At 74.0% G+C, this 112,505-nt stretch carries 94 protein-coding genes, 1 other RNA gene, 1 pseudogene and 1 riboswitch (1 of these 97 running past the window's edge); of the genes and pseudogenes, 51 read left to right on the top strand and 45 right to left on the bottom strand.

Translation table 11 applies throughout. The features are described 5' to 3' along the window. Positions 1 to 438 carry the 5' portion of a 4'-phosphopantetheinyl transferase family protein gene (locus ACIQ9P_RS03270; protein WP_402348834.1) on the bottom strand. The gene continues 264 nt to the left of window position 1, outside the view, so only the first 438 of its 702 coding nucleotides appear in the window; its start codon is at positions 436 to 438; the stop codon falls past the left edge of the window. A gap of 316 nt (positions 439 to 754) precedes the next feature. Between ACIQ9P_RS03270 and ACIQ9P_RS03265 the strand changes: the two genes are divergently transcribed. Next, positions 755 to 2,182, top strand: coding sequence for a choice-of-anchor A family protein (locus ACIQ9P_RS03265; RefSeq protein ID WP_402348832.1), 1,428 nt, complete (start codon positions 755 to 757; stop codon positions 2,180 to 2,182). A 75-nt stretch (positions 2,183 to 2,257) separates the two neighbouring features. Here ACIQ9P_RS03265 and ACIQ9P_RS03260 read toward each other — a convergent pair whose 3' ends face one another. Further along, entirely contained in the window at positions 2,258 to 2,893 is a 636-nt protein-coding gene (locus ACIQ9P_RS03260; protein WP_402348830.1) for a TetR/AcrR family transcriptional regulator, read from the bottom strand. 63 nt (positions 2,894 to 2,956) lie between these two features. Between ACIQ9P_RS03260 and ACIQ9P_RS03255 the strand changes: the two genes are divergently transcribed. Continuing rightward, positions 2,957 to 3,910, top strand: a complete 954-nt coding sequence (locus ACIQ9P_RS03255; protein ID WP_402348827.1) for a hypothetical protein — start codon at positions 2,957 to 2,959, stop codon at positions 3,908 to 3,910. Between the two features lie 52 nt (positions 3,911 to 3,962). Here the strand turns inward: ACIQ9P_RS03255 and ACIQ9P_RS03250 are convergent, their stop codons facing one another. The 3 genes from ACIQ9P_RS03250 to ACIQ9P_RS03240 all read right to left on the bottom strand — a co-directional run bounded on the left by ACIQ9P_RS03250 (position 3,963) and on the right by ACIQ9P_RS03240 (position 6,757). Next, positions 3,963 to 4,490: a hypothetical protein gene (locus ACIQ9P_RS03250; RefSeq protein WP_402348824.1), complete on the bottom strand. Its 528-nt coding sequence runs from the start codon at positions 4,488 to 4,490 to the stop codon at positions 3,963 to 3,965. A gap of 103 nt (positions 4,491 to 4,593) precedes the next feature. After that, positions 4,594 to 5,820, bottom strand: coding sequence for a kynureninase (kynU, locus tag ACIQ9P_RS03245; protein WP_402348821.1), 1,227 nt, complete (start codon positions 5,818 to 5,820; stop codon positions 4,594 to 4,596). A 106-nt stretch (positions 5,821 to 5,926) separates the two neighbouring features. Beyond that, complete coding sequence (locus ACIQ9P_RS03240) at positions 5,927 to 6,757, bottom strand: tryptophan 2,3-dioxygenase (RefSeq protein ID WP_402348818.1); 831 nt, start codon at positions 6,755 to 6,757, stop codon at positions 5,927 to 5,929. Positions 6,758 to 7,005: 248 nt separating this feature from the next. On the opposite strand from ACIQ9P_RS03240, the gene ACIQ9P_RS03235 reads away from it, so the two are divergent. Both ACIQ9P_RS03235 and ACIQ9P_RS03230 read left to right on the top strand, forming a co-directional pair. Then, positions 7,006 to 7,440, top strand: a complete 435-nt coding sequence (locus tag ACIQ9P_RS03235; protein ID WP_030391649.1) for an Lrp/AsnC family transcriptional regulator — start codon at positions 7,006 to 7,008, stop codon at positions 7,438 to 7,440. Between the two features lie 90 nt (positions 7,441 to 7,530). Continuing rightward, positions 7,531 to 8,073, top strand: coding sequence for an NADPH-dependent FMN reductase (locus ACIQ9P_RS03230; protein ID WP_402348815.1), 543 nt, complete (start codon positions 7,531 to 7,533; stop codon positions 8,071 to 8,073). Positions 8,074 to 8,125: 52 nt separating this feature from the next. On the opposite strand, the gene ACIQ9P_RS03225 is transcribed toward ACIQ9P_RS03230, so the two are convergent. Continuing rightward, positions 8,126 to 8,761 (bottom strand): MarC family protein, encoded by a 636-nt coding sequence (locus ACIQ9P_RS03225; protein WP_402348812.1) that lies wholly within the window; start codon positions 8,759 to 8,761, stop codon positions 8,126 to 8,128. A 182-nt stretch (positions 8,762 to 8,943) separates the two neighbouring features. Here ACIQ9P_RS03225 and ACIQ9P_RS03220 point away from each other — a divergent pair, with 182 nt between their 5' ends. From ACIQ9P_RS03220 to ACIQ9P_RS03210, 3 genes are all read left to right on the top strand, one after another. Further along, positions 8,944 to 9,504: a DoxX family protein gene (locus ACIQ9P_RS03220; RefSeq protein ID WP_402348810.1), complete on the top strand. Its 561-nt coding sequence runs from the start codon at positions 8,944 to 8,946 to the stop codon at positions 9,502 to 9,504. Between the two features lie 174 nt (positions 9,505 to 9,678). After that, complete coding sequence (locus tag ACIQ9P_RS03215; protein ID WP_402348807.1) at positions 9,679 to 10,431, top strand: hypothetical protein; 753 nt, start codon at positions 9,679 to 9,681, stop codon at positions 10,429 to 10,431. A 352-nt stretch (positions 10,432 to 10,783) separates the two neighbouring features. Continuing rightward, a complete protein-coding gene (locus tag ACIQ9P_RS03210) occupies positions 10,784 to 12,595 on the top strand; it encodes a glycosyl hydrolase family 18 protein (RefSeq protein WP_402348804.1) in 1,812 nt (603 codons plus the stop codon). A 118-nt stretch (positions 12,596 to 12,713) separates the two neighbouring features. Here ACIQ9P_RS03210 and ACIQ9P_RS03205 read toward each other — a convergent pair whose 3' ends face one another. Continuing rightward, the gene (locus ACIQ9P_RS03205) at positions 12,714 to 13,271 is read right to left on the bottom strand and encodes a MarR family winged helix-turn-helix transcriptional regulator (RefSeq protein WP_402348801.1); all 558 of its coding nucleotides are present in this window, start codon (positions 13,269 to 13,271) and stop codon (positions 12,714 to 12,716) included. Between the two features lie 171 nt (positions 13,272 to 13,442). On the opposite strand from ACIQ9P_RS03205, the gene ACIQ9P_RS03200 reads away from it, so the two are divergent. From ACIQ9P_RS03200 to ACIQ9P_RS03185, 4 genes are all read left to right on the top strand, one after another. Continuing rightward, the gene (locus tag ACIQ9P_RS03200; protein WP_402348798.1) at positions 13,443 to 14,780 is read left to right on the top strand and encodes an MFS transporter; all 1,338 of its coding nucleotides are present in this window, start codon (positions 13,443 to 13,445) and stop codon (positions 14,778 to 14,780) included. A gap of 172 nt (positions 14,781 to 14,952) precedes the next feature. Continuing rightward, the gene (locus ACIQ9P_RS03195) at positions 14,953 to 16,581 is read left to right on the top strand and encodes a dolichyl-phosphate-mannose--protein mannosyltransferase (RefSeq protein WP_402348796.1); all 1,629 of its coding nucleotides are present in this window, start codon (positions 14,953 to 14,955) and stop codon (positions 16,579 to 16,581) included. Between the two features lie 3 nt (positions 16,582 to 16,584). Next, on the top strand, positions 16,585 to 17,406 hold the full coding sequence (locus tag ACIQ9P_RS03190; RefSeq protein WP_402348794.1) for an ABC transporter permease: 822 nt from the start codon (positions 16,585 to 16,587) through the stop codon (positions 17,404 to 17,406). A gap of 253 nt (positions 17,407 to 17,659) precedes the next feature. Beyond that, a complete protein-coding gene (locus ACIQ9P_RS03185; protein ID WP_402348791.1) occupies positions 17,660 to 18,247 on the top strand; it encodes a TMEM165/GDT1 family protein in 588 nt (195 codons plus the stop codon). A 25-nt stretch (positions 18,248 to 18,272) separates the two neighbouring features. Here the strand turns inward: ACIQ9P_RS03185 and ACIQ9P_RS03180 are convergent, their stop codons facing one another. Continuing rightward, a complete protein-coding gene (locus ACIQ9P_RS03180; protein ID WP_402348788.1) occupies positions 18,273 to 19,436 on the bottom strand; it encodes a peptidoglycan-binding protein in 1,164 nt (387 codons plus the stop codon). Between the two features lie 322 nt (positions 19,437 to 19,758). On the opposite strand from ACIQ9P_RS03180, the gene ACIQ9P_RS03175 reads away from it, so the two are divergent. Beyond that, complete coding sequence (locus ACIQ9P_RS03175) at positions 19,759 to 21,855, top strand: DHA2 family efflux MFS transporter permease subunit (RefSeq protein WP_402348785.1); 2,097 nt, start codon at positions 19,759 to 19,761, stop codon at positions 21,853 to 21,855. 24 nt (positions 21,856 to 21,879) lie between these two features. On the opposite strand, the gene ACIQ9P_RS03170 is transcribed toward ACIQ9P_RS03175, so the two are convergent. Further along, complete coding sequence (locus tag ACIQ9P_RS03170; RefSeq protein ID WP_402348782.1) at positions 21,880 to 22,359, bottom strand: MarR family winged helix-turn-helix transcriptional regulator; 480 nt, start codon at positions 22,357 to 22,359, stop codon at positions 21,880 to 21,882. Positions 22,360 to 22,422: 63 nt separating this feature from the next. Here ACIQ9P_RS03170 and ACIQ9P_RS03165 point away from each other — a divergent pair, with 63 nt between their 5' ends. Next, positions 22,423 to 22,794, top strand: coding sequence for a cupin domain-containing protein (locus tag ACIQ9P_RS03165; protein ID WP_402348779.1), 372 nt, complete (start codon positions 22,423 to 22,425; stop codon positions 22,792 to 22,794). Between the two features lie 44 nt (positions 22,795 to 22,838). Further along, positions 22,839 to 23,165 (top strand): antibiotic biosynthesis monooxygenase family protein, encoded by a 327-nt coding sequence (locus ACIQ9P_RS03160; protein ID WP_402348776.1) that lies wholly within the window; start codon positions 22,839 to 22,841, stop codon positions 23,163 to 23,165. 228 nt (positions 23,166 to 23,393) lie between these two features. Here the strand turns inward: ACIQ9P_RS03160 and ACIQ9P_RS03155 are convergent. Together ACIQ9P_RS03155 and ACIQ9P_RS03150 are read right to left on the bottom strand one after the other, a co-directional pair. Continuing rightward, positions 23,394 to 23,702 (bottom strand): annotated as a pseudogene (locus tag ACIQ9P_RS03155) (NUDIX domain-containing protein); the annotation flags it as partial. A gap of 261 nt (positions 23,703 to 23,963) precedes the next feature. Further along, entirely contained in the window at positions 23,964 to 25,244 is a 1,281-nt protein-coding gene (locus ACIQ9P_RS03150) for a helix-turn-helix domain-containing protein (RefSeq protein ID WP_402348773.1), read from the bottom strand. Positions 25,245 to 25,459: 215 nt separating this feature from the next. On the opposite strand from ACIQ9P_RS03150, the gene ACIQ9P_RS03145 reads away from it, so the two are divergent. After that, the gene (locus ACIQ9P_RS03145; protein ID WP_402348770.1) at positions 25,460 to 25,858 is read left to right on the top strand and encodes an ATP-binding protein; all 399 of its coding nucleotides are present in this window, start codon (positions 25,460 to 25,462) and stop codon (positions 25,856 to 25,858) included. Between the two features lie 146 nt (positions 25,859 to 26,004). Beyond that, a complete protein-coding gene (locus tag ACIQ9P_RS03140) occupies positions 26,005 to 26,976 on the top strand; it encodes a hypothetical protein (RefSeq protein ID WP_402348767.1) in 972 nt (323 codons plus the stop codon). Here the strand turns inward: ACIQ9P_RS03140 and hemC (ACIQ9P_RS03135) are convergent. Continuing rightward, positions 26,937 to 27,899: a hydroxymethylbilane synthase gene (gene hemC / locus ACIQ9P_RS03135; RefSeq protein WP_402348764.1), complete on the bottom strand. Its 963-nt coding sequence runs from the start codon at positions 27,897 to 27,899 to the stop codon at positions 26,937 to 26,939. The genes ACIQ9P_RS03140 and hemC (ACIQ9P_RS03135) overlap by 40 nt on opposite strands. Positions 27,900 to 28,001: 102 nt before the next feature. Between hemC (ACIQ9P_RS03135) and hemC (ACIQ9P_RS03130) the strand changes: the two genes are divergently transcribed. The 3 genes from hemC (ACIQ9P_RS03130) (at position 28,002) to ACIQ9P_RS03120 (ending at position 31,219) form a co-directional block, all read left to right on the top strand. Then, complete coding sequence (gene hemC / locus ACIQ9P_RS03130) at positions 28,002 to 28,940, top strand: hydroxymethylbilane synthase (RefSeq protein ID WP_402348761.1); 939 nt, start codon at positions 28,002 to 28,004, stop codon at positions 28,938 to 28,940. A 366-nt stretch (positions 28,941 to 29,306) separates the two neighbouring features. After that, positions 29,307 to 30,158, top strand: coding sequence for a helix-turn-helix domain-containing protein (locus ACIQ9P_RS03125; protein ID WP_402348758.1), 852 nt, complete (start codon positions 29,307 to 29,309; stop codon positions 30,156 to 30,158). Between the two features lie 230 nt (positions 30,159 to 30,388). Next, positions 30,389 to 31,219 (top strand): glycosyltransferase family 2 protein, encoded by an 831-nt coding sequence (locus ACIQ9P_RS03120; protein WP_402349847.1) that lies wholly within the window; start codon positions 30,389 to 30,391, stop codon positions 31,217 to 31,219. A gap of 290 nt (positions 31,220 to 31,509) precedes the next feature. Here ACIQ9P_RS03120 and ACIQ9P_RS03115 read toward each other — a convergent pair whose 3' ends face one another. From ACIQ9P_RS03115 to ACIQ9P_RS03090, 6 genes are all read right to left on the bottom strand, one after another. Then, complete coding sequence (locus ACIQ9P_RS03115) at positions 31,510 to 32,364, bottom strand: ECF transporter S component (protein ID WP_402348755.1); 855 nt, start codon at positions 32,362 to 32,364, stop codon at positions 31,510 to 31,512. Further along, the gene (locus ACIQ9P_RS03110; protein ID WP_402348752.1) at positions 32,361 to 33,983 is read right to left on the bottom strand and encodes an ABC transporter ATP-binding protein; all 1,623 of its coding nucleotides are present in this window, start codon (positions 33,981 to 33,983) and stop codon (positions 32,361 to 32,363) included. The genes ACIQ9P_RS03115 and ACIQ9P_RS03110 overlap by 4 nt, the downstream gene beginning before the upstream one ends. After that, the gene (locus ACIQ9P_RS03105; protein ID WP_402348749.1) at positions 33,980 to 35,164 is read right to left on the bottom strand and encodes a CbiQ family ECF transporter T component; all 1,185 of its coding nucleotides are present in this window, start codon (positions 35,162 to 35,164) and stop codon (positions 33,980 to 33,982) included. The genes ACIQ9P_RS03110 and ACIQ9P_RS03105 overlap by 4 nt, the downstream gene beginning before the upstream one ends. 71 nt (positions 35,165 to 35,235) lie before the next feature. Then, positions 35,236 to 36,093, bottom strand: coding sequence for an SCO2322 family protein (locus ACIQ9P_RS03100; RefSeq protein WP_402348746.1), 858 nt, complete (start codon positions 36,091 to 36,093; stop codon positions 35,236 to 35,238). Then, positions 36,090 to 37,385 carry a prenyltransferase/squalene oxidase repeat-containing protein gene (locus tag ACIQ9P_RS03095; protein WP_402348743.1) on the bottom strand — a complete coding sequence of 432 codons (1,296 nt, stop codon included), beginning with the start codon at positions 37,383 to 37,385 and terminating at the stop codon, positions 36,090 to 36,092. Before ACIQ9P_RS03095 ends, ACIQ9P_RS03100 begins: the two co-directional genes overlap by 4 nt. Positions 37,386 to 37,494: 109 nt before the next feature. Next, positions 37,495 to 37,571, bottom strand: a riboswitch (cobalamin riboswitch). A 128-nt stretch (positions 37,572 to 37,699) separates the two neighbouring features. Continuing rightward, positions 37,700 to 38,374, bottom strand: coding sequence for a TetR family transcriptional regulator (locus tag ACIQ9P_RS03090; protein WP_402348740.1), 675 nt, complete (start codon positions 38,372 to 38,374; stop codon positions 37,700 to 37,702). Between the two features lie 233 nt (positions 38,375 to 38,607). Between ACIQ9P_RS03090 and ACIQ9P_RS03085 the strand changes: the two genes are divergently transcribed. The 3 genes from ACIQ9P_RS03085 to ACIQ9P_RS03075 all read left to right on the top strand — a co-directional run bounded on the left by ACIQ9P_RS03085 (position 38,608) and on the right by ACIQ9P_RS03075 (position 41,901). Continuing rightward, positions 38,608 to 39,918 carry a glycosyltransferase family 4 protein gene (locus ACIQ9P_RS03085; RefSeq protein ID WP_402348737.1) on the top strand — a complete coding sequence of 437 codons (1,311 nt, stop codon included), beginning with the start codon at positions 38,608 to 38,610 and terminating at the stop codon, positions 39,916 to 39,918. 136 nt (positions 39,919 to 40,054) lie between these two features. Continuing rightward, positions 40,055 to 40,822, top strand: a complete 768-nt coding sequence (locus ACIQ9P_RS03080) for a class I SAM-dependent methyltransferase (protein WP_402348734.1) — start codon at positions 40,055 to 40,057, stop codon at positions 40,820 to 40,822. Next, positions 40,819 to 41,901, top strand: a complete 1,083-nt coding sequence (locus ACIQ9P_RS03075; protein ID WP_402348731.1) for a prenyltransferase — start codon at positions 40,819 to 40,821, stop codon at positions 41,899 to 41,901. Before ACIQ9P_RS03080 ends, ACIQ9P_RS03075 begins: the two co-directional genes overlap by 4 nt. A 175-nt stretch (positions 41,902 to 42,076) precedes the next feature. Here the strand turns inward: ACIQ9P_RS03075 and ACIQ9P_RS03070 are convergent, their stop codons facing one another. The 4 genes from ACIQ9P_RS03070 to ACIQ9P_RS03055 all read right to left on the bottom strand — a co-directional run bounded on the left by ACIQ9P_RS03070 (position 42,077) and on the right by ACIQ9P_RS03055 (position 46,539). Continuing rightward, a complete protein-coding gene (locus ACIQ9P_RS03070; protein ID WP_402348728.1) occupies positions 42,077 to 43,006 on the bottom strand; it encodes a hypothetical protein in 930 nt (309 codons plus the stop codon). Positions 43,007 to 43,319: 313 nt separating this feature from the next. Further along, a complete protein-coding gene (locus tag ACIQ9P_RS03065; RefSeq protein ID WP_402348726.1) occupies positions 43,320 to 44,363 on the bottom strand; it encodes an N-acetylmuramoyl-L-alanine amidase in 1,044 nt (347 codons plus the stop codon). 7 nt (positions 44,364 to 44,370) lie between these two features. Next, positions 44,371 to 45,615, bottom strand: a complete 1,245-nt coding sequence (locus ACIQ9P_RS03060) for a hypothetical protein (protein ID WP_402348723.1) — start codon at positions 45,613 to 45,615, stop codon at positions 44,371 to 44,373. A 267-nt stretch (positions 45,616 to 45,882) separates the two neighbouring features. Then, the gene (locus tag ACIQ9P_RS03055) at positions 45,883 to 46,539 is read right to left on the bottom strand and encodes a class I SAM-dependent methyltransferase (protein ID WP_402348721.1); all 657 of its coding nucleotides are present in this window, start codon (positions 46,537 to 46,539) and stop codon (positions 45,883 to 45,885) included. A gap of 168 nt (positions 46,540 to 46,707) precedes the next feature. Here ACIQ9P_RS03055 and ACIQ9P_RS03050 point away from each other — a divergent pair, with 168 nt between their 5' ends. The 3 genes from ACIQ9P_RS03050 to ACIQ9P_RS03040 all read left to right on the top strand — a co-directional run bounded on the left by ACIQ9P_RS03050 (position 46,708) and on the right by ACIQ9P_RS03040 (position 49,129). Further along, positions 46,708 to 47,466, top strand: a complete 759-nt coding sequence (locus tag ACIQ9P_RS03050; RefSeq protein WP_402348718.1) for a hypothetical protein — start codon at positions 46,708 to 46,710, stop codon at positions 47,464 to 47,466. Beyond that, positions 47,463 to 47,798 (top strand): transcriptional regulator, encoded by a 336-nt coding sequence (locus ACIQ9P_RS03045; RefSeq protein ID WP_402348715.1) that lies wholly within the window; start codon positions 47,463 to 47,465, stop codon positions 47,796 to 47,798. Before ACIQ9P_RS03050 ends, ACIQ9P_RS03045 begins: the two co-directional genes overlap by 4 nt. Positions 47,799 to 48,037: 239 nt before the next feature. Beyond that, complete coding sequence (locus ACIQ9P_RS03040; RefSeq protein WP_402348712.1) at positions 48,038 to 49,129, top strand: alcohol dehydrogenase catalytic domain-containing protein; 1,092 nt, start codon at positions 48,038 to 48,040, stop codon at positions 49,127 to 49,129. A 93-nt stretch (positions 49,130 to 49,222) separates the two neighbouring features. On the opposite strand, the gene ACIQ9P_RS03035 is transcribed toward ACIQ9P_RS03040, so the two are convergent. Further along, on the bottom strand, positions 49,223 to 49,372 hold the full coding sequence (locus ACIQ9P_RS03035) for a hypothetical protein (protein WP_402348710.1): 150 nt from the start codon (positions 49,370 to 49,372) through the stop codon (positions 49,223 to 49,225). A 234-nt stretch (positions 49,373 to 49,606) separates the two neighbouring features. Between ACIQ9P_RS03035 and ACIQ9P_RS03030 the strand changes: the two genes are divergently transcribed. Beyond that, entirely contained in the window at positions 49,607 to 50,638 is a 1,032-nt protein-coding gene (locus tag ACIQ9P_RS03030; RefSeq protein WP_402348707.1) for a serine/threonine-protein kinase, read from the top strand. On the opposite strand, the gene ACIQ9P_RS03025 is transcribed toward ACIQ9P_RS03030, so the two are convergent. Together ACIQ9P_RS03025 and lanL are read right to left on the bottom strand one after the other, a co-directional pair. After that, positions 50,635 to 52,644, bottom strand: coding sequence for an alpha/beta fold hydrolase (locus ACIQ9P_RS03025; protein ID WP_402348704.1), 2,010 nt, complete (start codon positions 52,642 to 52,644; stop codon positions 50,635 to 50,637). The genes ACIQ9P_RS03030 and ACIQ9P_RS03025 overlap by 4 nt on opposite strands. Next, positions 52,635 to 56,174: a class IV lanthionine synthetase LanL gene (gene lanL / locus ACIQ9P_RS03020; RefSeq protein WP_402348701.1), complete on the bottom strand. Its 3,540-nt coding sequence runs from the start codon at positions 56,172 to 56,174 to the stop codon at positions 52,635 to 52,637. The genes ACIQ9P_RS03025 and lanL overlap by 10 nt, the downstream gene beginning before the upstream one ends. Before the next feature lie 665 nt (positions 56,175 to 56,839). On the opposite strand from lanL, the gene ACIQ9P_RS03015 reads away from it, so the two are divergent. Genes ACIQ9P_RS03015 through ACIQ9P_RS03005 form a run of 3 tightly spaced genes read left to right on the top strand, consistent with a single transcriptional unit; the run spans position 56,840 to position 59,617 of the window. Then, entirely contained in the window at positions 56,840 to 57,676 is an 837-nt protein-coding gene (locus ACIQ9P_RS03015) for a Nif3-like dinuclear metal center hexameric protein (protein WP_402348698.1), read from the top strand. A 23-nt stretch (positions 57,677 to 57,699) separates the two neighbouring features. After that, positions 57,700 to 58,443 carry a zinc ribbon domain-containing protein gene (locus tag ACIQ9P_RS03010; RefSeq protein WP_402348695.1) on the top strand — a complete coding sequence of 248 codons (744 nt, stop codon included), beginning with the start codon at positions 57,700 to 57,702 and terminating at the stop codon, positions 58,441 to 58,443. A gap of 4 nt (positions 58,444 to 58,447) precedes the next feature. After that, a complete protein-coding gene (locus tag ACIQ9P_RS03005; RefSeq protein ID WP_402348692.1) occupies positions 58,448 to 59,617 on the top strand; it encodes a bifunctional RNase H/acid phosphatase in 1,170 nt (389 codons plus the stop codon). 102 nt (positions 59,618 to 59,719) lie between these two features. Here the strand turns inward: ACIQ9P_RS03005 and yaaA are convergent, their stop codons facing one another. Together yaaA and ACIQ9P_RS02995 are read right to left on the bottom strand one after the other, a co-directional pair. Next, the gene (gene yaaA, locus ACIQ9P_RS03000; protein ID WP_402348689.1) at positions 59,720 to 60,505 is read right to left on the bottom strand and encodes a peroxide stress protein YaaA; all 786 of its coding nucleotides are present in this window, start codon (positions 60,503 to 60,505) and stop codon (positions 59,720 to 59,722) included. Between the two features lie 81 nt (positions 60,506 to 60,586). Then, complete coding sequence (locus tag ACIQ9P_RS02995) at positions 60,587 to 61,042, bottom strand: DUF3995 domain-containing protein (RefSeq protein ID WP_402348686.1); 456 nt, start codon at positions 61,040 to 61,042, stop codon at positions 60,587 to 60,589. Between the two features lie 150 nt (positions 61,043 to 61,192). Here ACIQ9P_RS02995 and ACIQ9P_RS02990 point away from each other — a divergent pair, with 150 nt between their 5' ends. The 3 genes from ACIQ9P_RS02990 to rnpB all read left to right on the top strand — a co-directional run bounded on the left by ACIQ9P_RS02990 (position 61,193) and on the right by rnpB (position 64,624). Continuing rightward, entirely contained in the window at positions 61,193 to 62,683 is a 1,491-nt protein-coding gene (locus ACIQ9P_RS02990) for an RNB domain-containing ribonuclease (RefSeq protein ID WP_402348683.1), read from the top strand. A 111-nt stretch (positions 62,684 to 62,794) separates the two neighbouring features. Then, positions 62,795 to 64,213, top strand: a complete 1,419-nt coding sequence (locus ACIQ9P_RS02985; RefSeq protein WP_402349844.1) for an MFS transporter — start codon at positions 62,795 to 62,797, stop codon at positions 64,211 to 64,213. Positions 64,214 to 64,226: 13 nt separating this feature from the next. After that, positions 64,227 to 64,624: RNase P RNA component class A (gene rnpB / locus ACIQ9P_RS02980), an RNA gene on the top strand. 144 nt (positions 64,625 to 64,768) lie between these two features. Here the strand turns inward: rnpB and hemC (ACIQ9P_RS02975) are convergent. Genes hemC (ACIQ9P_RS02975) through ACIQ9P_RS02965 form a run of 3 tightly spaced genes read right to left on the bottom strand, consistent with a single transcriptional unit; the run spans position 64,769 to position 66,511 of the window. After that, positions 64,769 to 65,740 carry a hydroxymethylbilane synthase gene (gene hemC / locus ACIQ9P_RS02975; RefSeq protein WP_402348680.1) on the bottom strand — a complete coding sequence of 324 codons (972 nt, stop codon included), beginning with the start codon at positions 65,738 to 65,740 and terminating at the stop codon, positions 64,769 to 64,771. 1 nt (position 65,741) lies between these two features. Next, entirely contained in the window at positions 65,742 to 66,209 is a 468-nt protein-coding gene (locus ACIQ9P_RS02970) for an NUDIX domain-containing protein (RefSeq protein ID WP_402348677.1), read from the bottom strand. Between the two features lie 44 nt (positions 66,210 to 66,253). Then, positions 66,254 to 66,511, bottom strand: a complete 258-nt coding sequence (locus ACIQ9P_RS02965; protein ID WP_402348674.1) for a hypothetical protein — start codon at positions 66,509 to 66,511, stop codon at positions 66,254 to 66,256. Between the two features lie 128 nt (positions 66,512 to 66,639). Between ACIQ9P_RS02965 and ACIQ9P_RS02960 the strand changes: the two genes are divergently transcribed. Continuing rightward, positions 66,640 to 67,362 (top strand): GntR family transcriptional regulator, encoded by a 723-nt coding sequence (locus ACIQ9P_RS02960; RefSeq protein ID WP_402348672.1) that lies wholly within the window; start codon positions 66,640 to 66,642, stop codon positions 67,360 to 67,362. A gap of 255 nt (positions 67,363 to 67,617) precedes the next feature. Here ACIQ9P_RS02960 and ACIQ9P_RS02955 read toward each other — a convergent pair whose 3' ends face one another. Both ACIQ9P_RS02955 and ACIQ9P_RS02950 read right to left on the bottom strand, forming a co-directional pair. After that, positions 67,618 to 67,875, bottom strand: a complete 258-nt coding sequence (locus ACIQ9P_RS02955) for a Prokaryotic metallothionein (RefSeq protein WP_402348669.1) — start codon at positions 67,873 to 67,875, stop codon at positions 67,618 to 67,620. A 113-nt stretch (positions 67,876 to 67,988) separates the two neighbouring features. Next, a complete protein-coding gene (locus ACIQ9P_RS02950; RefSeq protein ID WP_402348667.1) occupies positions 67,989 to 68,387 on the bottom strand; it encodes an ACT domain-containing protein in 399 nt (132 codons plus the stop codon). A gap of 181 nt (positions 68,388 to 68,568) precedes the next feature. Between ACIQ9P_RS02950 and ACIQ9P_RS02945 the strand changes: the two genes are divergently transcribed. Beyond that, on the top strand, positions 68,569 to 69,228 hold the full coding sequence (locus tag ACIQ9P_RS02945) for a PadR family transcriptional regulator (protein WP_402348664.1): 660 nt from the start codon (positions 68,569 to 68,571) through the stop codon (positions 69,226 to 69,228). A gap of 68 nt (positions 69,229 to 69,296) precedes the next feature. Here the strand turns inward: ACIQ9P_RS02945 and ACIQ9P_RS02940 are convergent, their stop codons facing one another. Together ACIQ9P_RS02940 and ACIQ9P_RS02935 are read right to left on the bottom strand one after the other, a co-directional pair. Continuing rightward, positions 69,297 to 69,494, bottom strand: coding sequence for a hypothetical protein (locus ACIQ9P_RS02940; RefSeq protein WP_402348661.1), 198 nt, complete (start codon positions 69,492 to 69,494; stop codon positions 69,297 to 69,299). A 29-nt stretch (positions 69,495 to 69,523) separates the two neighbouring features. Beyond that, positions 69,524 to 69,754 carry a hypothetical protein gene (locus ACIQ9P_RS02935; protein ID WP_402348658.1) on the bottom strand — a complete coding sequence of 77 codons (231 nt, stop codon included), beginning with the start codon at positions 69,752 to 69,754 and terminating at the stop codon, positions 69,524 to 69,526. A 452-nt stretch (positions 69,755 to 70,206) separates the two neighbouring features. On the opposite strand from ACIQ9P_RS02935, the gene ACIQ9P_RS02930 reads away from it, so the two are divergent. After that, complete coding sequence (locus ACIQ9P_RS02930) at positions 70,207 to 70,908, top strand: bifunctional DNA primase/polymerase (protein ID WP_402348655.1); 702 nt, start codon at positions 70,207 to 70,209, stop codon at positions 70,906 to 70,908. A gap of 51 nt (positions 70,909 to 70,959) precedes the next feature. Here ACIQ9P_RS02930 and map read toward each other — a convergent pair whose 3' ends face one another. After that, on the bottom strand, positions 70,960 to 71,805 hold the full coding sequence (gene map, locus ACIQ9P_RS02925; protein ID WP_402348652.1) for a type I methionyl aminopeptidase: 846 nt from the start codon (positions 71,803 to 71,805) through the stop codon (positions 70,960 to 70,962). Positions 71,806 to 71,939: 134 nt separating this feature from the next. Between map and ACIQ9P_RS02920 the strand changes: the two genes are divergently transcribed. Then, positions 71,940 to 72,173, top strand: a complete 234-nt coding sequence (locus tag ACIQ9P_RS02920) for a hypothetical protein (protein WP_402348649.1) — start codon at positions 71,940 to 71,942, stop codon at positions 72,171 to 72,173. A 7-nt stretch (positions 72,174 to 72,180) separates the two neighbouring features. Here ACIQ9P_RS02920 and ACIQ9P_RS02915 read toward each other — a convergent pair whose 3' ends face one another. After that, positions 72,181 to 73,572 carry an MFS transporter gene (locus ACIQ9P_RS02915; protein WP_402348646.1) on the bottom strand — a complete coding sequence of 464 codons (1,392 nt, stop codon included), beginning with the start codon at positions 73,570 to 73,572 and terminating at the stop codon, positions 72,181 to 72,183. A 177-nt stretch (positions 73,573 to 73,749) separates the two neighbouring features. Continuing rightward, positions 73,750 to 74,409, bottom strand: coding sequence for a hypothetical protein (locus ACIQ9P_RS02910; RefSeq protein WP_402348643.1), 660 nt, complete (start codon positions 74,407 to 74,409; stop codon positions 73,750 to 73,752). A 47-nt stretch (positions 74,410 to 74,456) separates the two neighbouring features. Between ACIQ9P_RS02910 and npdG the strand changes: the two genes are divergently transcribed. Both npdG and ACIQ9P_RS02900 read left to right on the top strand, forming a co-directional pair. Continuing rightward, positions 74,457 to 75,149, top strand: a complete 693-nt coding sequence (gene npdG / locus ACIQ9P_RS02905; RefSeq protein ID WP_402348640.1) for an NADPH-dependent F420 reductase — start codon at positions 74,457 to 74,459, stop codon at positions 75,147 to 75,149. Positions 75,150 to 75,294: 145 nt separating this feature from the next. Then, positions 75,295 to 75,480, top strand: a complete 186-nt coding sequence (locus ACIQ9P_RS02900; protein WP_402348637.1) for a hypothetical protein — start codon at positions 75,295 to 75,297, stop codon at positions 75,478 to 75,480. Between the two features lie 64 nt (positions 75,481 to 75,544). Here the strand turns inward: ACIQ9P_RS02900 and ACIQ9P_RS02895 are convergent, their stop codons facing one another. Further along, a complete protein-coding gene (locus ACIQ9P_RS02895) occupies positions 75,545 to 76,360 on the bottom strand; it encodes a site-2 protease family protein (RefSeq protein ID WP_402348634.1) in 816 nt (271 codons plus the stop codon). Positions 76,361 to 76,567: 207 nt separating this feature from the next. Between ACIQ9P_RS02895 and ACIQ9P_RS02890 the strand changes: the two genes are divergently transcribed. Continuing rightward, complete coding sequence (locus ACIQ9P_RS02890; RefSeq protein ID WP_402348632.1) at positions 76,568 to 79,969, top strand: AfsR/SARP family transcriptional regulator; 3,402 nt, start codon at positions 76,568 to 76,570, stop codon at positions 79,967 to 79,969. A 126-nt stretch (positions 79,970 to 80,095) separates the two neighbouring features. Here the strand turns inward: ACIQ9P_RS02890 and ACIQ9P_RS02885 are convergent, their stop codons facing one another. The 3 genes from ACIQ9P_RS02885 to panB form a co-directional block, all read right to left on the bottom strand. Then, a complete protein-coding gene (locus tag ACIQ9P_RS02885) occupies positions 80,096 to 80,908 on the bottom strand; it encodes an ABC transporter permease (RefSeq protein ID WP_402348629.1) in 813 nt (270 codons plus the stop codon). Then, positions 80,905 to 81,936: an ATP-binding cassette domain-containing protein gene (locus ACIQ9P_RS02880; protein ID WP_402348626.1), complete on the bottom strand. Its 1,032-nt coding sequence runs from the start codon at positions 81,934 to 81,936 to the stop codon at positions 80,905 to 80,907. The genes ACIQ9P_RS02885 and ACIQ9P_RS02880 overlap by 4 nt, the downstream gene beginning before the upstream one ends. Positions 81,937 to 82,072: 136 nt before the next feature. Further along, on the bottom strand, positions 82,073 to 82,942 hold the full coding sequence (gene panB / locus ACIQ9P_RS02875; protein WP_402348623.1) for a 3-methyl-2-oxobutanoate hydroxymethyltransferase: 870 nt from the start codon (positions 82,940 to 82,942) through the stop codon (positions 82,073 to 82,075). 265 nt (positions 82,943 to 83,207) lie between these two features. Between panB and ACIQ9P_RS02870 the strand changes: the two genes are divergently transcribed. The 3 genes from ACIQ9P_RS02870 (at position 83,208) to ACIQ9P_RS02860 (ending at position 87,010) form a co-directional block, all read left to right on the top strand. Beyond that, the gene (locus ACIQ9P_RS02870) at positions 83,208 to 84,854 is read left to right on the top strand and encodes an MFS transporter (protein ID WP_402348620.1); all 1,647 of its coding nucleotides are present in this window, start codon (positions 83,208 to 83,210) and stop codon (positions 84,852 to 84,854) included. A 122-nt stretch (positions 84,855 to 84,976) separates the two neighbouring features. Then, positions 84,977 to 85,606 carry a TetR/AcrR family transcriptional regulator gene (locus ACIQ9P_RS02865; RefSeq protein ID WP_402348617.1) on the top strand — a complete coding sequence of 210 codons (630 nt, stop codon included), beginning with the start codon at positions 84,977 to 84,979 and terminating at the stop codon, positions 85,604 to 85,606. A 357-nt stretch (positions 85,607 to 85,963) separates the two neighbouring features. Beyond that, a complete protein-coding gene (locus ACIQ9P_RS02860) occupies positions 85,964 to 87,010 on the top strand; it encodes an endonuclease/exonuclease/phosphatase family protein (protein WP_402348614.1) in 1,047 nt (348 codons plus the stop codon). Between the two features lie 24 nt (positions 87,011 to 87,034). On the opposite strand, the gene ACIQ9P_RS02855 is transcribed toward ACIQ9P_RS02860, so the two are convergent. Further along, a complete protein-coding gene (locus ACIQ9P_RS02855) occupies positions 87,035 to 88,789 on the bottom strand; it encodes an NAD+ synthase (protein ID WP_402348611.1) in 1,755 nt (584 codons plus the stop codon). A 152-nt stretch (positions 88,790 to 88,941) separates the two neighbouring features. Between ACIQ9P_RS02855 and ACIQ9P_RS02850 the strand changes: the two genes are divergently transcribed. Both ACIQ9P_RS02850 and ACIQ9P_RS02845 read left to right on the top strand, forming a co-directional pair. After that, positions 88,942 to 90,303, top strand: a complete 1,362-nt coding sequence (locus ACIQ9P_RS02850; protein WP_093862272.1) for a glutamine synthetase family protein — start codon at positions 88,942 to 88,944, stop codon at positions 90,301 to 90,303. Between the two features lie 192 nt (positions 90,304 to 90,495). After that, a complete protein-coding gene (locus ACIQ9P_RS02845; RefSeq protein WP_402348608.1) occupies positions 90,496 to 91,707 on the top strand; it encodes a hypothetical protein in 1,212 nt (403 codons plus the stop codon). Here the strand turns inward: ACIQ9P_RS02845 and ACIQ9P_RS02840 are convergent. Beyond that, positions 91,674 to 92,834, bottom strand: coding sequence for an acyltransferase family protein (locus ACIQ9P_RS02840; RefSeq protein ID WP_402348607.1), 1,161 nt, complete (start codon positions 92,832 to 92,834; stop codon positions 91,674 to 91,676). The genes ACIQ9P_RS02845 and ACIQ9P_RS02840 overlap by 34 nt on opposite strands. A gap of 202 nt (positions 92,835 to 93,036) precedes the next feature. On the opposite strand from ACIQ9P_RS02840, the gene ACIQ9P_RS02835 reads away from it, so the two are divergent. Then, complete coding sequence (locus ACIQ9P_RS02835; protein WP_402348604.1) at positions 93,037 to 96,060, top strand: bifunctional [glutamine synthetase] adenylyltransferase/[glutamine synthetase]-adenylyl-L-tyrosine phosphorylase; 3,024 nt, start codon at positions 93,037 to 93,039, stop codon at positions 96,058 to 96,060. Positions 96,061 to 96,177: 117 nt separating this feature from the next. On the opposite strand, the gene ACIQ9P_RS02830 is transcribed toward ACIQ9P_RS02835, so the two are convergent. Continuing rightward, the gene (locus ACIQ9P_RS02830) at positions 96,178 to 97,086 is read right to left on the bottom strand and encodes a phosphatase PAP2 family protein (RefSeq protein WP_402348601.1); all 909 of its coding nucleotides are present in this window, start codon (positions 97,084 to 97,086) and stop codon (positions 96,178 to 96,180) included. Between the two features lie 334 nt (positions 97,087 to 97,420). Between ACIQ9P_RS02830 and pulA the strand changes: the two genes are divergently transcribed. The 5 genes from pulA to ACIQ9P_RS02805 all read left to right on the top strand — a co-directional run bounded on the left by pulA (position 97,421) and on the right by ACIQ9P_RS02805 (position 109,868). Continuing rightward, positions 97,421 to 102,949, top strand: coding sequence for a pullulanase-type alpha-1,6-glucosidase (gene pulA, locus ACIQ9P_RS02825; protein WP_402348599.1), 5,529 nt, complete (start codon positions 97,421 to 97,423; stop codon positions 102,947 to 102,949). 572 nt (positions 102,950 to 103,521) lie between these two features. Further along, positions 103,522 to 105,858: a M4 family metallopeptidase gene (locus ACIQ9P_RS02820; RefSeq protein ID WP_402348596.1), complete on the top strand. Its 2,337-nt coding sequence runs from the start codon at positions 103,522 to 103,524 to the stop codon at positions 105,856 to 105,858. Positions 105,859 to 106,140: 282 nt separating this feature from the next. Further along, complete coding sequence (locus ACIQ9P_RS02815; protein ID WP_402348593.1) at positions 106,141 to 107,511, top strand: ammonium transporter; 1,371 nt, start codon at positions 106,141 to 106,143, stop codon at positions 107,509 to 107,511. Further along, positions 107,508 to 107,846, top strand: a complete 339-nt coding sequence (locus ACIQ9P_RS02810; protein WP_030391571.1) for a P-II family nitrogen regulator — start codon at positions 107,508 to 107,510, stop codon at positions 107,844 to 107,846. Before ACIQ9P_RS02815 ends, ACIQ9P_RS02810 begins: the two co-directional genes overlap by 4 nt. Positions 107,847 to 108,089: 243 nt before the next feature. Further along, on the top strand, positions 108,090 to 109,868 hold the full coding sequence (locus tag ACIQ9P_RS02805) for a carbohydrate-binding module family 20 domain-containing protein (protein WP_402348589.1): 1,779 nt from the start codon (positions 108,090 to 108,092) through the stop codon (positions 109,866 to 109,868). 114 nt (positions 109,869 to 109,982) lie between these two features. Here the strand turns inward: ACIQ9P_RS02805 and ACIQ9P_RS02800 are convergent, their stop codons facing one another. Further along, positions 109,983 to 110,732 (bottom strand): SDR family oxidoreductase, encoded by a 750-nt coding sequence (locus ACIQ9P_RS02800; RefSeq protein WP_402348586.1) that lies wholly within the window; start codon positions 110,730 to 110,732, stop codon positions 109,983 to 109,985. 474 nt (positions 110,733 to 111,206) lie between these two features. On the opposite strand from ACIQ9P_RS02800, the gene ACIQ9P_RS02795 reads away from it, so the two are divergent. After that, entirely contained in the window at positions 111,207 to 112,325 is a 1,119-nt protein-coding gene (locus ACIQ9P_RS02795; protein WP_402348583.1) for an alpha/beta hydrolase, read from the top strand. Positions 112,326 to 112,505 lie beyond the last annotated feature (180 nt).

The raw sequence follows: 112,505 nt of genomic DNA, 5'->3' as shown, positions 1-112,505 counted from the left end.
CTGCCGTAGCTCCTCCGCGGCGAGCACCCGGGGGGCGACGTCGAGCAGGGTGCCGCCACGGTCGGTGAGCTCGACGTCGACGCCGATCGGGCGGTGCGCGGCGGCGGCGGCGACCACGCCCTTGGTGTGCGAGAGGCTGACCGAGATCCCGGGGTGGTCGGGCAGGTAGGGCTTGCCGTGGTCGCCCTTGCCGCAGTCGGGGCAGTGCTGCGCGAGCGTCAGCGAGGCCGCCGGGACGCCGAGCAGCCGGGCCGCGCAGAACCGGACCAGGACGTGCCCGGCGGTGAAGTCGACCCGCCCCGACTCGTACCGGAAGCGGGCGGCGCGCTCCCGCTCGACCTCGGTGAGCAGGTGCTCCCCGGCCCCGGGGTGGCGCAGCACGTCGGCGCTCGCGGCGACGGTGGCGATCGCGTCGGCGGTCTTGTCCACGGAAGTCATGCCCCCAACCTAGCGGGGCCGGGTCCGGGCCGGGAGGACACGGTCGGTTCGTCCGGGCGGGGGATTTTCGGATCGATGCTGACGGTCTGTAGGGTGCTGATAGTCCGATTTGGTATCGGATGTTCTGAATCTCGGGATTCTCTGGAAAACGACCAAGATGGTCGTGGATCGACTGAAATGTGGCAGGTGCTGCTCCACCTGCCTTTTCTCTGTGCGGAGGAATGTGCCGATGGATCAGGGTCAGGGAACCGGTGTGCCGGGTCGCGCAAGGGCCACCGCGGAGCGTCCGCCGTCCCCCAGGGGGCGGACCGTCCGGGTGGCGGTGGCGACCGCCGTCGCGGTGCTGCCGTTGGCGGCGGTGCTGACGGTGGGTTCGGCCGCGCCGCTGACCCCGCCGCTGGGGCCGTGCAGCGGACCCAACTGTCCCTCCGAATGGCCGCCGCCGAACAACGGTGACTTCAAGGGGCAGGACGCCAGCATCACCGTCTTCACCGGTGGTGACTACCTGGTCGCCGGTCGGGCGGCCGAGGCCGAGGGCAAGATCGTCACCCTCGGGGACTTCACGATCGACAAGAGCGAGGGTGGCGGCGCCTTCAACGCGGGCGTGGTCGGTGTCGGCTCGCGGGTGGTCCCGCCGAACGGCAGCGACTTCATGACGGTGGGCGGCAATGTCACCGTCCAGCCCGGCAACAGCCTGCTGATCGGGGGCAGTGACTCCCGGGTCCAGGCGTTCGGCAACCTGCGGTACGCGGGCACGCTCACCGGCACCGTCTCGATCGACCCGACCGGCCAGGCGATCAAGGATCCCGACGCCGCCGCGCCGTACCAGTCGGTGCTCACGCAGATCGAGGAGGTCTCGGCCTGTGTCGGCCGGGCCGCCGCCACCGGCACCGTCGCCCTCACCAGCAGCGAGGCGACCTTCACCGGCGACGGGACCAGCGCGAAGCAGGTCTTCAATGTCACCGGGAACCTCGCCTCGCCCTCCGGCGGGCAGATCGGACTGGTCTTCGCCAACATCCCGGCCGGCGCCACCGTCGTGGTCAACATGCTGTCGGCGGACCCGGTGATCAACACCTACACCGGTACCGGCATCCCCGGCGACCAGACCACCGAGATGCGCTCCAAGCTGATGTGGAACTTCCCCACGTCCACCGCCGCGCAGATCCTCGGCAGCGCGCAGTTCCAGGGGTCGGTGATGGCGGGCAATCCGGCCGGCACCACGACCATCACCATGCCGGGCATCAACGGCCGGGTCTACCTGGCCGGCAACCTGATCCAGAACGGCAACGGCGGCTACGAGATCCACAGCTACCCGTTCGACGGTGACCTGCCCGACTGCGAGGTGACGCCGAGCCCGTCGCCGACCTCCCCGTCGCCCTCGCCGACCTCGCCCAGCCCGACCCCGACCTCCCCGTCGCCGACCCCGACCTCCACCTCGCCGTCGCCGACCTCGCCCAGCCCGACCACCGCGACGCCCACGCCGACGCCGACCACCACCTCGGCCGTCCCGACCACGCCGACCGCCTCGCCCAGCTCCTCCAGCGCGGCGCCCACCAGCCACGGCCCGTCGAGCCACGGTCCGAGCAGTCACCACCCGGCGCCCACCCACGGCGGCGGGGGCGGCCAGCTGCCCTCGACCGGCGCGGGCAACGCCCCGGTCGTCCTCGGCCTGGCCGGTGCGGGCCTGCTCGCTCTCGGCGGTCTCGCCGTCCTGGCCGCCCGTCGTCGCGGCCGCCACAGCTGACGACACCCCCGCGGTGCCCCCTCGGGCCGCCCGGTCGCTCCGACCGGGCGGCCCCCGGCATGTCGGGGCCCGGGGTCAGCCCCCGGGGCGGCCCGGCCAGCCGTCGAGGCCCGCCGTCAGCAGGCCGAAGGCCGCCGTCACCGCGGCCACGACCCCGGCCCGGACGGTGTCCACCGGCTCGCCCGCCACCATGCCCCGGCGGACCTCCGCCAGTGCCGCCCGGTGCGCCCCGGCCAGCGCGCCCGCCACCAGCCGGGGCAGCGGATCGCCGGGCGCCGTGCCGGCCTCCTCGGCCAGGGCCCCGGCCAGCGCCTCCTCGGCGCGCTCGCCGAGGTCCAGCAGTCGGGCCCGGAGCGCGGGACTGTCCTCGATCGTCCGCCAGAACACCGCGGCCCGCGGGTCCAGTCCGTACGTCGGCTCGGTCGCGTCCAGTCCGGCCAGCAGCTCGGCCCGGACGGCGTCCACGGGGGAGGTGCCGGGCGGCCGCTCGCGCACGACCAGGGCCAGCCGGTCGACCACCTCCTCCTGCCGGTCGAAGAAGAGGTCCTCCTTGGTCGGGAAGTAGTTGAAGACCGTGTTGACGGCCACGCCCGCGGCCCGGGCCACCTCGGCCACCGTGACCCGCTCGAACCCGTGCTCGGCGAACAGTGCGGTCGCGGTGTCGGCGAGCAGGGTCCGGGTCTGCCGCTTCTTCTCCTCGCGAAGTCCCATGCAGGAATCATAGTGCCGCACCAAACTTGCAGTGACACCAATAATTTCGGCTACGGTGGGGCCATGACCTTCACCTTCGGCGTCTATCCCGGCGGCCTGCTCGGCGACGGGAGCGGCGTGATCACCCCCGTCCGCCCGGACGACCCGGCCCGGATCACCGCCGCGCTGCGCGAACTCCAGGGCACCGCGCCGACCCTGCTGGTCCGGGCCTACCGCTCGTACCCACCGGGCCCGGACCTGCCGCCCGCCCCGGCCGACCCGGAGCGGTACCTCGGCGAGGGGCGCCGGCTCGACCTGGTGCTCCAGTACCGCGGCCCCGGCGACCGGCCGGACGGCTGGACCGACTTCGTCCGGCACGCGGTCCGCACCGGGGGCGAGCGGATCGGCACCCTGCAGATCTGCGAGGAGCCGAACGTCGACTCGCCGGTGCTCGACGGCTCCGCCCCCGGTGTCCTGCGGGCGCTGGTCGACGGGGTGGTCGCGGCCAAGGAGGAGGCGCGCGCCCTCGGTCTCGGCCTCGCCGTGGGGTTCAACGCGGCTTTCAGCCCGGACCCGGCCGAGCCGTTCTGGTCCGAGCTCGCCGGGCTCGCCGACGAGCGGTTCCACCGCGCGCTCGACTACGTCGGCCTGGACTTCTTCCCGGACGTCTTCCGCCCGGTCCCCGCCGGGCGGCTCGGGGCGGCGGTCACGGCGGTGCTCACCGGCTACCGGAGGGAGACCGTGGTCCGGGCCGGGATCGGGGCCGCGGTGCCGGTCAGGGTGTGCGAACACGGCTGGCCGACCGGCCCGGACCGCCCCGAGCGGCGGCAGGCCGAGGTGGTCGAGGAGGTGGTCCGGACGGTCGCCGGGCTCGCCGGGGAGCTGAACCTCACCGGCTACAGCCACTTCGGCCTGCGCGACGCGGACAGCGCGGGGCCGGGACTCTTCCACCGCTTCGGCCTGCTCCGTGACGACTACGCCCCCAAGCCGGCGTTCGCCGTCTACGGCCGGCTGGTCCGGGAGCTGACGGCGCTCTGACGGCGACGGCCCCGCACCCGGGCTCCGGGAGCGGGGCCGTCGATCCGTCGGCTCAGCGCCCGTCCGCCCGCCGCCCGTCGTCGGCGAGCCCGTCGAAGAAGCGTTCCGCCGTGCGCCGCTCGGAGGCGACACCGGCCACCGACTCGCCGACCACCCGGCCGGCCAGCTCGGTGGCCAGCCGCCCGACGTCCTCCCGGAGGGCCGCCTCCGCGAACACCCGGTCCACGGCGAGTCGCGCGTCGGCCTCGCCGATCAGCAGGTCGCGTTCGCGCAGGCCCTCCTCGCGGGCGGCCGCGACGATCGCCGCACCCGCCTCGGCGGCCTCCTGCCGGATGCGCGACGCCTCGTGCCGCGCCGAGGCCAGTTCCCGCCGGTACTGCTCCATCGTCCGGTCGGCCTCGGCCATGGTGGCGGCCGCCCGCTCCAGTCGGCCCTCCGTGGCGTCGTGCCGCTCGGCGAGCACCCGCTCGACCCGCGGCAGCACCGTCCGGCCGAGCGCCCAGAACACCAGGAAGAAGAAGGCCAGTCCGACGAGCAGTTCAGCGGGCTCGGGCTTCAGCGGTCCGAGTTCCAGGTCCATCCGGCCCTCCTTTGATCTGACGATCGGTCAAAGGAGATCGTTTCCGGGGGGATCCGCGACGAACCGCCGATGCGGTGTGGGTCGCGTCACTCCCTCCGAAGGGTCAGGTCACCTCGCCGCGGCGGGAGAAGCGCTCGTCCTTCCACTCGCCGCTCCCCAGCACCTCGGCGAGGTGCCGCGCGGCGTCCCACACCTCGGTGTGCGAGAGGTAGAGCGGGGTGAAGCCGAAACGCATGAGGTCCGGCGCCCGGAAGTCCCCGATCACGCCGCGGGCGATCAGCGCCTGCACCACCGGGTAGCCGTCGGCGTGCCGCAGCGCCACCTGGCTGCCGCGCCGCCCGTGCTCGCGCGGCGTCACCACCTCGATCCCGTCGAGGTCCTCCACCAGGGCGATGAACAGATCGGTCAGCGCCAGGCTCTTCGCCCGGACGGCGGCCCGGTCGGCCCGCTCCCAGATGTCCAGCGAGGACTCCAGCGCGGCCTGGCCGAGCAGCGAGGGCGAGCTGGTGAGAAAGCGGCCGATGCCGTCCTTGGGCTCGTAGCCGGGCTCGAAGGCGAACGGGCGGGAGTGCCCGAACCAGCCGCTCAGCGGCTGCGTCGGCCCGGCCGCCAGATGGCGCCCGGCGACGTAGAGGAAGGCCGGCGAACCGGGGCCGCCGTTCAGGTACTTGTAGGTGCAGCCGACCGCGAAGTCCGCCCCGCTCGCGCCGAGTTCGACCGGCAGCGCGCCCGCCGAGTGGCAGACGTCCCAGATCATCAGTGCCCCGGCCGCCTGCACCCGGGCGGTGATCCCGGGCATGTCGAGGAGCTCGCCGGTCCGGTAGTCGACGTGCGAGAGGACGACCGCGGCGGTGTCGCCGTCCAGGTGCGCGTCCAGCTCCGCCGGGTCGACCAGCAGGCTGCGGGCGCCGGGGACCATCCCGGTCACGCCCTCGGCGATGTAGAGGTCGGTCGGGAACGCCGCGCCGTCGCCGAGCACGGTGGAGCGGCCCGGCCGCAGCCGCAGCGCCGCCGTCAGCACCTTGAAGAGGTTCACCGAGGTGGTGTCGCAGACCACCAGCTCCTCCGGCGCGGCGCCGACCAGCGGGGCGATCCGCCGGCCCAGCCGGTACGGCTGCTCGAACCAGCCCGCGTCGTTCCAGCTGCGGATCAGTTCGCGGCCCCACTCCTCCTCGACCACCGCCCGCACCCGCTCGGGGGTGCGGACCGGCAGCGCGCCGAGCGAGTTGCCGTCCAGGTAGATCACCCCCGGCGGCAGGGAGAACTCCCCGCGGAACGCCGCCAGCGGATCGGCGGCGTCCAGCGCCGCGCACTCCTCGCGCGTGATCATGCCCTGCCCTTTCCCGTTCCTCGTCCGTGGCCGCGGCGTCCTGCCCGCGGCCCGCGGGGGCCCGCGCCGTACGGCGGCCCCCCGGTTCCTGCCCGGCCGGAGCCGGTCACATCCCGTCCCGGATCTCCCACAGCTCGGGGAAGACGTCCTGCTCGGCGGAGCGGCGCAGCCAGCTCAGGCCGCTGGAGCCGCCCGAGCCGGGCTTGGCGCCCATCGCCCGCTTGACCGCCATCAGGTGGCGGTGGCGCCAGCGGGTCACCCGTTCGGCGACGTCCAGCAGGGCCTCGGCCAGCGGCCGCAGCTCGGCGTACCCGTCCTCGGCGTAGACCCGCCGCCAGGCCGCGGCGACGGCCGCGTCGCTCTGGTGGCGCCGCTCGGAGACGGTGTCCGGTACCTCCAGGCCGCGCCGGGCGAGCAGCGCGAGCGCGTCGTCGTACAGGCCGGGGGAGCGCAGCACCGCGGTCAGCTCGGCGAGCGCCGCCGGGCTGTCGTCGTACATCCGCAGCAGCGCGGCGTTCTTGTTGCCGAGCAGGAACTCCAGGTGCAGGAAGGCCGAGGACTGGAAGCCCGACGCCTCGCCGAACACCGAGCGGAAGGAGTTGAACTCCTGCGGGGTCATCGTGGCCAGCAGGTCCCAGGACTGCGTCAGCACGTCCTGGGTGTGGGTGCCCCGGCGCAGCGCGGCCAGCGCGCCCGGCAGGTCGTCCGCGCGCAGCGCCCGCTGGGCGAGCGTCCACTCGTGCCGGAGCAGGCCGAACAGCAGCTCCATCACCTGGGTGGTGACGATGAACGACACCTCGGCCGGGGCCTCGCTGAGCGGGTGCTGCAGGCTGTGCAGTTCGTCCAGCCGGGCGTAGCGCGCGTACGGCGTGCCCCGGACCGGCTCCCCGGCCGGGCCGAACGACAGGTTGGGCTTCTCCACCGTGTCGTGCCCCATACCGATCCCTCCAGAAGTCACCGGCGGCGCGACCGCCGGACGGGCCCGGGATCCGGCCCCGTCGCCCCGGTCCTTTGCCGGGGCCCCATTGTGCGGTGGCCCGGTCCCGCATTTGAATGGGCGGCGGGCACGGCAACCTCGGTCGTGCCTGTCGTACAAGAGGTGTTTTCCTGATCCTCTTCACGATCGCAAAGCGGCGGGATCCGGCCAACCGGAGGACCGCCGCACCACACCCTCGGGAGCCCGCCGTGGACACCGTCGACCGCCGTCTGCTGGCCGAGCTGCAGGCCGATGCCCGCCTCTCCTACAACGAACTCTCGCGCCGGGTGAGCCTGTCCGCACCCGCCGTGGCCGAACGGGTCCGCCGGCTGGAGGCCGACGGGGTGATCGCCGGCTACCACGCCCACGTCGACCTCACCCGGGCCGGGCTGCCGATCACCGCGTTGGTGCAGATCCAGTGCTACGGTCCGCGCTGCGTGCTGCGGGACCCGGAGGTGGCCCGGTGGCCGGAGGTGCTCCAGCTGCACCGGGTGACCGGCGGCGCCTGCTGCGCCCTGCTGGTCGCCGTCCCCGCGATGGCCGATTTCGAGGCCCTGATCGACCGCCTCGGCGCCTACGGCCAGCCCGCCAGCTCGATGATCCTCTCCAGCCCGGTGCCCTGGCGGCCGGTGGTCGTGCCGTGACCGGCGGCCGCGGCGCGACCACCACCGGCCGGGCCGCGACCGATGGACGCCGGGCGCGGACGGGGTGCCGCGCGCTATAGGTTCCTGCCCATGCCGAACGACCGTCATATCCTGCTGCTCCCGGGCAGCCTGCGGGCCGGTTCCGTCAACGAGACGGTGCTGCGCACCGCCGCCGCCGTGGCCCTGGCCACCGAGGGCGTCGCCACCACCTACTACAACGGGCTGGCCGGACTGCCGCACTTCAACCCGGACCTCGACACCGATCCGCTGCCGGAACCGGTGGTGGCGCTGCGCGAGGCCGTGGAGACCGCCGACGCGCTGCTGATCTGCGCGCCCGAGTACGCCGGGACCCTGCCGGGCACCTTCAAGAACCTGCTGGACTGGACGGTCGGCGGGATGGAGATCGTGGACAAGCCGGCCGCCTGGATCAACGCGGCCGGAACGGGTCGGGGGCTGGGCGCGGAGGAGTCGCTGCGCACGGTGCTCGGGTACACCGGGGCGGCCGTGGTGGAGGCGGCCTGTGTGCGGGTGCCGCTGGCGCGCGGGGACGTCGGCGCGGACGGGCTGGTCGCCGATCCGCTGGTGCGCGACCGGATCGCCGAGGCGCTGGTCCGGCTGGCCGCGGCGGTCTGAGCCGCCGTCCCCGGGGCACCGCCCCGGGGACCGCACCCGCCCGGCGGGCGGCTCAGTGCCCGTCGGGCAGGTGCAGGCCGAGCCCGGCCAGCCCGTTCAGGAACAGCTCGACGCCGACCGCCGCCAGCAGCAGGCCGAGCAGTCGGGAGACCACCTCCAGCGAGGTGCGGTGGGTGTACCGCAGCAGTGGGGCGAGCAGGGCGACACAGGCGTAGTTGATCAGCACCACGGCGATGTACGCACCGGCCACGGTGGTGCGCCAGCCCCAGTCGTCCTTGCTGAGCGAGGCGACCAGCACCGCGGTGACCGCGAGCGGGCTGGCCAGGTAGGGCAGCAGCAGTTCGCGGATGCCGTCCACCAGTGGGCTCGCCAGGTGCTCGTCCGTCTCGTCGGCGCCCCAGCCCAGGTGGACGCCGAAGACCAGCGCGACCGCGTAGACGAAGAAGATCAGCCCGCCGGCGAGCTGCAGCGACTGGTCGCTGATGTGGAACAGCGTGGTGACGAAGTCCGCGCTGAAGGCCATCGCCGCGCCGATGAGCGAGGAGATGAGGGTGCTCCACGCCGCGAGGCGCTGCAGTTCCCCGGTGGTCCGGGTGGTGGCCAGCCGGGCGAAGGACAGCAGGACCTTCGGCGGCCCGACCACGGCGAAGAAGGCGATGAAGGCGCTGCTCAGGTTGAAGACGAACATGGGCCAAGCATGGCCGCGACGATCACCGCCGCCCGGCCGCCACGCCCCCGGCCGGTTATTCCCGCCGCTGCCGTCATTCGCCCGAACGGCCGCGCCCGGGTCGAGTGCGTCGGCCGTTTCCGGTCCGATGGAAGCCGGACCGCCCCTCCGTCCGGCGGAGGGCTCCCGAAGGGGACTTCGACATGGCTCTGAACCGTAAGGACCTGGGTCTGCTGGCCCTGCGCGGCGCCGTCGGCGGTGTGCTGATCGCCCACGGCACCCAGAAGCTGTTCGGCTGGTTCGGCGGTGGCGGCCTGGACGGCACCGCCAAGGCGATGGAGGCGATGGGCTTCCACCCGGCGCGCCAGAGCGCCCTGGCCGCCGGTCTCGGCGAGGCGGGCGGCGGCGCGATGCTGCTGGTCGGCCTGGCCACCCCGGCGGCCGGCGCGGTGGTGGCCGGCACCATGGCCGGCGCGGTCGCGGTGCACGCCCCGGCCGGCTTCTTCGTGATGTCCGGCGGCTACGAGTACCCGGCGTTCCTCGGCGCGACCGGGCTGGCGCTGGGGCTGGCCGGTCCCGGCCGGTACTCGATCGACCACCTGACCGGGCACGCCTTCGACCAGCCGTGGGTCGGCGCCCTGGCGTTCGTGGCGAGCGCGGCCTCCGCGTACGGGGTGGTGGCCCGCCGTCGGCACGCCGTCCGGCTGGCGGAGGAGCGGGCGGCGGTGGAGGCGGAGACCCAGGACGGCTCCGGGCTCTCCTGAGCCGGACCGCGCCCCGCCCCGCCCCGCCCGGACCGCCCCGCTCCGCCCGCCCCGAGACCGCCCGGCCGGGCTCACCCGAACGCACCAGCCCTGTTGGCGAGCGTCTCCCGGCCCCCGGAACGTGGGCGGGGAGGCGCGCCGGGCTCCCGGCGCCGGCCAGAATCGAGGACCCCGATGGACCGCCAGCCGCTCCACCGCAGCGCGGCTCCGCCCCGCCGGACCGCTGTCACCTCCGCTGTCGCCACCGCCCCCACCGCTCCCACCGCCCCCACCGCTCCCGCCGTCACCGCCACCCCGGCCCCCGCCGCTTCCGCCGGCGCCCCGCGCCGGGCCGCGCCGCCGTCCCGGCCGACCGCCGGGGACCTGCGGGCCCCCGCCGTCCGGCGGCCGGGCCGCGCGGTGGCCGCGGTCGTGGGCGCCGCCCTGCTCGGCGGGGCCGCGCTGGCGGGCTGCTCCTCGGACAGTTCGGCGGGCAGCGCGGTCTCCTCGGCCGCCGGGCAGCTGGGGTCGGGCATCGCCGGAGCGGCCTCCGCCGCCGCCTCGGCCGCGAGTTCGGCGCTGGCCTCGGCGGCCGGCGGGCTCTCCTCCTCGCTGGCCTCCGCGGCCTCCTCGGCCCAGGCGGCGGCCTCCTCGGCGCTCGCCGGGGTCAAGGGCGGTCTGGACGCGAAGGCGGACATCTCGGCGGGGGCGGTGTCCTTCGCGAACGGCAAGGCCGAGGCGACGCTGACCGTCACCAACCATGAGCAGGGCAGCGCCCGGTACGTGGTCCAGGTCGACTTCACCGACGACAGCGGCAATGTGCTGGACGCGACCGCGGTGACCGTGCCGGACGTCGCGGCCGGGCAGAGCACCGAGGTGAAGGCGACCAGCCACCGGGACCTCTCGGGCTCGGTGAAGGCCGTGGTCGCCAATGCCGTCCGGTACTGACCGGACCGGACCGGGCCGGCTCCCGGTCGGCCGTCCTGCCCCGTCCACCCCCGTTGATCCCCAGGTCAGCGGGGGTGGGCCGGTTCCGGGGGAACCTTAACGGCGGCTCAAGGCTCAACATCACCCCTTGACGGGGTAGTTGGTCTAGTCCATTTTAGTGCCCAGGTGCAGGGAGCCCCTGAGCCGGCGTCAGCGGTTCGCCGCTGGCGCCGGTTCGGCATCTCCCGGCGTCCGTCAAGGCATGCTCCGTTCGATTCCCCCATCCTGTTCTGTCATGTCCTGGTCGTACGGCCCCACCCCGTGCGCGCGTTCCCGGACCCGGCGGAATCCCCCACACCAGGAGTCAGCACCCATGCTCCGTTCACGCATCGAAAGGGCCGGGGCCCCGGTTCAGGAGGGCGGCCGTCGCAAGCGGTCCAAGAGCCTGACCGCGATCGCCGCCGGTACCACGGCGTCCCTGCTGCTCGGCGCGGGTCTCGCGCTCACCGGCGGCGCCACGGCCAACGCCGCCGTCACCAACTCCACCGGCGCGCCCGCCACCAGCGGCGGCATCAAGGTGGCGTACTTCGACCAGTGGTCGATCTACGCGAACGGGTACTACCCGAAGACCATCCAGGACACCGGCGTGGCCGGGAAGCTGGACTACCTGATCTACTCGTTCGCCAACATCAACCCCACCACCCTCAGCTGTTTCGAGGCCAACAAGGCCGCGAGCCAGGACGAGAACAACCCCAACGCGGGTGACGGTGCGGGCGACTCCTTCGCCGACTACCAGAAGAGCTTCGGTCCGGACATCTCGGTCGACGGCGTCGGCGACGTCTGGGGCCAGCCGATCGTGGGCAACTTCAACCAGCTGAAGAAGCTGAAGGCGAAGAACCCCAAGCTCAAGATCCTGATGTCGCTGGGCGGTTGGACGTACTCCAAGTACTTCTCGGCGGCGGCCGCCTCGGACGCCTCGCGCAAGAAGCTGGTCTCGTCCTGCATCGACATGTTCATCAAGGGCAACCTGCCGGTCGAGGCCGGCTACGGCGGCCCGGGCTCGGCGGCCGGCATCTTCGACGGCATCGACATCGACTGGGAGTACCCGGGCGGCGGCGGCCACACCGGCAACCTGTCGAGCCCGAACGACAAGCAGAACTTCACCCTGCTGCTGAAGGAGCTGCGCGAGCAGCTCGACGCGCAGGGCAAGGCCGACGGCAAGAGCTACTACACCGCGGCCGCGGTGGGTGCCGGCCAGGACAAGATCAAGAACGTCGAGACCGACAAGATCGGTCAGTACCTGTCGTTCCTCGACATCATGACGTACGACATGCACGGCGGCTGGGAGGCGAAGGGCCCGACCAACCACCAGGCCCCGATCTACGCCGGTCCGAACGACCCGATGACCCCGGTCCCGGGCGGCACCGGCAAGTACTCGGTCGACTCGGCCGTCAAGGCGTACACCGCCGGCGACCAGCAGTACGGCATTCCGGGCGGCTTCCCCGCCAACAAGATCAACGTGGGTGTGCCGTTCTACTACCGCGGCTGGACCGGCGTCCAGAACAACGGCAAGAACGGTCTCTTCCAGCCCGCCACCGGCCCCGCCGCGGGTGCCTCCATGTCGGGCAACGTCGCGGGCATCCAGATGTACAAGGAGCTGGCCGGCTTCGTCGACAACCCGGCGAAGACGTACTGGGACGAGGACGCCAAGACGACGTACTTCTACGACGGCTCCACCTTCTGGTCCGGTGAGGACACCCGCTCGATCCAGGCCAAGCTGGACTACGCGCACTGCAACGGCCTCGGTGGGTCCTTCGCCTTCTCGCTGTACGACCTGGGCACCAAGACCGGCCTGTTCGACAAGATGGTCGAGGCCACCAACGGCTCCGCTGCGGGCTGCCCGGCGCCGCCGGTGACCACCCCGCCGACGACTCCGCCGACCACGCCGCCGACCACCCCGCCCACGACCCCGCCGACCACGCCGCCCACGACTCCGCCGACCACGCCGCCGACCACCCCGCCCGGCTGCGCGGGTGCTCCGAGCTGGGACGCGGCCGCCACCTACGCGACCTCGACCAAGGTCTCGTGGAAGGGTCACTACTACACCAACAAGTGGTGGACCAAGGGCGACGACCCGACCGCCAGCGGCGCCTGGGGCGTCTGGACCGACAACGGCCCCTGCTGACCCCGTAGTACCGACCGGGTGAGGACCTGACGGACCCTCGCACCCGTCGCACGAAACGTCCGGCCCGCCGGGGGACACCCCCCGGCGGGCCGGACGTTTTCGGCTGCCCGGGGGCGTGTCAGCCCTGTTCGGCGCCCCCCGGCGCGTCCGGCCGGCTCTCCTCGATCCGCCGCAGCATCCGCTCCAGCATCCCGGAGAGCATCGCGCGGTCCTCGCCGACGACGTCCTGGAGCAGTTCCTCCTCGAAGACGGCGGCCATCCGCATCGACTCCAGCCACTTGTCCCGGCCGAGGTCGGTCAGCTCGATGATCACCCGGACCCGGTTGGCCTCGTCCCGCTCCCGGGTGGCCAGGCCCTCGGCGACCATCCGGTCGATCCGGTGGGTCATCGCCGCCGGAGTCAGTCCGAGCCGCTTGGCCAGCTCGCCCGGCCCGAGCCGGTACGGGCTGCCGGACACCACCAGTGCCTTCAGCACCTCCCACTCCGAGGAGGTGATTCCCAGCACAGTGAGCTGCCGGTCGTAGGCGACGGTCATCCGCCGGGCGACCCGGGACAGGGTCTGCACGATGGTCTCCACCTGGGGGTCCACGGTGGGGAACTCCCGCTGGTAGAGCGCCACCTGCTCGGCGATGCCCAGCTCGCGGGCGGTGGCCGGCGCGGGCTTCTCTGCAGTCATGCGGACCAGTGTCGCACGACTGCGTGCACCTCTTAAGACTTTGACTCCGCACACTTCCGGTGCTAAGACTTTAGAGTCAAACTTTAGCTCTTAAGTCTTCCGGGCTTAAGAGTATCCAGTGAAAACTGACGAAGCCCTGACGGGCGGAGTCCGCAGGAAGGGGTGTGCACGGTGACCGGCACGGTGAAGCAGCAGAGGCAGCAGCGACGTGGGGCGGGCGGCCCGCTGCGCCGCGTCCAGATCGGGAACGCGCTCAGCGCGTTCGGCAGCGGGTTCACGATGCCGTACATGTTCGTGTACGTGGACCAGGTGCGCGGACTGGGCGCGCTGTCCGCCGGGATGGTGTTCACCGTCTTCGCGCTGGCCGCGCTCGCCGTGCTGCCGTTCACCGGCCGCGGCATCGACCGCTACGGCCCGCGACCGGTGCTGCTGGTCGGCGCCGCGCTGGCCGCCGCCGGCGCGTTCGCCTTCGGGCACGCCACCGGGACCCCGGCCCTGCTGGTCTCCTCGTTCCTGTTCGGCGCGGGTGTCACCACCTGCCAGCCGGCGCTCGCCACCATGATCGTCCGCTGCTCCACCGCCGCGACCCGCTCGCACGCCTTCGCGCTCCAGTTCACCCTGATCAACCTGGGCATGGGCATCGGCGCGCTGGTCGGCGGGCAGATCGTGGACGTCGCCGACCCGGCCAGCCTGACCCGGCTGTTCACCATCGAGGCCGCGACCTTCCTCGGCCTCGCCCTGGTCACCGGCAGCGCGCGGATCCCGAAGGCCGCTCCGCTGCTCGTCCAGGACGGCGCCGACGCCCCGCGCGGCCTGCGCGCCCTCGTCGCCGACAAGGCCATGCTCCGGCTCTGCGTGCTCGCCGGGCTGATCTTCTTCACCTGCTACGGCCAGTTCGAGTCCGGTGTCGCGGCCTTCGCCACCGACACCGTCGGCACCGCCCCGTCCACCCTGGGCCTCGCCATCGGCGCCAACGCGCTCACCATCGTGGTGCTGCAGATGTTCATGGTGCGGATCACCGCCCGCCGCCGCCGCACCACCGCGATGGCCGCCGCCGGCGTGGTCTGGCTCGGCGCCTGGGCGATGGCCCTGGTGGCCGGTCTGGTCCGGACCGAGGCGATGGCCGCCACGGTCGCGATCGTCTCGATCTACGCCCTGTTCGGCGTCGGCGAGTCGCTGCTCGCCCCGACCATGGGCCCGATCGTCGCGGACCTCGCCCCGGCCCGGCTGCTCGGCACCTACAACGCCGGGTACGCCCTGGTGAAGCAGGTCGCGATCGCCGTCGGCCCCGCCGTGGGCGTGTTGCTGGTCGGCTCCGGGACCTGGCCGCTCTACCTGGCGGCGATGGCCGCCAGCACCGTGCTGATCGTGGTCCTGGCGCTGCGCCTGCGGCCGTACCTCACCGCGGCCCAGGACAACGCGGGTCCCTCGGCCGGGGACGAGCAGGCCCCCGCCACCCCGGTCCGTACCCCGGCCCGGCCGGTCCGGGAGCTGCAGGCCGCCGCCTGACCCCGCCGCCCGACCGCCCGCGACGGGCGCCCGACAGGTCACCTGTCCGGCGCCCGTCGCGCTTGGTTTCGCGCCCACCGGCACATAGTGTCGGTGGCTGTTGACCGTCCGGCCCGACCCCCTCGGGGCCGGCACCCGGCGAGAACGGCGAAGCGGCGAGGCCACCGAGACCATGATCCAAGCGGAGCTCACCCACCCCCCGGCCGCGGCGGAGCCAGCCGACCCGGAACCGGAGCGGCGGGGGCTGCCGCGCCTCGCGGCGGTCCGCTGGGACTGGCTCGGGCCGATCGCCGTGGCGCTCTTCGCCGGACTGCTGCGGTTCTGGAACCTCGGCCACCCCAACGCCTTCGTCTTCGACGAGACCTACTACCCCAAGGACGCCTGGTCCCTGCTGCGGCAGGGCTACGAGGGCACCTGGCCCGAGCACGCGAACGAGCAGGTCCTCGCCGTCCCGCAGCAGATCCCGCTCACCTCGGCGCCCGAGTTCATCGCCCACCCGCCGCTCGGCAAGTGGGTGATCTCGCTCGGCGAGTGGGCGTTCGGCCTGCACCCCTTCGGCTGGCGGTTCATGACCGCGCTGCTCGGCACCCTCACCGTGCTGATGCTCGCCCGGATCGGCCGCCGGCTGTTCGGCTCCACCCTGATCGGCTGCGTCGCCGCCCTGCTGATGGCCGTCGACGGGCTGCAACTGGTGATGAGCCGGGTCGGCCTGCTCGACGGCGTCCAGATGTTCTTCGTCCTGGCCGCCTTCGGCGCCCTGCTGATCGACCGCGACCACGCCCGGGCCCGGCTGTCCGCCGTCCTCCCCGACCGGGGCGGGGACACCGTCCGGCTGGGGTGGCGGCCGTGGCGGATCACCGCCGGCGTCTGCCTGGGCGCCGCCGCCGGGGTCAAGTGGAACGGCGTCATGGTGCTGGCCGCCTTCGGTGTGCTCACCGTGCTGTGGGACCGCTCCGGCCGCCGCTGGGCCGGCGCCCGCCGCCCCTGGCGCTCGATGCTCCGCCGGGACGCCGGGCCCGCCTTCCTCGCCACGGTCGGCGCCGCGTTCGTCGTCTACGTCGGCGGCTGGGCGGGCTGGCTGTTCACCGGCGGCGGCCGGGGCGCGACCGGTGGCGGCTTCGACCGGCACTGGGCCGACGACCGGGCCGGTCTCTCCCCGGACAGCTTCCTCGGCGTCCCGCTGCCGCAGCTCCCGATGAGCTGGGTGCCCGCGCCGCTGCGCAGCCTCTGGCACTACCACGCGCAGATGTACGACTTCAACACCGGCCTCAGCAGCCCGCACACCTACCAGTCGAACCCGTTCAGCTGGCTGGTCCAGGGCCGTCCGGTCTCGATGTACTGGGAGCAGGTGCCGGCCGGCCAGCGCGGCTGCACCGCGTCCGGCGGCTGCGCGGCGCAGATCCTCGGCCTCGGTACCCCGCTGCTCTGGTGGACGGCCTGCTTCGCCCTGGTCTACCTGCTCTGGCGGTGGGCCTTCCGCCGGGACTGGCGCTCCGGCGCGGTGCTGTGCGCGGTGGCGGGTGTCTACCTGCCGTGGTTCCAGTACCAGGAGCGGACGGTCTTCTCCTTCTACATGGTGGTGCTCGTCCCGTTCCTCTGCCTGGCCGTCGCGCAGATGCTGGGCGCGATGCTCGGCCCGGACGGCTGCCCGCCCGAACGACGGCGGCTCGGCGCGGCCGGGGCCGGGCTGATCGTGCTGGCGATCATGGCCTGCTTCGCCTTCTTCTACCCGCTGTACACGGCGGAGGTGATCCCGATGACGTCCTGGCAGGACCGGATGTGGTTCACCACCTGGATCTGACCGGTGCCCGTGGTCCCGTCGGCCGCCGCCGGGGGACAGCTGTTGCCGGTGACCCCGGCCCTGGGCGCGGTCACCGCGGTGCTGCTGCTGGCCGCCGTCGCGGTCGCGGGGTGGGGCCGGCTCGGGCACGGACGGGCCGTGCTGCGGGCCGGGCTGCGCGCGGTGACGCAGCTGGCCGTCGTCGCGCTGGTGATCGCCTGGGTGGTCGACTCGCTGTGGTGGTCGGCGCTGTTCGTGCTGCTGATGTTCACGGTCGCGGTGCGGACCGCCGGGCGGCGGATGGCCCCCGGCCCGGGGCGGGAATGGCTGTGGGCGGCCGCGCCGATCGGCGCCGGGGTGCTGCCGGTGCTGGTGCTGCTGCTCGGCAGCGGACTGCTGCCGCCGAAGGGACTGTCGGTGATCCCGGTCGCCGGCATCCTGATCGGCGGCGCGCTCACCGCCACCTCGCTGTCCGGGCGGCGCGCCCTGGACGAGCTGCGCCAGCGGCACGGCGAGGTCGAGGCGGCGCTGGCGCTCGGCTTCGAGGAGCGGGACGCCCGGACGGAGATCTGCCGGACGGCCGCCGCCACCTCGCTCGTACCGGCGCTCGACCAGACCCGGACGGTGGGCCTGGTCACGCTGCCGGGCGCGTTCGTGGGCATGCTGCTGGGCGGGGCCTCGCCGGTCCAGGCGGGCACGGTGCAGCTGTTCGTGCTGGTGGCGCTGCTGGCGGTGGAGTCGACGGCGGTCGTGGTGGTGCTGGAGCTGGTCGGCCGGGGGCTGGTGGGCGTCGGGGACCCGTCCGGGCCGCCCGGCGGGTCCGCGCCGGGCGGGCGGAGGCGGTGATCGGGTAGGCTGGTCGGCGTTGAAGGGGAGTAGCCCTCCACCGGAACGTCGACATACTGGCCCCTCGGGGCCCGGCGCCCGGGGCACCGCGGATCTTCGTCCCGCGGGTGCCGGCGAGACCTTCGGCCGCAGTGCTGTGAACGCGGGCGCGTCGTGCGTCCCGCGTGTCTTCCATCAGCGCTGTCGGGCCGGAGCGACCCCTGACGGAGCTGCCCGCGGTCCGGCAGCCCGAACCCGAGGGACACCACCCCCGATGAGCCTGACCGTAGCCGCGATCACCTTCGGCATCGTCTTCCTGGCCGAACTGCCCGACAAGACCGCCCTGGCCAGTCTGATGCTCGGCGCCAAGTACCGGGCGAGCTACGTCTTCGCCGGGATCGCCGCCGCCTTCGCCCTCCAGGTGGGTATCGCCCTGGTCGCCGGGCACCTGCTCTCGCTGCTGCCGCAGCGCTGGGTCGAGGGTGTCACCGGCGTGCTGTTCCTGGCCGGCGCGGCGATGCTGCTGTTCCACGGCGGGGGCGACGAGGAGGACGGGCACGCCGCGAAGGAGCCGTCCGCGAACAGCTTCTGGAAGGTCGCCGGGGCCAGCTTCGTGGTCGTGGCGATCGCCGAGTTCGGCGACCTGACGCAGATCATGACCGCCAACCTGGCCGCCAAGTACGCCGACCCGCTGGCCGTGGGCCTGGGCGCCTGGCTGGCGCTGTGCGCGGTCGCGGGGATCGCGATCCTGGGCGGGCAGAAGCTGCTGAAGCACGTGCCGATGAAGGTGATCATCCGGGTGGCGGCGGGCATCATGCTGCTGATGGCCGGGGTCAGCATCTTCAAGGCGGTCACCGGCTGACGGTCCGTCCCGGGGCGGCCCGGGGTCAGCAGCCGGTGCGCTTCTCCAGGGCGGCCCGGGTGTTGGCCCCGTAGACGCCGCTCTTGTCGCCGTGGACGCCCTGCACGCTCTGGAAGTACGACACGTAGTACCGGGTGTCGCTGTCGTAGTAGCCGTCCACGGGGATGTCCGGCGCCATCCAGCAGAGCACCACGGCGAGCTTCTGCTGCATGGCCTGCACATCGGTGCCCTGCATGCCGTACTGCAGCACCCGGCTGGTGGGCGTCGGTGTTGGCGTCGCGCTCTGGCTGGGCGTCGCGGTGGCCGTCGGGGTCGGCGCCGGGGGCGTCGTGGGGGCCGGGGCGGGGTTCGACGGCGCCGGTGGCTGGGTGGCCGGGGCACCGGTCGGGGCCGGCGCCGGGGCGGGCGGGGCGGCGGCCGCGCTGGTGCTCGGGGCGGCCGGGGGCGGGCTGCTCGCGGTCGACCGGGTCGGCGACGGCTTGGCACTGGTCCGGCTCGGCGTGGGCGTCGGGGTCTCGCTCGTGGGCGGCGGTGTGCTCGGGCTCGGCACGGCCGGGGTGGTCGGGGCCACCGGGGCGGGGGCGATCGTCGTACTGGGCGGCGGAGCGGCCCGGTCGTGCGGGTCGGCGGACCCGGTGACCGCGTAGGCGAGGCCGACGGTGAGCGCCAGCAGGCCGGCGCCGGCCGCGACCAGCAGTCCCTTGCGGCGGCCGGGCCCGCCGCTGCTCTCCTGCTCGGCGGCCCGGCGCGCGGCCCGGCCACCGGTGGCTTCGGTGCCGTCGGGGGCGACCGGGAAGACGCCCAGCTCGCCGTCGGCGGGGGCGTCGTACGTTCGGGACCGCTCCCCGGCCGAGGGCGGGGGGAAGAGCGGGGCGGTGGCCACCGGGGGCAGCACGGTGGTCGCGTAGGCGTCGGCGTCCGGTCCCAGCGGGGGAGTCACGGGCGGCGGAGCGACCTGGGGCAGCACGGTGGTCCCGAACGGATCGGCCGGGGCGGGTGGGGCTTCGACGGTCGCCGGGAAGACCGGGTCCGCCACCTGGCCGACCGCCTGCGGCACGTACGGGCGGACCAGCGGCGGGCCCTCCAGATGCGGCAGGACGGCGGTCTCGTCCAGGCCGCGGTCCTGCGGGAGGCAGCCGCACCCGGTGGATCGTGCGGAGCCGCACGTCGGGCAGCGCTGGTCCGGCATCGGCCGGCCCTCCTCGGTTCTCGGTCGTTCTCGGTGGTTCGCGGTCCCGGACGCGCCGTCCGTCGGACTCGTGTTCAGGCGGTGGACGGGCCTGATTATGCAGGACGTCCCCGAGGGGGGACAGGGGCGTCCGGACCGGTGTGGGGGCCTTGTGCCGGTTGGTGGCGGTTGGGGATCGGTGAACGGTGGGTGTGCGGATGTGAAGGCCCTGCTGGGGGCCGTGGTGACGTTCGGCTCAACTGAACGGAGCAAAACGGTCCATTTCTGACAGCATGGTGGCCTGGAGTGATCATCCGCCGACTGTGAGGGATACGGAGACGCCATGACGGATCCGATCGCCCCGTCCGACCCGGGTCCGGGCCGGGGGCCCGGGCCGGGGCCGGCGGGTGCCGCCGCCGAGCCACCCGCCACCGCGGGCAGTCTGTGGGTGCCGATCGGGGCCCTGCTGCTGGCGATGCTGCTCGCCGCGCTGGACCAGACCATCGTCTCCACCGCGCTGCCCACCATCGTCAGCGACCTCGGCGGCCTGGAGCACCTGTCCTGGGTGGTCACCGCCTACATGCTCGCCTCGACCGCCGCCACGCCGCTGTGGGGCAAGCTCGGCGACATGTACGGCCGGAAGGTCTTCTTCCAGGCGTCCATCGTGATCTTCCTGCTGGGCTCGGTGCTGTGCGGCATCGCCCAGAACATGGGTGAGCTGATCGCCTTCCGCGCCGTCCAGGGCCTGGGCGGAGGCGGTCTGATCGTGCTCTCGCAGGCCATCGTCGGGGACCTCGTGCCGCCCCGGGACCGGGGGAAGTACCAGGGCGTCTTCGGCGCCGTCTTCGGGGTCACCAGCGTGCTCGGCCCGCTGCTCGGCGGCCTGTTCGTCGACAACCTCAGCTGGCGCTGGGTGTTCTACATCAACCTGCCGATCGGTGTGGTCGCCCTGGTGGTGATCGCCGCCGTGCTGCACGGGACGGAGGTCCGGCGCCGGCACCGGATCGACTACCCCGGCACCGTGCTGATCGCCTCGGTGGCCACCTGTCTGGTGCTGATGACCTCGCTCGGCGGGACGACCTGGGGGTGGAGCTCCTGGCAGATCGTCGGACTGGGAGTGCTCGGCCTGGTCCTGCTGGTCGCCTTCGTCCAGGTGGAGCGGACGGCGGAGGAGCCCGTCCTGCCGCTGCGGCTGTTCCGCTCCCGGACCTTCAGCCTGGTGGCGGTCATCTCCTTCGTGGTCGGCTTCGCGATGTTCGGCGCGCTCACCTATCTGCCGACCTTCCTCCAGGTGGTCATGAAGGTCTCGCCGACCATGTCCGGCATCCACATGCTGCCGATGGTGATCGGCATGCTGCTCACTTCGATCGGCTCCGGTCAGATCGTCTCCAGGACCGGGCACTACCGGATCTTCCCGATCGCCGGCACCGCCGTCACCGTCGTCGGCCTGTTCCTCCTCTCCCTGCTCGACGAGCACAGCAGCACCTTCGAGATGAGCTGCTACTTCCTGGTCTTCGGTCTCGGCCTCGGCCTGGTGATGCAGGTGCTGGTGCTGATCGTGCAGAACTCCGTCGGCTACCAGGACCTCGGGGTCGCCACCGCCGGCGCCACCTTCTTCCGCTCCATCGGCGCCTCCTTCGGGGTCTCCGTCTTCGGCACGATCTTCGCCTCCGGGCTCAACGACCGGCTGGCCGACGCTCTGGCCGGTGTCCCGCTGCCGCCCGGCTTCGGCGCCGGGGCGATCACCTCCGACCCGCGCGTCGTCGACCAGTTGCCCGCCGCCACCCAGAGCGCGGTCTACCACGCCTACTCCGAGTCGATCACGAGGGTCTTCCTCTACGCGGTGCCGGTGGCGGTGGTCGCCTTCGTCCTCTCACTGTTCCTGCGGGAGCAGAAGCTGCGGACCACCGTGACCGCCCCCGACCTGTCCGAGTCGATCGGACTCAACCCGGTCGAGCGCTCCTCGCTGGACGAGATCAGCCGGGCGCTGTCCGTCCTCGGCACCCGGGAGGCGCGGCGCGACCTGTTCAAACGGATCACCGCCACGGCGGGCCTCGACCTCAAGCCGGCCTCCAGCTGGCTGCTGCTCCAGATGTACCACCACGGCTCGGTGGAGCCCGCCGAGCTGGCGGAGCGCCGGATCGTGCCCTTCTCGGTGGTGGAGGAGGCGGTGCGCGAGGTCGAGGGCCGGGGTCTGGCGGCCCGCAGCGGCGGGCTGCCGCTGCGGCTCACCGAGCCGGGCGAGGCGGCCGCCGTCCAACTGGTCGCGGCCCGGCGGGCGCAGCTCGCCGAACTCCTCGGCGACTGGGACGAGAAGCAGTTCGACGACCTGGCCGCACTCCTCACCCGGCTGGCCTCCACGCTGTGCGCGGACCGGCGGGACCGGCCCGACCGGGTCGTGGACGAGCCCCCGTACCACGGTGAGGGTCGCTCCTTCTGACGCCGCTCGCCTCCGGCTACTGCGTCACGGACCCCCGAACCACCTCGGGGTGTCCAGCCGGAACGGGTCCCCGGGTGCGAGCGTCCGCAGTGCGTCCTCCAGGCCCCGCAGTTGCTCCTCGCCGCCCAGCTTCGCGATCCACTCCTCGCGCAGTTCCTCGAAGATCCGGGCCGACCGGGCCAGGCAGTCCACCCCGCGCGCCGTCAGTCGGACCACTTTGCGGCGGGCGTCCGCCGGGTCGCTGCCGCGTTCGACGTAGCCGAGCCGTTCCAGCTGTTCGACGGTCTTCCCGGCCGCCTGCTTGGACACCCCGAGCCGCTTCCCGAGCTCGACGGCGGTGGTGCCGTGCGGCCCGATCGCCTGGAACACGAACCCGTGCGTCGGGCGGAGGTCGGGATGTCCCTCGCGGGCGATCCGCTCGTGCAGCTCGTCGATGATCAGCCGGAACGCGAACAGTAGCCGCAGGGGCAGTTCGTAACCGGGCGACGCCTGCTCACTTGACATGATGGACAACCTCATTGACTATATGGACAACCTGATTGTCCATTCTAGAGGAGTCACCCGCCCTTGTCCGTCATCCGCAGCACCGACGCCCGCCGTACCGAGACCCCCAACGCCGTCATGACCACCTGCGCCTCGCCCACCCAGGGCGGCACCGGCCTCGCGCTGTGGCGGGTCGAGATGCGGGCGGCCCGCTCCGGCCCGCGCCACTCCATGGACACCGAGCAGGTGTGGACCTTCCTCACCGGCACCGCCGTCGTCGACCTCGACGGCGAGGAGCTCGCGATCGCCGCCGGCGACACCCTCGTCCTGCCCGCCGACGTCCCCCGGCGGCTGCGCTCCGAGGACGGTTTCACCGCCGTCGTCGCCTCTCCGGCGCCGTCCGTGGCCGCCAACCTGGACACCGGGGACCGGGTCGCCCCGCCGTGGATCGTGTGAGGTGTAGCAGACTGCCTCCCGGAACAACCCTGAGGAGGTACGGCGTGTCCGTCGTCAAGATCAATGTGCTGACCGTCCCCGCTGAGCAGCGGGACGTACTGGAGCAGCGCTTCGGAGCGCGGGCCGGCGCGGTGGAGAACTCGGACGGCTTCGAGTACTTCGAGCTGCTCCGCCCGGTCGAGGGCACCGACCAGTACCTGGTCTACACCCGCTGGCGGGACGAGGAGTCCTTCCAAGCCTGGCTCGCGGGCCCGATGCAGGCCGCCCACCGCCCGGCGGCCAAGGACGGCGACGCGCCGCAGCGGCCCGCCGCCAGCGGCTCGACGCTGTGGTCCTTCGACGTGGTGCAGTCGGCCGGCCCGAAGGGCTGAGGCCCGCATTCGCGCAGCGGCGCGCCCCGGACGCAACGGCGTCCGGGGTGCGCCGTCGTGGATTCGGGGGCGGATCGCGCCGTGCTCCAGGTAGGTGGTCGCGGACTGCGTCCTGGCGACGCAGGCGGCGCGGATACGGCGGGCAAGACGCGGGATGAGGAGTTCGTCGAGCTTGTCCGTGGAGTGGAAGGCGTGCTCGCCGATCTCGACCTGGTCGACCGCGATGTTGTCGAGTTCATCGGCTGCGAGGGTGCCGCCGTCGAAGACGAAGAGGAGCTTGTCGCCTTCGGTGGGGTGAGGTGCCCAGTCCGCGACGAGCAGGCGGCCGATCGGCGCAGTGATGCCGAGATCCTCCTTGACCTCCCGGGCCGCGCCCTCGCTCGGGGTCTCGCCGGCGTGGAGGTAGCCGCCGGGAATCTCCCAGCCGGGCTTGTAGGTTGGGTTCACGAGGAGGACGCGGTTGTCCTCGTCGAACAAGAGCACGCCGGCAGCGGTGCGGGGCTGAGCCACGACCCCGTGGGACAGGGAGTCGCTCATGGCGACGACTGTGGCCGCCCAGCCGCGTCATGCGACGATCTGGAGCCGCTGCGCGATGTCTGTTCGAGCGGCAGGGCCCGAGCAATTCGCCGCGCCATCCTCGGCCTTCAGCTGTTCGACCAGTCTGCGGCTGGTCGAACCCCGGGCCTCGACCAGTCGGCTCAGCTGCCCGTAGAAGCGGAGCTTGGGGCCTGACGGCGGGTCGGAAGTTACTGGTGGAAGGTGAATTTCGGACCCCGCCCCCGCTGCGGCCGAGCCGCATCAACCGGTCAGGGCCTCGCCGAGCCGTGTGTGAGCCGATCCGGCGAGGGTGCGGTGCAGGGCCTCGGCGCGAGACCGGATCAGCCCGTCGTGGTACGCCGCTGGCAGCTGCTTCCAGGCCCCGACGGCCATGTCCGCGGCGGCGGCCGGGTCGCCGTCCATACTCAGGCAGGTCGCCGCGTCCATGGTCAGCAGGGCTCGGGTCATGACGGACGGCGACCTGGTGAGGGCAAGGGCTGCCTGCTGTTCGGCGTTCGCCTCGCGGGTGCGGCCCATCAGCGTGAACACCTGGGACAGGTGAACGTGGTGCTTCTGAAGCGGATAGCCGAACCAGGTGTCGGCGGCCTGCGCGGTGTTGAGGTGATCGGCGATGTTGCGGGCGTCGGCTACCGCGCGAAGGGCCCCTCGGTGGTCACCGATGGAGGCCAAGGCGCGCGCGGTGACGGCGGCGGCCAGGGCTGCGGCGGCCGTGGGGGTTCGGCCTGCCTCGCGGCGGGCGCTGATGGCCAGGTTCGCGGCGGCGTTCGGGGCGCCGTAGTTCAGCGGAACCATCGCGTGCCGGGCCAGGACCCAGGCCAGCATGTGCCGGTCGCCGGATTCGCGCGCAGCCTTCTCGGCGGTGGTGAACCAGCCGTGGGAGTCGCGCTGGTCACCGCGGTCGTGCTGGATGATCGCGACCAGTCCGGTGATCCCGGCGGCGGTGCGGGCCAGGTCGGTACGGGTGCCGACGGGGTGCGGGCGGCAAAGGAGGTCTTGCAGGAGATCGAGGTCCTGGCGCATCTGCGTCAGTACGACTCCCGGTGCCCGACCGTGGTAGCCGCCACGGTGGCGTTCGAACGCCCCGTCCAGGTACGCGAGGTCGCCGGCGTCGGAGCCGGACAGGCCGACGTCGATCCCCTCTCGCGCCGCCGCGATGCCTGGCAGCGCGGCGACCCCTGTCGCCAGTGCCGCCGCGCCGAGAAACTGTCGTCGATTCACCGCCGTACCCTCCTCTCTTTCGTCTTCGACCGGCTGCTGGTGGAGCCTGCGCCAGCGCCGCGAGGTAGCCACGGCTCGGGCGACCTCCTCCACCGAGAGCCCGTACCCGTCGGCCAGCAGCTGGTGCCACCTAGGGGTGGGCAGACGTCGCTCGGTCTCCCAGCGCTTCAGATTCTCCGGGTCGAACCACGTGCCGCCTTGAGCGTCCTGTAGGAGCAGGGCCTGCTCGTCGCGGGTGAGTTCGGCCATCTCCCGGATCCGCCTCAGCACGGCGCCGATGCCGTCTGGTGCCATCATGCCCATCCCCAAGCCTCTGACTGACTGGTGCCCGATCCTGGCCCCCCGAAGCGGCCCCCCGTGTGAGAAATGCACCCCCGACTGGCACCACCGGCGCCACTACCAGCAGTAGTTGACTGTGCACCAGCCAAGCGGAGAGCGGGTGAGATCAGTTCCTTCCCTCCACATGGCGCCACCAAGCTCCCCAGCTCCGGCCTGACGCCCCGAAGGGTTCCTTCGACATGCGCGTGTGCAGCAGCAGCTTCTTCCTGGCCTGTGACCCCGTCTCCGTCCCCATCAGCCGCCGGCGGCTCGGCCGGCTGATCAAACAGTGGGGGGTCCGCATGGACAACGACAGTCGCCTGGCCCTGGATACCGTGATCTCGGAACTCGTCACCAACGCGGTGCGGCACACCACCGGAGCGACGGTCACCGTCGGGGTGCACACCAACCTCGACCTGCGGCGCCTGATCATCGAGGTCTACGACAGCTCGCAGGCCCTGCCCTGCCAGCAGGCATCGGGCCCGGAGGCGGAGGCCGGCCGGGGCATGTTCCTGGTCGAGTGCCTGGCCGTCGCCCACGGAGCCGAGCGCACCGCACGGGGCAAGAAGGTCTGGGCCGAGGTCGCCCTGCCCGAGTAGCCGCCAAGCCGCCGCCAGCTCCTCGTCCACCCCCCGGTCGGGCGGTCCGCACAGTGATCCGCCGCCTGTCGGGTCGCCGCTGCACACCAAGACACCCGCCCGCCCCGGCCGCTTCCCGCGCTCGCAGCCACGATCGAGAGGACGACATGACCACCACCCAGCACGGCGCAGCGATCACGGACACCGCCCGGCTTCACGGCCGGGCTGCCGTCCGCAGCTTCCTGGAGGGCCCGTCGCTGACGGCGGCCGACCTGTCGATGGTCCTGCTCGTGCGCGAGGACAGCGAGGACGGCGACCGGCCGATGCCGACCGTCACGGTGGCCGAGATCCCGCAGACTGTGCGCGACCTCGCCGCCCGGGGCATCCGCTCAGTGAAGGTGTTCGCCAACAGCCTGCGCCGCGACGCCGAGGCGTCCGGCGCCGTGGCATCGGACAGCCTGATGGTGCGGGCAATCCACGCCGCCAAGGACGCCGAACCTGGCATCGCGGTGATGACCGAGAACTGCTTGTGCGGCCACACCGACACCGGCGAGTGCCACCTGACCAGCGCCGGCCGGATCGACCTGGACCGTACGGCGGCGATGATCGCCGCTCAGGCCGTCATCCAGGCCGAGGCCGGCGCCGACATCGTGGGACCGGCCGCGATGATCCGGGGCACCACCGCCTCCGTGCGCCGGACCCTGGACGAACACGGCCACCGCGATGTGGCCACCATGCCGCACCTGATCTTCGACTCCGCCCTCTACGAGGGCTACCGAGCCACCATGCGGGCAACCCCTGCCTCCGGTGCCCACCGGCCGTTCCAGATCAGTCCGCGCCGGCCGGAGACCGCGGTGGACACCGGCTTGGCCTTCGTCGGCGAGGGAGCCGACATGCTGCTGCTGGAGCCGGGGATGCTCTCGGTGGACGTGCTCGCCACCCTCAAGCAGAAGACGTCGGCGCCGCTGATGCCGTTCTCCGTCTCCGGCGAGTACACGCGGCTTGCTCCGCTCGATCCGGACACCGGGCATCGGGACTTCCGCCCGCTGCTGGAGCTGTTCACGATGCTCAAGCGCTCCGGGGCGGAGCGGATCATCACCTATGCCGCTGCCGATCTCGCCCGGCTGCTCACCGGCTGAGCGGCCGGGCGGATCTCCGACAAGATCGCCTCGGCGCCTTGGTCCAGGAGAAGGCCGGCCACCTGGATACCCAGCTTCTCCGGCTCCGAGACGGGGCCGGAGAAGCTGGCCTCGACCTGCTTGGTCCCGTCCAGGGCGGTGACCTGCGCGTGCAGCGACAGCATGTCGCCGGTGGCCTTCGCGTAGGCGCCGACCGGGACCGAGCACCCGCCGTGCAGTTCGCCGAGCATCGCCCGCTCGGCCCGCACCTCCGCGTCCACCAGCGGCTCGCCGGTGTCGGCCAGGATCTCGCGGGCCAGCTCGTTGTCCTCGCGGATCTGGATCCCGAGCGCCCCCTGGCCGGGGCTCGGCGGGAACTGGTCGAGCGGCAGCAGCTCGCCGATCGCGTCGTCCAGGCCGAGTCGTACCAGCCCGGCGGCCGCCAGGACGACGCCGTCCAGGTTCATCGTCCTGAGCTTGTTCAGTCGGGGCGGAACGTTGCCGCGGATCGGCACGAACACCAGGTCCGGGCGGACGTGCAGCAGCTGGGCGATCCGGCGGGCAGCGGAGGTGCCGACCCGCCCGCCCTGGGGCAGGGCGGCCAGCGTGGAGCCGCACAGCGCGTCCCGCACGTCCTCGCGGCCGGGCGGGGGCAGCAGCACCAGGCCGGGCGGGTTGCTGGTCGGCAGGTCCTTCAGCGAGTGGACGATCACGTCCACCTCGCCCCGCACCAGGGCGGCTTCCTGCTCGGTGGAGAACGCGGAGCCGCCCGAGCGGGCCGACACCTGCGACAGGGCCGTCTTCCGGTCCCGGTCACCGCCTTCAAGGATCACCTGGTGGCGGAACTCGACGTCGGGGAAGCGGTCCCGCAGCGGCGCCAGGAACTCCTTGACCTGCGCTCGCGCGAGGTGACTGGCCCGCGATCCGACAATCAGCGTCCGCATTCCCGAACTCCCGGCATATGAAGCGATGTTGACCGCATGCTACTCGAACGCGGGCCTGCCCTTTTTCCGACGGTTTGTCGGAGTCGTGATTGGAGAGATCGAATGCCGTCCACCCGCCGCACGATCCGTATCGGTGCCCGCGCCTCGGCCATGTCGCTTGCCCAGCTCGCAGGCGTCCGGGCCGACCTGGCCGCCCTCCACCCCGACGTGGTCACCGAGCTGGTGCCGTTCGTCGTGGCCGGGGACCGCGAGCCGGGCGAACAGGCCGAACTGCACGACAAGGGCGCCTTCACCGGCGACATCGAGGAAGCCCTCCTGAGTGGGGCGTGCGACCTCGCGGTCCACTGCATGAAGGACGTGGCGGGCGACCCGCTGGTCACCCCGGGCACCGTCTTCGCGGCTCACCCCAAGCGGGCGGACATCCGAGACGCCCTGATCCACCCGGGCGGCCTCACCCTCGACCAGCTGCCGCCCGGTACCCGGGTTGCCACCTCGGCGGTTCGGCGTGTCGCCCAGCTCACCCGCAGCCACCCCCACCTGGACATGGTGCCGATCCGGGGAACGGCGAACCTGCGGCTGGCCGCCTTGGACGCCGGGGAGGTTGATGCGCTGGTGCTGGCCGCCTCCGGACTGGAGCGCATCGGTGAGCAGCATCGGATCAGCGAGGTCCTGACCGTCGAGCAGATGTGCCCGCCGTTGGGAGCCGCCGTGCTCGGCTTGCAGTGCCGCGAGGACGACACCGACCTGATCGACCTCCTCGCCCCGCTCGGTGACCGTGCGACGGCGCGGGAGATCGCCGCCGAGCGGGCCCTGCTGAACGTCCTGCGCGGGCACTGCAACAGTCCGATCGCCGGGTTCGCCCGGTCCTTCGAGGACGGGCGCCTGGGCCTTCGTGCGATGGTCTTCTCTCCGGACGGCGCCACCGTGCTGGCGGCCCGGCAATCAGCCGCCCGGCTCAGCCCGGAGGCCCTCGGCATGGGGGTGGCCGCCACCTTGCTCCGCGAGGGCGCCCGGGACCTGATCGATGCCATCGCGCACTGACCTACCATGCGTCAGTGCCCAGCTGACCCCCGGAACTTGGCCTCGCCTGTCAGTCGGGTCGGCCTCGTCCACGAGCGGCGTGAGTGCGAGAGACAGTCTGGCAGGGCGGATCCAATGCTCGGCCCGGGTTCCACGCCGGGCGGCTGGTTTCCGTTCTGCCTGTCGTCCGGTGATTCATAGCGTGAGGGCGCATTGTTGAGGGCGTGAGTGCGCCGGGCTGGGTGCGCGTGCGCCGCCCGATCGGGTGATGGGGATGAGGTTTCCGGGGCTGTTCGCTGGACTAGCGTGATCATTGCGTTCGGCAACGAAAAGCCCCGGCGGTGCGCCAACACCCCGGGGAACGGCACCAGGAGAGAGAACTCCAAGATGCACATCAATCGTATCCCCAAGCACGCGCCCGGGTACACGATCCTCGACAACGGGCATGTCGTGCGGAAGCACTCGCTCAGTTGGGCGGCGCGCGGGTTGCTCGGGTACCTCCTCAGCCTGCCGAACGGCGCTCGGGAGGATGTCCGGACGCTGGCCGCGAAGAGCGTCGAGGGGCGGGCGACGGTGGCCCGGGCGTTGCGTGAACTGGAGGCGGCCGGGCACTACGTGCGGCGGACCGTGCGCGACCCCGTGACGGGGCGGGTCAGGACGGCTGTCTCCGTCCATGAAGTGCCGTTGGCGGACAAGGCGGTCCACACGTTGCCACCGGTTCCCGTGACACCGGCCGCCGGGCCGCCCGGCGCCGGGAACGCGGGAGGCCCCTCCTTGAGGGTAAGGACGGTGAGGTGGAAGGAACCTTCCGTCCTTCCGGCGATGACGGCGCCCCGGATGACGGAGGGGATGGGGCTGCTGCTCGAACTCGGATGCCGGGAACCGGCGTTGGCGCTGGCCGGCAAGCCGCTGGCGGACCAGGCCGCGCGGGTGGAGGGCCTGTTGGCGGGCGGATGGTCGGCGGAGGCGCTGATGGGCATCCTGGCCGCGCCGCTGCCGGGGAAGGTGACCCACAGCGTTGCGGCGATCCTCGGTGGGCGGTTGACGAAGGTGCCGCCCGTTCCGATGGGCCTTGGCGTCGCGGTCAAGCCGACGACGGTGCCGCGCCCGAGGCGCCACGAGTGCGCGGGACGGGACGGCCTGTGCGGCCGTCCCGTCGGCGCCGCGGCGGAGCTGTGCACCGGCTGCCGCCAGCCCCGGGCGGTGGGGGACCGGACGGTGTCGCGGATCTCGGTGTAGTCGGTGGGGCGGTGGGCTGCGGGGCGACGGTGCTGTCGCGGGTACGGGGGCACGTCCGACGGGTGGAGCAGCCGGGGGTCGGCGAACCAGGTGACGTCCGGTGCCAGAATTAGCGGCGGATGTGGCGGGGTGGGCGGCGCGGCACCCGGCTTCGGCGCTCGTGAGGTCATCTCTGCTCCTCGAAGGGAAGAGGTTCGGTGGGTGTCAAGCTGGGCGTGGCGGTCCTGACCATGGGCACGCGGCCGAAGGAACTGGCCGAGTTGCTGGCCTCGGTCGAGATGCAGACGGTGAAGGCCGCGAAGGTCGTGGTGGTCGGCAACGGGTGCGTGCTGCCGGAACTGCCCGCCGAAGTGGAGGGCGTGGAACTCGCGGACAACCTCGGGGTGACCGGCGGTCGCAACGTCGCCCTCGACCACCTGCGCGACGTGGACGTGGTGATCGACCTGGACGACGACGGCCTGCTGGTCGCCGACGACGTCCTCGCCCGGATCGCCGCGCTGTACGAGGCCGACCCCGGGCTCGGGATCGTCGGTTTCCGGATCGCGGACGAGACCGGTGTCACCCAGCGGCGCCATGTGCCCCGGCTGCGGGCCGGCGACCCGATGCGCGGTGGCGAGGTGACCAGTTTCCTCGGCGGAGGCCACGCCCTGTCCTCGAAGATGCTGGAGCAGGTCGGCGACTGGCCGGACTCCTTCTTCTTCGCGCACGAGGAGACGGACATGGCCTGGCGAGCGCTGGATGCCGGTTGGCGGGTGCTCTATGTCCCTGAGCTGCTGCTCCAGCACCCGCGTACCAGCCCGACCCGGCACTCCTTCTTCCACCGGGTGAACGCCCGCAATCGGGTGTACCTTGCGCGCCGGCACCTCCCGGCCCTGCTGGTGCCGGTCTACCTCGGTGTGTGGATGGCGCTCACCGTCGCCCGGACCAGGGACGTTGCCGGCCTGAAGGCGTGGTTCGCGGGCTTCGCCGAGGGCTGGCGGACCCCCTGCGGTCGGCGTAGGCCGATGCGCTGGCGCACCGTGTGGACCATGGCCCGGCTGGGACGTCCGCCGATCATCTAGGCAGTTGCAGTCTGGCGCATCCGGTCAGGGGTGGCCTTCGGCGTGGCCTTCAACCGGGCCACGTAACGGGCGACGCCTTCCGCCACCGTGATGGGCCCTCGCGGAGAGCAGCACCGGGCCGAGTGGACGACTGTCATGCTCCGTGACTGCCTCGCGCCCAGGGCCGATGACTGACAGCGGGCCGTCTCTGTCCGATCGCGACCCGGCCCGTCGACGTGGTCGGTCGTGGCGGTGACCCGCGGGGTGAAGGTGGTGTTTCCGGTGCGGGGCAGACCCCCGCGCCGCGCGGGTCACCCGCCCGGCGGGGGGCGGAAGGTGACCGGGGCGGCGAAGGCGGCGCGGCGGGTGGCGCGGCGCAGGGCGCGCAGGACCGGGGTGCCGAGGGTGAGGCAGAGGACCACGGTGAGGGCGGCGCGGGGGAGGTCCCAGCCGAGGGACGTGGTGAGGCAGTAGGCGGCGAAGCGGACCAGGTTCTCCGACAGCGGGTCGCCGGGGACGAAGGAGATCGAGCTCGCGAGGCCCGCGATGTACGGCCAGCCCTGGAGATTCATGATCACGCCGTAGAGCAGGGAGGCCACGGCTCCGTAGGCGGCGAGCAGGGCGAGTTCGCGGCGGCCGCGCAGCCGGGCCGGGCCGGGGAGCAGGCCCGCGCCGAGGCAGACCCAGCCCATGGCGAGCATCTGGAACGGCAGCCAGGGTCCGACGCCGCCGGTGAGCAGCGCGGACGCGAACATCGACAGCGCGCCGAGGACGAAGCCGAAGCCCGGTCCGAGCACCCGGCCGGACAGCACCATCAGGAAGAACATCGGCTCCAGCCCGGCCGTGCCCGCGCCGAGCGGGCGCAGGGCGGCGCCCGCGGCGGCGAGGACGCCGAGGAGGGCGACCGACTTGGCGTCCAGTCCGGGGGCACCGCCGCCCGCCGTGCGGCCCTCGGAGATCTGGGCGACGACCACAGCGAGGAGCAGCGGCAGCAGCAGGGCGAACAGCCAGGGGGCGTCGGCGGAGTGGCCGACCAGGGCGGAGCCGGTGGAGGCGAGCAGTGGCCAGCCGAAGCCGGCCACGCCGACCAGGGAGGTCAGGGTCAGGGCGAGGACGGAGCGGCGGCCGAGCGGGACCGGGCGGGCCAGCGGGGCGGGCGGGGTCATGCGTCGGGTCCGATCCGGTCGAGGGCCTCGGCGACCTGGCGGACGGTGAGCCAGGGGCCCGGGGCGAGGATCTTGGCGACCTGCGGGGCGAAGGCCGGCGAGCCGAGCACCACCTCGGGGGTCGGACCGTCCGCGACGATCTCGCCGTCCGCCAGGACGGCCGTGCGGTCGGAGAGTTCGGCGGCCAGTTCGACGTCGTGGGTGGCGAGCAGGACACCGTGGCCCTCGGCGGCGAGGCCGCGCAGGATCTCGACCAGCCGGGCCTTGGCCGCGTAGTCGAGGCCCCGGGTGGGCTCGTCGAGCAGGATCAGCGGCGGCCGGGCGGTCAGCACCACCGCCAGGGCGAGGGTGAGCCGCTGGCCCTCGGAGAGGTCGCGCGGGTGGACGGCGTCGGGCAGGCCGGGCAGCAGCCGCTCCACCAGGGCGCGGCAGGTGCCGGGTTCGGCACCCGCGTCGTGGTCGGCGGAGGCGCACTCGGCGCTGACGCTCTCGCCGTACAGCAGGTCGCGCGGGTCCTGCGGGACGAGGCCGACGTGGCGGACGAGTTCGGCGGGCCGGGTGCGGTGCGGGGTGCGGCCGCCGACGGTGACCGAGCCGGAGGCGGGCGCGTGCAGGCCGACCAGGGCGCCGAGCAGGGTGGACTTGCCGGCGCCGTTGCGGCCCATCAGCGCGGTGATCGTCCCGGCGTGCAGGGTGAGGTCGACGCCGCGCAGGGCCGGGACCGGGCCGCGCCGGACCACCAGCCGGGAGGCGGCGGCGAGCGGGGTGCCGGTGGCCGCGGCGGCGGTCGTGGCGGGTGGCCGGTGGCCGTCCAGCCGGGTGCGCAGGCCGGCCGCCCGGCGGCGGGCGTCGCGGACGGTGAGCGGCAGCGGGTGCCACCCGGCCAGCCGCCCGAGCCCGACCACCGGCGGGTGGACCGGGGAGTGGGCCATGATCCCGGCGGGCTCGCCCAGGACCGGCGGCGCGCCGGGGGTCAGCAGCAGGACCCGGTCGGCGTACTGGACCACGCGCTCCAGCCGGTGCTCGGCCATCAGCACGGTGGTCCCGAGGTCGTGCACCAGTCGCTGGAGCACCGCCAGCACGTCCTCGGCGGCGCCCGGGTCGAGCGCCGAGGTCGGCTCGTCCAGGACCAGCACCTTCGGGTGGACGGTGAGCACCGAGCCGATGGCGACCCGCTGCTGCTGACCGCCGGAGAGCGAGCCGAGTGCCCGCTGCCGCAGCTCGGCCAGGCCGAGCAGGTCGAGGGTCTCCTCGACCCGGCGCCGCATCACGTCCGGGGGCAGGCCCAGGGACTCCATGCCGTAGGCGAGTTCGTCCTCGACCGTGTCGGTGACGAAGTGCGCCCTCGGGTCCTGGCCCACCGTGCCGACCAGGTCGGCGAGTTCGCGCGGGCGGTGGTGCCGGGTGTCGCGCCCGTCGACGGTGACCCGGCCGTGCAGCACACCGCCGGTGAAGTGCGGGACGAGGCCGCTCACGGTGCCCAGCAGGGTGGACTTGCCGGAGCCCGACGGGCCGACGAGCAGGCAGAGTTCCCCCTCGGGGACGGTCAGATCGACGCCGTCGATCGCGGGCTCCGCGGCGTCGGCGTACTGGACGCCGACCTGGTCGAAGGTGATCACGGAGTTCTCCCGGGTCCGGTCGCGGTCCTGGCGGTGGTGGTTCGGGGGGCGGCTTCGGTGGTGCCCCCGGGTGCGCCGGTGGTGTCGGGCGGTGCCGGGGTGACGAAGGCGGGGAGCAGTCCGAGCAGGACGGCGGCCGCGGCGGCGAGCGGCAGGACCGGCGCGGTCGGCGGCACGACGGTGGGGGCGAAGGCGAGCGGGTCCAGCGCGGCCAACCAGGCCGTCGCCGCCGCCACCGCGACCCCGGACCCGGCGGTGAGCCACTCCGGCAGCGCCCAGGGGTCGGGCCGGTAGCGGGTCCGGACCGAACGCCGGCCGCCCAGCAGCAGTCCGGCGAAGGCTGCGGCCAGGCCGATCACCAGCACCGGCGCCGCCCAGCCGGCGCCGCCCGCCGTCAGCAGTCCGTACGCGGCCAGGCAGATGCCGAGCAGTCCGGCCAGGGTCAGGACGGCGGTGAACACGGCGATCCGGCGCGGAACGGCGGCGGTGCGCCCGAAGCCGCGGGTGTCCATCGCCGCCGCCAGCGCCACCGAACGCTCCAACGCGCCCTCCAGGACGGGCAGTCCGACGCTGAGCACGGCCGCCACGCCCCGGTCGCCGCGCCCGCGCAGACGGCGGGCGGCGCGCAGCCGCTGCACGTCGGCGACCAGGTTGGGCGCGAAGGTCATCGCGACCACGACGGCCACGCCCGCCTCGTAGAGCGCGCCGGGGAGCGTGCGCAGCAGCCGGGCCGGGCTGGCGAGGGCGTTCGCGGCGCCCACGCACACCAGCAGGGTGGCCAGCCGCAGCCCGTCGTACAGCGCGGCGAGCAGTCCCTCGACGGTCACCCGGCCGCCGATCCGTACGCCCTGCGCCCAGGCGGGCAGCGGGACTTCGGGCAGGGTGAACAGGACGTGGGTGCCGGGGACCGGCGAGCCCAGGAGGACGGCGAACAGCAGCCGGATGCCGAGCACCAGCAGGCCGAGCCGCAGGAACGCGCCGTAGGAGCGCGACCAGGGCGCGTCACCGCGCCGGGCGGCGACGACGTACCCGGCGACGGCGGCCAGCAGCAGCAGAACCAGCGGATTGGTGGTGCGGGTGGCGGCGGCGCCCAGGCCGAGGGCCCACAGCCACCAGGCACCGGGGTGCAGGTGGCGAGGTCCGGCGGCCGGTCGGCGGCGGGCGGCGCGGGGTGCGGGCACGGTGGGGTCCAGGGGGTCGGTCCGGATCGGGGCGGCGGCCGGGCGGGGCCGGGTGCGGTGGGCGGCCGGCCTCATCGTCGGCGGCGGGCCTGCCACCGGGCCCCCGCGGCCACGGCGAGGACGAGGGCCAGGCCGCCGCCGACCCCGAGGGCGGGTCCGGCGGCGCCGGGGGTGGAGCCGGCCGCGACGGCCCCGGTGGCGCCGATGGGACCGGTTCCGGCCGAGGGGTCCGCGGTGCCGCTCGGTCGGGCGGCACCGCCCAACTGCTCGCCGCAGCCCGCGCGCGGATAGCCCGCGATGGCGCAGAGCAGCCCGTTGCCGTCGTACCGCAGCGGCGGGGCGACGGTGGCCAGGACCTCGGCCGAGCTGGCCCGGGGCGCGACGACGGCGCACGCGGTCCGGGGCTCCGGCGGGCTCTCGCGGCCGGGCGCGTCGGCGGGGCCGCCGAAGTCCAGCACCACGGCCACCCGCTTGCGCCCGGCCTCGGCCGGTGTGCCGGCGCAGACGGCGGCGAAGTCCCCGGCCGTACCGGGCCGGGCGGCCTGCTGACCGCCGTCGGGGCTGACGGCGAACCGCCAGCCCTCGACCTCGCCGTCCACCGGGACGTGCACGGCGGGGCCCTGCTGCTGGTACGCCCAGCCGCCGTCGGACCAGCGCCAGAACGACCAGTACCGGTAGCCGGCGGCCTGTGCCTGGGCGGCGCCGAGCAGGAGCACGATCAGCAGACCGGTGACCGCCCCGGCCAGGAAGCGGAGGGCGGCCCGTGCCACCCGCCGCCGTACCGCCGCCGCGTCGTCCCCGTCCCCGTCCTCGACGGCGGAGGAGGAGGCGGTGACGCAGGAGGGGACGGAAGCGGTGTCGGCGGTGGCGGCGGCCGGGACCGGCGCCGTGGTCGGACGCGGATCCCGGTCCCGGCCGGGAGGGGTCACAGCTTCGCGCCGCGCTTGCGCTGCAGGCTGAGCACCAGCCCGCCGCCGATGCCGATCAGCAGGCCGACGCCGAGCAGCCAGAACTTGCCGATCCCGCTGTCCTTGTCCTTCTCGGCCGAGGCCGAGGCGGGGGCGGAGGTACTGGGGGACGCGGCGCCGACGGCCTTGGGCGCCGGGCCGAGCGCGGTCAGCTGCTCGACCAGGTCGGTCCCGCCGAAGGCGGCCGGGTCGCGCTGAGCGGCCTGGGCGACCAGCACCAGGGTGGCGGTGGCGGCGGCGTCGGTGCCGCCCTTGGTCCAGCCGCCACCCTCCTTGGCCAGCCAGTCGACGGCGCCCGCGGCCTGCTGCGGGTGCCCGCCCTGGACCAGGCCGAGCGCCGCCCAGGCGGTGGCCGTGTAGTCGGGGGTGGGCGCGGCGCCGGGCAGGGTGAGGGTCAGGTGCTGGTCGCCCGCGGCGAGCTGCGCGGTGAGGTACGCGCCCGCCGCCTCGCCGGAGTCGGCCCGGGGGACGGCGGTGGCGGTGGCGCCGCCGTCGGCGCAGGCCAGGGCCTTGGGGGCGGTGTCGGTCCGGTTGCCGTTGGCGACCGGCAGCTTCCCGCCCGCCGCGGCGAGCGAGGTCTGGCCGCTGGCGAGGGCGTTGGGCTCGGCGGCGGGGGCGCCGGCCGGGGCGGTCTGGTAGACGAAGGCACCGCGCTGGTCGGCGGGGGCGGCGCAGCCGAGCTGGAAGACGGCGAGTCCGTCGAAGGCGTTGCGGCCGGCCTTGGCGACGCCCGCCGGATCGGCCTTGGCGGCGAACAGGGCGTTGACGGCGAGGCCGGTGGAGTTGGCGTCGCCGGGGTTGCCGGGGTTGTAGGCCCAACTGCCGTCCGCGTTCTGGCTGGCCCGGAGCCACTGGACGCCCTTGTCCACGGCGTCCTGGTGCCCGCCGAGGACGGTCAGTGCCTGGATCGCGAGCGCGGTCGCGTTGCTGTCCTCGAACGCCGGGTCGCAGGCGGCCGAGGCGTCGGCGCGGTACGAGGGCCAGCCGCCGTCCGCGCACTGCTGCCCGGTCAGCCAGGTGACGGCGGAGTCGGCCGGGGTCACCTTGGCGGTCGTCAACGCGGTCAGGGCGAGGGACTGCCGCCACACCCCGTCGTAGGTGGGGTCGCCCTTGCCGTACAGACCGTCGGGGAGCGGAGCGGCGCCGAGGCTCGCGGTGGGGCTCGGGATGTCGGCGAACGCCGGGGTGGCGGCGGCGCCGGCGAGCAGGGCGGCGGTCAGGGCGGCGGCGCCCGCGCGGGCGGCGGTGAGCATGATCGGGGGTGTGCCTTTCGATGAGCGGGGCCGGCCGGGGCCGGCCGTTCCGTAGACCTCGACGGTGCCGGGAGTGGTTCGCCCGGCATGGGGCCGCTCGCCTCTCCCCGGGTGCTCCGGCTCGCCGGCGGACGGGCGCCGGGCTCACGGTTGCGGGGTCAGCGCCGGATTCGCACCGGCTTTCCCCGGATCAGGAGAAGCGGGATGGAATTGTCCCGTCGACTCTAGCCGCCGGGCCGGGCACCCCGACCCGGCCGGGGTGAGAACAGGTTCCAGTCCGGCGGGCGATCCGCCCGGTCGCGGCCGGTGCGGCCTCAGGGCAGCGACAGCAGCCGGGCGGCGGTGTGGAGGTCGGCCCGGACCTCGGCGATCGAGGCGCGGCCGGAGAGCCAGGCGACCAGGGCCGCGTGCCAGGTGTGCTCGATCACCCGGACGGCGGCACGCTGGCTCCCGGTGGGCGGCCCGGACTGCCCGATGGCGTCCAGGATGAGCTGCCCGGTGGCGGCGGAGACCTGGTCCACCTCGGCGCCCACCGAGCGGTCGGCGAAGGAGAGCGCGCGGACCATCGCCTCGGCCAGCAGCGGTTCGCGCTGCAGCGCGTGGAACGCCCGGGTGAGCGTCTCGGCGACCCGGGGGGCCGGTTCGCGCTCGGTCGGCGGGTGCCGGCGGACCTGCTCCTGGAGGCCGTGCAGCTGCTCCAGCATGACCGCCACCAGCAGGTGGACCTTCGACGGGAAGTACCGGTAGAGCGTGCCCAGGGCCACCTGGGCGCCCTCCGCGACCTCCCGCATCTGGACCGCGTCGTAGCCGCCGCGGGCCGCCAGTACGGTCGCGGTGCGCAGGATCCGCCGGCGCCGTTCGGCCTGCCGGGCGGTCAGCGGCGGTGCCGCCGGGGCGGCCGGGAGGGGTGCCGGAGCGGCACCCGGCGAGGGGGTGGCGGAGGGCGGGGCCGCCGGCGGTGCGGGCGGCGGTGAGGACGGTGACGGCAAGGACGCTCCCGGGCGCGAGAGTGGTGGGGCTGCTCCGGACGGGCACGGTCGGCCGGGCGAGGCGCCCGGGCGTGGCGCGAATCACCAGCCCTGGATCCTGAGCGGAAGCTACGGGCCGGTATCTTCGAGGTCTCTCATTGTTCACGGGGTCGGCGGTGAACTCCACACCGCACTGAAACCTGATCTACTTCACCGACCGGCAGCACAGACAGCAGCAGAGACGAGGGCCGACGATGACCGCGCAGCCGCTGCGGATTGCCCTGCTCTCGTACCGCGGCGACCCGTTCTGCGGCGGTCAGGGCGTCTACGTACGGCATCTCTCCCGTGAGCTGGCCCGCCTCGGCCACCACGTCGACGTGATCGGCGCCCAGCCGTACCCCGTCCTGGACGAGGTCGAGGGGCCGGGCTCGGTCCGGCTGGTCGAGCTGCCCAGTCTGGACCTCTACCGCGCCGACGACCCCTTCCGCACTCCGGCGCGCGAGGAGTACCGGGGGGCGGTGGACGTCCTGGAGTACGCCACCATGCGCACCGGCGGCTTCCCCGAGCCGCTGACCTTCTCGCTGCGCGCCCGCCAGTACCTGGCCCGGCACCGCGGCCGCTACGACGTCGTGCACGACAACCAGACGCTCGGTTACGGCCTGCTCGGCCTGGCCCGGCACGGCTTCCCGCTGGTCACCACGATCCACCACCCGATCACGGTGGACCGCCGGGTCGAGCTGGACGCGGCCCCCGGCCGGCTGAAGCGGCTGTCGCTGCGCCGCTGGTACGCCTTCACCCGGATGCAGCGCCGGGTCGCGGCCCGGCTGGAGCACATCATCACCGTCTCCGGCAGCTCCAAGCGCGAGATCGCCGAGCACCTGGGCGCCGCCCCGGGCGCCGTCTCGGTGGTGCCGATCGGCGCCGACACCCGGCTGTGGTCCCCGTCGGACGAGGTCGCCCGGGTGCCCGGCCGGATCGTCACCACCTCCAGCGCCGACGTCCCGCTCAAGGGCCTGGTGCACCTGGTCGAGGCGCTGGCGAAGGTCCGGACCGAACGGGACGCGCACCTGGTCGTGGTCGGCAAGCCGCAGAAGGAGGACGGTCCGATCGCCCGTGCCGTGCGCGCCTTCGGGCTGGAGCCGCACATCGAGTTCCGGCACGGCCTGACCGACCGGGAGCTGGTCGACCTCTACCGCTCGGCCGAGGTCGCCTGCGTGCCGTCGCTGTACGAGGGCTTCTCGCTGCCGGCCGCCGAGGCGATGGCCACCGCGACCCCGCTCGTCGCCACCACCGGCGGCGCGATCCCCGAGGTGGCCGGTCCGGACGGCGAGAGCTGCCTGGCGGTGCCCCCGGGTGACGCGGACGCGCTCGCGACGGCGCTCGGCCGGCTGCTGGACGATCCGGAGCTCCGCGCGGCGCTCGGCGCGGCGGGCCGGGAGCGGGTGCTCGCCCGGTTCACCTGGGAGCGCGCCGCCGAGCTGACCGTCGAGGGCTACCGGGCCGCGATCGCCACCGGGGCCGGCCGCCGGGCCCGCGCCGGCCGGGGCTGGCGCTACGTGGCCTGACGGCGTCCGCCGAACGGCCGGGCGGACCGGCGCCCGCGGCTGCGCCGGGCGGTGCGGCCGTTCGCCCCTCCACCCCCCGTGATTTCTCTGACTCGGCGTCAGGAACCCTTTGGTATCGAAGGAATGGGAGTCCGCAGTGCTGACCGTTGATTTCTCGCGCTTCCCGCTCGCCCCCGGCGACCGGGTGCTCGACCTGGGCTGCGGCGGGGGACGGCACGCGTTCGAGTGCTACCGGCGCGGGGCCGACGTGGTCGCCCTCGACCAGAACGCCGAGGAGATCGCCGAGGTCAGGAAGTGGTTCGCCGCCATGGAGCAGGCCGGCGAGGTGCCGGAGGGCGCGTCCGCGGTCGCGATGGAGGGCAACGCGCTCGCCCTGCCGTTCGAGGACGAGCACTTCGACCGGATCATCATCTCCGAGGTGATGGAGCACATCCCGGACGACAAGGGCGTGCTCAACGAGATGTTCCGGGTGCTCAAGCCCGGTGGCCTGCTCGCCGTCACCGTGCCGCGCTGGCTGCCCGAGAAGATCTGCTGGGCGCTCTCCGACGAGTACCACGAGGTCGAGGGCGGCCACATCCGGATCTACCGGGGCGACGAACTGCTCGACAAGCTCAAGGACGCCGGCCTGGAGCCCTACGGCACCCACCACGCCCACGCGCTGCACTCCCCGTACTGGTGGATCAAGTGCGCGGTCGGCGTCGACAACGACAAGTCGCTGCCGGTCAAGGCGTACCACCAGCTGCTGGTCTGGGACATCGTCGGCACCCCGGTCATCAGCACCCTCACCAAGGCCGCCGAGCGGGCGCTCAACCCGGTCATCGGCAAGAGCTTCGTCGCCTACGCCACCAAGCCCCACCGGGCCGGGGCCGGGCGCGCCGCCGAGGACGCGGGCGGGGCGGAGTGACCGCCGCCGTCCCCGAGGCCCTGCTGCTGGAGGGGGTGCTCGACGCCGAGCAGGCCGCCCGCACCGTCCGCAGCATCCTCGCCGAGCAGCAGCCCGACGGGGCCGTACCGTGGTTCCGCGGCCACCACCTCGACCCGTGGGACCACACCGAGGCCGCGATGGCGCTGGACACGGCCGGCGAGCACGCCGCCGCCGAGGCCGCCTACCGCTGGCTGGCGGCGCGGCAGAACCCGGACGGCTCCTGGTACGCCGGCTACGCCTACGGGAAGCCGGGGCACGCCGACGGCGAGGTCTGCGACCCGGCCAAGGAGACCAACTTCTGCGCCTATGTGGCGGTCGGTGTCTGGCACCACCACCTCTCCACCGGTGACGACACCTTCCTGGAGTGGATCTGGCCGACCGTCCGGCGCGCGCTGGACTTCATCGTCGCCCAGCGGCTGCCCGGCGGCCCGATCGCCTGGCGGGTCGACGAGGACGGCCGGGCCGTCGAGGAGGCGCTGCTCACCGGCTCCTCCAGCATCCTGCACGCGCTGCGCTGCGGGCTGGCCGTCGCGGACTACCTGGAGGAGCCGCAGCCCGACTGGGAGCTCGCGGCCGGCCGGCTGCGGCACGCCATCGCCCACCACCCGGAGCGGTTCCTCGACAAGGACCGCTACTCGATGGACTGGTACTACCCGGTGCTCGGCACCGCGCTGCGCGGTCCGGCGGCGCAGGCGCGGATCGCCCGGGACTGGGACCGGTTCGTCGTCCCCGGCCTGGGCGTGCGCTGCGTCAGCGACCGCCCCTGGGTCACCGGCGGCGAGAGCGCCGAGCTGGCGATGGCGCTGTGGGCGATCGGCGAGTCCGACCGCGCGGTGGACATCCTGCGCTGGATCCAGAGGCACCTGCGGCACACCGACGGCTCGTACTGGACCGGGTACGTGTTCGAGGACGACGCGATCTGGCCGGAGGAGCGCACCACCTGGACGGCGGGCGCGCTGCTGCTGGCGGTCGCGGCGCTCGGCGGCGACCCGGCGACGGTGTCGGTGTTCGGCGGCGAGGAGCTGCCGGCCGGGCTGGTGGTCCAGGACTGTTGCTGAGCGGCTGAGCGGCTGAGCGGCTGAGCGGCTGAGCGGCTGAGCGGCTGAGCGGCTGAGCGGCCGTCGGGCCCTCCGGCCCGTGCGGCTCGCGGCGCCTGCGGTACCTGTGGCACGGCGAAGGGGCGGGACCGGATCTCTCCGGTCCCGCCCCTTCGCCGTACGGGGTGTCGGCGGGTCAGCCGCGCTGGATGCCCGAGGTGTCGGCCAGCACGCCCTGGGTGCCGTCCTGCAGCTGGGCGACCAGGGCGGCGCCGCGCTGCTCGACCGCCAGGTACCAGGTGCCGGGGACCAGTTCGCCGACCGGGGCACCGGCCGGGCCGTCCTTCGGGGCCAGCTGACGCGGCGCCGGGACGGCGAACCAGAACGGCGCGAAGTCCGCCGCCGGGGCCGGCTGCGGCTGGGCGGGCTGCTGGGCGGCGGCCTGACGGGCGGCCTCCGCCTCGGCGGCCTGCTGACCGACCAGGTCGTGCGGCTGGCCCGGGGCCGGCTGGCCCGGCTGCGGGGACGGGTAGCCGTAGCCACCGGGCTGGCCGCCGAAGGCCGGAGGCTGGCCCTGGCCCTGGTCCGGACCCGGGTAGCCGTACTGGCCGGGCTGGCCGGGCTGGCCCGGGGCGGGGTAGCCGCCGGCCGGGAAGGCGGCCGGGGCGGCCGGACGGTCGGTGACCAGCGGGGTCTTGAGGACCGGGATCAGCTGGCCGCCGGCGGAGGCGCCGGCCAGCACGATCAGCGCGATGACCGCGAGCCAGGCGCCGAAGCCGTGGCCGATGCCCTCCAGGCCGCCGCCGAGTGCCCACACCGCGGTCCAGAGCGCGGCCACCGAGAAGGCGATGCCCCACTGGTCCAGGCGCAGGCCGAGGACCTGACGGTTCGCGGCCGCCTGGCCCTGGAACCGCTGGACCAGGATCAGGGCGGCGGCGAGGATGCCGAGCAGGAAGACCGAGGGCAGCACGGGGAACAGCACACTGTCCCAGGCGTTCGTCGAGGTGTCGCCGCAGTACTTGCCCTTGCAGTCGACGGTCCAGTACGGCAGGAAGGAGGCGATGAAGAGCAGGACGGCCGCACCTGCGACGGCGGCGTCTCCCTTGGTGAGAGCGCGCAGATTCACTAACGTTCCCCTCGTTGGTGTGTCGTGGTCGGCGGTTTTCGGTCCGGCGCTCGGCCGATGTGGTTCCGGCGCCCGTCCGGTCGGCTGACCGGCCGGAAAACCCCGAACGGACCAGAAGCCTAGGGCCAACGGCCTCGCGGACGCACAGCGGGCTCGGGAACAGGGCGAAGTCGTTGCAGAACCACGCGCTTCCGACCCCGGCCGGCCGCCGTGCCGTCCATGGTTCCAGTGCCCGGTCCGCCGCCCCGTCAACCGGGCCGGTGGCGGGTGCCGGGGCCGCCGGACGGCTCCCGCCGGGTGCGCGGGACGGCTCCTACCGGGTGGTCAGGAACGAGGTCAGCGCGTCGGCGATCCCCTGGGCGGCCTGTTGGCGCCACTGAGGGTCCGTCATCCGGCGGGCGTCCGCCGGGTTGCGCATGTTACCGCACTCGATGAACACCTTGGGGACGGTGGAGAGATTCAGCCCGCCGAGGTCCGAACGGGTGTCCAGGCCCTTGCTGGCGACGTAGTCGGCGTACGGCTCGCCGGTCGCCGAATGGAAGCTGTCGCGCAGCAGCAGGCCGAGCCGGTGCGAGGGGTCGACGATCGCCGCGGTGTCGGCCTTCCCGGCGGTCACCTTGGCGGGCATGATCACGTGGAAGCCGCTGCCGTTCGCCGGGCCGCCGTCGCCGTGCACCGAGACCGCCGCGTCGGCGTGGGCGGCGTTGCCGATCCGGGCGCGCTCGTCGATGCACGGCCCCCACGGACGGTCCCCGTCGTGGACCAGTAGCACGGTGGCGCCGCGGGCGGCGAGGATCGCGCGGGCCCGGTGGACCACGTCGAGGGAGTACTCGGCCTCGCTGTAGCCGCTGTTGGTGCTGGTGCCGGTGGTGTCGCACTCCTTGCGGGCGTTGCCGATGTCGACCTTGCGGTTGATCTCGGTGGTGTGGGCGGAGTTCCCGGTGTTGTGGCCGGGGTCGAGCAGGACGGTGCGGCCGGCCAGGGCGGTGGAGGTGGGGGCCGGGAGCGGGAGGGCGGGGTCGGAGCTCCCGGTGGGAGCGGTGCCGGGCGCGGGGATGCCGGAGGGGGAGCCGGTGGGGTTCGCCCCGCCGGGTGGCGCCGCGGCGGGGGTACCGGTGCCGGCGGCCGCGGCGGGGACGCTCCGGTCGGGTCCGCCGACGGTCCGCCAGCCGAGCCAGCCGACCAGGCCGAGCGGTGCCACGACGCCGATCACGGTCGCCGTGCGCAGCAGCTTCGAGCGGCGCCGGCGCCCGACCGGGCCGGTGCCGGAGGTGCGGTCGGGGCCGGGGTCGGCGCCGGCGGAGGCGGTGCGGTCGGGGTCGGTGGAGCCGGGGGGCCGGCGGGTGGCGCGAGTCACGGGTGGTTCAGATCCGGTCCTGGGTGCGGGGGGTGAGTCCGAACTGGTCGGCGATCGCCTTCCACTTCGTGACGAAGTCCTTCTTCGCCTGGGTGGCCTGCGGGTTGAGCTCGTCGGCGCGCTTCTTGTCGGCGGTGTTCGGCGCGCTGCCCGAGCAGCCCTGGGCGGCGACCGCCCGGGCCCAGGCCGCGTACGCCCGGTCGATGTCGGCGGACAGCTGCCAGGCGGACTTCAGCGACTGCACCGCGTCCGCGCCGCCGGGCAGGTCCGTGACGCCCAGCTGGGCGAGCTTGGCCAGCAACTGGTCGCGCTGCTTGGCGCCACTGTCGAACACCTGGGCGGCGGACTCGATGTCGGGCTTGGTCGGGCAGCTGTTGACCTTGGCCACCGCGTTGCCGATCGGCGCCTTGGCGCCCTCGCCCTGGGTGAGCAGTTCGTCGAGGGCCTTGGCCTGGGCCGGAGCGTTCGCGCCGGCGGTGGACGCGGACGGGGACGGTGAGGCGCTCGCCGAGGGGTCGGGGCCGGTCGGGGTCGGCTCGGCGCCGGAACCGGTGGGGAGCGGGGCGGGCTGGGGGTTCCCCGACCCGCCGGTGGCGGTGGCGGAGGGCGTCGCGGAGCCGGCCTGGTCGGTGCCGGACCCCTTGTCCCGGACCGCCCAGAGGATGCCGCCCCCGAGGGCCAGCACGAAGAGCAGGGCGAAGGCGATCAGCAGCGGGGCGCGCCTGCTTCCGGGGGCGTCGTCGTCCGCGTCCTCGTAGCCGGTCGGGTGGTCCAGCGGGGACCAGGGCTGCTGCGGGTAGTCCTGCTGCGGGTAGCTCTGCGGGTGCTCGGGTGGGTACTCGGCCGCGTAGCCGGGCTGCGCGTACTCGGGCCGGGGGTGGCCCTGCGGCGGTCGGCCGGGCGAACTGTACGGGGCGCCGCCGTAGCCGGGCTGCTGGGCCGGTCGGGGCGGGCCGTAGGGCGGCTGCTGCTGCGGCGCGCTCCGGGGCGGGAAGGCGCCGGGCGCGTCGGGGCGCGGAGGCACCGGCTGCGGGATGAGGGCGGTCGGGGCGTCCTCGCCGTACGGTCCGGCGGGCGGCGGGGCCTGGGCCGGGCCGCCCGGGGGGCCCTGCGGCGGGCCGGGGGCGGCCGGCGGGGCGGCGGGCGGCGCGCCCGGAGTGGCGGGCTGCTGGGGACCGCGCACCCAGCCGCCCGCACCGCCGCGGGCGGTCGGGTCCCAGACCGCCGGAGCGGTGTTGTGCTGGTCCGTCATCTGTCCCTGGCCCCCACGGTCTGCCCGGGCCTGCTCCGCCCGGTGCTCTGCTGGTGTCGTGCGGCCGCGCCGCGGTCGCGGGCGCCCGCGACCGCGCGGACACCGTACCGTTCGCGCCTCCGCCCGGCAGCCCCGGCACGACGTTAGAGCATCCGTGATCGCCCGTGGGGCGGGTCGGCGGATTCCGGACACCCCCGCGGCGGCCGGACGGCGATGCCCCCGCGGCGGCGGGCACGGCGGGCCGGCGCGGTGGTCCCGACCTGCGGCTCAGCCGGCGGCGGCGCGGCGCAGGACCCGCAGCGAACCGGTCACCGAGACCTCCTCGAAGCCCTCGGCCAGCGCCCGCAGGTACACCCGGTAGGGCGCCTGGCCGCCGTCGGCCGGGTCGGGGAAGACGTCGTGGACGACCAGCAGGCCCTCGGGCGCCAGGTGCGGTGCCCAGCCCTCGTAGTCGGCGGTGGCGTGCTCGTCGGTGTGGCCGCCGTCGATGAAGACCAGCGCGAGCGGACCGCCCCACACGGCCGCGATCCGGGGCGAGCGGCCGACCAGGGCGATCACGTGGTCCTCCAGCCCGGCCGCGTGCAGGGTGCGGCGGAACCGGGGGAGGGTGTCCATCCGGCCGACCTCCGGGTCGACCAGGGTCGGGTCGTGGTACTCCCAGCCGGGCTGCTGCTCCTCGGAACCGCGGTGGTGGTCGACGGTCAGCGCCACGGTGCCGGTCTCGCGGGCGGCGTCGGCCAGCAGGATCGCGGAGCGGCCGCAGTAGGTGCCGATCTCCAGCAGCGGCCGTCCGGTCCGGCGGGCGGCGGTCACGGCGGCGGCGTACAGGGCGAGGCCCTCGTCGACGGGCATGAACCCGGTCGCGCCCTCGAACGCCGCCAGCACCTCGGGCCGGGGGCGCGCGGTCTCCAGGAGGTCGGACATGGTGCTGCTCCTCGGCGGGGTGGGGGTTCGGTTCGTGCTCGCCGTCGGACCTTACTGGACGGTACGGCCCGGGGAGGACCCCCGCCCCGGCTTTCCGCGGGCGTCGGGGCGGCTGCGGATCCGCGCAGGTTTCTTGTCATAACCAGTTTGTGATGCAAAGCTGACGGCATGACAGACGCAACGGCGCCGTCGTCGGGCGCCCCCCAAGAAGTGCTCGCAGGTCTCGGTGATCTGACCCGCAGGGTCCGGGCCGCCCAGCGCGGCGCCTGGTTCCCCCTCCTCCTGTTCGGTGTGCTCACCCTCGGCGGGATCCTCGTCGACCGGCTGACCTTCGAGGTCCGGACCGTCACCGACTGCCCGTCCGCTCCGGATGCGGCGGACGCCGCCGCCGTGGGCTGCACCCTCGTCAAGCACGGGTCGCCGCTCTACTGGACGATCGGGTTCGCCGTCGTCTACGCCGCGACCGCCCTCCACTACGTCCGCGGCTCCCGCCGGCGCGGGGTCGGCACCCCGGTCCTGCCCTACGTCCTCGCCGGGGCGGGGCTCGTCGCCCTGGTGGCCGCCACCGCGTTCTGGGGTGTCCGGTACGGGGCCGAGGCGCCCGGCGCCCGGCTCGACCTCTGGGGCCTGAACCTCGACCCCCGGTCCGGGGCGACGCAGCTCCTCGAACGGTTCCTCGGCGGCGCCGCCGCCGTCGGACTGCCGCTGCTGGTGCTCGCCCGGGTGGAACGCAGCCCCGCCCTGCTGCTGTTCGCCCTGGCCTACCTGGTCGTGGAGCTGGTGCCGGTCACCGTCGGCTGGACCGGGATCGGTCTCTCCTCGCCCTGGGGCGGCGTGCCCCGGCTGATCGTCCCCGGACTGTTCCTGCTGTTCGGCGCGCTGGGTTTCGCCCTGGCCCAGTTGCCCCGGCAGCGTGACGCCGCATGACCGAGGAGTCCGACCGGCACCCCGTCAACGGCCTCGACGACGTCGTCCACCAGCGCGTGCGCCTCGGCATCCTCACCGTCGCCCATGAGGCGCGCCGGGTCGAGTTCGGCTTCCTCCGGACGGCGCTCGGCCTCACCGCCGGGAACCTCAGCCAGCATCTGGCGGTGCTGGAGAAGGCCGGACTGGTCGCGATCGAGAAGGGCTACGAGGGCCGCCGCGCCCGCACCTGGCTCTCGCTGACCCCCGCCGGTGACCGCGCCCTCCGGGACGAGGTCACCCAGCTGAAGCGGTTGATCCAGCTGATCGAGCAGGGCGGGCCGGCCGCTCCCTAGGGCGGGCGGCGGGTGACCCGGGGCCGGGCCGCTGGCGGGCGGGAGCCGGACGGGACCGCGCACGGGGGCGGTCCCGTCCGCACCGACGTCGGGGGAGGGGCCCTCGGCGCGGGTGGTCGGCCGGTCCGACTTCCCGCGCCGGCCGACACCGGGGGTGAGTGGAACGTGTTCTACTCGCCCCCGGTGTGTCGTGCCAGAATCGCCCCACAAGCGATCCGAGGCGAACCGGGAGCAGCCGCATGCGCGCAGCCGTCCTGCACAGGACCGGTCAGGAGACGCTCGACGTCCGCGACGACGTCGAGGTGGTCGGCTTCGGCCCGGGCCGGGTCAGGATCCGGCTGCGGGCCGCCGGTCTCTGCCACTCCGACCTGTCGGCGATGAGCGGCGTCCTGTCCCACCCCGCGCCGTTCGTCCCCGGCCACGAGGGCGCCGGCGACGTCGTCGAGATCGGCGAGGGGGTGACGGAGGTCGCCGTCGGCGACCGGGTGCTGCTCAGCTGGATGCCGTCGTGCGGCCGCTGCGCGCACTGCGAGCGCGGGCGCTCCCACCTCTGCGTGGCCGGTCTGCGGCGGCTCGGCACCCCGGGCTTCCGCTACGGCGGGGACGGGCCCGGCGCGGGGGAGGCGTCCGGCTTCTACGGCACCGGCACCTTCGCCGAGGAGGTGGTGGTGGACCGCGACGCGGTGGTCCGGGTGCCCGCCGACCTCCCGTACGAACTGGCCGCGCTGATCGGCTGCGGTGTGACCACCGGCATCGGCGCGGCCGTCCACACCGCCCGGGTCGAGCCCGGCGCGTCGGTCGCGGTGATCGGCGCCGGCGGGGTGGGCGTCGCGGCCGTCCAGGGTGCCCGGGTCTGCGGCGCGGGCCGGATCGCGGTGGTCGACCCGGTGGTGTCCCGGCGGGAGCGGGCGCTCGCCTTCGGCGCGACCGAGGCACTCGCCCCCGAGGAGCTGAGGGCGGTGGCGAAGGGCCTGCCGGGCGGCGGATTCGACTACGTCTTCGAGGCGGTGGGCCGCTCGGACACCGTCCGGGCCGGGTACGACGCGGCCCGCCGCGGCGGCGCGGTGGTGGTGATCGGCGCGGGGGCGCAGGACGACCAGGTGCGGTTCGGCATGGGGGAGCTGTTCTTCAACGAGAAGCGGCTGCTGCCCTCGCTGTACGGCGGCGCCCCGCTGTCGCGCTCCGTCGCGCTGGTGGTGGAGCTGTGGCGGACCGGGCGGATCGACCTCGCGGGGATGGTCACCCACCGGGTCGCGCTGGCGGAGGTCAACGAGGCGCTGGCGCAGATGCGCGGCGGCGAGGCGCTGCGGACGATCGTGCTGCCGGGCTGAAGGCCGGGGGCCGGGGTCCGGAGCCGGGGGAAGGCGCCGGGCAGCGGGTCCGGCCGGTCGCGCACACGTCGCGGCCGGACCCGCTGCGACCGGTCAGGCCAGGTCGGCCGAGGCCGCGCGGTGGCGGCCGTGCGGGTCCGCCCCGGGGCTGTCGTCGGCGGCGGAGCGGCCGCGGTGGCGACCGGCCGCCGCGGTGTCCTCGGCCGTGGTCTCGTCGGTGTCGGTGAGGGTGTCGGAGATCAAGATCGTCTTTCCGTGCTTCCGTGCGAGGGTACGGGTCGTCCGGCCTCCGGCCGGTCCCGCGAGGAGGCGGCCGGGGCGCGGCCGCCACCCTAACCGCCGGGGCGGGCGGGGTGCTCGACGGGCGCTGCTCGCAGTGGGATTCGCCCCCGCGGGGCGGGTGGATCTGGGACACTCCGCCCAGGGGCCGCGGCACGGGGACGGGGCGGCCCGGGCACCGGTGAGGGCGGGGGTCGGATGGCGGTGGCGATGTTGTTCGTGGCGGTCGCGTTCGCCGCGGGGCTGTTCGGCCTGCTCACCTCGGTGGCACGTCGGCGGGCCCGCCGAAGCCCGGTCGAACGGAGCCCCGTCGGCCCGCCCGAGGTGTCCGGCGCTGCCGCGCCCGTTCACCGGGTGACCCCGACGCCGGCCGACGCGCACCCCCTCACCGTTTCCGCCACCGACCCCGCGCTCGGCCACCTCGGCCGCTTCCGCCTGACCGGCGAGCTGGGGCGGGGCGGCATGGGAACGGTCTACCTGGGTCTGACCCCGGGCGGTCGCCCGGTCGCCGTGAAGGTGGTGAACCCGGAGCTCGCCGCCGACCCGTCCTTCCGGCGCCGCTTCGCCCGCGAGATCGAGGCCGCGCGCAAGGTCGGCGGATTCCACACCGCGCCCGTGGTCGACGCGGATCCCTACGGCAGTCCGCCCTGGCTGGCCACCGAGTACATCCCCGGCCCGTCGCTGCAGGAGGTCCTCCGCCGGCACGGCGCGGTACCGGGGCGCACGCTGCACGCGCTCGCGGCCGGGATCGCCGAGGCACTGGAGGAGATCCACCGCTGCGGTGTGATCCACCGCGACCTCAAGCCGGGCAACGTCATCGTCTCCGGTACCGGCCCGCGGCTCATCGACTTCGGCATTGCCCAGGTCGCCGACGACACCCGGCTCACCTCCACCGGATTCGTCGTCGGCACGGCCGGCTTCGTCGCCCCGGAACAGCTCTCGGGCGCACCGGTGACCCCCGCCGTCGACCTGTACGCGTTCGGCATGGTGCTGTGCCACGCCGGTGGCGCCGCTCCGTTCGCCCCGGGTGTGCCGCTGGAATCCGCCCTGGGCCTGCTGCCCGCCCACCTGGCGGCGGTCGTGGTCCGGTGCCTGGACCACGACCCCGGGCGCCGGCCCACCGCGAACGACGTCCTGCGACAGCTCTCCGGCCACCGGATCGAGAACGACGACTGGCTGCCACCACCGGTCCGGACGATGGTCGAGCAGTACCGCTGGCCCACGCCCTAGCCCGGACGGCCGGTGCGCAGGAAGCCGGCGAGGAGTTCGTGCAGGACCGCGCCGCCCTCCTCGGCCAGGACGTCGTGCCCGGCCCCCGCCGCCTCGACGTAGCGGAAGTCGGCGCCCTCGGTGCGCCCGATCCGCAGCAACTCGTGCCGCAGCGAACGGGACTGGCTCACCGGGACGACCTCGTCCCGGTCGCCGTGCACGACCAGCAGTGGCGCGCCGATCCGGTGCGCGAGCTGGAGCACGTCGCGCGGTCCGCGGGCGTCCGCGATCGGATCCCCGCCGCCCAGTCGGGCGGTCAGCGCCCGGACCGGATCGGAGGCTTCGGCGAGCAGCCGGGCGCCGGACAGGAACGGCGCGACCACCGCGCAGCGCGCCACCTGCTCGGCCGGCGCGTGGGCCGCCGCCAGCAGCGCGAGGAACGCGCCGTAGCTGACCCCGAACAGGGCCGGCGGCTCCAGCCCGAGCGCGGCCCGCTGGCCGGCGATGCCCTCCAGCAGGTGCAGCACGTCGTCGAGATCGGGTCCGCCCCAGGCGCCCCGGATCGCCAGCGCGTGCGCCACCCCGTAGCCGGTGGAGCCGCGCTGGTTCGGGGCGAGCACGGCCAGGCCCTCGCCGGCCATCCGCTGCAGCGCCGGGTCGAACTCCAGCCGCCAGGCGTCCGCCGGGCCGCCGTGCAGGGCCAGCACCAGCTGGGGACTGCTCAGCCAGGCGTCCCCGCCGTAGACCACGGCCTCCAACGGGCCCGCCGGACCGGAGAGTTCGAGGCTCTGTGCCGGATGCCAGCGGCCGCCGTCGCCCGGCTCGGCGGAACCGTCCAGCCGCCATCCGCGCGGCACCGTGCCGGGGCGGCTCCTGGTGGTACCGGGCTGCCAGGGCAGCACGGTGTCCCGCCACGGCCCCGGCAACCCCGTTCCCAGCGGCGCCAGTTGCAGCGGCAGTGGCACCGGCCCCGAGGTGGTGGCGACCGGTCCCTGTGTCAGCAGCGCGTCCACGTCCAGGGTGGCGAGCGCGGCCGGATGGTCCGGCGACGAGTACGGCAGCCGCAGTCCGTCCGCCGACCAGTGACCGACCGCGCCGAGCCGTCCGGGCGGGACCGGCAGCGGGTCCAGCCGGCCGAGGGCGGGACGCCACAGGGCCAGCGAGCAGCCCGCGCCGTGGTCGATCTGCACCGCGACCCGGGGGCCGTCGGCGGCCGGACGCAGGGCGACCGGCCGCAGGAACATGCCCGCGACGTGCAGGACCTCGGGGAACCGCAGCGGCTCGCCGCCGCCCGGCACGCCCCAGCCGATCCGGTCGGTCCCGGGCGCGTCGCTGCGCACCATCGCGATCCGGCTGTCCGGGTCGAACAGCAGCAGCCGGTCGTTGCTGTGCTCGCCGATCTCCAGCAGCGGGGTGACGGCGCCGGTGCGCAGGTCGAGCACCACGGTGCGGACGAGACCGTCGCCCACCCGGTCGAGGGCCAGCAGCGCGCCGGCGTGGTCCAGCCAGACACCGCCGCCGTGCAGACCCGGGACCTCGGCGACCTGCTGCGGCGGCGAGCCGTCGGCCCGGACCAGCCAGACCGTGGTGCCCGGCCGGGTGTCGCTGCCCAGCGCGAGCGCGACCGGGGCGCGGGGGCCGGACGCCGCCGCTCCCGCCGGGAGCGGAAGGAGCCGCAGGCCGGGCATCCGCAGGGTGGCCAGCGGCCGTTCGGCGGTGACGGCCCGGCCGTGCTGGTCGGTGGCGGCGGAGAGCGTCACCAGGTCGTGCCGGTCGCCGTCGGAACGCCGGACCAGCACCGAGCCGTCCGGCAGGGCGACCAGTTGCGAGCGGAGGTCCTCGGAGCGGTGGCCGGGCAGGGGGAGCCCGGTCGGCAGGGCGGGGCCCCGGGCGGGGAGGTGCCAGCTCTCCGCGTACCAGCCGCCGTCGGCGGTGGAGGCCAGGCAGGCGGCGTGGCTGCCGTCGGCGGCGAAGGTGAAGCCGAGCCGGCGCAGGGCCTGGGTCCCGGCCCGGGTGGTCACGTCCATGAGTCCGCTTCCCCGGCCCCCGCGGTCCCGGCCGCGGTGGGCGGCGCGTCGGACGCTGGGCCGAGTGAGGTGCTGAGTGAGGTGCCGGGCGAGGTGCTGGGTGGTGTGTCGGACGAGGTGCGGGGCGAGGTGTCGGGTGGTGCGCCGACCGGGACCGGGTCCACCCAGAGCCGCGGGCCGCCGTGCCGCAGCCGCAGCAGGAAGGCCAGCGCCCCCGCCGTCCCGGTGCCGTACGCGGGCGCGCACCCGGTGCCGGTCTCGTCCGGCAGGACGAGCAGCCCGTCGCGCAGGGCCGGGCGGGCGGCGATCAGCAGACCCGCCTCGACGGCGGCGGCGCGGAACCCGGGATCGCCGGTGGCCTCGGCGAGGTCGAGCAGGAACTCCCCGTCCCCGGCCAGGCCGTGGCAGGCGCAGACACCGCTGTGCCAGCGTCCGGCCGTCACCGCCCGCCCGGCGGCCAGGGCCAGTCGGTGCGCGTCGGCGTCGCCGGTGGCGCGCCAGAGCCGGAGCAGGAAGGTGCCGGCGCCGGAGGAGCCGTTGCACCAGTGGGCCAGGCGGACGTGCGGGGGGTCGTCGGCGCTCCGCGGCCACCGGGCGGCGGGGAAGGTGCCGTCACCGGCCGGGCCCGGGGCGGTCGGCGGGTCGGGGCGGACCGTGGCGGCGAGGGTGCGGCCGGCCTCGACGGCGCCGGCCAGCAGCGCGCCGTCCCCGGTGGCCCCGGCCGCCGCCAGCAGGAAGGCGCCGACACCCGCGACCCCGTGTGCGAACCCGAGCTCGGTGGTCCCGGCGAGCGCGGAGTCGAAGTCCCGCGGCACCGGCCACACCGCGCCGTGCGGCGAGCGCCGGGCGGCGGCGAGGAGTCCGTGGCCGCAGCGCGAGGCCCGGGCGAGGAACGCCGCCGCCCCGTCGGCGGCGGAGCCGGGCAGGTGCTCGGCGGCGCAGCGGAGCTGCAGGAAGCCGGCGCCGGCCGCGCCGTGGCAGACGTCCGGGTTCGGCCACTCGACGGCGATCCGGGCGGCCAGGTCGGCCGCCCGCCGGGCGAGCGCCCGGTCGCCCAGGGCGCGGGCGGCGTCCAGCAGTGCCCAGGCGGCGCCGGAGCGTCCGAAGTGCAGTCCGGGCAGGACCACCGGCTCGGCGGCGCAGCGGCGCTCGATCCAGTCGGCGGCGGTCCGGGCGGTGGCGCGGGTGGTGGCCCGGACGTCCTCCGGCAGCCCGGCGGTCGCCGCGGCCCGGGCGAGGAGGGCCAGCACCCCGGCCGCGCCGTACTGGACGTTGCAGGGGTCCGAGCGTTCGCCGGCCGGCACCACGGGCCACAGCCGGTCCCGGCGCGCGGGGGTGGCGGTGGCGGCGATGTGCCGCAGTCCGTCGTGCAGCACCCGGTCGAGGACGGCGGTGTCGTCGTGGCGGTGATCGCGATGGACGGGGTGGGCAGGGCGGAAGGACTGGACAGGATGGGCGTTGTGGACAGGGTGGACGGTGCGGTCGGCGGGGGCCGGGGCGGGCTCCGGGTGGTCCGGCGAGGAGGCCGGTTCGGTGTGCCAGAACGCCCCGTCGTCGGTCCCGGACCGCGAGCGTCCGTCGAGGCGCTCGTGGGCCGGGGACGGAGTCGGTTCGGCGCGGCGCGCGTCCGGTGCGGGCCGGTCCGGGGCCGGGGTGCCGGGGTGTCCGGCCGGTCCGGTGGCGGCCCCGTCGGCCGCGAGGGACTCCCGGACCAGGGCCGGGTGCCAGCGGTGGCGCGGGTCCTCGGCGCGCAGGCCGAGCACGGCCGGGGCCAGCCGGCGGGCGGTGGTGCCGCAGCGGGCGGCGAGGGCGAGCCAGCGGCCGAGGCGTTCGGTGACCGGGCGGGCGTGCGGCAGGTCCTCGGGCAGCAGTGGGTCGTGACCGGTGGCGAGCAGGAAGAACAGCCCGCCCAGCGCGTAGAGGTCCGTCTCCGGTTCGGCGGTGCCGTCGCCGCCGCGTCCCGCCGTCAGGCCGGCGAACCCGCCGCCGCGCCGCCGCACCGGCAGGGCCGCGGCGGTGTCGACCAGGGCGAGCCGTCCCGGCCCCTGCTCGGGGGCGCGGTAGCCGGGTGCGCCGGCCGGTCCGGTCCGGCTGCCGGCCTCGGTGGCCAGCTCCAGGTCCACCAGCCGCAGCGAGCCGTCGGGCTGGACGAGTACGTGGTCGGGGGAGAGGTCGCGCAGCACCAGCCCCTGCTCGTGCACCCGCTCGACGAGATCGAGCAGGGTGTGGGCCATCGGCCCGGCGTCGGTCCAGTCGACGTCGGGGCTGCCGTCGCGGCGCAGCCGGGCCGCGACCCAGCTGCCGAGCGGCTGTCCGGCGATTCGTTCCTGCACGAGGAAGAGCGAGTCGTCCTGTTCGACGAGTTCGACCGGGCTCGGGGCCAGCCCCTGGCCCTCCAGCCGGGCCAGCAGCGCGGCCTCGTGCCGCAGGGCGGCGCGCGCGTCCGTGCCGGCGGGGTCCATCTCGATGTGCGCGCGGGCCTGCTTGACCACGACCTCGGCGCCGCCGTCGGTGTCGCGGCCGAGGAAGACGCCGCCCTTGGCGCCCTGCCGGATCGCCCCGGTGACCACGTAGCGGCCGGCGAGCAGGACCCCGCCGCTGCCGCGCCGCCGGGGGGCGGGTCGGCCGATGCCCGGCCGGTACCCGGAGCCGGGCGTGCCGTACCCGGGCTCGTACCCGTACCCGGGCCCGTATTCGTACCCGCCGCCCCGGCCGTCCGTCGGGCGGGCCCCGGCCGGGGTGGGAGCAGTCGGGCCGGGAGCATTCGGGCCTGATGCCGGCGGACCCGATGCGGTCGGGCCCGATCCGGTCGGGCCCGATCCGGGCGGGCCGAGCGGAGCCGGGTCGGGGGAGGGCCGTGGCCCGTCGAACGCCCGCGGCCCGTCGGCGGCCAGCGGATCGCGGGCCCACGGCGGGATCCGGTACGACGCCCCGCGCACGTCCTCGACCCGCTCGCCGTCCGGCCCGCGCAGCATCGAGCGGTACCCGCCGTCGTTGCCCAGTTCGGCCCGGGCCGCGATGGCTCCGTACCGGTAGTGGACGAGACTGCCGGGCCGGTACGGGCGGTCGGAGAGCACCGCGGGCCCGGGCAGGCCGTCGGTGGCGCGGTGCAGCGCGGCGGCCAGCCGCCGGAACTGCGGCTCGCCGACCGGGTAGACGGTGATGAACTTGCCGGCCGAACCCTGGTCGCTGTGGCGCGAGTTGAGCTCGTGCAGCTGGGCCGGCCCGGTCGCGAACCGGAACGCGCACGGGTCCTCGGCGAGTACTTCGGTGACGGCCGCGAGCACCGCGCCGCCGACCGTCGAGGCGGCGCTGACGTGGAGCTTCCAGCCCTCGTCGGGGAGTTCGCCCGGGGCCGGTCTGGCCGTGCACCAGAAGCCCTCGACGTCGACCTGCCAGTCGGCCCGTCCGTCCGCTCCGGCCCGTCCGTCCGCTGCGTCCGGCTCGTCCGCTCGGGCCGCCCGCCCGTCGGCGGCCGGGTCCGTGCCGCCTCCCCGGCGCCCGGCGGCGGCCAGGGCCGTCCGGGTCATCCCGGGCCACCGGCCGTCCGGCTCCGGCCCGTCGCCCGCCGGGTCCGTGCCACCGGCCGGCCGCGGCGATGTGTCCGCCCGCATCCGCCACCACCTTCCTTCGTCGGCTGCCGACGCGTCCCGCCCGGTGCCGCCGCTCCGGCGCCGGGCACCCGGCCACGGCCTGACCTCCGGTTCCCCGGAAGGCGGGGGTCCGCCGCCCCGGCGGCGGTCCGCACCGCCCCGGCCGTGTCCGGCCCGGTCCGCGCGGCCGGGCCCGCCCGCTTCCGCGCGTCCGGGACCGTGCCTCCGGCGGAGCGCCCTTCCGGCGCCTTGGTCGGGGCAACTCCCGTTCGTAGAAGTGAAGTTACTTTCGGTAGCGAGCGATGCTCAATCCGAAGCCGGTCACTTCACTCGTAAGGGTGATCCGGCCACTGTTTCGCCTGCGTGCGAACCGGAGGGTGTGCGCGGTTCCGGCCCGGTCGCCCTGCGCGAACCGGTCCCGGGCGCCGGTCGAACGGGACCACCGCCGCCCGGGCGCTCCCGCGCCGCGGGTTGACGCGCGCCCGCGGGCTCCCGGCGGGGCGGCCCGCCGGACCCCGGGGCCGCTCCGGCGGTCGGTCGGACGGGCGGTGCCCGGGCGGGCGGGCGGACGGCTTCCCCCGCGCGCACGGTAGTCTCGACAGGTGCCGAAACTGTCCGACGTCATCACCGCCCTCGAAGAGCTGTACCCGCCGCAGTGGGCGGAGTCCTGGGACGCCGTCGGCCTGGTCTGCGGCGACCCTCGGGCCGAGGTCCGCCGCGTGCTGTTCGCCGTCGACCCCGTGCAGGCGGTCGTCGACGAGGCCGTCGAGTGGGGGGCGGACCTGGTGGTCACCCACCACCCGCTGTACCTGCGCGGCACCACCACCGTGGCCGCCACCACCTTCAAGGGCCGGGTCGTGCACACCCTGATCCGCGCCGGGATCGCCCTGCACGTGGCCCACACCAACGCCGACCACGCCGATCCGGGCGTCTCGGACGCGCTCGCCGAGGCGGTCGGCGTGACCGTGACCGGCCCGCTGGTCCCGGACCCGACCGACCCGCTGGGCCGGCGCGGCACCGGGCGGGTCGGACTGCTCGAACCCCCGCTGCCGCTGGCCGCGTTCGCCGCCCGGGTCGCCGCCGGCCTGCCGGCCACCGCCGCCGGCGTCCGGGTCTCCGGTGACCCGAACCGGCTGATCAGCCGGGTCGCGGTGTGCGGCGGTTCCGGCGACAGCCTCTTCGCCGAGGTGCGCGCGGCGGGTGTCGACGCCTACCTGACCGCCGACCTGCGCCACCACCCGGCCTCCGAGGCCGCCGAGGCGGCGCCGGTCGCCCTGGTCGACGCCGCGCACTGGGCCACCGAGTGGCCCTGGCTGCCGCTGGCCGAGCGGGCGCTGCTCGGCACCGCCGAGAAGCGCGGGTGGACCGTGGAGACCAGGGTCTCCCGTACGGTCACCGACCCGTGGACCGCGCACGCCCCCATGTCCTTCCCCGCCTGACCCGATTCACAGGAGCTCTCCGCTTGAACGCCGCGCCCGCCGACCAGATCCGCCTGCTCGACCTCCAGGCCATCGACTCCAAGCTCGACCAGCTGGCCCACCGGCGGCGCAGCCTGCCGGAGCACGCCGAGATCGACAAGGTCAACGCCGACCACACCGCGCTGAAGGACCTGGTGGTCGCCGCCCAGGCCCAGCACGGCGACACCACCCGTGAGCTGACCAAGGCCGAGCAGGACGTGGAGCAGGTCCGTTCCCGGGCCGCCCGCAACCAGCAGCGCCTGGACTCCGGCACGATCACCTCGCCGAGGGACCTGGAGAACCTCCAGCACGAGATCGGCTCGCTCGCCAAGCGCCAGGGCGACCTCGAGGACGTCGTGCTGGAGATCATGGAGCGGCTGGAGTCCGCCCAGACCCGGGTGGTCGAGCTGTCCGCGCGCCTGGAGCACTCCACCGTCGTGCTGACCGAGGCCGAGGGCCGCCGGGACGCCGCGTTCGCCGAGATCGACGCCGAGGTGGAGAAGGTCGGCCGCGACCGCGAGGCCGTCGCCGCCGTCGTTCCGGCCGACCTCATGAAGGTCTACGCCAAGCTGCGCGAGACGCAGGGCGGTGTCGGCGCGGCCCGCCTGTTCCAGCGCCGTTGCGAGGGCTGCCGCACCGAGTTCTCGATCACCGAGCTGAACTCGATCAAGGCCGAGCCGGCCGACAAGGTGGTCCGCTGCGAGAACTGCTCGCGGATCCTGGTCCGCACGGCCGACTCGGGCGTCTGATCCGATGGCCGGGCGCAGGTTCGTCGTCGAGGCGGACGGCGGTTCCCGGGGCAACCCGGGGCCGGCCGGCTACGGCGCGGTGGTCCGGGACGGCGACACCGGACAGATCATCGCCGAGGCCGCTGAGTTCATTGGCCATGCGACCAACAATGTCGCCGAGTACCGGGGCCTGATCGCCGGGCTGAAGGCGGCCCGGGCGATCGACCCGGACGCGGCGGTGGACGTCCGGATGGACTCCAAGCTGGTCGTCGAGCAGATGTCCGGCCGCTGGAAGATCAAGCACCCGGACATGCGGCCGCTCGCGGCCGAGGCGGGCGAGGTCTTCCCGCGCGGCCAGGTGGCGTACACCTGGATCCCGCGCGAGAAGAACAAGGACGCCGACCGGCTGGCCAACGAGGCGATGGACGCGGGCAAGGCCGGCCGCCAGTGGGAGCCCAGGGCCGCCGGAGCCGGGACCGCCGGGGCCGGGGCGACCGTCGGGGCGGCCGCCGACGAACCGCCGCTGGAGACCGCCGCCCCCAAGGCCGGCTGGGCGGCGCCCGCCGACCTCGGCACCCCGACCACCTTCGTCCTGCTCCGGCACGGTGAGACCCACCTCACCCCGGAGAAGCGTTTCTCCGGCAGCGGCGGTACCGACCCGGAGCTGTCCGAGAAGGGCCGCTGGCAGGCCGAGCGGGCCGCCGAGGCGCTCGCCGCGCGCGGCTCGGTCCAGGCCGTGGTGGCCTCGCCGATGCTGCGCACCCGGCAGACCGCCGAGACCGTGGCCGCCCGGCTGGGCCTGGAGGTCCGGTACGAGGAGGGGCTGCGCGAGGTCGACTTCGGGGCCTGGGAGGGGCTGACCTTCGGCGAGGTCCAGGAGCGCCACCCGGAGGACCTCGCCGCCTGGCTCGGCTCCGCCAAGGCCAGGCCGACCGGCGGGGGCGAGAGCTTCACCACCCTCACCCACCGGGTCGGGGTGGCCCGGGACAAGGTCCTCGCCCGCTACCCCGGGAAGACGGTGCTGGTGGTCTCGCACGTCAGCCCGATCAAGACGCTGGTCCGGCTGGCGCTCGGTGCCCCGCCGGACTCGCTGTACCGGATGGAGCTGTCCGCCGCCTCGCTCTGCGCCGTCCAGTACTACACGGACGGCAACGCCTCGGTGCGGCTGCTCAACGACACCGGGCACCTGCGCTGACGGACGCCGGGCGGGCCGGCCGGATCCCGTCCGGACGGCGCCCGGCGCGTCCGTGCCCGGGGCCGTGTCCGGACGCGTGCCCGCGGCCGGGTTCGCGGGTGCTCAGTGCACCTCGGTGACCACCACGTCCAGCTGCCACGGCTTGCGCGCCGTTCCCTCGGCGGCGACCTCCACCCGGTGGCCGAGCCCCAGCAGCGCGTCCAGCAGCTCGCCGGGCGTCTTCGGCTCGGCGCCCGCGACCAGCAGGTCACGGACCAGGCGGCCCTTGGTGGCCTTGTTGAAATGGCTCACCACCGTGCGCCTGCCGTCGCGCTCCTGCAGCACCCGCACGGTCGCGGTCCGGGCGACGAGCTCGCCGGCCGGCTTCCAGGCGGCCGCGTAGGCGGAGGAACGAAGGTCCAGCACCAACCCGTCCGCGGCCTCCGGCAGCACGGGCGCCATCGCGCTCCGCCAGTACGCTCCGAGCGCCCCCAGTCCGGGGAGTTTCACGCCCATCGAGCAGCGGTAGGGCGGGATCCGGTCGTCGATCCGCACGGCGCCCCAGAGCCCGGAGAAGACCAGCAGCGTCCGTGTCGCCCGGTCGTACGCGGCCTCGTCGAGCGTCGCCAGCCCGAGGTTGTCGAAGAGCACCCCGGTGTACACCTCGCCGGCCGGGAACGCCCCCGCCGTCGGCAGCCCCGCGTTGCGCGCCACCTCGCCGCGCAGCCCGGGGCTCAGCCCCAGCACCTCGGCGGCGGTGTCCTCGTCGCCCCGGCAGAGTCCGACCAGCGTCTCCAGCACCCGGGCCCGGGCCGCCGTCAGCCCGGACAGCGACAGCCCGTCGAGCGCCACCGGCACGCCGTCCCCGGACGCGGCCTTCCCCTCCGAGGGCGGCAACAGGACCAGCACGGCGACTCCTCAACACTTTGTGGCGGCGGACCCGGCCACCCTACGCAACCGGCCCCGGCTCCCGGTAACCCGTGACCGGCCTCAAGCCGCCGCGACCACTCCAGCCCCGGTGCCGAGCGCCAGGCAGAGCGGCGAGTAGTAGCGGGCGTCCAGGCGCCGGAACCGCTCCGAACGCCGGTCCGCCCCGCCGCCGACCACCGGCCCGGCCACGCCGCGCGCCAGCAGCACCGCCGACACCGTCCACACCCCCGCCCGGCGCAGCCGCGCCGGCCCCACCGCCGGCACCGCCCCGGCCTCCGCGGCCACCAGGTAGGCGGCCGCGCCGAGCAGCCCCGCCACCGCCGCGCACGCCGCCGCCGGGGGCACCCCCTCGCCGGTGCCGACCACGGCGTCGGCGAACTCCTCCGGAGTCCGCAACGGCCACGGCGTCACCGTCCACAGCGCGTGCAGCGCCGCCGTCCCCGCCAGTACCCCGGCCACCGTCGTCCCCACGGCCCGCACCGCTCGCATCGCCCGCTCCCCTCCGCCGCCGATCATCAGCCGCTCCCACGTTACGACTCCTTACGCGGACGGCCCGCCCGCTCGCCTGCCTGCCCGCTCGCCCGCCCGGGGGCGCGTCCGGACGTCGGCGCGCCGCCCGCCGCCGACGTCCGGCCGGAACCACCCGCCCGGCCCTACGCTGCCCCCATGCCCCGCCGAAAACTGCGCGTCAAGGCCGCCGACTCCGCCCGGATCAATGCCGAACTGGCCGAGCTGCGGGCCGTGCTGGAGGTCCGCGCCGAATGGCCCGAAGCGGCGCTGGCGGAGGCCGAACGGGCCGCCGGGGCACCCCGGCTGCCCGACCACGACGCCACCGGGCTGCCGCTGTTCACCGTCGACCCGCCCGGCTCCCGCGACCTCGACCAGGCGATGCACCTCGCCCACCGCCCCGGCGGCGGCTACCGGGTGCACTACGCCATCGCCGACGTCGCCGCCTTCGTCCGCCCCGGCGGGGCGATCGACGAGGAGGCCCGGCGCCGGGTGCAGACCCTCTACTTCCCGGACCGGCCGGTGGCGCTGCACCCCACCCGGCTCTCCGAGGACGCGGCCAGCCTGCTGCCCGGCGAACCCCGCCCCGCGCTGCTCTGGCAGATCGACCTCGACGAGGACGGTGCCGTCGTCCTCGCCGACCTGCGGCGCGCCGTGGTCCGTTCGCACCGCCGGCTCGACTACGCGACCGTCCAGCGCGCCGTGGACACGGGCGGCGCCGACGAGCAGCTCGCCCTGCTCGCCACCGTCGGCCGGCTGCGCGAGGAACAGGAGCGCGAGCGCGGCGGGATCAGCCTCCCGGTGCCCGAGCAGGAGATCGAGGAGACCCCGCGCGGCTACGTCCTCGGCTACCGCGCCCCCACCCCCGCCGACGGCTGGAACGCCCAGATCTCGCTGCTCACCGGCATGGCCGCGGCCGAGCTGATGCTGGACGCCGGGGTCGGCCTGCTCCGGACCCTGCCCGCCGCGCCTCCCGCCGCGTACGAGCGGCTGCGCCGCACCGCCCGGGCACTGGACGTCGACTGGCCCGACCGCCTGCCGTACCCGGACCTGGTCCGTTCGCTGGACCCGGACCTCCCGCTGCACGCCGCCTTCCTGAACGAGTGCACCGGCCTGCTGCGGGGCGCCGGCCACGCCGCCTTCGACACCGCCCGGGGCCGGCCGGTGCCCGCCGACCCCGGACACGCCGCGCTGGCCGCCCCGTACGCGCACTGCACCGCGCCGCTGCGCCGGTTGGGGGACCGGTTCGCGCAGGAGGTCTGCGCGGCGGTCGCGGCGGGGGAGGAGCCGCCGGACTGGGCCCGCGAGGCGCTGGCCGAGGTGGCCGCGCTGATGACGGCGGGCGACCGCCGGGCGGCCGAGGTCGAACGGGCCTGCGTGGACCTGGTGGAGGCGGAGCTGCTGTCCGGCCGGGTGGGCGAGGAGTTCCCGGCGGTGGTCATCGACGTGGACGGGAAGCGGCCGGGCCGGGGCACCGTCCAGCTCCGCGAACCGGCCGTCCGGGCCCGCTGCGACCGGGCCGGTGCGGGGCCCGGCGAGGGGGCCGACGGGGAGTCACCCGGCACCGCCCTGCCGCTCGGCGGCCGGATCTCCGCCCGGCTCACCGTCGCGGACCCCGCCACCCGGACGGTCCGCTTCGCCGCCGTCTGAGCCCGGTCCGGGTGGGAGGATCGAGCCGTGCCCGATGCCACCCTCCTGAGTCCGCCGCCCGCCGCCGACCCCGGCCGGCGCCGCCGACAGCTCGTCCTGGCGATCTGCTGCATGAGCCTGTTCATCGTCGGTCTCGACAACACCGTGGTGAACATCGCCCTGCCGGAGATCCAGAAGGACCTGGACGCCCCGGCCTCCGGCCTGCAGTGGATCATCGACGCCTACACCCTGGTGCTGGCCTCGCTGCTGATGCTGTTCGGCTCGCTCGCCGACCGGTTCGGCCGCCGCCGGGTGTTCCAGACCGGCCTGGTGGTCTTCGTGCTCGGCTCGCTGCTCTGCAGCCTGGCGCCGAGCCTGGGGTGGCTGGTGCTGTTCCGGGCGGTGCAGGCGGTGGGCGGTTCGATGCTCAACCCGGTGGCGATGTCGATCATCACCAACACCTTCACCGAGCCCCGCGAGCGAGCCCGGGCGATCGGCGTCTGGGGCGGGGTGGTCGGCATCTCGATGGCGCTCGGCCCCTTGCTCGGCGGCTTCCTGGTGCACGCCGCCGGCTGGCCGGCGATCTTCCTGATCAATGTCCCGGTCGGCCTGCTGGCCTGCCTGCTGACCGCCCGCTACGTCCCCGAGTCGCGCGCGCCCCGGGCCCGCCGGCTCGACCCGGTGGGGCAGTCGCTGATGGTGGTGCTGCTCGGCTGCGGCACCGCCGCGATCATCGAGGGCCCGGAGCACGGCTGGACCTCCCCGTTGATCCTGGGCCTGGCCGTGGCGGCGCTGGCCGCGCTGGTGGCCTTCCCGCTCTGGGAGCGGCGGGTCGCCGAGCCGCTGGTGGACCCGAGGTTCTTCCGCAGCGCGCCGTTCACCGGGGCCACCCTGACCGCCGTCTGCGCCTTCGCCTCGCTCGGCGGATTCCTCTTCCTCAACACCATCTACCTCCAGGACGTCCGCCGGTACAGCCCGATGGAAGCCGGCCTGTGGACCCTGCCGATGGCGGTGATGATGCTGGTCTGCGCGCCGCTGTCGGGCCGGATCGTGGGTGCCAGGGGTCCCCGGCTGCCCCTGGTGCTGGCCGGTCTCGGCCTGGTCGGCAGCGGTCTGCTGCTGACCAGGCTGGCGGCGGACTCCCCGCCGGCGCTGCTGCTGGCCGCGTACGGGCTGTTCGGCTTCGGCTTCGGCTTCGTGAACGCGCCGATCACCAACTCCGCCGTGTCCGGCATGCCGAGGGCCCAGGCCGGGGTGGCGGCGGCGGTCGCCTCGACCAGCCGGCAGGTCGGCCAGTCGCTCGGCGTCGCGGTGATCGGCACCGTGGTCGCCTCGGCGGTGGCCGGCCCGGTGCTCACCGGCTTCGCCCCGGCGAGCCACGCCGGCTGGTGGATCATGGTGGGGCTCGGCGCGACGATCCTGCTGCTGGGCCTGGTCACCACCTCGGCCTGGGGCACGGCCACCGCGGCCCGGGTGGCCGCCCACCTCGGGGCGGAGCCGCCGCCGCCCCGCCCCGGAGTACGGGAGGCCCCGCCCGAGCGGCTACGATGACCCCTACGGCGGAAGAGCCGGCCGGGCGGTCGCGACGGGTCCCAGGACCCGCCGAGGAACGTCCGGGCTCCACAGAGCAGGGTGGTGGGTAACGCCCACCCGGGGTGACCCGCGGGACAGTGCCACAGAAAACAGACCGCCCGCCGCTTCGGCGACGGGTAAGGGTGAAACGGTGGTGTAAGAGACCACCAGCGACCGGGGTGACCCGGCCGGCTAGGTAAACCCCACCTGGAGCAAGGTCAAGATCGGCGCCCCAGGGCGCTGTGCGCGGATGCTTGAGGGCTGCTCGCCCGAGTTCGCGGGTAGACCGCACGAGGCTGTCGGCAACGGCAGCCCTAGATGGATGACCGCCTCCCCGGCCCGCGCGAGCGGCCCGGGAGACAGAACCCGGCGTACAGGCCGACTCTTCCGTCGCCTGGCTTGGTTGAGGCCCCCTGACCTGCAGATAAGCAGGTCAGGGGGCCTCTCTTCGGTCCACCCCGGGTTGTCGGTTCCGGCCTGCGGATCCGGCCGACGGCCCACCCTGGCGGACCCGGGCAGGGCCAGTGGCCGCCATCAGTGCGGAATGCCCTGGATGATGTCCCGGGCCCCCTGCCGAAGAAGCTCGGCGCACGCGCGGGCTCCCAGGACGGCCGGGTCCCCCTGGTGCTCGTCCCAGACCATGACGTTGGCGAACTTCGAGCCCTCACGGTCGAAGACCATGCCGCGCAGGGAGAGCTGTCCGTCCCCCTCGGTGGTGCAGTACCCCGCGATCGGCGAGTTGCAGTGTCCACGGAGCCCATGCAGCATGACGCGCTCAGCCGTCACTTCGACCATGGTCCTGTCGTCGTTGAGCTTCTCCAGCAACGCGCCGACGGAAGGGTCGTCCTGGCGGCACTCCAGCCCCAGAACGCCGGCACCGACGGGCGGCAGCATTTCGTCCATGCTGAGGACGTAGCCGGGGCGCTCGATTCCGAGACGGGCCAGTCCGGCGACGGCCAGGATCATGCCGTCCGGCCTCACGCCGTCGAGCTTCTTCTTCCCGTCCAGCTTTTCGAGCCTGGTGCCAACGGCGCCACGCACCCGAACGACCTTGAGGTCGGGGCGTGCCCGGAGAACCTGAGCTTTCCGGCGGACCGCCGAGGAGAGGATGACGGCACCGGCCGGGAGGTCGGCGAGAGTCTTGTACCCGGACCCTTCGGGGAAGAGGAGGACATCCCGAACGTCCGGCCGCTCCATGTAGGCCGCGAAGATCAGCCCCTTCGGGAGCGGCACGTCCCCGGGCACGTCCTTGACGCAGTGAACGGCGGCGTCGATGTCGCCGCGCTGGAGCATCTGGTCGATCTCGCGCGTGTACAGCCCCTTGCCGCCCAGTTGGGCGAGGTCCCCTTCCCACTTGTCGGCTTCGGTGGTGACCGGCACCACCTCGGTCCGCAGGTCCGGGACGTGCTTCCTCAGCTCGGCGATCACCATGTCCGTCTGGACGAGCGCGAGCGGGGAGCTACGGGTCCCGATCCGGAGAAGCCGCTTCGGGAAGTCGGAGGTCATGTCAGACCGTCCTTTCGTGTCGTGTCTCTCGATAGGTAACGGCTCCGGGGAGCTGAAGGGGCGCCCGGATCCGCGCGGCAACGGACGGATGCAGCAGGGTCTTCGCTTCGTCGTGGGTCGCCCAGCGCCAGGACGACAGCTCCCGGGCCTGAAGGGAGATCCGGTCCGTGTCTTCGCCGCGAAGACACGGACCGGACCACAGGAAGACGAGTCGGTCACGAGCGCCGGGGCGACGGGCCCGCGCCCACTCCACGGCGAACAGGTCGTCTTCCCGGATGTCGGGGCGCAGGCCCAGCTCCTCCTGGATCTCCCGCCGGGCAGCGTCCAATGGGGACTCCCCGGGCTCGACCACGCCTCCAGGCAGATGCCACGAGTGAAGCCCGGTGGCTTGCACGATCAGCAGGCGAGAAGCCGGATCGGTGAACAGCACGTACGACGTAACGGGGTGTCCGGGTGCGACGGCGGCCATGGTGAACTCCTCCTTCGGTCTGTTCCGGCTACTGGTGTCGGACTTCACGAAGCGAGCAAGGCCCGAGCCCGACGCGGCCTGTTGGTCGTGCAGACGCGGATCAACTCCGGCTTCTCACCGATCCGCTCGATGTCACCGGGCGAGGTGGTCCACTCAAGGCCGCCGCCGCGGGGGCGGAGATAGACCCGGCCGCTCATCGTGTCCATGTAGACACCCTCAACACCCTTGTGAGCACGGTCCTTGACGACCTCCCCGAGCTCGGGCCGATAGATCGTAGTTCGCGAGCGCTTGCTGACCGCCACCACAACTCCCTGGAGCACTCGGTCTGTGTCCTAGTTCAGAAGGTAGAACTCCGAGAAGCACTTCTGGCGAGAATGTCGGTGCACTAGTGTACTTCTGAGTGACCGTCATCTCGAACCGGGAGTAGCGCATGGCCAGTCCCAAGGCATTCACCGCGATCGCCGATCACTACCGGCAGGCGATACTCGCGGGCGAACTCGTCTCCGGCGAAAAGCTCCCCACCAACAGGGAGATGTGCCAGCGGTGGAACGTGGCGACAGCAACCGTGAGCAGGGCGTTGAACCAGCTGCTGGTGGAAGGGCTCATCAGGACCAGCCCTCGTGGAACCTTCGTGGCGGACGACGCGACGGTAGCCGCGACCGGGCGCGACCGGCTGGCGATGGTCCAGCGGCTGCGGTCCAGCCAGATGGAGGGTGAGACCAGTCGGGTCACGGCGGCCGAGTTGGTCGTTCCGCCTCTGTACGTACAGGACATCTTCGGTCTCGACCCCGGGGACCAGCTTGTGAGGCGTGAGTTCGTCGCCGGTCGGGGCAGGACCCGAACCATGCTGGCCGTCGCCTGGTACCCGGCGCACTTCGCCGTACTGGTACCGGATTTGCTGTCGACGGCGCCGAGCAAGAACGCCGGCCTCACCGCCAAGGTGCTTGAGGCGTCCGGGCGTACGATCACCCACGCCCGGGACGACCTGCACGCCCGGGAGTGCGACGCCCGGGAGGCATCGGCTCTGGGGCTGCGCGTGGGGTCGCCGGTGCTCGGTGGCGTCCACCGTTGGTCCGATGACGAGGGTGTGATCGAGTTCGGCCTCTGGGTCGTACCGACGCGAGTCACGATCGGCTACGAGTACGGGGCGTGAGCAGAGGAAGCAAAGAGATTGGCCCTCGCCGCGAAGGCGAGGGCCGGTAGGAGTCGGGTCAAGAAGTGGGCCGGCCCGCCGCGGTTTTGAGGATGTCCTTCGTGGGTCCGCGCTCGTCAAGGATGTGATCCGGCCCCACCGTGTCCAGCGCGGGGATCGAAGGATCCTTCCGGCGTACAGGCCGACTCTTCCGTCCCTGACGTCCGCGAAGGCCCCCCGACCCACGGTCGGGGGGCCTTCGGCGTTGGTGGGGGATCAGCCCGGGTGGGTGCCGACGGCGTCGCGGATCTGGTCGCCGAGGCCGCCGTTGACGCGGGCGCAGTGGGCGCAGCAGAAGAACATCCCGGCGACCTCGACGCCGTGGCCGACGATCCGGACGCTGCACTGCTCGCAGCGCGGCGCGAGCTTCTCCATCGCGCACTCGAAGCTGTCGAAGGTGTAGACGTCGCCGGTGACGGTCTTGATCTCGAAGGCGAGCCAGTAGTCGTTGCCGCAGGAGACGCAGGTGGCCATGGCGGCGCACTTCCTTCCGGGCGGGTGGGGCGGACGGCGGGGCCGGGCGGCTGCCCGGCCCCTTCCAGTGTCCGAGCGCCCTCGGTGGGCGGCCACCCGGTGGGGCCACCCGGTCAGGCGGAGCGGTCGGAGAGCTTCTCCAGGGCTCGGAGGACGCGGTCGGCGTCGTCGGCGGCGACGAACAGGTGGTCGTGGTGGTAGCCGGCCACCACGTTGCAGCTGAGCCCTTCCTCGGCGAGCCGGGTCGCGACGGCGGCGGTCAGGCCGACGGCCTCCAGTGCGGAGTGGATCCGCAGGGTGATCCAGGCGGCCACGTACTCGTAGCGCAGGCCCAGCGCGTCCGCCTCCTCCTGGGCCACCACCACCGTCACCCCTTCGGGTTCGGCGACCGTGGCGACCGGCCGCAGTCCGGCGGGCACCTTGGTGGGGAGTGTGCAGTAGACGTACCGCCCCGGGTTGAGCACGGGGCGCAGGTCGCGCAGCAGTGTCGCGAGGTCTCGTTCTCCGGCCATGCACGCACCGTAGCGGCCCAGGGGGCGGCTGTGTCGGAAGGTGTATCGGAAAGCGTTGACGACCGACAGTCAGCGATATATCGTCGAGTTATCGAGACAGTAACTCGACTGTCCCGAACGATCGTTTGACGATCGTCGCGACGGGGCCGCGTCCGAGCGGCCCGAACGGGAGGTGGGTGCCATGCGCCCAGGACGATTCCGTGGAGAAGGCGGTCCCGGCGGTTGCCGCCCGGGGCCGGAGTTCGCCGGGACGCCCGGTGAGCGGTACGAGGGCCGGGGGGCGTTCGGCCCCTTCGGTCCGCCCTTCGGTGGCGGTGGGCCGGGCGGACGCCCGGGGCCGCCGTGGGCCCGGGGCGGCTTCGGCGGTCCGCCGCCGTGGGTGCGCGGACGGCGCGGCGGGCGGGCCCGGCGCGGGGACGTGCGCGCCTCGCTGCTGGCGCTGCTCAAGGAGCGGCCGATGCACGGCTACGAGATGATCGCCGAGATCGCCGAGCGTTCGGGCGGGGCCTGGCGGCCCAGCCCCGGTTCGGTCTACCCCACCCTCCAGTTGCTGGAGGAGGAGGGCCTGGTCACGGCGGAGGAGGTCGGCGGCAAGCGGCTGGTCCAGCTCACCGAGGCGGGCCGGACCGAGGCCGAGGCCGGACCGGACGAGCCGTGGGCGGAGGCCGGTCAGGAGATCGACTGGGCCGCGGTCCAGGAGGTCGGCCAGGCGCTGGGCGCGGTCGAGCAGGCCGTCCGCCAGGTCATGGCGACGGGCAGCGAGGCGCAGCGCGCCAAGGGCCTGGAGGTGCTCAACGAGGCCCGCAAGAAGCTGTACCTGATCCTGGCCGAGGACGCCTGACCGGTACGGGTACTGCCTGACCGGTACGGGTACGGCCCGACCGGTACGGGTACGGGCGGTGCGGTTGCTCAGGGGCGGACGGCGAACAGCGCCACGCACGCGAGCAGCAGCACCGCCCAGCCGAACCAGAGCCAGCCGTTGGAGCCGAGCACCGCGCTGTAGACGCTGACCGCCACCAGCAGGCCGGCCGTGACCCCGGCCACCTGCCGGTTGTGCTGGGCCACCGACCGGGAGCGGTCCCTCGGGTGCCGTTCGGTTCTCGCCATCGCCGTCCTCCCGCGAGGGGAGGCGGCCGTCACCCGGAAGCGCGGGCGGTGGCCGCCTCGTCGTACTCGTAGCGCCAGAACCAGCGGAGGCCCCGCTGCTGCTTGGCCCGGACGTACACCAGTGTGCGCGCCGGAGTGTCCCCGTGCGAAGGGACCGGCACGGTGTACTTCTTGGGCACCCCGTACATCGGGCCCAGTGGGATGGGGAGGGTCCGGCCGTCCAGGGGGCCGCCGACGAATTCGGTGTCCGCGCTCTTCACCCCACCAGGGTCTCACCCCGGTGGGGGTGTGCGGAGGGCCGCGGACGCGGGCGGACCGGGCCGCCGCGGCCGCCCCGGCGGAGGCGGTGTGAGGGCCGGGTGCCGGGAGTGTGACCGGCGAGGCACCGCCCCCGGTCATCCGAAGGGCCCGCGCACCCTTATCCTTCCTGTTACGCCCTCGGGGTCCACCCGGGTCAGCGGGCCCGTACGGGCCGGGCGAGGCGCATCTCATCGTGCCCGCCGGGCCGCCGAGCCGCAGCCGTCGTGCCGCCTTGACTCCGTACCGTGACCCCGGGCGTCGGTCGTCCGGTGACCCCGGCTCCGGTCGGCGGGGCGCGGGACCGCAGTGCCGAGCACCACCCGGGGAAGCAGCGGGGGGCGCCGTGCGTTGCGTCGAGTGGTACGTCGAACGCTGTGTCACACCAGGCACGGCAATGCGCGGAAGGGGCCCGATGGAATCCGGCGGCAGGTGGACGGCCTGGTGGCAGAAGCGGGATCGTGAGCGGGCCCGGTCGGCGGCACCCGACAGCCCGGCCGCCAGACTGGACCAGCTGCTCGGCGCGGTCCGCGCCGGGTTCCCGCTCGCTCCGGCCGCGCATCCGGCCGGGTACCGCTGTTCCTGCGACCGGGTGGCCTGTCCGGCCCCGGCCCAGCACCCGGTCTCCTTCGCGTGGCAGACACAGGCCACCACCGACCCGGAGCAGCTCGCCCGCTGGCTCTCCCGCGACCCGCTGGCCAACTTCGTCACCGCCACCGGCCGCGCCCACGACGTGCTCGACGTCCCGGCCGAGGCCGGGCGGCTCGCCCTGGACCGGCTGACCGCGCTCGGCGTCGAGGGCCCGGTGGCCGCGGTCGGCGAGGACCGCTACCTGTTCTTCACCGCCACCAGGGGCACCCCGGTGGACGAGGACGAGTGGTGGCCGAGCGCCCTGGACTCCACGCCCGACACCATGTCCGAGCACCCCGGTCTGCGCTGGCACTGCCGCGGCTCGTACACCCTGCTGCCGCCGGCCGCGCTGCCGGACGGCTCCGACGTGCGCTGGCTGCGCGGGCCGGAGCAGCCGCTGCCGGACCCGCTGCGCGTCCTGGACGTGCTGACCGACGCCTGCACCGAGGTGGGCGCGGTGGCCGAGGAGCAGTGGCTGATCGGCTGACCGGCCGACCGCAGAGGTGGGCCGGCCCGGTGGGCCGGCCCGACCGCCCGGCTACGGCAGGGTGAGGACCTCCGCGCCGTCCGCCGTGACCACCAGGGTGTGTTCGAACTGGGCGGTGCGCTTGCGGTCCTTGGTGACGACGGTCCAGCCGTCCGGCCAGATCTCGTAGTCGTAGGTGCCCAGGGTGAGCATCGGCTCGATGGTGAAGGTCATGCCCGGCTTGATGACCTCGGTGGCCCGCTCGCTGTCGTAGTGCGGGACGATCAGGCCGGAGTGGAACGACGTGTTGATGCCGTGTCCGGTGAAGTCCCGGACCACGCCGTAGTCGAACCGCTTGGCGTAGGACTCGATGACCCGTCCGATCACATTGATCAGGCGGCCCGGCTTGACCGCCTTGATGGCCCGGTCCAGCGACTCCCTGGTCCGCTCGACCAGCAGTCGGGACTCCTCGTCCACGTCGCCGACCAGATAGGTGGCGTTGAGGTCGCCGTGTACCCCGTGGATGTACGCGGTGGCGTCGATGTTGACGATGTCGCCGTCCTGGAGGACGGTCGAGTCGGGGATGCCGTGGCAGATGACCTCGTTGATCGAGGTGCAGACCGACTTGGGGAAGCCCCGGTAGCCGAGGTCCGACGGGTAGGCGCCGTGGTCGCACATGTACGCGTGCGCGACCGCGTCCAGTGCGTCCGTGGTGACGCCGGGCGCGATCAGCTTCGCCGCCTCGGCCATCGCCCGGGCGGCGATGCCACCGGCGACGCGCATCTTCTCGATCGTCTCGGCGGTCTGCACCTCGGGCCCGGTGTACGGCGTCGGCGCGGGCTTCCCGACGTACTCGGGACGCGGGATGTGCGCCGGGACCTTGCGAATGGGGGACTGGATGCCGGGTACGAGAGCCATGTCGGCGAGTCTAATTGTCGGGCCCCGCGGTCCGGGGACGGGCACCGGGTGTGCGGACGGCGCCGGCGAGGGGAATGATCGGGACGACGCGAAGCCACGGCGGGGACACGACCGCCCACACGGAGGTGACCACCATGGCCCTGGGATTCCGGCGGAACAAGCCGACCGGCCGGCCCGGCGAATGGTTCTACTGCATCAAGCACGGCAAGGTCGAGGAGGGGCCGGAGTGCCCGGCCCAGGACCGCTTGGGCCCGTACGCCACCCAGCAGGAGGCGGCGCACGCGCTGGAGACGGCGGAGCTGCGCAACCGGGAGTGGAAGGACGACCCCCGGTGGAACGACCGGCCGCAGGACGGCGCGGGCGAGTAGTCCCGTCCTAGCCGGTCGCCGCGGGGCTCTCCTCGGCCGGGGAGAGCCCCGCCGCCCGGTCCGGAGCGGCCCGGTCCGGAGTCGCCCGCTCCGCGGCGGCGCGCTCGTGCTCGGCGCGGACGGCCGCCGCGTGCGGATCGGTGCGGTCGTCGTAGGACAGCAGCCGGGGCAGCGCGGTGGCCAGCGCGAGCACGCCCACCACACAGGCCACGCCGCCGACCCAGACCGAGGCCCGGACGCCGACCAGTCCGGCCATGCCGCCCGCCCGGACCTGGCCGAGCTGCGGCCCGACCGAGTAGCTGAGCAGCTCGACCCCGGCCATCCGGCCGCGCACCGAGTCCGGGATCGACTGGTTCCACAGCGTGGAACGGGCGATCCCGCTGATCTGGTCGGCGCCGCCGGCCAGGGCCAGGAAGAGCAGCACCAGCCAGACCGAGCCGACCAGTCCGGCCAGGGCGATCGCCACGCCCCAGCCGAGCGCCGCGAACAGCAGCAGTCGGCCGTGCCGGTGGATCCGGGACGTCCAGCCGCCGGTCACCGAGACCAGCAGGGCGCCGACCGCCGAGGCGGCGTACATCGGGCCGAGGGCCCAGCCCGCGTCCAGCTCGGCGGCCAGGAACGGGAAGATCGCCACCGGGAAGGCGAACAGCATCGCGCACAGGTCGATCGCGTAGGTGCCGAGCAGGTCCTTGCGGCTCCACGCGTAGCGGACGCCCGTGAGCACCGCCCGCACCGAGGGCTTCTCGGCGCCGCTGGGCGGCGGTACCGCCCGGATCCGGGACAGCAGCAGCAGCGAGGCGGCGAAGGTGACCACGTCCAGCGCGTACGCGGTCTGCACCCCGGCGAAGGTGACCACGACACCGGCCAGGGTCGGCCCGGCCACCGAGGCGGCGTTGCGGTAGAGGGAGTTCAGCGCGAGGGCGGCGGTCAGGTGGTCGTGCGGGACGATCCGCGGGGTGAGCGCGTCCAGCGACGGGCGCTGCAGGCCGTCGGCGGCGGCGACCAGGGCCGCCACCAGGTAGATCGGCCACAGCACGGGGGTCGGCAGCAGCGCGTTGACCAGCAGCAGGATGCTCAGCAGGCCGAGCCCCGCCTCGGCGAACAGCACCAGTCGGCGACGGTCGAGGGCGTCGGCGAGGGCGCCGCCCCAGAGGCCGAAGACGATCAGCGGGACCAGTTCGAAGGCACCGACCAGTCCCACCGCGACCGAGGAGTCGGTCAACTCCTTGATCTGCATCGGAACGGCGACGTACGTGAGGAAGCTGCCGAAGCCGGTGACGCAGCCCGAGAGCCACAGCAGGCGGAACTCCCGGGAGGAGCGCCAGGGGGTCAGGTCGGGGGCCACCGCGCGCAGCAGGGACTTCGCCCGGCCGCTCGGGGGTGGGTCGGCTTCGTTCACGAGCGACCATCCTGCGCGCGGGTCCGGCCGGGCCGCAACGGGTTTTCCGGCCGCCGACCCGGCCCCGGTCCGGCCCGTTCCCCGGCCCGTTCCCCGGCCCGTTCTGCGGCCCACCGACCCGCCCACCGCCCACTCCGGCGACCCACCCACCGCCCACTCCGCCGACCCCGCCCGCCGTCACCAGCGGCTGATCGTCGGCCCCGCGGTGAGCCGCCCGGCGAGCGCGGCCAGCCGCCCCAGCGCCGAGCGCTGCCCGGGCGGCTGCCCGGCGGCGGCGCTGACCAGGTGCTGGGCGAGGTCGAAGGGCTCGTCCTCGGCCGTGCCGACGGCCAGCCGCCGGTGCGCCAGCCCGGCCAGGTCGCCCAGCCCGGTCGCATCGCCCGGCCCGGTCACGTCGCCCGGCCCGGCCGACCCGCCGGGGGTGCCGGACGCCGCGCCGTCCAGCGCCAGCACCGTCGCCCCGTGTCGGCGGGCGTCCTGCACCCGCTCCAGCAGCGTCTCCCCGGCCGCAGTCGGGGCCACCACCAGGACGGTCGCCCCGCGTCCGGCCCCACTCAGCCGACCCAGCCCGTGCGCCAGATGGGCCGGGGCGGCGGCCGGGACCCGGTGCCGCACCAGGGTGGGCGCCAGCCGGGGGACGTCCGACCAGGCGGCCTCGTCCTCCAGATGGGCGGCCAGGTGCCAGGGTTCGTAGCCGGTGCCGCCGACGAGCAGCAGCTCGCCCGCTCCGCGCCGGGTGACCGCGTGCCGCAGCTCCCCGGCGAAGCCGCCGACGGCTTCCAGCCAACCGGTTCCGGCCAACCGGTCCCTCAGTGCCGAAACTCTCACCGCGTCCATGGCGCACAGGATGTCGCGACCGGCCGCCGGTTTGGCAGGATCGGCCCATGACTTCCCTCGATTCAGCGACAAACCCGGCCCATGAACTGCCGGACGTCTCGCAGCTGGTGGTCGGTGTCCTCGGCGGCACCGGCGACCAGGGGCGGGGGCTGGCCCTGCGGCTGGCCAAGGCCGGCCAGCAGGTGATCATCGGTTCTCGCGACGCGGCCCGCGCGCGGACCTCGGCGGAGGCGATCGGCCTCGGCGTTCGCGGCGCCGACAACGCGACCACCGCCCGTGAGAGCGACATCGTCATCGTGGCGGTGCCCTGGGACGGGCACGCGGCCACCCTCACCGCCCTCCGCGAGGAGCTGGCGGGCAAGATCGTGGTGGACTGCGTCAACCCGCTCGGCTTCGACAAGCAGGGCGCCTTCGCACTTGTCCCGGAGGAGGGCAGCGCCGCCCAGCAGGCCGCCGCCCTGCTGCCGGACTCCCGGGTCACCGCGGCCTTCCACCACCTGTCGGCGGTGCTGCTCCAGGACGAGTCGATCGAGCGGATCGACACCGACGTGATGGTGCTCGGCGAGGAGCGGGCCGCCACCGACATCGTGCAGGCGCTGGCCGGCCGGATCCCCGGCATGCGGGGCGTCTTCGCGGGCCGGCTGCGCAACGCGCACCAGGTGGAGTCGCTGGTGGCGAACCTGATCTCGGTCAACCGGCGTTACAAGGCGCACGCGGGTCTGCGGATCACGGACGTCTGATCACCGGCACCTTCGCCCCGCGGTCCGACCGTCGGGTGGTCCGACCTTCGGAACGGATCGCCGACCTCACCCCTGGACCCGCTCCGGGGGTGAGGTCGGCGACAATGGGGGCCGACCTCACCCCCGGCCGCAGGAGTACCCCGCCATGCCCCGCACGTCCGTCCTCGCCTCGCTCGTCGTCGTTCTCGCGCTGGCCGCCGCCGTGGTCTCGCTGGTGCAGGGCTGGTGGCTCGGCCTGATCTGGCTGCCGATGGCGGGCATCGCCAGCAACGTGCTCTGGATGAACCTGCGCCGGGAGAAGCTGGCCCGCGCGGCGGCCGAGCGGGCCTGAGCCGGAGCGGACCCGAGCCCGAGCCGCAGCGGGGCCGGACCCGAGCCCGGGCGGTCCTTCCCGGTCAGTTCTTCCAGAACGTGAACAGCTCGTGGCCCACCTGCGCGTAGGCCCGCTCCACGCCCAGCAGGTCCATCCCCCCGTACACGACCTCGAAGAACCAGTGGTTGATCTCCGGCTGCCAGAGCAGCGCGAAGACGGCCAGCATGCCGTACGGCGCGAACGGCTCGATCGCCCGTCGGGTCTTCGCCGACAGCCAGGGTTCGACGATCCCGTAGCCGTCCAGGCCGGGCACCGGCAGCAGGTTGAGCAGGGTCGCGCTCAGCTGGAGCATGCCGAGGAAGCCCAGGCCGAGCGCCAGCGGGGAGACGTTCAGCTCGTAGCCGTTCCAGACCGCGTGCACCTTGGAGTCGTCCAGCCAGCCCGCGCCGACCGGCACCAGCAGCAGCACCGCGGCGAGCAGGTTCACCAGCGGCCCGGCGGCCGAAATCAGGCTGTGCTTGAGCCGGCCGTGCACCCGGTGCCGCTCGATCCAGACCGCGCCGCCGGGCAGGCCGATGCCGCCGAGCAGCACGAAGACGATCGGCAGCACGAAGCTGAGCACGGCGTTGGCGTACTTGAACGGGTTGAGGGTCAGGTAGCCCTTGGCGCCGACGCTGATGTCGCCGCCGTGCAGCGCGGTGCGCGCGTGCGCGTACTCGTGCAGGCAGAGCGAGACCATCCAGCCGGCCACCACGAACAGGAAGATCCCGAACCGGGCGTTGCCGTAGCCCTGGAACACCGCCACGGCGGAGGTGGCGAAGATCGCGAGCAGGGCCCAGAACACCGGGCTGATCCGGCGGTCCTCGCTGCGTGAGCGCTGCGTGGCGGCGAAGGTCATGGTGTGGGTGCTCCGGTGGTAGGGAGGATGAGGGCGGGGCAGAGGCCGATCATGCCGGGCGGGCCCGCGCCGGACAAGCCGTCCAGGGTGAACGTACGGAGCCCGGCACCGGGTTCCTGGGGCGGTCTTTCGGACTCAGGGTCCAGTCAGGGTCGAGGGCCGGACAAATGTGCGTGGGGGACGGGGTCGATCCACCAGAATGGTGCGGTGCACTACGGCATCCTCGGCACCACCACGGCCCACCACGACGACGGCACCCCGGTCCCGCTCGGCGGCGCCCGGCTGCGCGCCCTGCTCGCCGCGCTGGCACTGCGGCAGGGCCGGCCGGTGCCGGCCGACCTGCTGGTCGACGAGGTGTGGGAGGCCGAGCCGCCGCAGGACGCGTCGGCCGCGCTCCAGACCCTCGTCGGCCGACTGCGCCGGACCATCGGCCGCGACCGGGTCGGCTCCGGCCCGGCCGGGTACTGGCTGACCGACCCCGCCACCGACCTCGCCGAGTTCCAGCGGCTGGCCGGGGAGGGACTCCGGGCGCTGGAGCAGGGCGACCACGTGTCGGCCGCCGAGCGGCTGCGGGCCGCGCTCTCGCTCTGGCGCGGCCCGGCGCTGGCCGACCTGCCGGACCGGGGCGGCCCGGCGACCAGGCTGGAGGCGCAGCGCGAGGAGGCCCGTCGGCACCGGATCACCGCCGAGCTCGGCCTCGGCCGGGCGGCCGAGCTGGTGGCCGAGCTCGCCGAGATGTGCGAGGGCCGACCGCTGGACGAGCCGCTGCAGTACCTCATGGTCCGGGCGCTGCACGAGAGCGGCCGGACGGCCGAGGCGCTGCGCCACTACGAGCGGACCCGGCGCGCCCTGGCGGACGAGCTGGGTGTCGATCCCGGGCGCCGGCTCCAGTCGCTGTACGCCGAGCTGCTGAGCCCGGCCGGACCCGCCACCCCGGCCGTCCCGGCCGAACCCGAACCGTCCGGGGAGAGCGCCCCGGCGAAGTCCGTACCGGCGCCACCGGAACAGCCACCCGCACCCGCACCGGCGCCGCCCGCCCGCGCGCCCGGCAATCTGCGCGGCCGGCTGACCAGCTTCGTCGGCCGGGAGAACGACCTCGCCGCCCTGCGCTCCGTCCTGGCCACCAGCCGGCTGGTCACCCTGACCGGCCCCGGCGGCTCCGGCAAGACCCGGCTGTCGGTCGAGGCCGGCCGCCTGGAGCAGGGCGCCGGGACCTGGCCGGACGGCGTCTGGGTGGCCGAGCTCGCCCCGGTGGAGCGCCCGGACGCGGTGCCGGGCGCGGTGGTGTCGGCGCTCGGCCTGCGCGCGACCGTCCTGCACACCGGCGCCAGCATGGTCGCCGAGGTGATCGAGGCCCGCACCGACGATCCGGTGCGCCGGCTGATCGAGCACTGCGGGCGCCGCCGGATGCTGCTCGTCCTGGACAACTGCGAGCACCTGATCCAGTCCGCCGCCGACCTCGCGGACACCCTGCTCACCGAGTGCCCGGGGCTGACCGTGCTGGCCACCAGCCGGGAGCCGCTCGGGGTGCCGGGCGAGACCGTGCTGCCGGTCGAGCCGCTGCCGGACCCGGTGGCGCTGCGGCTGCTGACCGAGCGGGCCGCCGCCGCCCGCCCCGGCTTCGACCCGCGGAGCGACCCGGACGCCTGCGCCGAGATCTGCCGCCGGCTGGACGGGCTGCCGCTCGCCATCGAACTGGCCGCCGCCCGGCTCCGGGTGATGACGGCCCGGCAGATCGCCGACCGGCTGGACAGCCGCTTCGCCCTCCTCACCGCGGGCAGCCGCACCCTGCTGCCGCGCCAGCAGACCCTGCGCGCGGTGGTCGACTGGAGCTGGGACCTGCTGGGCAAGCAGGAGCGCGCGGTGCTGCGCCGGCTGGCGGTGTTCGCGGGCGGCTGGAGCCTGGAGGCGGCCGAGTCGGTCTGCTCGGACGACGCCGAGGTGCCCCGCGAGGAGGTCGCCGACCTGCTGCTCTCCCTGGTCGACAAGTCCCTGCTGGTGGCCGACCTGGACGGGGACGGCCCGCCGCGCTACCGGATGCTGGAGACCATTCACGAGTACACGGACGAGCGGCTGGCCGAGGCGGAGGAACGGGGAGCCACCGCGGGCCGGCACGTCGGGTACTTCCGCGAGCTGGTCCGCACCGCCGACCTGGACATCCACGGGCCCGAGCAGCTGCACTGGCTGGCCGTGCTGGAGCGCGAGCACGACAACATCAGGGCGGCGCTGCGCCGGGCGGTCTGCCGCCGGGACGAGGACGACGCGCTGGTCCTGGCGCTGGGCATGAGCTGGTACTGGTCGCTGCGCGGCTACAGCCAGGAGGCCCGCCGCTGGTACGACGCGGTGCTGTCGATCGGTCCGGACCCGTTCGACCCCGGGGTCCGTCCGATGCCGCTGGACCGGCATGTGCTGGAGTACCCGGTGCCGATGCCGCCGGAGGCGCTCGGCGAGGCCCGGCGGGCGGTCGTCATCTTCCGGCTGATCAGCATGTTCGAGGGCAATCTCGACGTCCTGGCGGACGAGGAGGCGATCGCCATCGCCCGGAACGTCACCGCGGCGTACGGCCGCGACCTGCCCCAGTCGTACCGCTTCCCCGGGCTGATGCGGGTCTTCGGGGCCTTCCTGATCGGCGAGCTGGGCGCCATGCGGGACCTGCTGGACGACGCGGTGCGGGGCTGCCGGGAGCACGGCGCCCCCAGCGACCTCGCGTTCATCCTGCAGATCCGGGCCAAGATGATGAACGACTGGCCGGGCGGGGCCGAGCAGAGCACCCTGGACGGCGAGGAGTCGCTGGAGCTGTACCGCCGGGCCGGCGACCGCTGGGGGATGTCCCAGGCGCTGTCCGCGCGCGGTGAGTCGCTGGCCAACCAGGGCCGTTCGGCGGAGGCGGTCGAGGCGTACCGCCGGGCGATCGAGCTGGCCGAGGAGCTGGGCGCGCCGCAGGAGGTGCCGATGCTCCAGGTGCACCTGGGGTCGGCGATGCTGGACGGCGACCTGGCGGCGGGGGAGCGGCAGATCCGGGCGGCGCTGGAGGGGATCGAGCCGGGGGACAACCAGGCCACCAACGGCGCGCTGCTGTTCGGGCACCTGATGCTCTGCGGCATCAATGTGCAGCGCGGTGACTTCGCGGCGGCCCTGGCCGAGCTGGACGCGCTCCGGTGGACCCGGATCGGCGCGTTCGCCCCCGACGTGGTGGGCGGGATGCTGACGGTGACCCGGGGCTGGATCACCGCCCGGGCCGGCGATCCCGACGGCGGGCGGGAGATGGTCCGCGAGGGCCGGCAGCTGATGCGCTCGGTGCCGCCCGGGGCGAGCGGCTTCGTGGAGCAGATGTCGGTGATGCTGCTGCCGCCGGTGATCGGGATGCTGGAGGCGTTCGCCCGGCGGGACGGCGACCCGGTGTCGGCCCGCCGGGCCGCGGTGCTGTTCGGGGCGCACGCCGGGATGAACGGGCCGAAGGGCGGCTACCTCGACCGGGTCGAGCGCGAGCGGGCCGAGCGCATCCTGCGCGGGATGCTCGGCGACGCGGAGTTCGAGGCGGCCGCCGCCGAGGGCCGGACGATGTCCATGGCGGAGACCAACGCGATGCTCGACCGGCTGGTGCACTGACGCCGGAGCCGGGCCCGGGCGCTCCCCGCGCGCGTCCGGGTCCGGCTCCGGTCGGTCGGCCGCGGCTCCGGCCCGCCGCGCGCGGCGCTCGGCCCCGCCCGCGGCTCCCCGGCCTGCCCGCGGCACTCAGGTCCGCTTGCGGAACCGGGCGACGGCGAGCGGCGCGAAGACCGCGGTGATGCCGAACGACCAGGCCAGCACGATCAGCACCGGGTGCGCCACGGCGCCCTGGCCGTTCATCAGGGCCCGGCAGGCGTCGGCCAGTCCGGACAGCGGGTTGACCTTGGTGAACGCCTGGAGCCAGCCCGGCATGGTGTCGGTCGGGGCGAAGATCGAGCTGCCGAACTGCATCGGCATCAGGACCAGCATGGCGACTCCCTGGACGGCCTGGGCGCTGCGCAGCGCCATGCCCAGCAGCATCGAGATCCACACGATGGACATGCCGAACAGCAGCGAGAGGCCGACCGCGGCCAGCAGCTCCAGGAAGCCGCCCTTCAGCTCGAAGCCGAGGATCAGCGCGAAGACGATCAGGATGGTGAAGGAGAGCAGGGCCCGGCAGGTCTCCGCGGCGATCTTGGAGAGCAGGACCGAGGAGCGGCCGATCGGCAGGGTCCGGAACCGGTCCATCACCCCGGTCTGGAAGTCGCTGTTGAGACCGGTGCCGACGGCCATCGCGAGGGTGATGCCGGTCTGCCCGAGCAGGCCGGGGATCATGTACTGCTTGTAGGCGTCCTGGCCGCCGGAGATGGCGCCGCCGAAGACGTAGACGAACAGCACGGTGAAGATGACCGGCATCAGGACGGCGTCGAACATCGACTCCGGGTCGGCCTTGATCCGCATCAGGTTGCGGCGGGTCAGCGCGCCGACGTGCCGGAGATGGCCGGGCAGGCCGACCCGGCTGTCCTCGGCCCGGGCGGGGGCGAGCGTGGCGGTGGTCATGCGACGGGCTCCTTGGCGAGGCTGGGGACGGCCGCCTCGGCCGCCGGGCGGTCCGAGGGCTTGCCGGTGATGGCGAGGAAGACCTCGTCCAGGCTGGGCAGCTGGGTGTCGATGTCGGCGATGCCGAAGCCCCGGGTGCCGAGGGTGCCGATCACGGCGGTCAGCTGGTCCTCGGCCGTGAGCGGCACGGACAGCAGGCCGGTGTCGGCGGAGAAGGTCGCGTTGGCGATACCGGTGTCGTGCAGGCAGCGGGCCATCTCGGGCAGGGCGGCCGGGTCGGTGGGCCGGACCTGGAGGGTGCGGCCGCCGACCTGGGCCTTGAGGTCGGCGATGCCGCCGGCCGCGATCACCCGGCCCCGGTCGATGACGGTCAGCTCGTTGGCGAGCTGCTCGGCCTCCTCCATGTACTGGGTGGTGAGCAGCACGGTGGCGCCCTCGGCGACCATCCGCTGCACCTCGTCCCAGACCTCGTTGCGGGTGCGCGGGTCCAGGCCGGTGGTGGGCTCGTCCAAGTAGAGGACCCGGGGCCGGCCGATCATCGAGGCGGCCAGGTCGAGGCGGCGGCGCATGCCGCCGGAGTAGGTCTTGGCGACGCGCTTGGCGGCCTCGGTGAGCGAGAACCGCTCCAGCAGCTCGGTGGCGCGCGCCTTGGCGTCCTTGCGGGAGAGGTCGAGCAGCCGGCCGATCAGGTAGAGGTTCTCGTAGCCGGAGAGCAGTTCGTCGACCGAGGCGTACTGGCCGGTGAGGCCGATGGTGCGGCGCAGCTGCTTGGGCTGGCGCAGCACGTCGTAGCCGCCGACGAAGGCGGTGCCGGCGTCGGGCTTGATGAGGGTGGACAGGACCCGGACGAGGGTGGTCTTGCCGGCGCCGTTGGGGCCGAGCACGCCGAGGACGGTGCCCTCGCGCACGGTGAGGTCGACGCCGTCGAGCGCCTTGGTGCTGCCGAAGTGCTTGACGATGCCGTGGACCTCGACGGCGTTCCCCGCGGCAGGCCCCCGGTCGTTCGGGGCGGTGGAGATTCGTGTCATGCCGCAAAGACTGCCCGCCCCCACTGACACCCCGCTGTCAGCGGGGTGACGGGCGGGCGGCCCGCTGTCGGCGCGCTGTCAGACGGCTGTCACCGGGGCCCGGCCCGGCCGTGGCCGGGTCCCGGTGACGGGAGCGTCAGTGGAAGGTGTGCTCCGGGGCGGGGAAGGCGTCGCCGCGGACGTCCTCGGCGAACGCGCGGGCGGCGTCGCCGAGGACGGTCCGCAGGTCGGCGTACTGCTTGACGAACTTGGGCACCCGGCCCGCCGTCATGCCGGCGAAGTCGGTCCAGACCAGCACCTGGGCGTCGCAGTCCACCCCGGCGCCGATGCCGACGGTGGGGACGGCGAGCTGCTCGGTGACCTGCTTGGCGAGCTCGGCGGGCACCGCCTCCAGCACGACCGCGAAGGCGCCGGCCTGCTGCACCGCCTTGGCGTCGCGCAGCAGCTGGTGCGCGGCCTCGTCGCCGCGGCCCTGGACGGGGTAGCCGCCCAGCGCGTGCACGGACTGCGGGGTGAGGCCGATGTGCGCCATCACCGGGATGCCGGCCTCGACCAGCAGCTCGATCGAACGGGCGCTGCGCTCGCCGCCCTCCAGCTTGACCGCGCCGACCCCGGCGTCCTTCATCAGCCGGACCGCGTTGTGCATCGCCTGGGCCGGGGACTCCTGGTAGGAGCCGAACGGCAGGTCGGCGACGATCATGGCCCGCTTGGTGCCCCGGACTACGGCGCCGGCCAGCATGACCATCTGGTCCATGGTCACCGGCACGGTGGTCTCGTAGCCGAGGTGGCAGTTGCCGGCGGAGTCGCCGACCAGCAGGACGGGCGTCCCGGCCTCGTCGAAGACGCCGGCGGTGAGGGCGTCGTAGGCGGTCAGCATCGACCACTTCTCGCCGCGCTGCTTGGCTGCGGCGAGGTCGCGGACGGTGACGCGGCGGGTGGTGACCCCACCGTAGAGGGTGGTGGTCGTCGCCTGGTTCTGGGCAGGCGAAGGCGAAGAAGCGTTCATCGAACAGGCTCCTGAAGGGTTGTCGTCTCGTGGCGCCGTGCGGCGTCCCCGGATCACCTCCATGCTTGCACGGCCCGGCGCGGGTGCAAAAGGGGCGGGGCCGGGCGGTGTGCGCGGACGGGCGGCGGGTCTTTGCCAGGGTTTTACGAAACGGAGCCGTCTCGTATCGAAATGAGCGCTACGCTGACGGCGGGGGGTTTACGAGACGACCGCGGCTCGAATATGCCCGCCAGTGCCACGCCGTACCACGGACGGGAAGTAAGCCATGACCACCGCCGCCGCGCCACCCCGGGTGCCGGAAGCCATCCACCGCCGCCGCTGGGCGATCCTGGGCACCCTGGTGCTCGCTCTGCTCGTCGTCGTCCTCGACAACTCGATCCTCAACGTCGCGATGAAGACCATCGCCTCCCCGGCGCCCACCGGCATCGGCGCCAGCCAGAGCGACCTGGAATGGTCGATCAACTCGTACACCCTGGTCTTCGCCGGACTGCTGTTCACCTCCGGTCTGCTGGGCGACCGGTTCGGCCGCAAGCGGGCCCTGCTGGCCGGCATGGTCGTCTTCGGCCTCGCCTCGCTGCTCTCCGCGCTCGCCTCCACGCCGGGCGAGCTGATCGGCTACCGCGCCCTGATGGGCGTCGGCGGGGCGCTGGCCATGCCGGCCACGCTCGCCATCATCATGAACGTCTTCGAGCGCTCCGAGCAGCCCAAGGCGATCGGCATCTGGGCCGGCGCGGTCGGACTCGCGATCGCGATCGGCCCGATCACCGGCGGCCTGCTGATCGAGCACTTCTGGTGGGGCTCGGTCTTCCTGGTCAACGTGCCGATCGTGGTCGTCGCCCTGATCGCGATGACCCTGCTCGTCCCCGAGTCCAAGGACCCGAACCCGGGCCGGATGGACCCCGTCGGCGTGCTGCTCTCGATCATCGGCCTGGTGGCGCTGATCTACGGCATCATCAAGGGCGGCGAGCTGGCCGACTTCACCGCCGCCGCGGCCTGGGGCCCGGTGCTGCTCGGCCTGGTCGCCCTGACCGCCTTCGTGCTCTACGAGCGCCGCGCCGCGCACCCCGCGCTGGACGTCGGCTGGTTCCGCGACAAGGTGTTCAGCTCCTCGGTGGTGGTGATCGGCGTGGTCTTCTTCGCGCTGATGGGCGTCTCGTTCTTCGGTGTCTTCTACACCCAGAGCGTGCGCGGCTACAGCGCGCTGGAGGCCGGTGTGCTGATGCTGCCGCTGGCCGCCGCCCAGCTGGTCTTCGCCCCGCGCGCCCGGCTGGTCGTCGACCGCTTCGGCATCCGCGCCACCACCGCCGCCGGAATGCTGTTCATCGCGGTCGGCTTCCTCGGCTACCTGCTGCTGGGCGCCACCACCCCGATCTGGGTGCTGGTCGTGCTCGGCCTGCTGATGGGCACCGGCATGGCGCACGTCATGCCGCCGATCACGGTCGCGATCATGGGTTCGCTGCCGCGCGAGAAGGCCGGCGCCGGCTCGGCCGTCAACAACACCTTCCGCCAGGTCGGCGGCTCGCTCGGGGTCGCCGTGCTCGGCGCCGTGCTGTCCACCGTCTACCGCGACGGGGTCTCCGACAAGCTCGCCCAGCTGCCCACCCCGGAGCTGCGGGAGAAGGCGGGCGAGTCGCTGGAGGCCACCCTGGCCGTCGCCGCGCGACTCGGCGAGCGGGGCAAGGACCTGATCGGCCCGGCCAACGACTCCTTCATCCACGCGATGCACGTGGTGGCCGGACTCTCCGCGGTGATCACCCTGGGCGGCGCCCTGCTGGCCTGGTTCCTGCTGCCCGGCAAGATGCCGGCCGGCGGCCCGCCCGGCCCCGGTGCGGCGGCGGACGCGGCGGCGGACGCCGCCCGGCACGGCGAGGCGGCCGCGAAGGCCCGCAGGACGGCGGCCGCGGACGCCTGACCGGCGGCCGGGCTGAGCGAGAATGGGGCCCTGTCGCCGGGACGACGCCGGTGACAGGGCCCACGAGCGCGTGCGACCCCCTCCTCCCTCCGGGCGGGGGCTCCACAACCGGGAGATGCGAGATGAAGACCGACCCGACGGCCGCGCCGCCCTGCGCCGGCCCGCGTCGTGGCAGGCCCCGCAGCGAGGCCGCCGAACAGGCGATCTTCGCCGGCGTCGAGGAACTGATGGCGGCCGGCACCAGCCTGGCCGAACTCACCATCGAGGGAATCGCCACCGCCGCCGGCGTCGGCAAGGCCACCATCTACCGGCGCTGGCCCAACAAGGAGGCCCTGCTGATCGACATGGTGAGCCGGCTGGAGGAGCCCCTCCCCGGGTCCACCGGATCGGTCCGCGGCGACCTCGTCGCGATGATCGAGTACATGCGGCAGCGCGGCCTGGCCAAACGCTCCCGCTGGGTGCTCAAGGCGGCGCTCGGCCAGATGCACAGCTGGCCCGAACTGCACGCCGCCTACCGCGCCCGGGTGATCGCGCCCCGCCGGGAGGCCGCCCGCGAGCTGGTCCGCCGCGGTGTCGCCGGGGGCGAACTGCGCGCCGACGTCGACGAGGACCTGCTCGGCGACCTGCTGCTCGGCCCGATCCTCGCCCGCAGCGTGCTCTGGGACGACTCCGACCTCGACGACCCGCGCCTCGCCGAGCGGATGGTCGACGCCCTCCTCGGCGGCCTCGCGGGCCCCGCCCTCCGCTCCTGATCCCTCCGGCCCCGGCCGGCCCCGTTCCGGGCCGGCCCCGGTCGGGCTTACGGCACCTGCCCTCCCGACCGACCGGACCCCGACCGGACGGGTCCTCCCGCCCGCCGCCCCCGCGCCCCGGCCCGCCCTCCCGGCGGCGTCGCCGCAGGCCGTTGGACGGTTCCGGCAAGGACGGCCGCGCAGTGGCCTGGCTCACCAACCGGGCCACGCCGGAACCCCGGTCGACCGGACGGGCGTCTGTCCCGACATAGGCTGGGCCGGAATCCGACCGAACCGGCACAGGTCCGGCACGCCCTCCGCCACCGCGCGGCGGGCGTACCGCGGACGGACAGACGGCGCGAACGACGGGAGTCACGGATGGCGCAGGCGGACAGGGCGGACCGGGTGTCCCCGGCAGAGGCCGGCGACCCGGGATCCGGCCGGCGCCCGGCCGGGTTCCTCGGGGTGCGCGACTGGGGCCGGGACGCCCGGGGCAGCAGCACCTGGTGGCGCGGCCTCGTGCTCGCCGTGCTGGCCCTGCTCACCGGCGCCCTGCTGGCCTTCCACGCCGAGGTGCCGAACACCGTCGGCAACCTCGGCAGCCTGCTGGAGACCTTCCTGCCCTGGGCGGGGCTGGCGATCCCGGTGCTGCTCGTCCCCGCCCTGCTGCGCCGCTCCGCCACCGCGCTGATCGCGCTGCTGGTGCCGGTGGCGATCTGGGCCAACATGTTCGGCGGCCTGCTCACCGACAAGAGCGGCGGCACCGGTGACTTCACCGTGGTCAGCCACAACGTGGCCGCCGCCAACGCCGACCCCCAGGGCACCGTCAGGATGCTGGAGAAGTCCGGGGCGCAGATCGTCGCGCTGCAGGAGCTGGCCGGCCGGTCGCTGCGCGCCTACGAGTCCGGGCTGGCCGCCTCCTACCCCTACCACTCGGTGGAGGGCACGGTCGGGCTCTGGTCCAAGTACCCGATCGGCGACGTCTCGGTGGTGGACATCAAGATGGGCTGGACCAGGGCGTTCCGGGCCGAGGTGACCACCCCGAAGGGCCCGCTCGCGGTGTACGTCGCCCATCTGCCGTCGGTCCGGCTCAAGGCCGAGGGCGGCTTCACCGTCAACCAGCGGGACGCCAGCGCGCAGGCGCTCGGCGACGCCGTCCAGGCCGAGCCGCTGAAGAAGGTGCTGCTGCTCGGCGACCTCAACGGCACCATGAACGACCGCAGCCTGGCGCCGGTCACCTCGCAGATGCGCTCGGCCCAGGGCGCGGCCGGGGACGGCTTCGGCTTCAGCTGGCCGGCGTCCTTCCCGATGGCCCGGATCGACCAGATCATGAGCAAGGGCGGGCTGGAGCCGACCGACTCACGGACCCTGGAGCGCGACGGCAGCGACCACCTCGCGGTGGCCGCCACCTATCGCTACCGCTGAGCCCCGGCGAACAGTCAGGGCGGCTCAGCCCCGGTGCCACCGGTTGGTGATCGGCAGCCGGCGGTCCCGGCCGAAGCCCTTGACCGAGATCTTCGGGCCCGGCGGGTACTGCCGGCGCTTGTACTCGGCGGTGTCGACCAGCCGCACCACCCGGTCCACCACGGCCGGGTCGAAGCCGGCCGCCACGATCGCGTCCCGGCCCTGGTCGCCCTCGACGTAGAGGTCGAGGACGGTGTCGAGCAGGTCGTAGTCGGGCAGCGAGTCGGTGTCCTTCTGGTCCGGCCGCAGCTCGGCGGACGGCGGCTTGACGATGGTGTTCTCCGGGATCGGCGGCACCGCGCCGAGCCGTTCGGCCTCCTCGTTGCGCCAGCGCGCCAGCCGGAAGATCAGCGACTTGTAGACGTCCTTGATCGGGCCGTAGGCGCCGACCGAGTCGCCGTACAGGGTCGAGTAGCCGACCGCCAGCTCGCTCTTGTTGCCGGGCGCGAGCACGATGTGCCCCTCCTGGTTGGAGATCGCCATCAGCAGGGTGCCGCGCAGCCGGGACTGGAGGTTCTCCTCGGCCAGTCCGGTCAGCTCGGTCGCGGCCGTGTAGGCGTCGAACATCGGGGCGATCGACACCGTGCGGAAGTTCAGCCCGGTGCGGTGGGCCAGGTCGGCCGCGTCGTCCCGGGAGTGCTGCGAGGAGTAGCGGCTCGGCATCGAGACGCAGTACACGTTCTCGGCGCCGATCGCGTCCACCGCGAGCGCGGCCACCACGGCCGAGTCGATGCCGCCGGACAGGCCGATCAGCACCGAGCGGAAGCCGTTCTTGCGCACGTACGCCCGGGTGCCGGAGACCAGCGCGGACCAGATCTCGGCCTCGTCGGTGATCCGCGGCGCGACCTCCGCCCGGCAGGGCTCGGCGGGCGCGTCGGCGGGCGCGCCGCCCAGCTCGGCGCGGACCAGGTGCAGGCCGTCGGCGAGCAGCAGCCCGTCGGTGTGGTCGCTGCTGGCGGCCGGCAGGTCGAGGTCCAGCACCAGCAGGTGCTCCTCGAACTGCGGCGAGCGGGCCAGCACCTCGCCGTCCGGGGCGACCACGATCGAGTCGCCGTCGAAGACCAGCTCGTCCTGGCCGCCGACCATGTTCACGTAGGCGAGCGCGCAGCCGGCCTCGGCGGCCCGGCGCCGCACCAGCTCCAGCCGGGCGTCGTCCTTGTTCCGCTCGTACGGCGAGCCGTTGATCACCAGCAGCAGGCCGGCCTCGGCCTCACGGGCGGCGGTCACCCGGCCGCCGTCCTGCCAGATGTCCTCGCAGATCGCCAGCGCGACGTCCACCCCGTGCACCCGCACCACCGGCAGCTGGTCGCCGGGCACGAACCAGCGGTACTCGTCGAACACGCCGTAGTTCGGCAGGTGGTGCTTGGCGAACCGGGTGGCGACCTCGCCGCGGAACAGCACCGCGGCGCAGTTCTGCGGCGAGCCGGCCGGCCGGCCGAAGCGCGGCGACGGCTGCTCCGAGCGGCCGAGGTAGCCGACCACCACGGGCACCTCGCCCAGCCCCTCCGCGGCGAGCCGCCCGGCCAGGTCGACCAGCCCGGACCGCGACGCCTCGACGAAGGAGCGGCGCAGCGCGAGGTCCTCGACCGGGTAGCCGGTCAGGGCCATCTCGGGGAAGGCGACCAGCTGGGCACCGGCCTCGACGGCCTGCTTGGTCCAGTGCACCACCTCATCGCCGTTGCGTGCGATGTCACCGACCCACGGGTCGGTCTGGCAGAGGGCGAGACGCAGATTGGGCATGCCACCGAGTCTAATCGTCGATCTGACGCAATGTCTCGGCCGGGGTCGCCACTGACTCCGGCGCCCGCGATCCGCCATGATGGGGAGCAGCAGCGACCGGGGTGGTTTCCGGGCGTAACACGAACGTAAAGAGCAGAGGTGAGACTTTCCCCATGGGCAAGCAGCAGGAGTTCGTGCTTCGGACGCTCGAAGAGCGTGACATCCGGTTCGTCCGGCTGTGGTTCACCGATGTCCTGGGGTTCCTGAAGTCGGTCGCGGTGGCGCCGGCCGAGCTGGAGCAGGCGTTCGAGGAGGGCATCGGCTTCGACGGTTCGGCGATCGAGGGATTCGCCCGGGTCTACGAGTCCGACATGATCGCCAAGCCGGACCCGACCACCTTCCAGATCCTGCCGTGGCGCTCGGAGACGCCGGGCACCGCCCGGATGTTCTGCGACATCCTGATGCCGGACGGCTCGCCCTCCTATGCCGACCCGCGGTTCGTGCTGAAGCGCACCCTGGAGAAGGCGTCCGCCCAGGGCTTCACCTTCTACACCCACCCCGAGATCGAGTTCTTCCTGCTGAAGAACCTGCCCGGCGACGGCACCGCGCCGATTCCGGCCGACCACTCCGGCTACTTCGACCACACCCCGCGCGGGGTGGGCCACGACTTCCGCCGCCAGGCGATCACCATGCTGGAGTCGATGGGCATCTCGGTGGAGTTCTCCCACCACGAGGGTGCCCCCGGGCAGCAGGAGATCGACCTGCGCTACGCGGACGCGCTCTCCACGGCCGACAACATCATGACCTTCCGGCTGGTGATGAAGGAGGTCGCGCTGGAGCAGGGCGTGCACGCCAGCTTCATGCCCAAGCCGTTCTCCGACCACCCCGGCTCGGGCATGCACACCCACCTCTCGCTGTTCGAGGGCGACCGCAACGCCTTCCACGAGTCGGGTGCCGAGTACCAGCTCTCCAAGGTCGGCCGCTCGTTCATCGCCGGCCTGCTGAAGCACGCCGCCGAGACCGCAGCCGTCACCAACCAGTGGGTGAACTCCTACAAGCGGATCTGGGGCGGCTCCCAGCGCACCGCCGGGGCCGGCGGCGAGGCCCCGTCCTACATCTGCTGGGGCCACAACAACCGCTCCGCGCTGATCCGGGTCCCGATGTACAAGCCGGGCAAGCAGGGCTCCACCCGGGTCGAGGTCCGCTCCCTGGACACCGGCTGCAACCCCTACCTGGCCTACGCCGTCACCCTGGCGGCCGGCCTCAAGGGCATCGAGGAGGGCTACGAGCTCCCGCCGGGCGCCGACGACGACGTGTGGGCCCTCACCGACCCCGAGCGCCGCGCCCTCGGCATCCAGCCGATGCCGCAGAACCTGGGCGAGGCGATCGACCTGATGCAGCGCAGCGAACTGGTCGCGGAGACCCTCGGCGAGCACGTGTTCGACTTCTTCCTGCGCAACAAGAAGCAGGAGTGGGAGGAGTACCGCTCCGAGGTGACGCCGTTCGAGCTGCGCAAGAACCTCCAGGTGCTGTAGGCCCGCCGGGAGTTTCCGCCGCAGAAGGCTGACGCCACGTCAAGCACCACCGGGCCCGCCGTCGTTCCAATGGATGACGGCGGGCCCGCCGTTTGGGTTGGCGCGTTCCCTGATGGCGGTACGTGAGGAGATTGTGACGTTGCGTTGTGATCCGATAAGCGTGATCAATCCCCTCCCTCCTGAGAGGACCTCATGCCCTCCTCCACCGTCAGCCGCGCCGCCGCCGTCCGTACCCTCGCCCGCCGGGTCGGGATCACCGGTGTGGCCGTCGTCGCCGTCGCCGGACAGCTGCTCACCGCCCCGATCGCGGACGCCCGCGGCTCGGGCCCCAAGGGCCCGCAGCAGCGTGCCGACACCATCGTCTCGAATCCGCTGCCGTTCAAGACCCGCTTCGAGGGCGACTTCCACGGCTCCGTCACGCGGATCAGCAACTCCCTGATGACCTGCGACGAGACCCAGCCGCCGGTCGACCCGGCGCAGCCGCCGTGCGTGGACGCCCGGACGGGCGCGGGCAGCCGGCCGATCAACAACAACTACCAGATGAAGTACATCAACATCGATCCGGGCAGCATCGGCCCGCTCGGCGACGAGATCTACTCGGCCAGCTCGGCCGACCTCGGCCTGATCGACGGCTCCAAGGTCAAGTACGCCCGGCTGTACTGGGGCGGCACCCGCGGCATCGGGACCACCGTCCTGCCGGAGAGCCAGATCGACGAGATCTACCTGAAGGTGCCGGGCGAGAACCAGTACCGCAACATCGCCAACGACCAGCCGTCCATCGGCTACATCACCACCACCGAGGAGAGCAGCTACCAGGCGTCCGCGGACATCACCGACCTGGTGAAGGCGGCGGGCAACGGCACCTACACCGCCGCCAACATGGACTCGGTGGTGAAGCCGCACAGCTGGGGCGGCTGGTCGATCGTGGTGGCCTACGAGAACGACTGCAAGCCGCTGCGCCACGTCCACATCTGGGACGGCTTCCAGGTGGAGCTGCCGGACAGCCCGGCCCGCGAGTTCAACCTCGACGGGCTGCAGACCCCGGCCACCGGGCCGGTCGCCGGCAAGCTCGGCTTCATCGTCTACGACGGCGACCTGAAGTGGACCGGGGACACCCTGGCGATGAAGTCCACCAACGGGCCGGAGTCGATCTTCACGGACGTCAACCACGCGTCCAACGACGCGTTCAACTCCACCATCGAGGAGCTGACCCCGGCGGACCAGTTCGTCCGCAACCCGTACAACCGCAACAACTTCGGGTACGACTCCAACCGCTGGGACATCTCGCCGTTCCTGCGCAACGGGGACACCGACATCACCATCAAGTTCGACACCGACAAGGACGGCTACGACCTCGGTGTCTTCTACGCCTACGTGAACCTGGACGGCTCGCTGGAGGGCTGATCGCCCGCCACCGACCGGCGCCGCTGCCGCACCACCCGCACCGGGGGGTGCGGCAGCGGCGTTCCGGCGTGTCGGGGCGCCCCGCGCAGCAGCCGCTCGCAGGGGCGTTCCACCCACCGGTGGAGGGCGCCCGCCGCGGCCAGCGTCACCGCCGTGAGCAGCAGTTCGACGGCGAGCAGCGAGCGCGTCCCGGCCGGCCGCCCGGCCGTCCACAGCCAGCAGCGGATGCCGATCTCGTGCACCAGGTACCAGGCGTAGGACCACTCGCCGAGGCGCACCGCCGTCCGGCCGGCGAGCAGCCGGGGCGCAGTGCCCGCCGCGTCCCGCCCGGCGGCGGCCACCAGCAGCGCCGCGAACAGCGGTGCCGGGAACAGCTGCGAGGCGCTGTACGGACCCCACCACAGGCTGTCCGGAACGGCCGCGTGCCAGGGCACCAGCAGGACGTGCCAGCCGGCCACCGCCGCCGCGGCCACGCCGAGCCGCACCCGGGGGAGCAGCCCGTGCCGGGCGGCCAGCCCGGCGACCACCCCGAGCACGAACTGCGGGGTGCGGGTCAGCGGCAGGTAGTCCAGCAGCCAGCCGCGCAGGGCCGGGTCGGAGGGCAGCAGCGCGCCCGCCGCCCAGAGCAGCGGGCCGAGCGCGGCGCAGGCCGCCGCCAGTGGCAGCCAGCCGCGCCGACGCGGGGCCAGCAGCCGCAGCAGGGCGGGGAACAGCAGGTAGAACCAGCCCTCGGCGGCCAGTGACCAGGAGGCCGGGTTGCCGCCGAACACCGTCCCAGGTGCCCAGGCGTGCAGCAGCGGCAGCGACAGGAGCACGGCCGCCAGCGGGACGGCCAGGCCCAGGGCGGCGTTGACGCCCAGCGACAGCGCGGTGGTCAGCGCGTGCAGCGGCCAGATCCGGGCGAACCGGCGCCGGGCGAAGGACCGGGCGCCGACCGGCGCGCCCGCGTACGTCCAGGCGAGGACGAAGCCGGACAGCACGAAGAAGAAGGTGACTCCCGAACGTCCGTACCAGGAGAGCGGGCCGAGCAGCGGCAGCCCGCCGAGCTTGCGGGCCAGGTGGTACAGCACCACCAGCAGCGCGGCCCAGAAGCGCAGCCCGGTGAGCGAGGGCAGACGGCCGGGCATCGGACCCTCCGGGGCGGCGACGGGAAGGAGGTGGGCAGGACCTGCGGAGCGGCGACGGGGAGCGGACGTCGGGTGAACGAGCGCGGCGGGCACGGGGTCACGGACGTCACCGACGGGCGACACCGGTGTCCGCCCGGCGGTCGCACCCGGGCGCGGCGTGCCCGGGACGCGTAGCCTGCTGGGGCGGACGGACGGAGGGGCGATGGCGGTGGAGGAACAGCGGGCCGGCAGCCGGGTGAGCCGACCGGAGGCCAGACTGGCGCGACGCGGGTTCACCGACCCGGCCCGGGCGGTGCGGCTGCTCGCCGAACCGGCGCTGGACGGGCTGGCCGAGGACCCGGTGCTGCTCGACGCGCTCGCCGCCACCGCCGACCCGGACCTCGCCCTGTTCGGGCTGTCCCGGCTGCTGGAGGCCGCCGAGGAGACCGACCGGCACACGCTGCGCGACACCCTGACCACCTCCAAGCCGCTGCGCGACCGGCTGCTCGGGGTGCTCGGCGTGTCCACCGCGCTCGCCGACCACCTGGCCAGACATCCGCACGACTGGCACGTCCTGGTCACCTTCGAGCTGCGCGACATGCACCCCGGCCCGGCGGACTTCCGCCGGGCGCTCGCCGGGGCCGTCGCCGCCGACCCCACCGGCCGCCCGGCCGACGCGCTGCGGGTCGGCTACCGCCGCTGCCTGCTCGCGGTCGCCGCCCGCGACCTGACCGGGACCACCGACCTCGCCCAGACCGCCGCCGAACTCGCCGACCTGGCGGGCGCCACCCTCCAGACCGCCCTCGACCTGGCCGCCGCGCAGGACCCGGAGGCCGCCGCCGACTGCCGGCTCGCCGTCATCGGCATGGGCAAGTGCGGCGGCCGCGAGCTCAACTACGTCTCCGACGTCGACGTCATCTTCGTCGCGGAGCCGCGCGAGGGCGTCGAGGAGCACCGGGCGGTCCAGGCCGCCACCCGGCTGGCCGCCGCGCTCACCCGGCTCTGCGCCGACACCACCGGCGAGGGCACCATCTGGCCGGTCGACGCCAATCTGCGCCCCGAGGGCCGCAACGGCCCGCTGGTCCGCACCCTGGCCAGCCACCTCGCCTACTACCGGCGCTGGGCCAAGACCTGGGAGTTCCAGGCGCTGCTCAAGGCCCGCCCGGTGGCCGGTGACGCCGAGCTCGGCGAGGCGTACGTGGCGGCGCTGGCGCCGATGGTCTGGCAGGCCGCCGCCCGGGAGAACTTCGTCACCGACGTCCAGCAGATGCGCCGCCGGGTGATCGACTCGATCCCCGCCACCGAGCTGGACCGCCAGCTCAAGCTGGGCCCCGGCGGACTGCGCGACGTCGAGTTCTCCGTCCAGCTGCTCCAGCTGGTGCACGGCCGCACCGACGAGGCGCTGCGCAGCGGCAACACCCTGGAGGCGCTGGCCGCCCTCTCCCGCGGCGGCTACGTGGGCCGCGCCGACGCCGCCTCGCTGGACACCGCCTACCGGTTCCTGCGCTCGCTGGAGCACCGGATCCAGCTGCACCGGTTGCGCCGCACCCATCTGATGCCCACCGACGAGGAGGACCAGCGCCGCCTGGCCCGTTCGCTGGCGCCGCTGATCAACGACGACACCAGGGCCGACCCGGTCGCCGCGCTGCGGCGGGAGTGGAAGCGGCACGCCGTCGAGGTCCGCCGGCTGCACGAGAAGCTGTTCTACCGGCCGCTGCTGGACGCCGTCGCCGAGCTGCCGCCGGGAGCGGCGGGCCTGCGCCAGGACGCTGCCCGGGCCCGGCTGGAGGCGCTGGGCTACGCCGACCCGGCCGCCGCGCTGCGGCACCTGAGCGCGCTCGCCGCCGGGGTCAGCCGCAAGGCGGCGATCCAGCGCACCCTGCTGCCGGTCCTGCTCGGCTGGTTCGCCGACTCCGCCGATCCGGACGCCGGACTGCTCAACTTCCGCCAGGTCTCGGACGCGCTCGGCCGCACCCCCTGGTACCTGCGGCTGCTGCGCGACGAGAGCGCCGCCGCCGAGCAGCTGGCGCGGGTCCTGTCGGCCGGTCGGCTCGCCCCCGACCTGCTGCTGCGGGCCCCGGAGGCGGTCGCCATGCTCGGCGACCCGCAGGGCCTGGTGCCGCGCGGCCGGCCCGCGCTGGAGCGGGAGGTGCTGGCCGCCGTCGGCCGGGCCGACTCGGTGGCCGGAGCGGTGGCGGCGGTGCGCTCTGTGCGCCGCCGGGAGCTGTTCCGCACCGCCGCCGCCGACGTGCTGGGGCGGTTCGGCGAGGACCCGGCGCAGGCGCTGGACACGGCCGCCGAGGCGCTCACCGCCCTCAACGCGGCCACGCTGCAGGGCGCGCTGCGGGCCTGCGTGGCCGGCTGGGAGGCCCGCAACGGCGAGCTGCCGACCCGGATCGCGGTGATCGCGATGGGCCGGTTCGGCGGCCACGAGCTGGGTTACGGCTCGGACGCGGACGTGCTCTTCGTCCAGGAGCCGCTGCTCGGCGCGCTGGAGGAGGACGCGGCCCGGGCCGCCCAGGCGGTCTGCAACGAGCTGCGCACCCTGCTGGCCGCGCCGTCGACCGAACCGCCGCTGGAGGTGGACGCCGATCTGCGCCCGGAGGGGCGCAACGGCCCGCTGGTGCGCTCGCTCGCCTCGTACACGGCGTACTACCGGCGCTGGTCGCACGCCTGGGAGAGCCAGGCGCTGCTGCGGGCCGAGCCGGTGGCCGGGGACCCGGAGCTGGGGGAGCGGTTCCGGCGGCTGATCGACCCGTTGCGCTTCCCCGGCGACGGGGTGCCCGAGCGGGACCTGCTGGAGATCCGCCGGATCAAGGCCAGGATCGAGGCGGAACGGCTGCCGCGCGGAGCCGATCCGACCACCCACACCAAGATCGGCCGGGGAGGGCTGGCGGACGTCGAGTGGACGGTGCAGCTGCTCCAGCTGCGGCACGGGCACGCGCTGCCTGAGCTGCGCACCACCCGGACCAGGGCGGCGCTGGCGGCGGCGGTCGGGGCCGGGCTGGTCGGGGAGGAGGACGCGGAGGTGCTGGACGCGGCCTGGGTGCTGGCCTCCCGGGTGCGCTCGGCGGTGATGCTGGTGCGCGGCCGGCCGGGCGACTCCTTCCCGGCGGACACCCGGGAGCTGGCCGGGGTGGCCCGCTACCTGGGGTACGGGGCCGGGCACAGCGGCGAACTGGTGGACGACTACCGGCGCACCACCCGGCGGGCCCGGACGGTGGTGGAGCGGCTGTTCTACGGGTGACCGGCGGCCCGCGGGGGACGAGCGGTCCGAGGGCGCGGGGTAGGGAACGCGGAGAGGGGCCCCGGTCGCCCGGGGCCCCTCTCCGCGTTCCCGTCGTTCCGGTCCGCGTCCGCGGTCTCAGCGGCGGGCGCTGCTCACCGCGGGCTCGCTCCACTGCTCGGGGACGGTGACCGGCTCGGCCGGCAGCTCCCGGGCGGGCACCTGCGGGAGCCGGTAGACCCAGGAGTGGTAGAGCCAGCGGGCGGCGAGGAAGCCCACCAGCAGGCACAGCAGGCCGCCGACGGCGTCCATCCAGAAGTGGTTGGCGGTGGAGACGATCACCAGCAGGGTGGCCACCGGGTAGAGCAGCCCCAGTACCCGGACCCACGTCCGGCGGGCCAGGAAGAAGATGGTCAGCCCGCACCACGTCGACCAGCCGATGTGCATCGATGGCATCGCGGCGAACTGGTTGGAGACGTGGGTGGCCGGGCCGGAGGCCATCGAGCCCCAGGTGCCGTGCGCCTTCACCGTGTCGATGAAGCCGCCGTCGGTCATCAGCCGGGGCGGGGCCAGCGGGAAGAAGTAGAAGCCGACCAGCGCGATCGCGGTGGTGACGAACAGCACCGTGCGCACCGCGGCGTAGCGGCCGGGGTGCCGCCGGTAGAGCCAGACCAGGACGCCGATGGTCACCACGAAGTGCAGCGTCGCGTAGTAGTAGTTCATCCCCGTGATCAGCCAGCCGACGCTGTCGACCGCGTGGTTGATCGAGCGCTCGACGGCGATGCCGAGGGACTGTTCGAGGTCCCAGATCCAGCCGGCGTGCTTCTGCGCGATCGTCTCCTGCTCGGGGACGGCGTTGCGCACCAGGGAGTAGATCCAGTAGCTGACGCCGATCAGGGCCAGCTCGAACCACAGCTTGGGCCGCGCGGGCGAGCGGCGCTGCGCCCGGACGCGGTCGCGCAGGGCGGCGGTACGGGTGCGGGCCGCACGGGTGGCTCCGTCGGGCATGCGGCCGCCGTTCTGGTCGATCTCGGTCGGTTCCCCCATGGACGAGAAGTCTGCCAGACGTCCCGTAGCCGTCTGCTCATCCTCCGGAAGTGGATTCTTCACCGGCTGTCCCCCTTCAGAGGTAGGGGGTGGCTCCCACCGGGGGAGGGGGCGGGCGCGGATCTGGGGTGGACCGGTGGGACGGGCATACGTCCCATTGTCACGCCGGAAGGGCGGAGCGGCGCAATCGGGGGGCGGAGCCGCGGGACGGAGCGTATTTTCCCCGACCGAAACGCTTTCTGCATCTTGCTGAAACATATTGCAGGCCGCTAGCGTCTCGGCCACCCGACCACCCCGTGACTCCGTACCCCATACCCCCGCAAGGGAGCCTTCAGTGGCCGAAGTCCCGCCCCGCCGCCGGCGGAGCACCCCTCGCAGGCCCGGCCGGACGGCGGTGCTCCTCGCCGCCGCGCTCACCGCCGCCACCCTCGGCACCGCCGGACCGGCCGCGCTCGCCGCCGCCCCGCCCGGACCCCCCTCGGACGCCGCGCTGGCCGCCACCGCCGGACGGCACGACCTCACCCGCGAGCAGTTCTACTTCGTCCTGCCGGACCGCTTCGCCAACGGCGACCGCGGCAACGACACCGGCGGCATCGTCGGCACCCGCCTGGACCACGGCCTCGACCCGGCCGACAAGGGCTTCTACCACGGCGGCGACCTCGCCGGGCTGATCCAGCGGCTCGACTACATCCAGGACCTCGGCACCACCGCGATCTGGATGGCGCCGATCTTCACCAACAAGCCGGTCCAGGGCACGGGGGACGCCGCCAGTGCCGGCTACCACGGCTACTGGATCACCGACTTCACCCGGGTCGACCCGCACTTCGGCACCAACGAGCAACTGAAGGAGCTGATAGCCAAGGCCCACGCCCGGGGCATCAAGGTCTTCTTCGACGTCATCACCAACCACACCGCCGACATCCTGGACAACCGGCAGGGGCAGTCCGGCTACCGCAGCACCGGTGCCTATCCGGTGCTGGACGCCGACGGCAACCCCGTCGACGAGACCGCGCTCGCCGACCGGGGCGCCGCCTGGCCGAAACTGACCAAGGACTCGTTCCCCTACAGCCCGGTGTTCCGCAAGCCCGCCGACGCCACCGCCAGGACCCCGGCCTGGCTGAACGACCCCGCGCTCTACCACAACCGGGGCGACTCCACCTTCGCCGGCGAGTCCGCCACCGAGGGCGACTTCTCCGGTCTCGACGACCTCGACACCCAGAACCCGAAGGTGGTCAAGGGCTTCGAGAAGGTCTACGAGCAGTGGGTCGAGGAGGCCGGCGTCGACGGCTTCCGGATCGACACCGTCAAGCACGTCAACATGGCCTTCTGGCAGCAGTGGGCGCCCGCGCTCAAGGACTTCGCCGCCAAGCGGGGCAACAAGAAGTTCTTCATGTTCGGCGAGGTCTACTCCGGCGACCCGGCCGTCACCGCGCCCTACGTCACCAAGGGCCGGCTCCAGGCCACCCTCGACTTCCCGTTCCAGGGCGCCGCCCGCGCCTACGTCTCCCAGGGCGGAACGGCCCGGGGCCTGGCCGAGCTCTACGGCCAGGACCACCGCTACACCACCGCCGACACCGATGCCTACGAGCTGCCGACCTTCCTGGGCAACCACGACATGGGCCGCTTCGGCTCCTTCCTGCTCGCGGACAACCCCGGCGCCGACGAGGCCACGCTGCTGAAGAAGGACCGGCTCGGCAACGAGCTGATGTTCCTCACCCGCGGCCAGCCCGTCGTCTACTACGGCGACGAACAGGGCTTCACCGGGGCCGGCGGCGACAAGGACGCCCGCCAGGACGTCTTCGCCTCGCAGACCCCCTCCTACAACGCCGACCGGGTCCTCGGCGGCGCCCCCGGCCCCGCCGACCGCTACGACCGCGACGCCGCGCCGTACCGGGACATCGCCGCCCTGGCGAAGCTCCGCCGTGACCACCCGGCACTCGCCGACGGCGCCCAGATCGAGCGGTACGCGGACGACGGCCCCGGCGTCTACGCCTTCTCCCGGATCGACGCCGCCCAGCAGGTCGAGTACCTGGTCGCGGTCAACAACGCCACCGAGGCGAAGACCGTCACCCTGGACACCTTCTCCGCCGGACAGGGCTTCGACCCCGTCTACCCGGCCCCCGGCGCCCGGCTCACCAGCGGCGCCGACCGCCGGGTCACCGTCACCGTCCCCGCGCTCTCCTCGGTCGCGCTCAAGGCCGCGGGCCGGCTCGCCGCCCCCGCCGCCGCGCCCTCGATCACCCTCGGGGCGCCCGCCGACGGCGCCACCGGCACCGTCACCGTCCGGGCCGAGGTGCCCGGCGGCGGCTTCGGCCGGGTCACCTTCGCCGCGCAGATCGGCGACCGGCCCTGGCAGGTGCTCGGCAGCTCCGACAGCGGTGGCGCGGGGCCCGCCGGCCCGAGGCCCTACGCCGTCATCCAGGACCTCGCCGGAGTCGCCCCCGGCACTCCCGTCCGCTACAAGGCCGTGGTCCAGGACGCCGCCGGCCGGCTGCGCTCCGCGACCGGCGGCTTCACCACCGGCACCCCGGCTCCGAAGCCGGTCCCCAGCGCCGCCGCCCGCCCGTACGCCGTCGTCCACTACCAGCGCGAGGACGGCGACTACGACGGCTGGAACCTCTACGCCTGGGGCGACCTCGCCGACGGCGAGGCCACCCAGTGGCCCGCCGGGCACGGCTTCACCGGCCGGGACGCCTACGGCGCCTTCGCCTACGTGAAGCTGAAGCCGGGCGCCTCGGACCTCGGCTTCGTGGTCGAGAAGGACGGCGTCAAGGACGTCGAGGCCGACCGGCACCTCGACCTCGGCGCCACCGGCGAGGTCTGGCTGAAGGAGGGCGACCCGGCCGTCCGCACCGCGAACCCCGGCCCGGCGAACACCCCGCCCGCGGGCACCGCCGTGCTCCACTACAACCGCGCCGACGGCGACTACGACGGCTGGGGCCTGCACGACTGGACCGGCGCGGCCGCCCCCACCGACTGGGGCAACCCGCTGCGGCCCGTCCGCCGGGACGCCTTCGGCGCGGTCTTCGAGGTGCCGCTCGCTCCCGGCGCGACCAGCCTCAGCTACATCCTGCACAAGGGCAACGACAAGGACCTGCCCACCGACCAGTCGCTCGACCTGGCCGGCACCGGCCGCGAGGTCTGGATCCTCGGCGGCCGCGAGGGCTACCTGCTGCCGCAGTCCGCCGGCGCCACCTCCCAGCTGGACCCCGCCACCGCCAAGGCCCAGTGGATCGACGCGCGCACCGTCCTCGTCCCGCCCGGGTACGGCGCCGGGGACGCCGCCCTCGCCGCCGGCACCAGCGCCCAGCTGGTGTACGACCCGGCGGGCGGCATCCGGGCCGACAAGGGCACGTTGACCGCTCCCGGCCGGTGGATCCGGCTGGAGCCCGCCCCCGGCGGGCCGACCGACGCGCAGAAGGCGGCCTTCCCGCACCTGGCCGGCTACCGCGCCTTCACCGTGGACGCGCGCGACGCCGCCCGGGTGCCCGAAGCCCTGCGGAGCCAGCTGCTGTTCACCGAGCACCTGCCGAGCGGCGCCGTCCTGGCCGCCACCGGGGTGCAGATCCCCGGTGTGCTCGACGACCTGTACGCCCGCCGCACCGGCCGGGTCGACTTCGGGCCGGCGTACTACCACGGCAAGGTCGCGCTCTCGCTCTGGGCACCGACCGCGCAGGAGGTCTCCGTCCAGGTCTTCGACACCGCCACCGGCGGCACCCCGAGGACCCTGCCGCTGAAGCGGGACGACGGCACCGGCGTCTGGGAGCTGGTCCGGGACCGGGCCGAACTCGACGGCAAGTACTACCTGTACCAGGTCGAGGTGTGGGCGCCGACGGTCCAGCAGGTGGTGGTCGACACCGTCACCGACCCGTACTCCGTCGCCCTCTCCACCGACTCCCGGCGCAGTCTGGTCGCCGACCTCGCCGCGAAGGAGCTGAAGCCGCCGGGCTGGGAGAACCACGCCGTCCCGCCCGCCGTCCCGCTCGGGCGCGAGCAGATCCAGGAACTGCACGTCCGCGACTTCTCCGTCGCCGACGACACCGTCCCGGCCGCCGAGCGCGGTACCTACCTGGCCTTCACCGAGTCCGACGCGGCCGGCACGAAGCACCTCCGCGAGCTCGCCGCGGCCGGGGTCACCACGGTCCACCTGCTGCCGACCTTCGACATCGCCACCATCAGGGAGAACCGGGCCGAGCAGAAGCTGCCCGCCTGCGACCTCGCCGCCCTGGCCGCCGACAGCGAGAAGCAGCAGGAGTGCGTGGCGGCCGTCGCCGCCCAGGACGCCTACAACTGGGGCTACGACCCGCTCCACTACAACGTGCCGGAGGGCTCCTACGCCACCGACCCCGAAGGGACCGCGCGCACCGTGCAGTTCCGGCGGATGGTGCAGGCGATCCACGCGGCCGGCCTGCGGGTGGTGCTCGACGTCGTCTACAACCACACCGCCGCGAGCGGACGGGCCGAGCACTCGGTGCTGGACCGGGTCGTCCCCGGCTACTACCAGCGGCTGGACGCCAACGGCAGGGTGACCACCGACAGTTGCTGCGCCGACACCGCGCCCGAGCACGCCATGATGAACCGCCTGGTGGTCGACTCCGTCACCACCTGGGCGCGCGAGTACAAGGTGGACGGCTTCCGGTTCGACCTCATGGGCCTGGACCCGAAGTCCACCGTGCTGGACGTGCAGGCCGCGCTGCGCCGGATGACGCCGGACTCGGACGGCGTGGACGGGAAGAACGTCCTGCTCTACGGCGAGGGCTGGAACTTCGGCGTGGTGGCGGACAACGCCCGGTTCGAGCAGGCCACCCAGCTGAACCTGGCCGGCACCGGCGTCGCCACCTTCGACGACCGGTTCCGGGACTCCGCGCGCGGCGGGAACTTCCAGCTCTCCTCGGCACCCCAGCAGGGCTTCGCCTCCGGCCTGTTCACCGATCCCAACGGTTCGGCCGCCAACGGCACCCCGGAGCAGCAGAAGGCCCGGCTGCTCCAGCAGACGGACCGGCTCAAGGTGGGGCTGACCGGCAACCTGGCCGACTACTCCTTCACCGACAGCTCCGGACGGACCGTCACCGGCAAGGACGTCGACTACAACGGCGCGCCGACCGGGTACGCGGCCCGGCCCGGTGAGGCCCTCGCCTATGTGGACGCGCACGACAACACCGACCTGTTCGACGCGCTGGCGTACAAGCTGCCCGCCGCCACCGCGCCCGCCGACCGGGCCCGGACGCAGGCGCTGGCGCTCGCGCTGACCACGCTGTCGCAGGGGCCCGGCTTCGCCCAGGCGGGCAGCGACCTGCTGCGTTCCAAGTCGCTGGACGCCAACTCCTACGACTCCGGGGACTGGTTCAACGCGATCCACTGGGACCCGCGGCTGGGCAACGGCTGGGGCCGGGGGCTTCCCCCGGCCGCGGACAACAAGGAGCTGTGGCCCACCGCCAAGGCCCTGCTGGCCGATCCGCGGCTGACCGTGGGCCCCGCCGACATCGCGGCGGCGGGCGCGCAGTACCAGGACTTCCTGCGGATCAAGCGCTCCTCGCCGCTGTTCGCGCTGCCGACCCTGGCGGCCGTCCAGCAGCGGCTCGGCTATCCGCTGTCGGGCACGCCCGGTGAGGTCCCGGGGGTGATCACCCTGCACCTGGACGGCACCGGTCTGCCGGGCGCGGAGAAGGGGATCACGGTGGTGTTCAACGCGACGCCCGCCGAGCGGAGCCAGACCGTCGGCGCGCTCGCCGGGACGGCCCAGGCGCTGAGCCCGGTCCAGGCCGCCGGCGCCGACCCGGTGGTGAAGCGTTCCGGCTTCGATCCGGCGACCGGGACGTTCGTCGTGCCGGGCCGCACGGTGGCGGTGTTCGTGCAGCGCTGACGGACCGTCGTCGACCGGGTCCCGTTCCGTCACCGACGGGGCGGGACCCGGACTGATCCACAGGGTTTTCGGTTCCATTCAATGTATGGAGTTGGCCGGAAACCGCCGCTGGCACGGCCGGAAAGGGGAGGTGCCGCCCCCGCCGGGTGCCGGAGCGGGTCCCGCGGGCCGGGCCCGCGTTCTGAGCGCTGGTCAGTGCCCGCAGGGGGTGACCAAACCTTTTCGACGGATATGAAAACGATCGTCGGATGTTCGCGCGGCCGTAACACTCCCGGCTGTCCGGCAGATGTACGGCCCGGTAGCTAATCGGCCAATCAATGGCATGCATCTGTCATTGACGGCTCGTTTGCTGCCACGATTCCTCCGGCTGCAGACGAGGGGGCCCCACCCCCCGGTGCGGCTGTCCGAGGTCAGGAACAGCGCGATCCCCCTGCCGGAAACGCTTTACCACCCTGCTCCGCAACCGCACCCGCGCCGCGCACCGGCGGCGGGGGCCCCCACTGAGTCGCAACCCCGCGACCAGGTTCTGTCCACCGTCCGCGAACCCCGCGGCGGTCGGAAAAGGAGTCCGCATGTCCCGTTACGCCCACGCTCGGAAGGCAGCGGTTGTCATGGCCGCCACCACCGCGCTGCTGGTCACCGGTTTCCCGGCGCTCGCACAGGCGGTCACCCCCGACGCGCCGGCCGCCGTCGCCGCGCAGCAGGCGAGCCGCGCCGAGCTGCTCGCCTCCGCGAGCCAGCAGACCGCCGGTCTCGCCCAGGTCCTGGGCCTGAGCGCGAACGAGAAGCTGGTCACCAAGGACGTCGTCCAGGACACCAACGGCGCCCGCCACCTGCGCTACGAGCGCACCTACGCCGGTCTGCCGGTGGTCGGCGGCGACCTGATCGTCCACCAGGACGCCACCGGTGCCACCACGGGCGTGACCAAGGCCAGTGAGGCCGTGCTGACCGGCATCGAGACCACGCCGAAGCTCGCCGCCCCGAAGGCGCAGGAGGCCGCGCTGGCCGCCGAGGCCGGCTCCGCGCTCGACAAGGCCCCGACCCTGGTCGTGTGGGCCGGCGACGGGACCCCGAAGCTCGCCTGGCAGACCACCGTGACCGGCAAGGAGTCGGACGGCACCCCGAGCCGCCTCCGGGTCGTCACCGACGCCACCACCGGCGCCGTGCTGGGCAAGACCGAGGCCATCAAGACCGGCACCGGCACCGGCGTCTTCGTCGGCAACGTCCCGCTGACCACCACCCAGAGCGGCTCCACGTACCAGCTGAAGGACGCCACCCGCGGCGGGCAGTACACCACCGACATGGGCAACCGGACCACCGGCAACGGGACCCTGTTCACCCGTTCCACCGACACCTGGGGCAACGGCCAGGCCAGCAACCGCGAGTCCGCGGCCGTCGACGCCCAGTACGGCGTCGCCGCCACCTGGGACTTCTACAAGGCAACCTTCGGCCGCAACGGCATCCGCAACGACGGCGCCGGCGCCTTCAGCCGGGTCCACTACGACACCGGCTACGTCAACGCCTTCTGGGACGACGACTGCTTCTGCATGACCTACGGCGACGGCCAGGGCGACACCCACCCGCTGACCGAGCTGGACGTCGCGGGCCACGAGATGAGCCACGGCGTCACCTCCGCCACCGCCAACCTCAACTACTCCGGCGAGTCCGGCGGCCTCAACGAGGCCACCTCGGACATCTTCGGCAACGCGGTCGAGTTCTACGCCAACCTGCCGAAGGACAACCCGGACTACCTGGTCGGCGAGCTCATCGACATCAACGGCAACGGCACGCCGCTGCGCTACATGGACAAGCCCTCCAAGGACGGCGGCTCGGCCGACTCCTGGTACTCGGGCGTCGGCAACCTGGACGTGCACTACTCGTCCGGTGTCGCCAACCACTTCTTCTACCTGCTGGCCGAGGGCAGCGGCGCCAAGGTGATCAACGGCGTCAGCTACAACAGCCCGACCACCAACAACATCACCGTCACCGGCATCGGCCGGGACAAGGCGCTGCAGATCTGGTACAAGGCGCTGACCTCGTACATGACCTCCACCACCAACTTCGCCCAGGCCCGCACCGCCACGGAGAACGCCGCCAAGGCCCTCTACGGCGACGGCAGCCCCGAGCTGATCGCGGTCGGCACCGCCTGGGCGGGCGTCAACGTCGGCACCGTGCCCCCGAACCCGGGCGGCGTCACCGTCACCAGCCCGGGCAACCAGAGCACCAAGATCGGCACCGCCGTCAACCTGGCGATCAAGGCCAGCGGCGGCACCGCCCCGCTCAGCTACTCGGCCACCGGTCTGCCGGCCGGCCTGTCGATCAACGCCTCGACCGGCGTGATCACCGGCACCCCGACCACCAAGGGCACCTCCAACGTCACCGTGACGGCGAAGGACTCGGCGAACAAGACCGGTTCGGCCAGCTTCACCTGGGCGGTCACCGACACCACCAGCACCTGCACCCCGGCGCAGCTGCTCGGCAACGCGGGCTTCGAGACGGGCACGGCCGCGCCGTGGACCGCCTCCAGCGGCGTGATCGACAAGTCGGCCTCGCAGGCCCCGCACGGTGGCACCTGGAAGTCCTGGCTGAACGGCTACGGCTCCACCCACACGGACACGCTGTCCCAGACGGTCTCCATCCCGACCGGCTGCGCGGCGACGCTGAGCTTCTACCTGCACATCGACACCGGTGAGTCCGGCAGCACCCAGTACGACAAGCTGACGGTCCAGGTCAACGGCACCACGCTGAAGACCTACTCCAACGTGGACGCGGCCGCGGGCTACCAGCTGCGGACCTTCGACCTGTCGGCCTACGCGGGCCAGACGGTGACCCTGAAGTTCACCGGCACCGAGGACTCCTCGCTGCAGACCAGCTTCGTGATCGACGACACCTCGATCGCCACGAGCTGACCCGGCGCCGGTGAGACCGGCGGAAACCAGGTAAGACAGGGCAGGGCCCGGCGGGTGCGACCGCCGGGCCCTGTGTCGTGGGCGGGTGCGGGTGCGGGTGCGGGGGACGGAGTGCGGTCGGCCGAGGAGTCGTCCCGGTGAGGTTCCGGAAACCGAGCGGTCACCCCGAGGCAACCGGCGGGCAACACGAAACACCCGCGAAACGTGTCCGTCCGCGACCCGAAATCCGTCCCCGCCACACTTCCGGCACCTGCTCCCGTACGCAGCCCTCCGGAGGACCCCATGCCCCTGGCCGCTTCCCCCGCCGCGGCCCTGGCCGCCGACGCGGCTCCCGGGATCGACACCGGCGACACCGCCTGGCTGCTCGCCGCCACCGCGCTGGTGCTGCTGATGACCCCGGGGCTGGCGCTGTTCTACGGCGGCATGGTCCGCGCCAAGAGCGTGCTCAACATGATCATGATGAGCTTCGTCTCGATCGCGGTGGTCACGGTGGTCTGGCTGCTGGCCGGCTACTCGCTCGCCTTCGGCCCGGACGCCGGCGGCTGGGGCCTGATCGGCGGCCTCGACCACCTGGGGATGGCCGGGATCACGCCCGGCTCCGTCACCGGCACCGTCCCCACCGTGCTGTTCGCGACCTTCCAGCTGACCTTCGCGATCATCACCGCCGCTCTGATCAGCGGCGCCATCGCGGACCGGGCCAGGTTCGGCGCCTGGGTGGCCTTCACCGCCGTCTGGACGCTGCTGGTCTACGTGCCCGTCGCGCACTGGGTGTTCGCGCCCGGCGGTTGGATCCTGACCCGGCTCGGCGCGCTGGACTTCGCCGGCGGCACCGTGGTCGAGGTGAACTGCGGGGCGAGCGGCCTGGCCCTGGCGCTGCTGCTCGGGCCCCGGATCGGCTTCCGCAAGGAGGCGATGCGCCCGCACAGCCTGCCGCTGGTGCTGCTCGGCGCCGGCCTGCTCTGGTTCGGCTGGTTCGGCTTCAACGCCGGTTCGGCGCTGGGCGCCAACGGCCTGGCCGCCGCCGCCCTGCTCAACACCCAGGCGGCCGGCTGCGCCGGGCTGCTCGGCTGGCTGGTGGTCGAGAAGCGCCGGGACGGTCACGCCACCACGCTCGGCGCGGCCTCCGGCGCGGTGGCGGGCCTGGTCGCGATCACTCCTTCCTGCGGCAGTGTCGACCTGCTCGGCGCCCTGGTGATCGGGCTGGCGGCGGGCCTGGTCTGCTCGTACGCGGTGAGCTGGAAGTTCCGCTTCGGCTACGACGACTCGCTGGACGTGGTGGGCGTGCACTTCGTGGCCGGGGCGATCGGCACGGTGCTGATCGGCCTCTTCGCCACCACCGCGATGACCGGCGGCGCGGCGGGGCTGCTGCACGGCGGCGGGTTCGGGCAGTTGGGCCGTCAGCTGGTCGCCGTCGCCGTCGTCGCCGGGTACGCCTTCGCGGTCACCTACGGCATCGGGTGGGCGATCGAGCGGGTGATGGGTTTCCGCGCCGGGGAGGAGGACGAACTCACCGGCCTGGACCTCGCCGTGCACGCCGAGACCGCGTACGATCACGGCGTCCTGGGCCACGGTGTGCTGGGGCAGGGGACCGTCCCGGCCCGTCCCGCCACCAGCGTGCTCGCGCACCCGTCCGACAAGGCGCCCTCCGCATGAAGCTGATCACCGCGATCGTGAAGCCGTTCAAGCTGGACGAGGTCAAGCGCGCGCTGCAGGCCGCCGGGGTGCACGGACTGACCGTCAGCGAGGCAAGCGGGTACGGTCGTCAGCACGGTCACACCGAGGTGTACCGGGGCGCCGAGTACCGGATCGACCTGGTGCCCAAGGTGCGGATCGAGGTCGTCGTCGAGGACGAGGACGCGGACCTGGTGATCGAGGCGGTGGTCCGGGCCGCCCGGACCGGGAAGATCGGCGACGGCAAGGTGTGGGCGGTCCCGGTGGAGACCGTGGTCCGGGTGCGTACCGGAGAGCGCGGGCCGGACGCGGTCTGACGGGCGCGGTCCGGACGGGGCGGCTGCCGTCCGGGAGTTGGGCTCCACCTCTTCCGAGGGTGTGGTCCGATCATTGAGTTCGTCCACGATCTTTTGGCGTCGGCGGAAACCTTTCTCCTTTCCCCTTGACGGGTCCCGGTGGCGACCCTAAGTTCGGCGCAGCAGATTTCCTGAAAGTTTCAGCAAGCTTTCATTCGTGGTACCCCGGCTGCCCCACCCCAGCCACCCCCCACAGGAGACAACGTGGTCACCACCGTTCCCGCCCCCCGTCGGCCTGCTCGCAGAACCGGCCCCGTCCGCGGCGCCGGGCCCGCCCGCGCGGCCGGCGCGCTCGGCGTCTCGGCCGCCCTCGCCCTCTCGCTCACCGGCGTCCTCGCCGCCGCCCCCGCCGCCCAGGCCGCCCCGCCCGGCGGTGGCAAGGACGTCACGGCCACCCTCTTCGAGTGGCGCTTCGACTCGGTGGCCAAGGCGTGCACCGACACCCTCGGCCCGAAGGGCTACGGCTTCGTCGAGGTCTCGCCGCCCCAGGAGCACATCCAGGGCAGCCAGTGGTGGACCTCCTACCAGCCGGTGAGCTACCGGATAGCCGGCCGCCTCGGCGACCGGACGGCGTTCAAGAACATGGTCGACACCTGCCACGCGGCCGGCGTCAAGGTGATCGCGGACTCGGTGATCAACCACATGGCGGCGGGCTCCGGCACCGGCACCGGCGGCACCGCCTACGGCAAGTACACCTACCCCGGGTACTACCAGGACCAGGACTTCCACTCCTGCCGGAGGGCGATCGGCAACTACAACGACCGTTCCGAGGTCCAGAACTGCGAGCTGGTCAACCTCTCCGACCTGGACACCGGCAGTGCCTACGTCCAGCGGACGATCGCGGCCTACCTGAACGACCTGGGCTCGCTGGGCGTCGACGGCTACCGGATCGACGCCGCCAAGCACATCGCCGCCGCGGACCTCGCCGCCATCAAGGCGAAGACCGCCGACCCGCGGGCCTACTGGGTGCAGGAGGTCATCTACGGGGCCGGTGAGCCGGTCCAGCCCTCCGAGTACACCGGCACCGGCGACGTCGACGAGTTCCGCTCCGGCACCTGGCTGAAGAGCGCCTTCCAGGGCGGCCGGCTCGCCGACCTGTCCGGCTGGGGCGGCGGCCTGCTGCCCGGCGACAAGGCCCGCACCTTCGTCGACAACTGGGACACCGAGCGCAACGGCTCGACACTGACCTACCGGGACGGCTCCGCCTACACCCTGGCCAACGTCTTCATGCTGGCCCACCCGTACGGCTCGCCCAACGTCTACTCCGGCTACGCCTTCTCCGGCCACGACGACGGCCCGCCGAACGGCGGCACCGTCAACGCCTGCTACCAGGACGGCTGGAACTGCACCCACGCCTGGCGGCAGGTGGCCAACATGGTCGGCTTCCGCAACGCGGTGGCCGGCACCGGGCTCACCGACTGGTGGTCCGACGGCGGCAACGCGATCGCCTTCGGCCGGGGCGGCAAGGGCTTCGTGGCGCTCAACCGGGGGAGCGGCGCGCTCACCCGGACCTTCCAGACCTCGCTGCCGGCCGGCTCGTACTGCGACGTCCAGCACGGCGACCCGGTGGCCGGCGGGTGCACCGGGCCGTCCTACACCGTCGGTCCGGACGGCCGGTTCACCGCCACCGTCGGTGCCGGGGACGCGGTCGCGCTGTACGTCGGAGCGCCCGGCGGCGGCACCGCGGTGACCGGCGGGGCCTCCTTCACGGTCGACGCGGCCACCAGCTGGGGGCAGAACATCTACCTGGTCGGGGACAACGCGGCCCTCGGCGCCTGGAACCCGGCCGCCGCGCTGCCGCTCTCCCCGGCCGCCTACCCGCTCTGGAAGCTCGACGTGACGCTGCCCGCCGGGACGTCCTTCGCGTACAAGTACGTGCGCAAGGACGCCTCGGGCGCGGTCACCTGGGAGTCCGGGGCGAACCGGACCGCGACGGTGCCCGCCTCGGGCCGGGCGGTGCTGAACGACACCTGGCGCCCGTAGGGCCCGACGGCGGCGAACACCGGGGGATGCCCGTCGCGACGGGCATCCCCCGCGGAGCGGCCCGGCGGCCCCCGTCGACCTCGGACCCGGCGGCGGTCGCCGGGACGGCCCGGCTCAGCCGCGGCCGACGTACGGCATGGTGGTCGCCATGACCGTGGCGAACTGCACATTGGCCTCCAGCGGCAGGTCCGCCATGTGCCGCACGGTGCGGGCCACGTCGGCGACGTCCATGGTCGGCTCCACCGCGATCCGCCCGTCCGCCTGCCGGACGCCCAGGCTCATCGAAGCCGTCATGTCGGTGGCGGCGTTGCCGATGTCGATCTGCCCGCAGGCGATCCGGTACGGGCGGCCGTCCAGCGACAGCGACTTGGTCAGCCCGGTCACGGCGTGCTTGGTCGCGGTGTAGGCGATCGACTGCGGGCGCGGCACGTGCGCGGAGATCGAGCCGTTGTTGATGATCCGGCCCCCCTGCGGCCGCTGCGCCCGCATCTGCCGGAACGCCGCCCGGGCGCACAGGAACGCGCCGGTCAGGTTGAGGTCCACCACGGCCCGCCACTCGGCGATGTCCAGCTCGTCCACCGCGGCCGGGGCGCCGAAGGTCCCGGCGTTGTTGAACAGCAGGTCCACCCGCCCGAAGCGTTCGACGGCCGCCGCGAACAGCGCGTCCACCGCGTCGGGGTCGGTGACGTCGGTCGGCACCACGGCGGCCCCGGCCCCGACGCCGCTCAGCCGGGCGGTCTCGCGCAGCGGCTCCGCGCGCCGTCCGGCGAGCACCAGCCGCCACCCCCCGGCGGCGAGTTCCCGTGCGACGGCCCGGCCGACCCCGCTCCCGGCTCCGGTGACAACGGCGATCTGTTCCAGCATGGCGGACTCCTCGGCTCGCGGTGGCTGGCCCGATCGTTCCCGATCCCCGCCTCCGGCGTCACTGGTACGAGTGTCCAAGGGCCGGGCGGCGCGGTGGCCGCTCGCTCGTTCGGGCGGTTCCGGTGGTGGCCGGTGGACGAGCCCGGGGCGGTCCTTCGGGCGGCCTCGGTGGCGGGCTCCGGGCCCGGCCCGGCCGATCCCCGCCGACCGGCGGGGAGGGGACCCCGCCGGTCGGCAGGGCCCGGTGCGGGCTTTACTCGATCGGGAACAAACATTGGATCGGTGCTGGCCGACGCGCAACCGGCCCGGGGCGGTCCACGTCATAAGATCGCAGGACGGCGCGCCGCCGAGCAGGGCGGCGAGCAGCCTCCCGGGGGTCCGCGGACAGTCGCGCCCCGGGCCTGTCCGGCCCCACCCGGGGGCCACCGCCCGGCTCCGCGGAGCGGGCGCGACACCGGTCGGAGAGTTCTCACCGTGCAGCCGCAGTCCTTCCGTTTCCGCGCCGTGCTGACCGGTGCCACCGCCTTCACCCTGGCCGCCGCGCTCGCGGCCTGTGGCAGTTCGGACGGCGGGAACACGGGTGATTCGGCGAAGGCCGGCACCGGCAAGGGCGCGGCGACGGCCACCGGATCCGCCTCCGCCCCGGCCCCCGGTTCCTCCGCTCCGGGGTCCTCGGCTCCGGGCTCCTCCGCCCCGGGCTCTCCCGCGGCCGCCTCGGCCCCGGCGGCGCCCGCCCCGGCCACCGGGTCCGGCAAGGTGCTGATGCCCACCGGCCCGCAGGCCGCGTTCGGCAAGGCCAGGGACACCGCCGCCGGTCAGATCATGATGACCACCCTGAACGGTCCCAAGTCCGGGGTCTCCGGCAAGGTCTGGGTCTGGCTCCCCCCGGAGTACAACGACCCGAAGTACGCGAAGACCGGCTTCCCGGTGCTCACCCTGTACGCGGGCGGCCAGAGCGCCGGCTACAACACCTGGACCGACAACCAGCTGCCGATCCAGGAGGTCGACGCCGACCTCGCCAAGCAGGGCAAGGCCCACCCCTTCATCATGATCATGCCGGTGCAGAACCTCGACTCCAACGAGGCGAAGGCCCTGGAGTGCGCCGACATCCCCGGCCAGCCCAGGATCGGCACCTGGATGGCCGAGGACATCCCGGACTTCGTGCGCGCCAACTTCCGCACCGTGAAGGGCCGCGACGGCTGGGGCCTGATGGGCGCCTCCACCGGTGCGTTCTGCAGCGCCAAGCTGGCCCTCCAGCATCCGGACAAGTTCAAGGCCGCCGTCCCGATCGACGGCTACTTCAACCCCGACTCGCCGCTCTGGAGGGGCTACGAGAACGACCGCCAGGCCAACAGCCCCGACCTGCTGGTCGCCCAGGGCAAGGCCGACGTCAGGATCCTGGCCACCGCCGGCGGCGCCAACGCGTACGAGATGAAGCTGGTCAAGGCGTGGGTCGCGAAGGCGGCGGCGCCGCTCACCGTCGAGTACTACGAGCAGCCCGGCGGGAAGCATCTGACCACCGACTTCAAGAAGATGATCCCGGACACCCTGCAGTGGCTCACCAAGAACCTCGCGGGGCCGCAGAGCGACTGAGCGACCGGGTCACCCGGGTCACCCGGGACCAGCGGTGGAGCGGACCGGCCGATCGCATCGGCCGGTCCGCTCCGCCGTTCCCGGCGCCCCGCGGGTGCTTCGGGCTGGTGCTTCGGGCGGGCACTTCCTCGCGTCCCGTCGCGGCCCGTCGCGGCCCGTGACGGTCGCGGCGGAATGTTG

It is taken from the genome of Kitasatospora sp. NPDC094019, from assembly GCF_044764505.1.
Taxonomy (GTDB): Bacteria; Actinomycetota; Actinomycetes; order Streptomycetales; family Streptomycetaceae; genus Kitasatospora.
Note: the sequence above shows the minus strand (reverse complement) of the source record. Positions and strands in the feature narration are given on the sequence as shown.

Bases quoted from the DNA above. Each gene is read 5' to 3' on its own strand.
- ACIQ9P_RS02950 (WP_402348667.1), bottom strand. From the start codon at position 68,387: ATGGCCGGAGAACGAGACCTCGCGACACTGCTGCGCGACCTGCGCCCC.
- ACIQ9P_RS02985 (WP_402349844.1), top strand. From the start codon at position 62,795: ATGAGCCTGTTCATCGTCGGTCTCGACAACACCGTGGTGAACATCGCC.
- ACIQ9P_RS02955 (WP_402348669.1), bottom strand. From the start codon at position 67,875: ATGGCCACCTGCGTCTCCTGCGGCAACGACTACTGGCTCGCCTTCGAG.
- ACIQ9P_RS03170 (WP_402348782.1), bottom strand. From the start codon at position 22,359: ATGTCAAGTGAGCAGGCGTCGCCCGGTTACGAACTGCCCCTGCGGCTA.
- ACIQ9P_RS02940 (WP_402348661.1), bottom strand. From the start codon at position 69,494: ATGGCGAGAACCGAACGGCACCCGAGGGACCGCTCCCGGTCGGTGGCC.
- ACIQ9P_RS03060 (WP_402348723.1), bottom strand. From the start codon at position 45,615: ATGACGGACCAGCACAACACCGCTCCGGCGGTCTGGGACCCGACCGCC.
- ACIQ9P_RS03140 (WP_402348767.1), top strand. From the start codon at position 26,005: ATGACCACCACCCAGCACGGCGCAGCGATCACGGACACCGCCCGGCTT.
- ACIQ9P_RS02870 (WP_402348620.1), top strand. From the start codon at position 83,208: ATGACCACCGCCGCCGCGCCACCCCGGGTGCCGGAAGCCATCCACCGC.
- ACIQ9P_RS02860 (WP_402348614.1), top strand. From the start codon at position 85,964: ATGGCGCAGGCGGACAGGGCGGACCGGGTGTCCCCGGCAGAGGCCGGC.
- ACIQ9P_RS03055 (WP_402348721.1), bottom strand. From the start codon at position 46,539: ATGTCCGACCTCCTGGAGACCGCGCGCCCCCGGCCCGAGGTGCTGGCG.
- ACIQ9P_RS03150 (WP_402348773.1), bottom strand. From the start codon at position 25,244: ATGGGCATGATGGCACCAGACGGCATCGGCGCCGTGCTGAGGCGGATC.
- ACIQ9P_RS03005 (WP_402348692.1), top strand. From the start codon at position 58,448: ATGGCCGGGCGCAGGTTCGTCGTCGAGGCGGACGGCGGTTCCCGGGGC.
- ACIQ9P_RS03260 (WP_402348830.1), bottom strand. From the start codon at position 2,893: ATGGGACTTCGCGAGGAGAAGAAGCGGCAGACCCGGACCCTGCTCGCC.
- ACIQ9P_RS02865 (WP_402348617.1), top strand. From the start codon at position 84,977: ATGAAGACCGACCCGACGGCCGCGCCGCCCTGCGCCGGCCCGCGTCGT.
- ACIQ9P_RS03215 (WP_402348807.1), top strand. From the start codon at position 9,679: ATGGACCGCCAGCCGCTCCACCGCAGCGCGGCTCCGCCCCGCCGGACC.
- hemC (WP_402348761.1), top strand. From the start codon at position 28,002: ATGCCGTCCACCCGCCGCACGATCCGTATCGGTGCCCGCGCCTCGGCC.
- ACIQ9P_RS03250 (WP_402348824.1), bottom strand. From the start codon at position 4,490: ATGGACCTGGAACTCGGACCGCTGAAGCCCGAGCCCGCTGAACTGCTC.
- ACIQ9P_RS03040 (WP_402348712.1), top strand. From the start codon at position 48,038: ATGCGCGCAGCCGTCCTGCACAGGACCGGTCAGGAGACGCTCGACGTC.
- ACIQ9P_RS02820 (WP_402348596.1), top strand. From the start codon at position 103,522: ATGTCCCGTTACGCCCACGCTCGGAAGGCAGCGGTTGTCATGGCCGCC.
- ACIQ9P_RS02845 (WP_402348608.1), top strand. From the start codon at position 90,496: ATGCCCTCCTCCACCGTCAGCCGCGCCGCCGCCGTCCGTACCCTCGCC.
- ACIQ9P_RS02900 (WP_402348637.1), top strand. From the start codon at position 75,295: ATGCCCCGCACGTCCGTCCTCGCCTCGCTCGTCGTCGTTCTCGCGCTG.
- ACIQ9P_RS02970 (WP_402348677.1), bottom strand. From the start codon at position 66,209: ATGGCCGCCGTCGCACCCGGACACCCCGTTACGTCGTACGTGCTGTTC.
- ACIQ9P_RS03085 (WP_402348737.1), top strand. From the start codon at position 38,608: ATGACCGCGCAGCCGCTGCGGATTGCCCTGCTCTCGTACCGCGGCGAC.
- ACIQ9P_RS02895 (WP_402348634.1), bottom strand. From the start codon at position 76,360: ATGACCTTCGCCGCCACGCAGCGCTCACGCAGCGAGGACCGCCGGATC.
- ACIQ9P_RS02995 (WP_402348686.1), bottom strand. From the start codon at position 61,042: ATGATCGGCGGCGGAGGGGAGCGGGCGATGCGAGCGGTGCGGGCCGTG.
- ACIQ9P_RS03030 (WP_402348707.1), top strand. From the start codon at position 49,607: ATGGCGGTGGCGATGTTGTTCGTGGCGGTCGCGTTCGCCGCGGGGCTG.
- ACIQ9P_RS03050 (WP_402348718.1), top strand. From the start codon at position 46,708: ATGACAGACGCAACGGCGCCGTCGTCGGGCGCCCCCCAAGAAGTGCTC.
- ACIQ9P_RS03095 (WP_402348743.1), bottom strand. From the start codon at position 37,385: ATGCTCACCGCCGCCCGCGCGGGCGCCGCCGCCCTGACCGCCGCCCTG.
- ACIQ9P_RS03125 (WP_402348758.1), top strand. From the start codon at position 29,307: ATGCACATCAATCGTATCCCCAAGCACGCGCCCGGGTACACGATCCTC.
- ACIQ9P_RS03115 (WP_402348755.1), bottom strand. From the start codon at position 32,364: ATGACCCCGCCCGCCCCGCTGGCCCGCCCGGTCCCGCTCGGCCGCCGC.
- ACIQ9P_RS02885 (WP_402348629.1), bottom strand. From the start codon at position 80,908: ATGACCACCGCCACGCTCGCCCCCGCCCGGGCCGAGGACAGCCGGGTC.
- ACIQ9P_RS02880 (WP_402348626.1), bottom strand. From the start codon at position 81,936: ATGACACGAATCTCCACCGCCCCGAACGACCGGGGGCCTGCCGCGGGG.
- ACIQ9P_RS03045 (WP_402348715.1), top strand. From the start codon at position 47,463: ATGACCGAGGAGTCCGACCGGCACCCCGTCAACGGCCTCGACGACGTC.
- ACIQ9P_RS02850 (WP_093862272.1), top strand. From the start codon at position 88,942: ATGGGCAAGCAGCAGGAGTTCGTGCTTCGGACGCTCGAAGAGCGTGAC.
- ACIQ9P_RS02960 (WP_402348672.1), top strand. From the start codon at position 66,640: ATGGCCAGTCCCAAGGCATTCACCGCGATCGCCGATCACTACCGGCAG.
- kynU (WP_402348821.1), bottom strand. From the start codon at position 5,820: ATGATCACGCGCGAGGAGTGCGCGGCGCTGGACGCCGCCGATCCGCTG.
- ACIQ9P_RS03185 (WP_402348791.1), top strand. From the start codon at position 17,660: ATGAGCCTGACCGTAGCCGCGATCACCTTCGGCATCGTCTTCCTGGCC.
- ACIQ9P_RS03145 (WP_402348770.1), top strand. From the start codon at position 25,460: ATGCGCGTGTGCAGCAGCAGCTTCTTCCTGGCCTGTGACCCCGTCTCC.
- hemC (WP_402348764.1), bottom strand. From the start codon at position 27,899: ATGCGGACGCTGATTGTCGGATCGCGGGCCAGTCACCTCGCGCGAGCG.
- ACIQ9P_RS03205 (WP_402348801.1), bottom strand. From the start codon at position 13,271: ATGACTGCAGAGAAGCCCGCGCCGGCCACCGCCCGCGAGCTGGGCATC.
- ACIQ9P_RS02990 (WP_402348683.1), top strand. From the start codon at position 61,193: ATGCCCCGCCGAAAACTGCGCGTCAAGGCCGCCGACTCCGCCCGGATC.
- ACIQ9P_RS03255 (WP_402348827.1), top strand. From the start codon at position 2,957: ATGACCTTCACCTTCGGCGTCTATCCCGGCGGCCTGCTCGGCGACGGG.
- ACIQ9P_RS03230 (WP_402348815.1), top strand. From the start codon at position 7,531: ATGCCGAACGACCGTCATATCCTGCTGCTCCCGGGCAGCCTGCGGGCC.
- ACIQ9P_RS03120 (WP_402349847.1), top strand. From the start codon at position 30,389: ATGGGCACGCGGCCGAAGGAACTGGCCGAGTTGCTGGCCTCGGTCGAG.
- ACIQ9P_RS02930 (WP_402348655.1), top strand. From the start codon at position 70,207: ATGGAATCCGGCGGCAGGTGGACGGCCTGGTGGCAGAAGCGGGATCGT.
- ACIQ9P_RS03180 (WP_402348788.1), bottom strand. From the start codon at position 19,436: ATGCCGGACCAGCGCTGCCCGACGTGCGGCTCCGCACGATCCACCGGG.
- panB (WP_402348623.1), bottom strand. From the start codon at position 82,942: ATGAACGCTTCTTCGCCTTCGCCTGCCCAGAACCAGGCGACGACCACC.
- ACIQ9P_RS03025 (WP_402348704.1), bottom strand. From the start codon at position 52,644: ATGGACGTGACCACCCGGGCCGGGACCCAGGCCCTGCGCCGGCTCGGC.
- ACIQ9P_RS03220 (WP_402348810.1), top strand. From the start codon at position 8,944: ATGGCTCTGAACCGTAAGGACCTGGGTCTGCTGGCCCTGCGCGGCGCC.
- ACIQ9P_RS02815 (WP_402348593.1), top strand. From the start codon at position 106,141: ATGCCCCTGGCCGCTTCCCCCGCCGCGGCCCTGGCCGCCGACGCGGCT.
- ACIQ9P_RS03195 (WP_402348796.1), top strand. From the start codon at position 14,953: ATGATCCAAGCGGAGCTCACCCACCCCCCGGCCGCGGCGGAGCCAGCC.
- npdG (WP_402348640.1), top strand. From the start codon at position 74,457: ATGACTTCCCTCGATTCAGCGACAAACCCGGCCCATGAACTGCCGGAC.
- ACIQ9P_RS02835 (WP_402348604.1), top strand. From the start codon at position 93,037: ATGGCGGTGGAGGAACAGCGGGCCGGCAGCCGGGTGAGCCGACCGGAG.
- ACIQ9P_RS02855 (WP_402348611.1), bottom strand. From the start codon at position 88,789: ATGCCCAATCTGCGTCTCGCCCTCTGCCAGACCGACCCGTGGGTCGGT.
- ACIQ9P_RS02910 (WP_402348643.1), bottom strand. From the start codon at position 74,409: ATGGACGCGGTGAGAGTTTCGGCACTGAGGGACCGGTTGGCCGGAACC.
- ACIQ9P_RS02920 (WP_402348649.1), top strand. From the start codon at position 71,940: ATGGCCCTGGGATTCCGGCGGAACAAGCCGACCGGCCGGCCCGGCGAA.
- ACIQ9P_RS03210 (WP_402348804.1), top strand. From the start codon at position 10,784: ATGCTCCGTTCACGCATCGAAAGGGCCGGGGCCCCGGTTCAGGAGGGC.
- ACIQ9P_RS02945 (WP_402348664.1), top strand. From the start codon at position 68,569: ATGCGCCCAGGACGATTCCGTGGAGAAGGCGGTCCCGGCGGTTGCCGC.
- ACIQ9P_RS03240 (WP_402348818.1), bottom strand. From the start codon at position 6,757: ATGGGGCACGACACGGTGGAGAAGCCCAACCTGTCGTTCGGCCCGGCC.
- ACIQ9P_RS02810 (WP_030391571.1), top strand. From the start codon at position 107,508: ATGAAGCTGATCACCGCGATCGTGAAGCCGTTCAAGCTGGACGAGGTC.
- ACIQ9P_RS03225 (WP_402348812.1), bottom strand. From the start codon at position 8,761: ATGTTCGTCTTCAACCTGAGCAGCGCCTTCATCGCCTTCTTCGCCGTG.
- ACIQ9P_RS03175 (WP_402348785.1), top strand. From the start codon at position 19,759: ATGACGGATCCGATCGCCCCGTCCGACCCGGGTCCGGGCCGGGGGCCC.
- lanL (WP_402348701.1), bottom strand. From the start codon at position 56,174: ATGACCCGGACGGCCCTGGCCGCCGCCGGGCGCCGGGGAGGCGGCACG.
- map (WP_402348652.1), bottom strand. From the start codon at position 71,805: ATGGCTCTCGTACCCGGCATCCAGTCCCCCATTCGCAAGGTCCCGGCG.
- ACIQ9P_RS02840 (WP_402348607.1), bottom strand. From the start codon at position 92,834: ATGCCCGGCCGTCTGCCCTCGCTCACCGGGCTGCGCTTCTGGGCCGCG.
- hemC (WP_402348680.1), bottom strand. From the start codon at position 65,740: ATGACCTCCGACTTCCCGAAGCGGCTTCTCCGGATCGGGACCCGTAGC.
- ACIQ9P_RS02830 (WP_402348601.1), bottom strand. From the start codon at position 97,086: ATGGGGGAACCGACCGAGATCGACCAGAACGGCGGCCGCATGCCCGAC.
- ACIQ9P_RS02800 (WP_402348586.1), bottom strand. From the start codon at position 110,732: ATGCTGGAACAGATCGCCGTTGTCACCGGAGCCGGGAGCGGGGTCGGC.